This window comes from Nostoc sp. FACHB-892 (genome assembly GCF_014698795.1).
In the GTDB taxonomy this organism is placed as follows: domain Bacteria; phylum Cyanobacteriota; class Cyanobacteriia; order Cyanobacteriales; family Nostocaceae; genus Nostoc.
Genome location: NZ_JACJTR010000003.1, coordinates 287,655 through 402,997 on the forward strand (window position 1 = coordinate 287,655; position 115,343 = coordinate 402,997).

103 protein-coding genes, 1 tRNA gene and 1 riboswitch (2 of these 105 cut by a window edge) are annotated in these 115,343 nt (G+C 41.6%); of the genes, 58 read left to right on the forward strand and 46 right to left on the reverse strand.

The features are described 5' to 3' along the window. Positions 1–643, forward strand: the 3' portion of a protein-coding gene (shc, locus tag H6G96_RS06110; RefSeq protein WP_190910605.1) for a squalene--hopene cyclase. 1,274 nt of this gene lie to the left of the window's left edge; 643 of the gene's 1,917 nt are visible here — the last part of the coding sequence; its start codon lies beyond the left edge, outside the window; the stop codon is at positions 641–643. 178 nt (positions 644–821) lie between these two features. Here the strand turns inward: shc and H6G96_RS06115 are convergent, their stop codons facing one another. From H6G96_RS06115 to H6G96_RS06125, 3 genes are all read right to left on the reverse strand, one after another. Further along, positions 822–1,271 carry an orange carotenoid protein N-terminal domain-containing protein gene (locus H6G96_RS06115; RefSeq protein WP_190910606.1) on the reverse strand — a complete coding sequence of 150 codons (450 nt, stop codon included), beginning with the start codon at positions 1,269–1,271 and terminating at the stop codon, positions 822–824. A 592-nt stretch (positions 1,272–1,863) separates the two neighbouring features. Further along, positions 1,864–2,355: an orange carotenoid protein N-terminal domain-containing protein gene (locus H6G96_RS06120; protein WP_190910607.1), complete on the reverse strand. Its 492-nt coding sequence runs from the start codon at positions 2,353–2,355 to the stop codon at positions 1,864–1,866. Between the two features lie 388 nt (positions 2,356–2,743). Next, on the reverse strand, positions 2,744–3,142 hold the full coding sequence (locus H6G96_RS06125) for a DUF6335 family protein (protein WP_190910608.1): 399 nt from the start codon (positions 3,140–3,142) through the stop codon (positions 2,744–2,746). A gap of 375 nt (positions 3,143–3,517) precedes the next feature. Between H6G96_RS06125 and H6G96_RS06130 the strand changes: the two genes are divergently transcribed. The 10 genes from H6G96_RS06130 (at position 3,518) to H6G96_RS06175 (ending at position 13,384) form a co-directional block, all read left to right on the forward strand. Then, entirely contained in the window at positions 3,518–3,895 is a 378-nt protein-coding gene (locus H6G96_RS06130) for a DUF2267 domain-containing protein (RefSeq protein ID WP_190910609.1), read from the forward strand. A gap of 139 nt (positions 3,896–4,034) precedes the next feature. Then, entirely contained in the window at positions 4,035–5,132 is a 1,098-nt protein-coding gene (locus H6G96_RS06135) for a DJ-1/PfpI/YhbO family deglycase/protease (protein WP_190910733.1), read from the forward strand. Positions 5,133–5,232: 100 nt separating this feature from the next. After that, entirely contained in the window at positions 5,233–5,931 is a 699-nt protein-coding gene (locus H6G96_RS06140) for an SRPBCC family protein (protein ID WP_190910610.1), read from the forward strand. Positions 5,932–6,033: 102 nt separating this feature from the next. After that, a complete protein-coding gene (locus H6G96_RS06145; protein WP_190910611.1) occupies positions 6,034–7,203 on the forward strand; it encodes a zinc-dependent alcohol dehydrogenase in 1,170 nt (389 codons plus the stop codon). Positions 7,204–7,265: 62 nt separating this feature from the next. Continuing rightward, positions 7,266–7,652, forward strand: a complete 387-nt coding sequence (locus H6G96_RS06150) for a hypothetical protein (RefSeq protein ID WP_190910612.1) — start codon at positions 7,266–7,268, stop codon at positions 7,650–7,652. A 167-nt stretch (positions 7,653–7,819) separates the two neighbouring features. Next, positions 7,820–8,989 carry a zinc-dependent alcohol dehydrogenase gene (locus H6G96_RS06155; RefSeq protein ID WP_190910613.1) on the forward strand — a complete coding sequence of 390 codons (1,170 nt, stop codon included), beginning with the start codon at positions 7,820–7,822 and terminating at the stop codon, positions 8,987–8,989. A 7-nt stretch (positions 8,990–8,996) separates the two neighbouring features. Next, positions 8,997–9,338, forward strand: coding sequence for a cupin domain-containing protein (locus tag H6G96_RS06160; protein WP_190910614.1), 342 nt, complete (start codon positions 8,997–8,999; stop codon positions 9,336–9,338). Between the two features lie 482 nt (positions 9,339–9,820). Next, entirely contained in the window at positions 9,821–10,744 is a 924-nt protein-coding gene (locus H6G96_RS06165) for a manganese catalase family protein (RefSeq protein ID WP_190910615.1), read from the forward strand. Between the two features lie 341 nt (positions 10,745–11,085). Continuing rightward, on the forward strand, positions 11,086–12,000 hold the full coding sequence (locus H6G96_RS06170; protein WP_190910616.1) for an AraC family transcriptional regulator: 915 nt from the start codon (positions 11,086–11,088) through the stop codon (positions 11,998–12,000). 190 nt (positions 12,001–12,190) lie between these two features. After that, complete coding sequence (locus H6G96_RS06175; protein WP_190910617.1) at positions 12,191–13,384, forward strand: NAD(P)H-quinone oxidoreductase subunit H; 1,194 nt, start codon at positions 12,191–12,193, stop codon at positions 13,382–13,384. Here H6G96_RS06175 and H6G96_RS06180 read toward each other — a convergent pair. After that, positions 13,370–13,861, reverse strand: coding sequence for a hypothetical protein (locus tag H6G96_RS06180; protein ID WP_190910618.1), 492 nt, complete (start codon positions 13,859–13,861; stop codon positions 13,370–13,372). The two genes, H6G96_RS06175 and H6G96_RS06180, sit on opposite strands and share 15 nt — an antisense overlap. A gap of 48 nt (positions 13,862–13,909) precedes the next feature. Beyond that, positions 13,910–15,151: a methionine gamma-lyase family protein gene (locus H6G96_RS06185; RefSeq protein WP_190910619.1), complete on the reverse strand. Its 1,242-nt coding sequence runs from the start codon at positions 15,149–15,151 to the stop codon at positions 13,910–13,912. Between the two features lie 90 nt (positions 15,152–15,241). Here H6G96_RS06185 and H6G96_RS06190 point away from each other — a divergent pair, with 90 nt between their 5' ends. From H6G96_RS06190 to H6G96_RS06205, 4 genes are all read left to right on the forward strand, one after another. Then, positions 15,242–16,063 carry an acyl-CoA desaturase gene (locus H6G96_RS06190; protein WP_190910620.1) on the forward strand — a complete coding sequence of 274 codons (822 nt, stop codon included), beginning with the start codon at positions 15,242–15,244 and terminating at the stop codon, positions 16,061–16,063. A gap of 249 nt (positions 16,064–16,312) precedes the next feature. Next, positions 16,313–17,365 carry a fatty acid desaturase gene (locus H6G96_RS06195; protein ID WP_190910621.1) on the forward strand — a complete coding sequence of 351 codons (1,053 nt, stop codon included), beginning with the start codon at positions 16,313–16,315 and terminating at the stop codon, positions 17,363–17,365. Between the two features lie 218 nt (positions 17,366–17,583). Next, positions 17,584–18,663, forward strand: a complete 1,080-nt coding sequence (locus H6G96_RS06200; protein WP_190910622.1) for a fatty acid desaturase — start codon at positions 17,584–17,586, stop codon at positions 18,661–18,663. 597 nt (positions 18,664–19,260) lie between these two features. Then, on the forward strand, positions 19,261–19,956 hold the full coding sequence (locus H6G96_RS06205) for an NYN domain-containing protein (protein WP_190910623.1): 696 nt from the start codon (positions 19,261–19,263) through the stop codon (positions 19,954–19,956). Between the two features lie 201 nt (positions 19,957–20,157). Here H6G96_RS06205 and H6G96_RS06210 read toward each other — a convergent pair whose 3' ends face one another. Beyond that, positions 20,158–20,400: a hypothetical protein gene (locus tag H6G96_RS06210; protein WP_190910624.1), complete on the reverse strand. Its 243-nt coding sequence runs from the start codon at positions 20,398–20,400 to the stop codon at positions 20,158–20,160. 423 nt (positions 20,401–20,823) lie between these two features. After that, positions 20,824–21,019: riboswitch (cyclic di-AMP (ydaO/yuaA leader) on the forward strand. A gap of 161 nt (positions 21,020–21,180) precedes the next feature. Here H6G96_RS06210 and H6G96_RS06215 point away from each other — a divergent pair. The 5 genes from H6G96_RS06215 to H6G96_RS06235 all read left to right on the forward strand — a co-directional run bounded on the left by H6G96_RS06215 (position 21,181) and on the right by H6G96_RS06235 (position 26,825). Further along, on the forward strand, positions 21,181–22,458 hold the full coding sequence (locus H6G96_RS06215; protein WP_190910625.1) for a glycosyltransferase: 1,278 nt from the start codon (positions 21,181–21,183) through the stop codon (positions 22,456–22,458). 82 nt (positions 22,459–22,540) lie between these two features. Next, positions 22,541–22,744: a hypothetical protein gene (locus H6G96_RS06220; protein ID WP_190910626.1), complete on the forward strand. Its 204-nt coding sequence runs from the start codon at positions 22,541–22,543 to the stop codon at positions 22,742–22,744. Positions 22,745–23,316: 572 nt separating this feature from the next. Then, positions 23,317–24,405, forward strand: coding sequence for a M24 family metallopeptidase (locus H6G96_RS06225; protein ID WP_190910627.1), 1,089 nt, complete (start codon positions 23,317–23,319; stop codon positions 24,403–24,405). A 5-nt stretch (positions 24,406–24,410) separates the two neighbouring features. After that, positions 24,411–25,499 carry a galactokinase gene (gene galK / locus H6G96_RS06230; protein WP_190910628.1) on the forward strand — a complete coding sequence of 363 codons (1,089 nt, stop codon included), beginning with the start codon at positions 24,411–24,413 and terminating at the stop codon, positions 25,497–25,499. Between the two features lie 96 nt (positions 25,500–25,595). Then, on the forward strand, positions 25,596–26,825 hold the full coding sequence (locus tag H6G96_RS06235) for a hypothetical protein (protein WP_190910629.1): 1,230 nt from the start codon (positions 25,596–25,598) through the stop codon (positions 26,823–26,825). Positions 26,826–27,034: 209 nt separating this feature from the next. Here H6G96_RS06235 and H6G96_RS06240 read toward each other — a convergent pair whose 3' ends face one another. From H6G96_RS06240 to H6G96_RS06250, 3 genes are all read right to left on the reverse strand, one after another. Continuing rightward, entirely contained in the window at positions 27,035–28,294 is a 1,260-nt protein-coding gene (locus H6G96_RS06240; RefSeq protein ID WP_190910630.1) for an MFS transporter, read from the reverse strand. Between the two features lie 332 nt (positions 28,295–28,626). Next, positions 28,627–29,094, reverse strand: coding sequence for a MarR family transcriptional regulator (locus H6G96_RS06245; protein ID WP_190910631.1), 468 nt, complete (start codon positions 29,092–29,094; stop codon positions 28,627–28,629). Positions 29,095–29,168: 74 nt separating this feature from the next. Further along, positions 29,169–30,827 carry a glycosyltransferase family 39 protein gene (locus H6G96_RS06250; protein WP_190910632.1) on the reverse strand — a complete coding sequence of 553 codons (1,659 nt, stop codon included), beginning with the start codon at positions 30,825–30,827 and terminating at the stop codon, positions 29,169–29,171. A 137-nt stretch (positions 30,828–30,964) separates the two neighbouring features. Here H6G96_RS06250 and H6G96_RS06255 point away from each other — a divergent pair, with 137 nt between their 5' ends. Both H6G96_RS06255 and H6G96_RS06260 read left to right on the forward strand, forming a co-directional pair. Then, entirely contained in the window at positions 30,965–31,609 is a 645-nt protein-coding gene (locus H6G96_RS06255; RefSeq protein ID WP_190910633.1) for a class I SAM-dependent methyltransferase, read from the forward strand. A 360-nt stretch (positions 31,610–31,969) separates the two neighbouring features. Further along, positions 31,970–32,425: an EVE domain-containing protein gene (locus H6G96_RS06260; protein ID WP_190910634.1), complete on the forward strand. Its 456-nt coding sequence runs from the start codon at positions 31,970–31,972 to the stop codon at positions 32,423–32,425. A gap of 59 nt (positions 32,426–32,484) precedes the next feature. Here H6G96_RS06260 and H6G96_RS06265 read toward each other — a convergent pair whose 3' ends face one another. Then, positions 32,485–33,885, reverse strand: a complete 1,401-nt coding sequence (locus tag H6G96_RS06265; RefSeq protein WP_190910635.1) for an amidohydrolase — start codon at positions 33,883–33,885, stop codon at positions 32,485–32,487. A gap of 81 nt (positions 33,886–33,966) precedes the next feature. Between H6G96_RS06265 and H6G96_RS06270 the strand changes: the two genes are divergently transcribed. The 3 genes from H6G96_RS06270 to H6G96_RS06280 all read left to right on the forward strand — a co-directional run bounded on the left by H6G96_RS06270 (position 33,967) and on the right by H6G96_RS06280 (position 36,501). After that, entirely contained in the window at positions 33,967–34,746 is a 780-nt protein-coding gene (locus tag H6G96_RS06270) for an isochorismatase family cysteine hydrolase (RefSeq protein WP_190729738.1), read from the forward strand. Positions 34,747–35,025: 279 nt separating this feature from the next. After that, complete coding sequence (locus H6G96_RS06275) at positions 35,026–35,481, forward strand: cupin domain-containing protein (protein ID WP_190910636.1); 456 nt, start codon at positions 35,026–35,028, stop codon at positions 35,479–35,481. 561 nt (positions 35,482–36,042) lie between these two features. After that, complete coding sequence (locus H6G96_RS06280) at positions 36,043–36,501, forward strand: GNAT family N-acetyltransferase (RefSeq protein WP_190910637.1); 459 nt, start codon at positions 36,043–36,045, stop codon at positions 36,499–36,501. Between the two features lie 279 nt (positions 36,502–36,780). Here the strand turns inward: H6G96_RS06280 and H6G96_RS06285 are convergent, their stop codons facing one another. From H6G96_RS06285 to H6G96_RS06315, 7 genes are all read right to left on the reverse strand, one after another. Further along, the gene (locus H6G96_RS06285) at positions 36,781–37,878 is read right to left on the reverse strand and encodes a 2-aminoethylphosphonate aminotransferase (protein ID WP_242063182.1); all 1,098 of its coding nucleotides are present in this window, start codon (positions 37,876–37,878) and stop codon (positions 36,781–36,783) included. An 88-nt stretch (positions 37,879–37,966) separates the two neighbouring features. After that, on the reverse strand, positions 37,967–39,127 hold the full coding sequence (gene aepY, locus H6G96_RS06290; RefSeq protein ID WP_190910638.1) for a phosphonopyruvate decarboxylase: 1,161 nt from the start codon (positions 39,125–39,127) through the stop codon (positions 37,967–37,969). Between the two features lie 2 nt (positions 39,128–39,129). Further along, positions 39,130–39,525: a hypothetical protein gene (locus H6G96_RS06295; RefSeq protein WP_190910639.1), complete on the reverse strand. Its 396-nt coding sequence runs from the start codon at positions 39,523–39,525 to the stop codon at positions 39,130–39,132. Between the two features lie 33 nt (positions 39,526–39,558). Further along, positions 39,559–41,214: a phosphoenolpyruvate mutase gene (gene aepX, locus H6G96_RS06300; protein WP_190910640.1), complete on the reverse strand. Its 1,656-nt coding sequence runs from the start codon at positions 41,212–41,214 to the stop codon at positions 39,559–39,561. 43 nt (positions 41,215–41,257) lie between these two features. Beyond that, positions 41,258–42,013 carry a phosphocholine cytidylyltransferase family protein gene (locus H6G96_RS06305; protein ID WP_190910641.1) on the reverse strand — a complete coding sequence of 252 codons (756 nt, stop codon included), beginning with the start codon at positions 42,011–42,013 and terminating at the stop codon, positions 41,258–41,260. A gap of 568 nt (positions 42,014–42,581) precedes the next feature. Further along, a complete protein-coding gene (locus H6G96_RS06310) occupies positions 42,582–43,373 on the reverse strand; it encodes a DUF3891 family protein (protein ID WP_190910642.1) in 792 nt (263 codons plus the stop codon). A gap of 300 nt (positions 43,374–43,673) precedes the next feature. Then, on the reverse strand, positions 43,674–44,129 hold the full coding sequence (locus tag H6G96_RS06315) for a DUF1392 domain-containing protein (RefSeq protein WP_190910643.1): 456 nt from the start codon (positions 44,127–44,129) through the stop codon (positions 43,674–43,676). 335 nt (positions 44,130–44,464) lie between these two features. Between H6G96_RS06315 and H6G96_RS06320 the strand changes: the two genes are divergently transcribed. Then, positions 44,465–44,623, forward strand: coding sequence for a hypothetical protein (locus H6G96_RS06320; RefSeq protein WP_190910644.1), 159 nt, complete (start codon positions 44,465–44,467; stop codon positions 44,621–44,623). Between the two features lie 149 nt (positions 44,624–44,772). On the opposite strand, the gene H6G96_RS06325 is transcribed toward H6G96_RS06320, so the two are convergent. From H6G96_RS06325 to H6G96_RS06335, 3 genes are all read right to left on the reverse strand, one after another. Continuing rightward, a complete protein-coding gene (locus tag H6G96_RS06325; protein ID WP_190910645.1) occupies positions 44,773–46,143 on the reverse strand; it encodes a hypothetical protein in 1,371 nt (456 codons plus the stop codon). Between the two features lie 645 nt (positions 46,144–46,788). Further along, complete coding sequence (locus H6G96_RS06330) at positions 46,789–47,499, reverse strand: GDYXXLXY domain-containing protein (RefSeq protein ID WP_190910646.1); 711 nt, start codon at positions 47,497–47,499, stop codon at positions 46,789–46,791. Positions 47,500–47,691: 192 nt separating this feature from the next. Beyond that, on the reverse strand, positions 47,692–49,110 hold the full coding sequence (locus H6G96_RS06335) for a DUF2157 domain-containing protein (protein ID WP_190910647.1): 1,419 nt from the start codon (positions 49,108–49,110) through the stop codon (positions 47,692–47,694). A 187-nt stretch (positions 49,111–49,297) separates the two neighbouring features. Between H6G96_RS06335 and H6G96_RS06340 the strand changes: the two genes are divergently transcribed. Together H6G96_RS06340 and H6G96_RS06345 are read left to right on the forward strand one after the other, a co-directional pair. After that, positions 49,298–50,278 carry an RsmB/NOP family class I SAM-dependent RNA methyltransferase gene (locus H6G96_RS06340; protein ID WP_190910648.1) on the forward strand — a complete coding sequence of 327 codons (981 nt, stop codon included), beginning with the start codon at positions 49,298–49,300 and terminating at the stop codon, positions 50,276–50,278. 266 nt (positions 50,279–50,544) lie between these two features. Continuing rightward, on the forward strand, positions 50,545–50,994 hold the full coding sequence (locus H6G96_RS06345) for an NUDIX hydrolase (protein ID WP_190910649.1): 450 nt from the start codon (positions 50,545–50,547) through the stop codon (positions 50,992–50,994). Between the two features lie 160 nt (positions 50,995–51,154). Here the strand turns inward: H6G96_RS06345 and pip are convergent, their stop codons facing one another. Both pip and H6G96_RS06355 read right to left on the reverse strand, forming a co-directional pair. After that, complete coding sequence (pip, locus tag H6G96_RS06350) at positions 51,155–52,102, reverse strand: prolyl aminopeptidase (protein ID WP_190910650.1); 948 nt, start codon at positions 52,100–52,102, stop codon at positions 51,155–51,157. A gap of 128 nt (positions 52,103–52,230) precedes the next feature. After that, entirely contained in the window at positions 52,231–54,003 is a 1,773-nt protein-coding gene (locus H6G96_RS06355) for an iron uptake porin (protein ID WP_190910651.1), read from the reverse strand. Between the two features lie 974 nt (positions 54,004–54,977). Between H6G96_RS06355 and H6G96_RS06360 the strand changes: the two genes are divergently transcribed. From H6G96_RS06360 to H6G96_RS06380, 5 genes are all read left to right on the forward strand, one after another. Beyond that, entirely contained in the window at positions 54,978–56,282 is a 1,305-nt protein-coding gene (locus tag H6G96_RS06360; protein WP_190910652.1) for an HMA2 domain-containing protein, read from the forward strand. 37 nt (positions 56,283–56,319) lie between these two features. Next, on the forward strand, positions 56,320–57,165 hold the full coding sequence (locus tag H6G96_RS06365; RefSeq protein ID WP_190910653.1) for an HMA2 domain-containing protein: 846 nt from the start codon (positions 56,320–56,322) through the stop codon (positions 57,163–57,165). A 143-nt stretch (positions 57,166–57,308) separates the two neighbouring features. Further along, positions 57,309–59,561, forward strand: coding sequence for a heavy metal translocating P-type ATPase (locus H6G96_RS06370; protein ID WP_190910654.1), 2,253 nt, complete (start codon positions 57,309–57,311; stop codon positions 59,559–59,561). 70 nt (positions 59,562–59,631) lie between these two features. Further along, entirely contained in the window at positions 59,632–59,940 is a 309-nt protein-coding gene (locus H6G96_RS06375; protein ID WP_190910655.1) for a DUF5132 domain-containing protein, read from the forward strand. Between the two features lie 349 nt (positions 59,941–60,289). Next, complete coding sequence (locus H6G96_RS06380; protein WP_190910656.1) at positions 60,290–60,868, forward strand: HMA2 domain-containing protein; 579 nt, start codon at positions 60,290–60,292, stop codon at positions 60,866–60,868. Positions 60,869–60,877: 9 nt separating this feature from the next. Here H6G96_RS06380 and H6G96_RS06385 read toward each other — a convergent pair whose 3' ends face one another. Continuing rightward, the gene (locus H6G96_RS06385; RefSeq protein WP_190910657.1) at positions 60,878–63,247 is read right to left on the reverse strand and encodes a WD40 repeat domain-containing protein; all 2,370 of its coding nucleotides are present in this window, start codon (positions 63,245–63,247) and stop codon (positions 60,878–60,880) included. A 658-nt stretch (positions 63,248–63,905) separates the two neighbouring features. Here H6G96_RS06385 and H6G96_RS06390 point away from each other — a divergent pair. Both H6G96_RS06390 and H6G96_RS06395 read left to right on the forward strand, forming a co-directional pair. Beyond that, positions 63,906–64,550 carry an HMA2 domain-containing protein gene (locus H6G96_RS06390; protein WP_190910658.1) on the forward strand — a complete coding sequence of 215 codons (645 nt, stop codon included), beginning with the start codon at positions 63,906–63,908 and terminating at the stop codon, positions 64,548–64,550. Between the two features lie 132 nt (positions 64,551–64,682). Next, a complete protein-coding gene (locus H6G96_RS06395) occupies positions 64,683–65,774 on the forward strand; it encodes a phosphatase PAP2 family protein (RefSeq protein ID WP_190910659.1) in 1,092 nt (363 codons plus the stop codon). A 51-nt stretch (positions 65,775–65,825) separates the two neighbouring features. Here the strand turns inward: H6G96_RS06395 and H6G96_RS41155 are convergent, their stop codons facing one another. After that, on the reverse strand, positions 65,826–66,068 hold the full coding sequence (locus H6G96_RS41155; RefSeq protein WP_347242190.1) for a potassium-transporting ATPase subunit F: 243 nt from the start codon (positions 66,066–66,068) through the stop codon (positions 65,826–65,828). A 214-nt stretch (positions 66,069–66,282) separates the two neighbouring features. Continuing rightward, entirely contained in the window at positions 66,283–67,518 is a 1,236-nt protein-coding gene (locus H6G96_RS06405) for an FIST N-terminal domain-containing protein (RefSeq protein ID WP_190910661.1), read from the reverse strand. A gap of 370 nt (positions 67,519–67,888) precedes the next feature. Between H6G96_RS06405 and H6G96_RS06410 the strand changes: the two genes are divergently transcribed. From H6G96_RS06410 to H6G96_RS06420, 3 genes are all read left to right on the forward strand, one after another. After that, the gene (locus H6G96_RS06410; protein WP_190910662.1) at positions 67,889–68,134 is read left to right on the forward strand and encodes a Calvin cycle protein CP12; all 246 of its coding nucleotides are present in this window, start codon (positions 67,889–67,891) and stop codon (positions 68,132–68,134) included. Positions 68,135–68,821: 687 nt separating this feature from the next. After that, positions 68,822–69,418, forward strand: a complete 597-nt coding sequence (locus H6G96_RS06415; protein ID WP_190910663.1) for a DUF3177 family protein — start codon at positions 68,822–68,824, stop codon at positions 69,416–69,418. 37 nt (positions 69,419–69,455) lie between these two features. Beyond that, the gene (locus H6G96_RS06420; protein ID WP_190910664.1) at positions 69,456–69,752 is read left to right on the forward strand and encodes a hypothetical protein; all 297 of its coding nucleotides are present in this window, start codon (positions 69,456–69,458) and stop codon (positions 69,750–69,752) included. Positions 69,753–69,790: 38 nt separating this feature from the next. On the opposite strand, the gene H6G96_RS06425 is transcribed toward H6G96_RS06420, so the two are convergent. Then, a tRNA-Arg gene (locus H6G96_RS06425) sits at positions 69,791–69,863 on the reverse strand. Positions 69,864–69,928: 65 nt separating this feature from the next. After that, positions 69,929–71,128 carry a peptidoglycan DD-metalloendopeptidase family protein gene (locus H6G96_RS06430; RefSeq protein WP_190910735.1) on the reverse strand — a complete coding sequence of 400 codons (1,200 nt, stop codon included), beginning with the start codon at positions 71,126–71,128 and terminating at the stop codon, positions 69,929–69,931. A 251-nt stretch (positions 71,129–71,379) separates the two neighbouring features. On the opposite strand from H6G96_RS06430, the gene H6G96_RS06435 reads away from it, so the two are divergent. The 3 genes from H6G96_RS06435 (at position 71,380) to H6G96_RS06445 (ending at position 74,032) form a co-directional block, all read left to right on the forward strand. Continuing rightward, the gene (locus H6G96_RS06435) at positions 71,380–73,011 is read left to right on the forward strand and encodes an NAD(P)H-hydrate dehydratase (protein ID WP_190910665.1); all 1,632 of its coding nucleotides are present in this window, start codon (positions 71,380–71,382) and stop codon (positions 73,009–73,011) included. Positions 73,012–73,107: 96 nt separating this feature from the next. Beyond that, a complete protein-coding gene (locus H6G96_RS06440; protein WP_190732826.1) occupies positions 73,108–73,404 on the forward strand; it encodes a hypothetical protein in 297 nt (98 codons plus the stop codon). A 238-nt stretch (positions 73,405–73,642) separates the two neighbouring features. Then, positions 73,643–74,032 carry a hypothetical protein gene (locus H6G96_RS06445; protein WP_190910666.1) on the forward strand — a complete coding sequence of 130 codons (390 nt, stop codon included), beginning with the start codon at positions 73,643–73,645 and terminating at the stop codon, positions 74,030–74,032. 172 nt (positions 74,033–74,204) lie between these two features. Here the strand turns inward: H6G96_RS06445 and H6G96_RS06450 are convergent, their stop codons facing one another. Next, positions 74,205–74,681 carry a cupin domain-containing protein gene (locus H6G96_RS06450; RefSeq protein ID WP_190910667.1) on the reverse strand — a complete coding sequence of 159 codons (477 nt, stop codon included), beginning with the start codon at positions 74,679–74,681 and terminating at the stop codon, positions 74,205–74,207. Between the two features lie 94 nt (positions 74,682–74,775). Between H6G96_RS06450 and H6G96_RS06455 the strand changes: the two genes are divergently transcribed. Further along, positions 74,776–75,126, forward strand: a complete 351-nt coding sequence (locus H6G96_RS06455; protein ID WP_190910668.1) for a helix-turn-helix domain-containing protein — start codon at positions 74,776–74,778, stop codon at positions 75,124–75,126. 5 nt (positions 75,127–75,131) lie between these two features. On the opposite strand, the gene ptsP is transcribed toward H6G96_RS06455, so the two are convergent. The 3 genes from ptsP to H6G96_RS06470 form a co-directional block, all read right to left on the reverse strand. Then, positions 75,132–77,702 (reverse strand): phosphoenolpyruvate--protein phosphotransferase, encoded by a 2,571-nt coding sequence (ptsP, locus tag H6G96_RS06460; protein WP_190910669.1) that lies wholly within the window; start codon positions 77,700–77,702, stop codon positions 75,132–75,134. 82 nt (positions 77,703–77,784) lie between these two features. Further along, on the reverse strand, positions 77,785–78,036 hold the full coding sequence (locus tag H6G96_RS06465; protein WP_190910670.1) for a hypothetical protein: 252 nt from the start codon (positions 78,034–78,036) through the stop codon (positions 77,785–77,787). Positions 78,037–78,573: 537 nt separating this feature from the next. Next, positions 78,574–78,750, reverse strand: coding sequence for a hypothetical protein (locus tag H6G96_RS06470; protein WP_190910671.1), 177 nt, complete (start codon positions 78,748–78,750; stop codon positions 78,574–78,576). Between the two features lie 97 nt (positions 78,751–78,847). On the opposite strand from H6G96_RS06470, the gene H6G96_RS06475 reads away from it, so the two are divergent. The 3 genes from H6G96_RS06475 (at position 78,848) to H6G96_RS06485 (ending at position 82,589) form a co-directional block, all read left to right on the forward strand. Continuing rightward, positions 78,848–80,026, forward strand: coding sequence for a GNAT family N-acetyltransferase (locus tag H6G96_RS06475; protein ID WP_190910736.1), 1,179 nt, complete (start codon positions 78,848–78,850; stop codon positions 80,024–80,026). Positions 80,027–80,261: 235 nt separating this feature from the next. After that, positions 80,262–80,498 carry a hypothetical protein gene (locus tag H6G96_RS06480; RefSeq protein ID WP_190910672.1) on the forward strand — a complete coding sequence of 79 codons (237 nt, stop codon included), beginning with the start codon at positions 80,262–80,264 and terminating at the stop codon, positions 80,496–80,498. 801 nt (positions 80,499–81,299) lie between these two features. Then, positions 81,300–82,589, forward strand: coding sequence for a serine hydrolase (locus H6G96_RS06485; protein WP_190910673.1), 1,290 nt, complete (start codon positions 81,300–81,302; stop codon positions 82,587–82,589). A 185-nt stretch (positions 82,590–82,774) separates the two neighbouring features. Here the strand turns inward: H6G96_RS06485 and H6G96_RS06490 are convergent, their stop codons facing one another. After that, a complete protein-coding gene (locus tag H6G96_RS06490; protein WP_190910674.1) occupies positions 82,775–85,084 on the reverse strand; it encodes a cytochrome c peroxidase in 2,310 nt (769 codons plus the stop codon). A gap of 337 nt (positions 85,085–85,421) precedes the next feature. Here H6G96_RS06490 and H6G96_RS06495 point away from each other — a divergent pair, with 337 nt between their 5' ends. From H6G96_RS06495 to H6G96_RS06505, 3 genes are all read left to right on the forward strand, one after another. Beyond that, a complete protein-coding gene (locus H6G96_RS06495) occupies positions 85,422–86,345 on the forward strand; it encodes a DMT family transporter (protein WP_190910675.1) in 924 nt (307 codons plus the stop codon). A gap of 399 nt (positions 86,346–86,744) precedes the next feature. Then, positions 86,745–88,454 (forward strand): alpha/beta hydrolase, encoded by a 1,710-nt coding sequence (locus H6G96_RS06500; RefSeq protein WP_190910676.1) that lies wholly within the window; start codon positions 86,745–86,747, stop codon positions 88,452–88,454. Between the two features lie 491 nt (positions 88,455–88,945). Further along, positions 88,946–89,140 carry a hypothetical protein gene (locus tag H6G96_RS06505; RefSeq protein ID WP_190910677.1) on the forward strand — a complete coding sequence of 65 codons (195 nt, stop codon included), beginning with the start codon at positions 88,946–88,948 and terminating at the stop codon, positions 89,138–89,140. Here the strand turns inward: H6G96_RS06505 and H6G96_RS06510 are convergent. After that, complete coding sequence (locus H6G96_RS06510) at positions 89,126–91,345, reverse strand: bluetail domain-containing putative surface protein (RefSeq protein ID WP_190910678.1); 2,220 nt, start codon at positions 91,343–91,345, stop codon at positions 89,126–89,128. The genes H6G96_RS06505 and H6G96_RS06510 overlap by 15 nt on opposite strands. A gap of 302 nt (positions 91,346–91,647) precedes the next feature. Between H6G96_RS06510 and H6G96_RS06515 the strand changes: the two genes are divergently transcribed. The 4 genes from H6G96_RS06515 to H6G96_RS06530 all read left to right on the forward strand — a co-directional run bounded on the left by H6G96_RS06515 (position 91,648) and on the right by H6G96_RS06530 (position 97,033). Next, a complete protein-coding gene (locus H6G96_RS06515) occupies positions 91,648–93,942 on the forward strand; it encodes an ATP-binding protein (RefSeq protein WP_190910679.1) in 2,295 nt (764 codons plus the stop codon). A gap of 52 nt (positions 93,943–93,994) precedes the next feature. Then, positions 93,995–94,450 carry a response regulator gene (locus tag H6G96_RS06520; protein ID WP_190910680.1) on the forward strand — a complete coding sequence of 152 codons (456 nt, stop codon included), beginning with the start codon at positions 93,995–93,997 and terminating at the stop codon, positions 94,448–94,450. A gap of 283 nt (positions 94,451–94,733) precedes the next feature. Next, positions 94,734–96,506: an ATP-binding protein gene (locus H6G96_RS06525; RefSeq protein WP_190910681.1), complete on the forward strand. Its 1,773-nt coding sequence runs from the start codon at positions 94,734–94,736 to the stop codon at positions 96,504–96,506. A gap of 164 nt (positions 96,507–96,670) precedes the next feature. Beyond that, a complete protein-coding gene (locus H6G96_RS06530; protein ID WP_190910682.1) occupies positions 96,671–97,033 on the forward strand; it encodes a hypothetical protein in 363 nt (120 codons plus the stop codon). Positions 97,034–97,146: 113 nt separating this feature from the next. Here the strand turns inward: H6G96_RS06530 and H6G96_RS06535 are convergent, their stop codons facing one another. From H6G96_RS06535 to H6G96_RS06545, 3 genes are all read right to left on the reverse strand, one after another. Continuing rightward, positions 97,147–97,500 (reverse strand): Spx/MgsR family RNA polymerase-binding regulatory protein, encoded by a 354-nt coding sequence (locus H6G96_RS06535; RefSeq protein WP_190910683.1) that lies wholly within the window; start codon positions 97,498–97,500, stop codon positions 97,147–97,149. A gap of 165 nt (positions 97,501–97,665) precedes the next feature. Then, a complete protein-coding gene (locus H6G96_RS06540; RefSeq protein WP_190910684.1) occupies positions 97,666–98,679 on the reverse strand; it encodes an alpha/beta fold hydrolase in 1,014 nt (337 codons plus the stop codon). A 180-nt stretch (positions 98,680–98,859) separates the two neighbouring features. Continuing rightward, a complete protein-coding gene (locus H6G96_RS06545; RefSeq protein ID WP_242063183.1) occupies positions 98,860–99,381 on the reverse strand; it encodes a hypothetical protein in 522 nt (173 codons plus the stop codon). 416 nt (positions 99,382–99,797) lie between these two features. Between H6G96_RS06545 and truB the strand changes: the two genes are divergently transcribed. Both truB and H6G96_RS06555 read left to right on the forward strand, forming a co-directional pair. Next, positions 99,798–100,682 (forward strand): tRNA pseudouridine(55) synthase TruB, encoded by an 885-nt coding sequence (truB, locus tag H6G96_RS06550; RefSeq protein WP_190910685.1) that lies wholly within the window; start codon positions 99,798–99,800, stop codon positions 100,680–100,682. A 76-nt stretch (positions 100,683–100,758) separates the two neighbouring features. After that, a complete protein-coding gene (locus H6G96_RS06555; RefSeq protein ID WP_190910686.1) occupies positions 100,759–101,607 on the forward strand; it encodes an alpha/beta hydrolase in 849 nt (282 codons plus the stop codon). Positions 101,608–101,779: 172 nt separating this feature from the next. Here H6G96_RS06555 and H6G96_RS06560 read toward each other — a convergent pair whose 3' ends face one another. From H6G96_RS06560 to carA, 5 genes are all read right to left on the reverse strand, one after another. Beyond that, positions 101,780–102,082, reverse strand: a complete 303-nt coding sequence (locus H6G96_RS06560) for a DUF1816 domain-containing protein (RefSeq protein WP_190910687.1) — start codon at positions 102,080–102,082, stop codon at positions 101,780–101,782. An 86-nt stretch (positions 102,083–102,168) separates the two neighbouring features. Next, positions 102,169–103,239 (reverse strand): 23S rRNA (guanosine(2251)-2'-O)-methyltransferase RlmB, encoded by a 1,071-nt coding sequence (rlmB, locus tag H6G96_RS06565; RefSeq protein WP_190910688.1) that lies wholly within the window; start codon positions 103,237–103,239, stop codon positions 102,169–102,171. Positions 103,240–103,333: 94 nt separating this feature from the next. Beyond that, complete coding sequence (locus H6G96_RS06570; protein ID WP_190727697.1) at positions 103,334–103,813, reverse strand: ribonuclease III domain-containing protein; 480 nt, start codon at positions 103,811–103,813, stop codon at positions 103,334–103,336. Positions 103,814–104,383: 570 nt separating this feature from the next. Continuing rightward, positions 104,384–104,749 (reverse strand): STAS domain-containing protein, encoded by a 366-nt coding sequence (locus H6G96_RS06575; protein WP_190727785.1) that lies wholly within the window; start codon positions 104,747–104,749, stop codon positions 104,384–104,386. 144 nt (positions 104,750–104,893) lie between these two features. Continuing rightward, entirely contained in the window at positions 104,894–106,060 is a 1,167-nt protein-coding gene (carA, locus tag H6G96_RS06580; protein ID WP_190910689.1) for a glutamine-hydrolyzing carbamoyl-phosphate synthase small subunit, read from the reverse strand. 207 nt (positions 106,061–106,267) lie between these two features. Between carA and H6G96_RS06585 the strand changes: the two genes are divergently transcribed. Beyond that, a complete protein-coding gene (locus H6G96_RS06585) occupies positions 106,268–107,314 on the forward strand; it encodes a retropepsin-like aspartic protease (protein ID WP_190910690.1) in 1,047 nt (348 codons plus the stop codon). On the opposite strand, the gene trpD is transcribed toward H6G96_RS06585, so the two are convergent. Further along, positions 107,244–108,338, reverse strand: a complete 1,095-nt coding sequence (gene trpD, locus H6G96_RS06590) for an anthranilate phosphoribosyltransferase (RefSeq protein ID WP_190910691.1) — start codon at positions 108,336–108,338, stop codon at positions 107,244–107,246. The genes H6G96_RS06585 and trpD overlap by 71 nt on opposite strands. Positions 108,339–108,418: 80 nt before the next feature. Then, positions 108,419–109,300 (reverse strand): DNA adenine methylase, encoded by an 882-nt coding sequence (locus H6G96_RS06595; RefSeq protein WP_190910692.1) that lies wholly within the window; start codon positions 109,298–109,300, stop codon positions 108,419–108,421. 89 nt (positions 109,301–109,389) lie between these two features. On the opposite strand from H6G96_RS06595, the gene H6G96_RS06600 reads away from it, so the two are divergent. Then, positions 109,390–110,118, forward strand: a complete 729-nt coding sequence (locus H6G96_RS06600) for a cytochrome b/b6 domain-containing protein (RefSeq protein WP_190910693.1) — start codon at positions 109,390–109,392, stop codon at positions 110,116–110,118. A gap of 304 nt (positions 110,119–110,422) precedes the next feature. Here the strand turns inward: H6G96_RS06600 and H6G96_RS06605 are convergent, their stop codons facing one another. Continuing rightward, positions 110,423–110,836 carry a hypothetical protein gene (locus H6G96_RS06605; RefSeq protein WP_190910694.1) on the reverse strand — a complete coding sequence of 138 codons (414 nt, stop codon included), beginning with the start codon at positions 110,834–110,836 and terminating at the stop codon, positions 110,423–110,425. Positions 110,837–111,219: 383 nt separating this feature from the next. Here H6G96_RS06605 and H6G96_RS06610 point away from each other — a divergent pair, with 383 nt between their 5' ends. Both H6G96_RS06610 and H6G96_RS06615 read left to right on the forward strand, forming a co-directional pair. Then, positions 111,220–111,786, forward strand: a complete 567-nt coding sequence (locus H6G96_RS06610) for a PadR family transcriptional regulator (RefSeq protein ID WP_190910695.1) — start codon at positions 111,220–111,222, stop codon at positions 111,784–111,786. Between the two features lie 278 nt (positions 111,787–112,064). After that, positions 112,065–113,447 carry a carotenoid oxygenase family protein gene (locus H6G96_RS06615; RefSeq protein WP_190910696.1) on the forward strand — a complete coding sequence of 461 codons (1,383 nt, stop codon included), beginning with the start codon at positions 112,065–112,067 and terminating at the stop codon, positions 113,445–113,447. 144 nt (positions 113,448–113,591) lie between these two features. On the opposite strand, the gene H6G96_RS06620 is transcribed toward H6G96_RS06615, so the two are convergent. Next, a complete protein-coding gene (locus tag H6G96_RS06620) occupies positions 113,592–114,299 on the reverse strand; it encodes a CAP domain-containing protein (protein ID WP_190910697.1) in 708 nt (235 codons plus the stop codon). A 353-nt stretch (positions 114,300–114,652) separates the two neighbouring features. Further along, a protein-coding gene (locus H6G96_RS06625; RefSeq protein ID WP_190910698.1) for a CAP domain-containing protein crosses the window boundary here: on the reverse strand, positions 114,653–115,343 show its 3' portion. It continues 8 nt past the right edge of the window; 691 of the gene's 699 nt are visible here — the last part of the coding sequence; its start codon lies off the right edge, out of view; its stop codon occupies positions 114,653–114,655.

Genomic DNA, 115,343 nt, shown 5'->3' on the forward strand with positions numbered 1-115,343 from the left:
GGACAATGATCAAGATTGGCTGAACTCCATCCCTTATGGCGACTTGAAAGCCATGATTGATCCAAATACCGCAGATGTTACGGCTAGGGTGCTTGAAATGCTTGGTGCTTGTGATTTGTCAATAGATAGTTATAATTTAGAGCGATCGCTTACTTATCTTCTGCGCGAACAAGAAACCGAAGGCTGTTGGTTTGGTCGTTGGGGTGTAAATTATATCTACGGCACTAGTGGCGTTTTGTCAGCCTTGGCGTTAATTGATCCTCAAAAGCATAAACTTAGTATAGAGCGAGGAGCAGCTTGGTTAATTGGATGCCAAAACCCAGATGGTGGTTGGGGTGAGACTTGCCGCAGCTACGACGACCCCAGTTTTAAAGGAAAAGGAAATAGTACCGCGTCTCAAACTGCTTGGGCTTTAATTGGCCTGTTGGCAGCCGGTGAAGCAACTGGTCAATTAGCTCTTGAGGTTATTGAGCGAGGAATTGACTATCTAGTTGCAACTCAACAGCCAGATGGTACTTGGTTTGAGGCGGACTTTACAGGTACTGGCTTCCCCTGCCATTTTTATCTCAAGTATCATATGTATCAACAATACTTTCCTTTAATTGCCCTAGGTCGCTATCAAGCAGCGATTAGAGAAAATTAGTTTGGATGCCGTGCCCCTATGGGTGTACTTCACATAAACGAGAAGCGCTATATTTGAACCAAATTTTTTGTAGGGGCACAGCAATGCTGTACCCGTAGCGCGTCGTCTATTTAGCTGAAAATTGCTGTAAAAATAAAGGTGAGGCATAGCCCCACCTTTGATTCTTGACTCAAAACTGTTACAGCACCCGCTTCAAGAAAGTCACTAAATCCTCAATGTTCGGTGTGTCAAGCAAATCTACTACTTCTGTGGCTTTTTCAGAAGGTATATAGTCATCTGGTACACCAATGATTGTAGTTCCTAAATTTTGGGCTAATTGATACCAAAAAGCTAATTTATCATCAACGTTCATTGAAGCATACTCTTCAGTAGGAATTGCTGTTTCCCCTACTTCATCTTGGTTTAGCAACTGACGCAAACCAGAAACTTGTTCCTGCTGTGGCAGGTTTTGAATTTGTGCAACTAAATTCGCAGTTTTTTCGTTTGGCACATCATTGAGAGCGATCGCTGGAATTTCATCAGAAATTTCAGTGTAAAGTAAAGATAGCACAGTCAGGCGATCATCTGTATCTAAATCCTGAAATTTTGATACACTTTGTTCTAAAAAATTGATGTTTGTAGAAGTCATAAACACCTCAAAGTAATTAACTACTTAATTAACTAAAAAAATATCAAGTGAAAATTGGAATTCTGTCTTCAGGCAGTTCGACTATTGCTTTGATCTGAAATGATATTAGATTTTAAAAAACTCATTAAATCTCCCATGTGTAAAAATTTGGACTATCCCTTTTATACCTCTCTCAATCTTAAAGATTTAACTTTAAATAAAACACTATAAGAAGAGATAATTCTAATATAAACTTAGCGTATTTTAATCAACCAAAAGATAGATCAAATCGGCTATAATTATTTTTAATATATTGAGGATAAAACAAAGGGCGTTACGAATGTAGGGTGCAACTGGTCTAAAGATATAAATGAACACAGAGTAAAAGCTAAAACTCTTACTCTGTGTTTATTTGTCAAAAAATAAAAACGCCAGTCATGAAAATAAATTCAGCCTTATATACTAACTGGCAGATATAACTAGCTTTAAGAAAATAGGTATAAACCCTTGCAGTTTTCGTGAGGATGATGCTGCCTCGTGATGCTAACACCAATCGCCTAAAGCTAGTGGGACTAAAAAGGTAGCCTCAAGTAACCTAAAAACTTCAACAGTGCTAAATTTCAGCACCTGGTTTTGCTTCAGCACCCATTGGCGAAACATAATCACGGAAAAGAGTAATCTGTTGCTCAAACTCTAATCCTTGAATTCTGCCAAACAACTCTTGACATTCTGAAGGAAGTTCATAGTCAGAAGGTACAGGAATGATAGTACCATCATCCATACCTTGAGATAACCGATACCAAAACAGTAGTTTAGTGGTATCACCCAAAGAACCATATTCACGAGATATTAGGGTATCGGCTTTATTAATCAAGTCACGCTGAACTTGTAATTGTTGTTCGTGAGATAATTCCTTAACTTGATTAAACAAACCTTCAGCAATTTCTGGAGAAACAGTGCTAGCACCAGGAGCAGCTGGCGTAATTGACTTACCCATTTCTTTGTAAATGAACCAAAATAAAGCCAGTTGTTGATCCACATCCAACTGTTGCCAAGCTTGAACATGCTCACGAATAGTTGGATCGCTAGTTTGTGTAAATGTCATTATTAACTCCAATTGCAATTATTTAATTTCATTAGCAAGGTTATCAAATGTACATTTAGGGTTTGACCCTACTAAAGACAGATGTATTGGAATCATAAAGAAGAACAATTATAAGTAGAGCATAAATTTGGCATAGTTTAGCCCTGCATTGGAAGTATTACAGTTATATCAAAACCAGAAAGAATGCTTGTCTTTGGTAAGGTAAAAAAATTAGCAATGGGAATGCTGCTAAATTGAGATATTCTCAGGAACTATTTCGGTAGGTAGATGCTAGTTTTATTTTGACAGTACTTTTAGAAGTACGACCCAATTCAGCCACACTAATTTGTTGACGCCAACATTCAATTTTGAATGTACAGTAAGAATACGGCTTCTACTTTTCTTGAGCTTATTCTCGCCGATCTTGGTAATCTTCAGAAGACTTCGGATCTAACTCCCAGCGAGAATCATCACGTTCCTCTAAAATTTCGTTAGTGCGAAGAAATGCGAAATCATCTATTTCTAGCCCTACTGCTGCTTCTAACTCCTCAGTTACATTTTGATCGGGAGTGGAAGTACTACCACCAACAGCTTCATCTCCAACTGCATCTGCATCTTGCCAATAAGCATCAACATCGCCACCAGTGAGTTCAGGACTAGTTTCTGTATACTCCTGTCTTTCTGCTCTCATTGAGCGCCCACCAATATTGTATCCAGGTAAGTCTTTTACACCTGTACCGTAGGATTCGGTGATTTCCTGTGGCAAATCATTGGTTTCAATTTCGTCATTATGATTTTTTTCTGCCATGATACTAGCCCTTTTGTGCATTCTCACAATAACGTTTTCCTGTCGCTAACTTGTCTTACTAGAGATGTATAGCTTTAGAAATAAAATAATCTATCCCCTTGGAACGAAGCTAAAGTACCTATCGGGTCATACCATTGTAAATATGAATTCATGGTCGAGCAACTTGTAGTTGAAGTTTTTAGTTATGAGTTAGGAACTCTCAAACCGAAGTTATTCAGTAGCCAAGTTCTCACTCATAACTATTTTTATTCATGGGCGAAAATAAAAATTTAAGTTTAGCCATTTAATACCATTTAACTTTAATATTCATGCTTTTAACTACCTGAATACTAAAATAACAAGACATTCAAGAATTTTGAGAAGCGGAGGTATACAGTGGAATACGATGAGTTCATTACGCACGTACAAAGCCTTACCCAATCAGATTCTCGTGAAGAGGCAGAACGTGCTACCCGTGCCACACTAGAAACCCTTAAAGAACGGATAGCAAATGATGAAGCGCAGGAACTAGCTGCAAGCTTGCCCCAACAACTAGGGGATTATTTGCGAGGAAAAGAAGGAGATAGCGGTGGCTCTTTCAACTTACAAGAGTTTATTGCCCGTGCGAGTCAAAAAGAAAATATAGAACCAACTACTGTAGCAATTCATGTTCGGGCGGTATTTACCGTATTGCAAAATGCTGTCAGCCCAGAATTATTTGCTGCCTTACATAGCCATTTTTCTCACGATTACGAAGAACTGTTTGGAACTTAGCCAATAAGTAAATTAATTGGATAATTAAGCAATCCAAACAAAATTTTCCAGAAAAAATCCCGACTGCTTAACGAGCCTAATTGATCAATATTCTAGCTAGTTAAATACTAGAAATAAACAGGTAATAACATCTATGACTATGACTGATCATAACACTCATTCCGGTAAGAAAAAAGTTGCTATCCTTATTGAACAAGCAGTAGAGGATGCAGAATTTACAGTTCCTTATAATGGACTAAAACAAGCAGGAATGGAAGTAGTAGTCCTCGGTTCCCGAATGAATGAAAAATATAAGGGTAAACGTGGCAAACTGAGTATACAAGCGGATGGTACTACTACAGAAGCGATCGCAGCCGAATTCGACGCGGTAATAATTCCTGGTGGGATGGCTCCCGATCAAATGCGGCGGAACACCAACACAGTACGTTTTGTTCAAGAAGCTATACAACAAGGAAAATTAGTCGCTGCTGTCTGTCATGGGCCACAAGTTTTGATTGAAGGCGACTTGCTTAAAGGTAAACAAGCCACTGGTTTTAGCGCTATTGCCAAGGACATGATTAACGCTGGCGCAAAATATCTAGATGAGCCGGTGGTAGTTGACGGAAATTTGATTACATCTCGTGAACCTGGAGACTTGCCAATTTTCACCACAGCTATATTAAGTCGTTTGGGTTATGGTGGCAAAGATGCTGCATTACCAAATGAAAAAGACACAAGTGCCCAATGGTGGAAGCTGGCTGATGCTTGGGGTGGCTCAACTAAAGGTGAGATCACCAAAGGTTTAAATAATGCCCTTGCTGGTGAACGTTATTCCTTAGAAGCATTTGAAAACTACTTGCAAAAGGAATCAGATAACGAAGTAAACTCAGTCTTTCAAGAAATAATTGCTAATAAACAGCGCCACATTCAAAAACTGGAAACTTATCTTCAGTTATTAGGCGAAAAACCCTCTTTAGGCGCAAATATTGCCAATCAGTATGCCAAGGTGAAAACTGCCTTGACAGGAAGTGATGACATATATCAGTTACGTTCTGCTTTAGGTGATGTGCAAACTGGTATCGGCGATATTGGCAACTTGTCTGCAATGTTCACTGACCCAGTAGCAACTGCTATTTTCAAAGAAATTTACCACAATTTATTGAAATACGAGCAGCGATTGGCACAGTTGTATCGAGCGCGGATAGGTACTCAGATTCAGCCACCTAAGCCGACTACAGGGGCTGCTGTGTCAATGTAAGGTTTTTTGAACCTAGACGGTTACCGAAGAGGCGCAAATAACAAAGAGAAGAGGGTATTTGCGCCTCAATGGTGAATTTACAGTAATGGAGATATAAAAAGTGACTTCAACATCAGGGGATAAATCAAGTACAAACCAGCCAGAAGCTAGTGAAGTAGAGCGTTGGGCATCCCTTATCGGTGGCGGTGCGATGGTGCTGATGGGTTTAAGGCAAGGTTCATTGCGAGGAGCGCTGACGGCTTTAGCCGGTGGCGGTTTGGTTTATCAAGGTGCAACCAAGCAAAGCACAATTCAGAAAGCACAGGAAGCAATAGGTCTAAACCAACCCATCAAAGTTGAAAAAACGGTAACTATCAATAAATCGGCAGAAGAATTGTATCGCTTTTGGCACGACTTTGAGAATTTGCCTACATTTATGAAGCATCTCAAATCTGTCAAGGTGCATAACGAAAAACGTTCTCATTGGATTGCCAATGCACCCTTGGATAATACCGTAGAATGGGATGCAGATATTCTCGAAGACCGGGAAAATGAATTTATTTCTTGGGCTTCTGTAGAAGGTGCAGATGTTGATAATTCTGGTTTTGTCCGCTTCACAAAAGCACCAGGCGATCGCGGCACGGAAGTGAAGGTTGTTTTGGAGTATAATCCCCCCGGTGGAGCATTGGGAGCTACCGTAGCTAAACTTTTTGGTGAAGAACCAGAACAGCAAATTGGTGATGAATTGCGCCGCTTCAAGATGCTAATGGAAGCAGGCGAAATTGCCACAACCGAAGGTCAACCTTCAGGACGCAAGTAGAGTTATTTGTTCTTTGTCCCCTGTTATTTGTCCTTTGCCTAAAGCGAATGACCAATGACCAATAACCAATGACTAATGACTAATGACTAAGGACTAATAACTATGAAAGCAGTTTGCTGGAACGGTGCTAATGATGTGCGGGTACAGTCGGTACCAGATCCGACAATTCTCAATCCGCGTGATGCGATTATTAAAATTACTTCCACGGCGATTTGTGGCTCTGATCTACATATATATGGCGGCTATATTCCCACAGTGCAACAGGGTGACATTATTGGTCACGAATTTATGGGGGAAGTCGTGGAAGTTGGCAAAGGAGTCAACAATTTAAAAATAGGCGATCGCGTTGTTGTTCCTTCCACCATTGGCTGTGGTAATTGCCATTATTGCCAACATGATATGTGGTCGTTGTGCGATAATTCCAATCCCAAAGGTTGGATTGAAGAAAAATTGTTCGGCAATGTCACCTCAGCCATTTATGGCTACTCCCATATGTTAGGTGGCTATGCAGGCGCACAAGCAGAATATATTCGTGTACCCTTTGCTGATGTGGGTGTCGTTAAAGTTCCGCCAGATTTGCCGGATGAGATGTTGTTATTCATCTCCGATGCCATCCCCACTGGTTATATGGGTGCAGAATTATGCGATATTCAACCGGGTGATACTGTAGCCGTTTGGGGTTGCGGTGCTGTTGGACAATTTGCCATGATTAGCGCCTACATGATGGGAGCCGAAAAAGTGATCGGTATAGATCGCTTTCCCGAACGCCTGGAAATGGCGAAAAAGTTTGCCAAAGCAGAAGTGATTAACTACGAAGAAGTTAATGCTGGCGAAGCGTTGAAAGAGATGACTGGTGGTCGTGGCCCCGATGCTTGCATCGATGCCGTTGGTTTAGAAGCACATGGTGTTGGTATTGAAGACTTCTACGACCAGACAAAACAAAAGCTCAAATTGGAAACCGACCGTCCCCACGTTCTGCGGGAAATGATGGTCGCCTGTCGTAAAGGCGGGACTCTTTCAATCATGGGTGTTTATGGTGGTTTTGTAGACAAAATACCATTGGGTGCAGCCTTTAATAAAGGACTAACCTTTAGAATGGGACAAATGCATGGACAAAAATATATGCATTCGTTATTGCAAATGATTTTGGATGGAAAACTTGATCCATCCTTCGTTGTCACCCATCAATTACCACTAGAACAAGCACCCCACGCCTACAACATCTTTCAACAAAAAAAGGATAACTGCATCAAAGTTGTTCTTAAACCCTAAATGGCGAATAGTCATTCAGTGTTTGGATTTGTACACCTTACATAATAGAATTGAGGTTTTTTATGAATCGAGTAAGTTCTTGGCTGCGGAATATTCGCATTTCTCAAATCCTTGTAGTTTTCCTAGTAGGATTTATGTTTTTACTGGGTCAAGCTTTTACCTACGTTAATGTAGCACAAGCTGATGTTAAAACTCCAGAGGGTACTTATTATAAAGGAATCCCAGACGAGCTAAATAATCCCCAGGTAGAAAATACTGGTAATAGATTAAAAAGCGCTGCTGATACTATCCGCGAGAAGTTAAACTTGGATGAAGAAACTCCTCGAGCTACAAAAGAGTTTCTGAAGTCTACAAAAAATAAAGTCGAAGACACAGTTCAGCCATTAACTGAAACTAAAGAAGGTTATTACCAAAATCCTCCTAGCAAGCAACTGAGAGATAGAGTCTAGACTCGTAGCAACTTTTGAGTCTAACTTTTTGACTCATACACTGTAAAACAACCTTTGTAAATTTACTGAGACGCGATAACTATCGCGTCTCAAAGTCAGGCTAAATCGAGTGTTTATCTTGATATTAACGAGCCAGAAATGATAACATAACTAAGGACTAAATAATTATGAAAGCAGTTTGCTGGCATGGAGCAAACGACGTTCGGGTAGATACAGTTCCCGACCCCAAAATTATTAACCCACGCGATGCCATTGTTAAAATTACTTCTACGGCAATTTGCGGTTCAGATTTGCATATTTATGATGGCTACATTCCCACCATGCAAAAGGGCGATATCCTTGGTCATGAATTCATGGGGGAAGTTGTAGAACTTGGAAGTGCGGTTAAAAATGTGAAGGTAGGCGATCGCGTCGTTGTTCCCTTCACTATATCTTGCGGTAGTTGCTTTTTCTGCAATCGGGATTTATGGTCATTGTGCGATAACTCTAACCCCAATGCTTGGTTAGTAGAAAAGCAAATGGGACATTCGCCAGCAGGTCTATTTGGCTACTCTCATTTATTCGGCGGTTACGCTGGTGGTCAAGCAGAGTATGCACGAGTACCATTTGCCGATGTCGGCTTGCTCAAAATACCCGATGGTTTAACGGATGAGCAAGTGCTATTTCTAACAGATATTTTCCCTACTGGCTACATGGCAGCCGAGAACTGCAACATCAAACCCGGTGATATTGTCGCCGTTTGGGGTTGTGGTCCAGTTGGGCAATTCGCCATAAAAAGCGCATATATGCTCGGTGCAGAACGTGTTATCGCCTTTGACCGCATTCCTGAACGGCTGCAAATGGCTAAAGAATACGGCAAAGCAGAAGTTCTCAACTACGAAGAAGTAAATGTAGGCGAAGCACTCAAAGAAATGACTGGCGGTCGTGGCCCCGATGCTTGCATAGATGCAGTAGGAATGGAGGCACACGGCACAGATTTTATGGCGTTTTACGACCAAGTAAAGCAAGCAGTACGCCTCGAAACAGATCGTCCGACGGCATTACGGCAAGTAATAGTGTCTGCTGCTAAAGGTGGTCACGTATCAATTGCGGGTGTGTACGGTGGCTTCCTTGACAAAATCCCGATGGGTGCTGCCATGAACAAGGGATTAACCTTCAAAATGGGACAAACGAATGTCCATAGGTATTTACGACCCTTGTTAGAGCGGATTCAAAACGGTGAAATCGATCCAACCTTTATCATCACCCATACTTTACCTCTAGAACAAGCGCCCCACGGCTACGAAATTTTTAAGCACAAGAAAGATAACTGCATCAAAGTTGTACTCAAACCGTAAGGTAATTATGAGCGATACCAGCGTTAAAAAAATAGATTCTACCCATTCCCCTAAAGGTAAACTTGGTCAGAAGTATCTTGCTTCTGGTAAATCTATTTCCATGCGTCTTTGGGAAGACGAACAACCAAACGAAGAAAAAGAACCAGCTTCGCGCGACTATGAAACAGTTGGTTATGTAATTAATGGTCGTGCCGAATTGCACATTGAAGGGCAAATGATTTTGCTAGAGCCTGGAAATTCTTGGGTTGTACCTAAAGGAGCCAGCCACACATACAAAATTCTGGAACCATTCACAGCTGTTGAAGCAACCAGTCCACCGGCTCAAGTCCACGGACGGGATGAAAATTAAGCTACAGATAACAGAAGAGGCAGGGGGCAGGGGGAAATGACCCCTTCTTCGTGTCGTGCAATCAAGGGGGGAACATGGGTCTGAGTCCCCCACATTAAGTGGTTTTCGTAAAGAGCGGGAAGCTAAGGCAACAGGTGGGGTTGAATCCCAATTCTTTTCTATCCCCCCTGCTCCTTGCTCCCTTGCCTTTTTTTCAATGTAGGTATTTCGTAGGGTAGCACAGCTGTGCTACCCTACTGTCTTTTGGTTATACCTTTCTCGAAATAAGCCAGGGGTTTATGAAATCCTTTCCTAGACAGAACTATAAATAAAAAAGCCCTAGTCGGAATACTTATTTAAAAGTATTTTTTTTATCAGACTAGAGGCTGATGAAGATAAAGCATTTGATTAGTTTCCTAGTAATAAGAGGCTACGCAAAATCGCATAAAAGTTTGGCAACTGTTTGATTTTGTGTAAACGACATCTATTAACGAGGAATTCAAATGTTTTATCACAATAAGAAACTTCAGTATTTTAAGCCACCAGAAAAACCAGATGCAGTTTACGCAATGAAAATTCAAGAACTCATTGGCGGCACATTTGGTGAAATGACGGTGATGATGCAGTATCTGTTTCAAGGTTGGAACTGTCGAGGCCCTGCCAAGTACCGGGATATGCTGCTAGATGTTGGTACTGAAGAAATCGGTCATATTGAGATGCTGGCGACGATGATTGCCCATCTTCTAGATAAAGCGCCGCTCAAAATGCAAGAAGAAAGTGCAAAAGATGCGGTAGTAGGTGCTGTGATGGGCGGTAGTAGCCCACGAGATGTAATTATGGCGGCGGCAATGAACCCCCAACACGCCATTGTGTCTGGTTTGGGTGCAACCCCATCTGATAGCGTCGGCTATCCTTGGAACGGTCGTTATATTGTCTCCAGTGGTAACCTGTTGGCAGATTTCCGGTCTAATCTCCACGCCGAAAGTCAAGGACGTTTGCAAGCAGTGCGACTGTATGAGATGACCGACGATCCAGGGGTAAAAGATACCTTGAGCTTTATGATCGCTCGTGACACCATGCATCAAAACTTGTGGCTAGCAACCATTGAAGATTTAGAAAGCTCTGGATTGGAAACCACGCCGGTTCCCAGTTCCTTCCCATTGGAATTGGAAAAACGCGAATTTTCTTATCAGTTCTGGAATCACTCAGAAGGTACAGAAAGCTCTGAAGGTCGTTGGGCAAAAGGCCCTTCAATGGATGGCAAAGGCGAATTTGAGTATGTAGAAAATCCCCAACCACTAGGCCCAGAACCGCAACCTCCTGTACCCGATCCAAGACTGCATGGTACCTCGAAAATGCCACAGGCACAAGGCGATGGTTCAAGCGCACCCTCTTTGATTGACCGTATAACAGGTACTGGTGACTAATCATTGGCATAAAGTTGCATTCACCGAAGAGGCAGGGGAGCAGGGAGCAGGGGGAGCAAGCCCTTCCCAAGAGCGTTGAGCAGAGCGAAACACGGGTACGTTCGCAGAGCGTTTCGAAGAGAAGCCCCGTCCTTACAGGACGCTTGAACTGGGGCAAAGTACAAGCTCCGCCCCAGTTTTCCCCCTGCCCTCTTGCCTCTTTTGACATCTGTCTTAATAACATTTGATTCCCCCAATTCTCCTTGCAAAAGAAGGTTGGGGGAATTTTGATGAAGATGCATCAGCTAGGTAGCATTCATTTGGTAGTTTGATAGATTAGGAACGTGAAAGTAGTAAGAGCGATGCTAGAAACAAAATCCTTATCTGTTGACTTCTCTAAAGAAAAGGAAGATGGGTATAAACGAATTTTTTCGCGATCGCCACTTCTTACAAGTTTGAGTGCAAACTGGAATAATGTCTATCTTGCTTACGACTGGCAGGCGGCTGGCGAGACTCCTGAGGTTTTGTCTAAACAGCATGGCGTTGCTATTTTTACCGAAGTGCCAACACCAATTCAGGCAGAACGGAGGCTTGATGGCCGCTTTCAAAGTGAGCAAGTAATTCAGGGTAATATTGTTGTCGCTCCTGCTTACACGGGACATCGTGCTTGTTGGGATACAGCAGGTGGTGTGATTCTTCTGGGATTTGAACCAACTGTTTTCGCCCATGCAATTTACGAATCAGTTGATCCCGATCGCATTGAACTTTTACCACACTTTGCCACACCCGATCCACTGGTTTACCAAATTGGGCTAGCCCTCAAATCTGCCCTCGAAAATTATGGTGCAGATAGTCGGCTATATGCAGAAGCAATGACAAATGCCCTAATTGCTCATCTATTGCAGCACTACTGTACACAGCAACTTGTATTACGGGAATATTCAGGCGGTTTACCGAAACACAAGTTGCAGCAAGTGATTGACTATATAAATACTTATCTAGCCCAAGACTTAAGTTTAAAGGAACTTGCAGCCGTTGTCCAAATGAGTTCTCATTACTTTTCTCAACTGTTTAAACAATCTACGGGTGCGACTCCACATCAATATATTATTCGCTGCCGGATTGAAAAAGCTAAACAGTTGTTGCTTCAAAGAGAATTTTCCATTGCAGAGATTGCTATTCAAGTTGGTTTTGTCGATCAAAGCCATCTCAATCGCCACTTCAAGCGTCTCATGGGAGTTACGCCTAAAATGCTGGAACAAAAATATAAAAAATAGGAAAAATGTCCAAAAATCGGACGAATTTACAAGACTATAGTTTATAAGATTTCAATAATGGAGGCTAGTACCGCAAGGCGGAAATCAAAAGTCAGAATTCTAACTCCTGAATTCTTCTTCAAATCATTCCTAATCAAAGCGAAGCATCGCCACTCATTTTCAATCTTTGATAAAGGGGAAATATTTAATTATGACCGTCGGCAGAAGGATTGAAACTAGAACTGAACCCATGCTACTCAACATGGGCCCTCACCATCCCTCTATGCATGGGTGTTTCAGATTGATTGTCACCCTGGATGGTGAAGATGTCGTCGATTGTGAGCCAGTTCTTGGCTATCTGCATAGAGGTATGGAAAAAATTGCTGAGAACCGCAGCAACGTCATGTATGTACCTTATGTTAGTCGGTGGGACTATGCAGCTGGGATGTTTAACGAAGCGGTTACAGTTAATGCCCCAGAAAAATTAGCTGATATTACTGTCCCGAAACGTGCTAGCTATATCCGTGTCATCATGCTGGAATTGAACCGGATTGCTAATCACTTGCTATGGTTGGGGCCATTCTTGCTTGATACGGGTGCTGGAACTCCCTTTTTTTACATCTTCCGAGAACGAGAGTTAATTTATGACTTGTGGGAAGCCGCTACAGGTTATCGAATGGTGAACAATAACTATTTTCGCATTGGCGGCGTGGCAGCAGATTTACCTTATGGCTGGGTAGACAAGTGCGAAGATTTCTGCGATTACTTTTTTCCTAAAGTAGACGAGTATGAGCGCTTAATTACCAATAATCCCATCTTCCGCCGTCGCGTTCAAGGCATTGGCGCGATCGCTCGTGAAGAAGCCATCAACTGGGGGCTTTCTGGTCCCATGTTACGCGCTTCTGGTGTGAAATGGGATTTGCGGAAAGTAGACCATTATGAATGTTACGATGATTTCGACTGGGAAGTGCAATGGGATACTGCTGGTGATTGTTATGCTCGTTACCTGGTCAGAATTCGGGAAATGCGCGAATCGGTGAAGATTATTCGCCAAGCCCTCAAAGGACTTCCCGGCGGTGCTTTTGAGAACCTGGAAGCCAAGCGCATGGCAGCAGGGAAAAAATCTGAGTGGGATGGCTTTGATTACCAGTACATCGCCAAAAAAGTTGCCCCCACCTTTAAGATTCCCAAGGGGGAAATTTACGCTCGTGTAGAAAGTGGTAAAGGTGAATTAGGAATTTATTTAATTGGTGATGATCACGTCTTCCCCTGGCGATGGAAAATTCGTCCCGCCGATTTCAATAACTTGCAAGTATTACCCGAAATCTTACGTGGCGTGAAGGTTGCCGATCTAGTTGTAGTATTGGGTAGTATCGATATCATCATGGGATCAGTAGATCGGTAGTATAGCAAATGGGTACGCCGAAATAACAAGTGCGTTCGCCGAAATAACAAATGCGTTCGCCGAAGTAACAAATGCGTTCGCCGAAGTAACAAATGCGTTCGCCAAAGTAACAAATGAGTTCGCCGAAGTAACAAATGAGTTCGCCGAAGTAACAAATGCGTTCGCCGAAATAACAAATGGATACGCCGAAATAACAAATGAGTACGCCGAAGTAACAAATGCGTTTGCCAAATCAACAAATGGGTTCGCCGAAGTAACAAATGAGTTCGCCGAAGTAACAAATGAGTTCGCCGAAGTAACAAATGCGTTCGCCGAAGTAACAAATGCGTTCGCCGAAGTAACAAATGCGTTCGCCGAAATAACAAATGGATACGCCGAAATAACAAATGAGTACGCCGAAGTAACAAATGCGTTTGCCAAATCAACAAATGGGTTCGCCAAAGTAACAAATGCGTAAGCGTAGCCAGCCGTAGGCATAGCTTTTCACTAATTTCTCAATAAACCTGATGTGCTGCGGAATATATGCTATAATTTTGTGTCAGCATTTCCTATTGCATTGATCGCAGCTTCTAGTGCGATCGCTACATGAGTCCAATGAGTCCCCCCCTGGCAATAAACCACATAGGGTTCACGCAAAGGCCCATCTGCTGATAATTCCAAGGTACTCCCTTCAATAAATGTTCCCCCAGCCATAACTACTTTGCTCTCATACCCCGGCATTTCATCTGGAACAGGATCTAAGTAGGAACCAATAGGAGAATGCTGTTGTATAGCTTTACAGAAAGCAATTAGCTTTTCGGCAGAACCGAGTTTGACTGCCTGAATTACATCTCCACGGGGAGCCAGAGGTGCGGGATTCACTGGATAACCGAGTTTGTCAAATACATAACCAGTAAGATAAGTCCCTTTCATCGCCTCTCCTACCATTTGCGGAGCCAGAAATAAGCCTTGGAACAGCAGGCGATTTTGATCAAAAGTAGCGCCGCCGTAACTCCCGATACCGGGAGCAGTAAGACGACAAGCAGATGCTTCCACTAAGTCAGCGCGACCGGCGACATAACCACCAGCGCTGACAATAGTTCCACCAGGATTTTTAATCAGCGATCCCGCCATTAAATCAGCACCTACGGCTGTAGGTTCCTTGGTTTCAATAAATTCGCCGTAGCAGTTATCCACAAAGCAAACGGTGTTCGGGTTTTGCTGTTTGACTAAGTTGACAATTTTTTCAATATCGGCAATTGATAAACTAGGCCGCCAAGAATAGCCACAAGAACGCTGAATTAACACTAAACGAGTGTTTTCAGTCACATTAGTACTTAAAGCTTGCCAATCTATAGTTCCTTCTGTGGTTAGCTCCAATTGTCGGTAATTTATGCCAAACTCGATAAGAGAGCCTTGACCTTGACCACGTAAACCAATGACTTCTTCAAGCGTATCGTAGGGAGAACCGACCACTGCTAACATTTCATCTCCAGGACGGAGAACACCAAACAAAGCACAAGCGATCGCATGAGTTCCCGAAACGAACTGCACCCGCACGGCCGCAGCTTCAGCGCCCATAACTTCGGCAAAAACTTTATCTAAAGTTTCTCGTCCTAAATCATCGTGACCATAGCCACTTACCCCAGCAAAGTGGTGTGCGCCTACACGGTGATTACGAAAGGCATCCAGCACTCGTTTTAGATTATGCTTGATATGAGTGTCAATTCCAGAAAAAATTTCTAATAGTGCCTGTTCTGCTTGCCGCAGCTGCTCTAAGCTGTTCATCAGTTCCTCGTTCAAAAAAAATTAAATTATAGATATGCGGATTTTAAAATCGCGCAGACTAGGCTGGAAAATTCAAATTCAGGTTACTGCATGACAATTGCTACTTCAACCAAACCTCAAATTAACTGGGTTAATACCCTGTTCTTCATTGGACTGCATATCGGCGCTTTATTTGCCTTTGTTCCTGGTAACTTTAGCTGGACCGCAGTTGGTGTGGGTTTCTTGCTGTATTGGGTAACTGGTGGTTTAGGCGTTACTCTAGGATTTCACCGCCTTGTCACCCACCGCAGTTTTCAAACTCCCAAGTGGCTAGAGTATCTCCTGGTTTTCTTTGGGACACTCTCGTGTCAAGGCGGCCCAATTGAGTGGATTGGGACACATCGCATTCATCATCTAAACTCTGATACTGACGCTGATCCCCATGACTCTAATAAAGGCTTCTGGTGGAGCCACATGGATTGGCTGATTCATTATTGTCCCGCTCACGCTGATGTTCCTCGTTTCACCAAAGACATTGCAGAAGACCCAGTTTATCAGTTTTTAGAAAAATATTTCATTTTGATCCAGGTTGCTCTAGGCGTATTGCTTTTACTTCTGGGTGGCTGGCCCTTTGTTATTTGGGGAATTTTTGTTCGCATTGTTTGGGTTTACCACTGCACGTGGTTGGTGAACAGCGCTACTCATAAATTTGGCTATCGGAGCTATGATTCTGGGGATCAATCGACTAATTGCTGGTGGGTAGCCGTATTAGTTTTCGGTGAAGGCTGGCATAATAACCATCATGCTTTTCAATACTCAGCTCGTCATGGGCTGGAATGGTGGGAAATCGATTTAACTTGGATGACTGTCCAATTGCTGCAAGCAGTTGGTCTGGCTACTAATGTAAAGTTAGCCCCAACAAAAGTTAGTTAGGAGTTAGGAGTTAGGAGTTAGGAGTTGAAGTTGAAGTTTGGAGTTATGATGCATAACGTTTTTAACTCATAACTCATCACTTCTAACTCCTCACTTTTCAAAAATAACTCCTCACTTTTCAAAAAGCTATTTACTGGTGCGCTTGTGTCGGTTAGATTGCTATAATCCGAAGCGCTAATATTAAGAAATTTTGCGGTAAGCCACTTTTTTAGTGACTTGGTGGAGGAGTTTGTTGTTTTTTAGGTGTCCATGACTACATCAATAATTAATAGCCAAAAACTAAGTGACGAGCCTGGTAATTCCGACTTTCGGCTCAAAGATATTGTCAAAACCCTGCCACGGGAATGTTTTCAACAGAACCGTCGCAAAGCTTGGACACAAGTACTGCTCAGTGTCTTAGCGGTTAGCTTGGGCTATTACAGCCTGATTATCACTCCTTGGTTTCTCTTGCCTCTAGCTTGGATTTTTACGGGCACCGCTTTAACAGGTTTTTTTGTAATTGGCCATGATTGTGGTCACAGGTCTTTTGCCAAACGTCGTTGGGTAAATGATTTGGTAGGGCATTTCTTCATGATGCCGTTGATTTACCCCTTTCACAGTTGGCGCATTAAGCATAATTATCACCATACTCATACCAACAAGCTGGATGAGGATAACGCTTGGCATCCAATCAGACCAGAAGTGTTTGAAGATTGGGATAAAACCCGGCAGTCTGCTTTTGAGTTGTTCATGCGTAAACGCCTCTGGTGGGTAGGTTCCATTGGACATTGGGCTGTGGTGCATTTTGATTGGCGGAACTTCAAAACTAAAGAGCAATCGAGCATCAAGCTTTCTGTGGCTGTAGTAGTTGTATTTGCGGCGATCGCTTTTCCGATTCTCATCGCCACAACTGGTATCTGGGGATTTGTCAAGTTTTGGCTAGTGCCCTGGATGATTTACCATTTTTGGATGAGTACTTTTACTATTGTTCACCACACTGCCGCAGATGTTCCTTTTGCGACAGCGAACAAGTGGAATGAAGCTTTAGCACAGCTAGCTGGCACTATTCATTGCGATTATCCGCGCTGGGTAGAAATCCTGTGCCACGATATCAATGTTCATGTCCCTCATCATATTTCCACTGCGATTCCTTCTTATAATTTGCGGCTAGCTTACAGCAGCATCAAAGAAAATTGGGAGCCTTATCTGCATGATGAGTGTCAGTTTTCTTGGCCTTTAATGAAGCAGATTACAGACCAATGTCAACTATACACAACTGATGTTGGCTATAAGACTTTCAACCAACATTACGCAGAGCGATAAATAGCGCTGTGATTACACTCACGCTCTTGAACCAACGAGAGCGTTTATCATGCTGTGTTTATATAGAATCTGGCAATTTTTTACTGACTAAAATTGTTAGGCAAATTGCCAGAAGTTATCCTCTTGTATGTTAGCGATCGCTAGTATCATGGGCATCCTAGAGGTGAGATGATTTTGTCTCAAATCAAGTTCCGATTTATATCTAACAAAAGAATCCAGTGCAATCAAATATCATCACGTCCAATAATCCTCTTGGCTTTGAAACGTCTGAGGATACAACTAAATTGCCTTTCACACTTGGGGATTTAAAAGCTGCAATTCCTGCTGAATGCTTTCAGCCCAATGTGACAAAATCACTTTTTTACTTTTTTCGTGATATCTTGATTATCGGTCTGCTTTATGCAGTTGCTTCTTATCTGGATTCTTGGCTTTTCTTTCCGATTTTCTGGCTAATGCAAGGAACGATGTTTTGGGCTTTATTTGTAGTCGGGCATGACTGCGGACACCAATCTTTTTCTAAGCATAAATGGCTCAACGATTTGATTGGACATCTTTCTCACACACCAATACTTGTTCCTTATCATGGTTGGCGGATTAGTCACAGAACTCACCACAAAAATACTGGTAATATCGATAACGATGAAAGCTGGTATCCTGTGACAGAATCTCAATATAAGGATATGCCTTTAGCCCAAAAGATAGGCAGATATTATGTTTTTCTCTTGGCTTATCCTGTATATCTGTTTAAGCGTTCTCCTAATAAGGAAGGCTCCCACTTTTTACCCAGTAGTTCGCTTTTCAAACCATCGGAAAAATGGGATGTCATCACTAGTACAGTACTTTTGATTGGTATGGTAGGTTTGCTAGGTTTCCTCACCTATCAATGGGGCTGGATGTGGTTGCTGAAATATTACGCTGTGCCCTACTTGGTGTTCATAGTTTGGCTAGATTTGGTGACATTTTTGCACCACACTGAGCCAGAGCTTCCCTGGTATCGTGGAGAAGATTGGACTTTCCTCAAAGGCGCAATTTCTAGCATTGACCGTAATTATGGTTTAATCAATCATATCCATCACGATATCGGTACTCATGTTGCTCACCATATATTCCTTAACATCCCTCACTACAATTTGCTGAAGGCAACTGAGGCAATAAAACCAGTGATGGGTGAGTATTTCCACAAATCGGAAGAACCGATTTGGAAGTCATTATGGAATTCATGTATCAGCTGCCATTTTGTACCTGATACTGGTAGTAAGGTTTACTACACATCCAATAATAAGTTAGCTAAAGACTAAGGCTTAGATTCCCGATTTCTTTAAAGAAGTCGGGAATCTTGTATTTTCGTCAATGCCTTCTGACTATCGACTGTTTTGGACTCCCTTATTCAGATCAACTTTTATAAAACGTGCATTAAAGATTACCTAAATACCTTACTAAAACTTACCTTTTGAGCGGCATTGGCGTAGCTCGCCGCAGGCATCGCATATTAAATTATTAGTGGCTCTAATTTTACTAGTATTTGAGCGTCGTTAGCTTGGGGTAAATTCTATTAAAATACAGAGGTAAAATAAAACCAAATAGACAGATGGCATTGGCGTAGCCTGTCACAGGCATCATGAAGTATTGCCCCTATCGTTACAGGAAGATTTATTTTCTCCAAACTCTTGCTGTCTCGGTGGGTAAAGATTAACATATCTGTGGGCGCAGGTAGCGTTCCGTCAAACAAAGCCTGACAACAGTGAAAAACCGTTAGACCGTCTACTCTGAATCCTGTTGAGCGCCAGTTAAATTTATCTGCATATAGTGACTTAAGATAGAGTTATAAATCAACGCAGACTATAGTATAGACAATTTACCCAAAAGTTTTTCAAGCTTTAAAATCAGAGGTATCAATGATTATAACTAATTTTAGCAAACAAAGAAATGAATTTAAAGAACCTAAAGTACTTAAAGCTAAACCACATTGGCAAGGTCAAAATTTGAACGATACTGCTGTCAAAAGTAAAGATACCAAGATGCAAGATACTGCACCTGATAGTTCGATTTTCAATAGCTTAAATCGTGGTCGAGTTGCTATTTTTATTGATGGCTTAAGTCTATTTCATACAGCTTTACAACTCGGCATTGAAATTGACTACGTTAAATTGCTTTGTCATTTAACTAACGGTTCAAGGCTGTTGCGTGCTTTCTTCTATACTGGGGTTGATCTTAGTAATGAAAAGCAACAGGGTTTTCTATTATGGATGCGTCGTAATGGCTATCGTGTTGTAGCTAAAGATATCACGCAACCAGCAGAGAATTTCAAAAAATCAAATCTGAACGTAGAAATTGCTGTAGACATGATCACTTTAGCTCCTTATTATGATACTGCCGTTTTGGTCAGTGGTGATGGTGATCTAGCCTATGCTGTAAACGCTGTCAGCAGAATGGGGGTTCGGGTGGAAGTGGTAAGTCTACAAACAAGCACTAGTGAAAGCTTAATTGATGTTGCTGACTGCTTTATTGATCTTGATAGTATTAAAGCACACATTCAAAAAGATTCTAATGTTGGCTATAGTTATCGCACGCCGTCAAATTCAAATCTTTAAAACCCGGTGGTGCGATTCGTTCAATCGAAATGAGCAGAAATCTTCAGGGATGGCTCACTTCTCAGAGATAACTTTGTTTGGGTGGAGTAAGCCGTGTAATGAGAAACTATAAAACACGGTTTTGAAGGCCAGCGAGTTTCGTGACGGACTCGCTGAGTTTACTAGGATATCAAAGGATCGAGTTAGGTAAATCACTTAAGCTTAAGGGTTAATAATCCCGTAGTAAATGGCAACAACAAATAAGACAGCCCCCACTATAACCAGGGTAAAACCATAGCGAACCCGTGGATCGGGTAAGTCCTGATTGGTAATTACACTATCGCTTTGTACCTGAGTCATAGGCTCAGATTTTCCAGGTTCTTGGGGAGCTATATAATTAGGTGTGTCCTCTGCCAAAGGAAGATTGTTCTCTTTTGCTGCGTTTTGAGTCTCTTGGGATTTCATGGGCTTTTTTGATGTCTTTGTAGCTCGTTTGCTTTCATAATTTCAAAGTTTTACTAATGATTACATCGTTCTTAAGAACTACCTTGGCTCCATGTGCGGTTCTCCTAGAGGGGTTAGTCGATGTCAAGTTAATTGGTAATTGCGAATACACTTTTTTTAGTAAATATTGAATGCCAATTACACAACTTGAACCCCAGAAAATAGCGATCGCCAGAAGATATATCTAACCTGTGGAATGTGGGTTAAAAAAGGAATATATTACTCATCATTTCCCCCCTAAGATAGATTAATTGTCTAACAACTGATTACCTGAAAGCCTTATAAATCAGGGGTAAAAACGTAATTTTCAAATAAATCTAGATAAAAAATCAATATTCACTACCTTGACATAACTGACAATGCTACGTTAGCTTTAAAAAAGCATAAGTAGGTCTGCCTAATCCATTACTTACCCGAAAAAATTTATTTATCAGGGTAAGGCAGGAGCGGAGGAACCAAGTTTGGGGCTTATCTCCAAGAAAAGTGAAGGCTTCAAGCTCAAGACTTCAGTTTTCTTAGAGAAGGACATCTCTCAGTCCTAGCCCGTCAGCTAACTTCGTAGGCATTGGGAGGAGATTGAACGAGCAGCATTTTTTGCTAAAAATGCCTTGCTCTGGTCAGTATCCTTGGCTGGTAACTTTGCGCTTCGTTTTACCTGCTCTCGATCCTGAAGCAAGGATAATATTAACTTTGTGTCTGGCGTCTGAGGCAGGGTTATTTGCCTTAAGGTTAAAGCTTATTATGTTACAGAGTACAAAGCATCGCATTGCGCTGATTTCTGTTGATGGTGATCCAGCTATCGAAATTGGTCAAGAGGAAGCTGGCGGTCAAAATGTTTATGTGCGTCAAGTAGGCAACGCATTAGCAAAGCTTGGCTGGCAAGTGGATATGTTCACACGCCGGAGTAGTCCTGAACAAGCTGCTATTGTTCAACATGGCCCTAATTGTCGTACTATTCGGCTAAAAGCTGGGCCAGCGAAGTTCATGGGACGAGATACTTTATTTGACCATTTACCTGAATTTGTTGACCAATTCCAGCAATTTCAGCAGCGTGAAGGTTTTTGTTACTCCCTAATTCATACTAATTACTGGTTGTCTTCTTGGGTAGGTATGGAATTGAAAAAGCAGCAATCGCTGATTCAGGTGCATACTTACCACTCATTAGGAGCAGTAAAATACAGAAGTATTGGGGAAGTTCCTGTCATTGCTACTCAACGATTAGCTATAGAAAAAGCTTGTTTAGAAACTGTAGATCGTGTGATTGCCACAAGTCCGCAAGAGCAAAAACATATGCGGATATTAGTTTCCCAGAAAGGGCAAATAAAAATGATTCCCTGTGGTACTGATATTGATAAGTACGGGGGAATTGAACGCAGTGTCGCACGAGAAAAATTAGGAATTGCACCTGATGCCAAAATGGTTCTCTACGTTGGTCGTTTTGACCGCCGCAAGGGAATTGAAACTTTGGTAAGAGCCGTTGCCCAGTCTAGTTTAAGAGGTAAGGCTAATCTCCAGCTAGTGATTGGGGGTGGTAGCTGTCCAGGGCAAAGTGATGGAATTGAACGCGATCGCATTGCTAATATTGTTGATGAAGTAGGGCTAGAAGATTGCACTACCTTTCCGGGTCGTTTAGATGATACTGTTCTACCCTTCTACTATGCTGCTGCTGATGTCTGCGTAGTACCCAGCCACTACGAACCCTTTGGTTTAGTAGCGATTGAGGCTATGGCTAGTCAGACTCCAGTAGTGGCAAGTAATGTTGGTGGATTAGAGTTTACTGTCGTACCTGAAGTAACAGGATTACTAGCACCACCGAAAGACGAAGCAGCTTTTGCCCATGCTATTGACCGGATTTTGATTAACCCCATTTGGCGAGACGAATTAGGCGCAGCTGGTCGAAAACGGGTAGAAATTGCTTTTAGCTGGGATAGTGTAGCTTCTGGGTTAACTGATCTCTATACTCATTTGCTGACTCAAACTAGGGCTAAAACTGAGAAACAACCTCAGATTGCAGCTTAAGTTTTAAAGCTTGAGAACATTACTATCACGCACAAATATTCCAACACAAACCACTCTATTTAGTAAGTAGGGAATTAGAACTATGCTGAATATCGGAGATTATGCCCTGCATCAGAAAACTGGCCAAGTTGGTCAAGTTTTAGGCTATGGTCATCAGGTAATGAATGGAACTTATATCACTACCTTGAAAGTAAGGTTTAGAAATCAGAGTGAAACTCCTGGCTACAGAGGATTTATGGAGGATGTTTACACTAATTGGATATTGGCTGAAACAGTATTAAATTAGTGGTATAAATTGCTTTTTTTATAGGTGGTGTACCTTACTCCACCTGTAAATTTTCTCTGTTCTACGCTATTGTGCTTGTGTTAACTCAAGACTAAAAATAGTCACCACTATTTACTATTTGTCACCTAAAAAGAGGTATTTATGAGTTTGATAGAAGCTATAATTTTCACGGTTATAAATACTTGTGCCTGTCTGTTATTACCTAAACTACTGTCTGTCGTTCTGTCTGACGAAAGCAATACACCATCAAGATCAGTTGTTCCAGTTTTTCACAAATAGAAAAACAACTGATTGAGATTCCCCCGCTAACTTTAGGGTGTAGCGGGCAGACCAAACGCATCTAAATATTGAAAACTTCCTGCTGATATGGGGCGATTCGAGTTCGTTCAACAGTCAGCGTCTTTCGTGTTATGCCATCCCTTATAGGTATTTAACTCTTTTTTCAACTTAACTAACCTACGGAATGTGGGATACAATACCCTACCAAAGTTTTTTTCCAACCATAGACATACGCATATAAATACAGATGAATCTCATAATTGTGTGTATTCATCTGTAGTTTCTAATTTTGTATGAACGAAGAAGTCTCCAAAAAACTAGAGTTAATCAGGCAAACCTTGCGTGAAACTGAAGTGCAAGGCGTGCGTTTGCGCGGTACAGACTGGTTTGCCTGGGCGACAGGTGGCGCTTCTAGCACCGTGCTGCTTACTGCTGAAACTGGTATAGCAGAAGTATTAGTAACTATTGATGATGCTTGGGTATTGACGGATGAAATTGAAGGGCAGCGTCTTATTGATGAAGAACTACCTGCTAATTTTAAGATGCATATTAACCCTTGGGCTGATGCTGCCGCGCGTGAGTCTTTTGTTGGTGATGCAACTGGTGGCGGAAAAGTAATTAGCGATCGCCCCATCTCCAATTTAGAACAGCCGTTACCCCCATCTCTGCAACTACATAAACGGGTAATGATGTCAAGTGAATTAGAGCGATATCGCCAAGTTGGGCAAAAAGCTAGTCAGGCAATGACAGAAGTACTCAAAGCCGCCAAGCCAACTTGGACAGAATATCAGTTAGCAGGTGCGGGTGCAGAGGCATTATGGGCGAAAGGTTTGCATCCGGCGCTGACATTGGTAGCAGGTGAGAGGCGTTTACCGCTATACCGTCATGCTACAGCCACAGCAGAACAGATTGGACGGCAAGCGATGCTGGTGTTTTGCGCTAGAGGTTACGGTTTGTATGCAAATCTGACTCGATTTGTTTGTTTTGGTGCGCTTTCAAACGAACAAGCCGAATTGCATTCCCATGTGCGCGAAATAGAAGCAGTAGTTTTAAATTTGTGCCAACCTGGAACCAGTCTTGATGCAGTTTATCACGCGCTAACTCAAGCTTATGAACAGCATGGATTTCCCAATGCCATCCTTGAACATCACCAAGGAGGAACCACTGGATATTTAGCGCGAGAAATCGTAGCAAATCCAAGCACTACTGATACTTTGGCAGAAGGTATTGCTGTCGCTTGGAATCCCAGTTTACGAGGGGCAAAGGTTGAAGATACTTTCATGATTCTGGAGGATGGAAAGTTGGAAAATCTGACTTTTGATCCAAATTTTCCTAATGTTGAGGTAGAAGGAAGATTGCGCCCTGTACCTTTATATAATTAAAAACTATGGATTTTCAAGAAGTATTCGGTAAACCACCTGAAACTCAAGCCAGTGCGCCAGGAAGAGTAAATTTACTGGGCGAACATACCGACTATAATGATGGGTTCGTTCTTCCAACCGCGATTCCTCAAGGTACAACGGTGCAGCTAAGTTTTAGTAGCGATGCCTACGGCGGGCTACGCCAACGCCAGCATCACTTTTACTCGGAAAATTTAAACGAGCAAGTGAGCATTTCAGATATTAATCATAGTCCTTCTGGATTTGCCAGTTATATTTTTGGTTGTATTGAGCTTTTGCAAAAAGCAGGATATACAGTACCATCGCTTTGTGTGTACGTGCAATCGTCGGTTCCGATGGGTTCGGGTTTGTCTAGCAGCGCCGCTTTGGAAGTGGCAACCCTCCGGGCATTACGCCAACTTCTGAACCTTCCCATTGATGATGTTGAAATCGCCCAAATTGCCCAGCAAGCAGAAATTCAATATGCTGGCGTGCAATGCGGCATTATGGATCAGATGGCTTCTAGCTTGGCTGACACTGAGCATATCTTGTTTTTAGATACTCGGACTTTAGAACGTCGGGTAATGCCTTTGCCTGAGAAAGCGGAGATTTTGGTTATTGATAGCGGTGTACCGCGCACACTTGCAAGTAGCGGTTATAACCAGCGTCGCGCTGAGTGTGAGGAGGCGGCCCGATCGCTCGGTGTGAAAGCATTGCGAGATATTACTGATGTTAATCTAACAAAAACATTACCCGAACCACTACAGCGTCGTGCCCGTCATGTAGTTACGGAAAATAACCGCGTCTTGGAAGTATTGCAGGGAGTAACATCTGAGCGCTTTGGTGAATTAATGAATGCTTCCCATGCCAGCTTGCGAGATGATTATGAAGTTTCAGTGCCTGCTTTAGATATATTGGTAGATATTTTGCAGAAAACAGAAGGAGTGTTTGGTGCAAGACTGACGGGTGCAGGCTTTGGGGGGGCAAGTGTAGCTTTGGTTAGATCAGGCCAGAGCAAAGGTATTGCAACTCATGTCCTTGAACAATATAACCAAGCAGGTTACAACGGACAAATTTTGGTTCCTGCTTTGGATTGAGTCAGTGACGCTTCGGAATTGCTGGAATAAGGTAAAAATAATAGGACATGGGGATAATTACCTCATGAAACTAACTCAAGGTAAGGTAAAGTACCCATGCTCAGGCGCTTAATTGTGATTGTGACTGCTGCTATTGTATTTAGCAGTTCCTTGACACTGGCACAGACTAAAAAGCCCAAACTTCCTGATAGATTTCCTCCTAATCCCCTAGAAATTACCACACCAGATCCACTACTACCACGTTCGCCCAAGGATAAACAGCCATTAACTCTCCAAGAACAGCAAAAGTTACAACCAGCGCTGGATGCGTTAAATCAAGAAGCAGCAGCGAAATTGCAAGCAGGAGATCAAGTGGCGGCGTTTGAAATTTGGAACCGGGAACTTCGCTTGCGGCGCTTTTTAGGTTCATTAGCAGAAGTGCAAGCACTATCACGAGTCGGAGCGATCGCTTGGAAGCAAAATGATGGACAAGAAGTACAATATATTACGCAGCGATTGCAAGCAATTCAAAAGCAGGCACAATCTAAAAAAACAACTGCCCAAGTTGATCTGGAATTATGGCGATCGCTAGGTCAAGCTTACCAAAATGTGCGATCGCCTAAACTAGCTGTGGAAGCTTACGACCAAGTTTTATTAGTAGTGCGAGAGCAAAAAAATACAACAGCACTAGTAGAAAACCTCAGGATAATTGGGGAACTACATTTGAGTTGGTTTGATTATCCCAAAGCCGCTCCAGTTTACGAAGAATTGTTGGCTTTAGCTACTTCCCAAAATGAACGTGTAAATGAGGTAACATATCTGCAACGGCTGGCTTACATTTATGAGCAGACAAGACAACCGCAGCAGTCGTTGAATGTACTGAATAGATTAGTAGAAATTTACGTCAATGAAAATAATCTTATTGAAATACCAGAATTAAAGCTAGCGATCGCTTCAAATTACGAATCTTTAGCAAAGGAAAATCCGAACTTACTGCTAGAAGCTTTTAATAATTATCAAGAAGCTTATACTACTGCTTGGCAATTAAAGGAGTATACTCGTGCTGGTGAAGCTTTGCAGAAGTTAATTGCGCTGTACCGTTCTCAAGGACAAACAGATGAGGCTTTGCAGGCTAGTCAAATTCTTGTGGAGACAGAGTCGCAAGCAGCCAACTTTTACGGAATGATGCAAGCTTATGACCAAATTGGGCAATTGTATCTAGAACGTAAAGAGTTTCCTCAAGCATTAACAGCTTTTAAAAGAGGGTTGGAACTAGCACAACAACTCAAACATGAAGAAGCATACTTTACTGGGCAAATTGAAAAAGTCTCGAAAGCAAATTTATAGTCGATATAGGAATCATATTTGAGTTGTGAAAAATATAGATTAGGAAACGAACTGCCATTATGTAAGGTACATCGGTAAGGGCACGGCACTGCCGTGCCCCTACACCTGGCGATATAATGTTGTAACTTATCTGAACGGGAACCGCTATAACAGTTTCAAAGTTAAGCAACAAAATTATTAAATTCTTACATCTATTTGCAGGTTTTATCCTAAGCTCTCTTACTGATTACAATGCCCCTTTGCTCATAAATTGGAAGCATTATTTTCCTTAAAGCAGGCAACTCTCTGCTAAAAATGATAGAGCCTAAAATACAAACTATACCATCAATAATTAAAGTGTTTGTAGCACCAATACGACTGGCTAAGAAACCTCCTAACAAATTACCTATAGGAATCATCCCCAAAAATGACATTGTGTATAAGCTCATCAATCGCCCACGTTTGTCATCCTCAACAATTGTTTGTAAAAATGTGTTGCTAGCAGCAATTTGGAGAATTGTACCTAAGCCAACAAATAACATTGTAAATAAAGAAAGTGGTAAAAATCGAGATAAAGAAAAGGCAATTAAACCAATTCCTAAAATTGCTGGAGCTATGGCAATCAACTTACCAATTCCTAAGATTGTTTGGCGTGTAGCTAGATAAATACCACCAGTTAAAGCTCCAACTCCAGATGCTGCCATCAAAAACCCCAATGTTTCTGCGCCACCTTTGAGAACTTGTTCTGCAATAACTGGTACCAAAATAGTGTTTTGCAGCCCCATAAGGCTGACTAAAGCTGATAGCAATAAGATGGCTCGAATGGGTGGAAAACTAAAGGCATATATAAATCCCTCTTTGACTCTTTGCAAGGGATTACCGTTAGTTACTGAGTGTTTCCAAGGCTTAACTTTCATTGCCAATAAAGCGGCGATTACAGCAATGTAGCTCAAACCATCTATTAAAAAACAATAGGCAGCTCCAACACTGGCAATTAGTAAACCTCCGATCGCAGGGCCAATTAATCGCGCACCGTTGATCATGGTAGAGTTAATGGCGATCGCATTGGCTAAATCTTCTCTGCGTTCAACCAATTCTGGCACAAACGCTTGGCGGGCTGGCGCATCTAAGGCGTTAATAAATCCTTGGAATAAACTCAAGGCAATGATATGCCATACCTGAATCACACCAGTCAGCGCCAGCACTGCTAATGTTAACGACTGAATCATCGCCAAGACTTGCGTACTAATTAAGGTACGATATCGAGAAAAGTGATCTACAAATACTCCGCCAAAGGGAGCTAAAAAAAAGCTAGGAATTTGGCTCGAAAATCCCACAATTCCTAGCATTAATGGTGAGTTTGTCAAGTCATAAACTAGCCAAATCGTCGCAAGTTGCGTCATCCACGTTCCAATTAGAGAAATACCTTGTCCGGCAAAAAACAATTGGTAGTTTTTTGACTTTAATGCAGGTAGTAGCGGTTTTTTCATCTCAGGCTTGCTTTATACCAATTTGCTTTAATAAATATCATTTCACCTCATCTGTTACAACTGGTGCTTGTGCTGTCACAGTTTCTAAAGTCTCAGAATCAGGAATCAATTGTTTTCCGATAAATGGGGTTTTGTTTTAATTGCGTCCGTTAAAAGTATTACTGGTCATAATTCTTAACTCGCTTGTTCGTTCAATAAATTTGATTAATAGTATTTTATTTAGAACGCGTAATATTTCCTGAAAAAAATCCTTATTTCTTTCGTATGCGTAACATTATCTGAAAACAAATCTTTACAGCACTTCCCCCAGTCGGGTGATTGTGGGACTATCTTTAGGAGAGGTTAGCGATCGCCCGATTCAAGATTTGGGAAAACAATTCCCGATCAGCAAAAGAAATGCCATCCATCGCCTCATCACGCACTGCGGCGGCGATTGGGGGTAAGACAGCTTCTAGTTCTTTACCTGCATTTGTTAGCCAGATTCGCCAAATGCGGCGATCGTGAGTGTCGCGTTCTCGGCGCACCAAGCCGCGTTCTTCCATCCGATCTAGTACGCCTGTTAAAGTCCCTCCTACTTGTTTGAGTTTGTCCCCAATACTAGAAGTAGGTAAACCATCTTCTTGCCACAAACAACACAACACCAACCAATGAAATGGCGTAAGTCCAAATGGTTCTAGCCTCTCAGTAAACTTGCGACTGAGCAGTTGTGAGACTAATTTGATTCTGTAACCCAAATTGTATGGTGCTAGGTTTTGCTGCCATGAATTTAAAGCTGAGGAATTATTAGATGTAGAAACCATTTAACACAATACTTAGCGTACGTACTATTATAAATAAATTGACCTTTTTTAGCAATAGTTGCTTTGTATCGGTCTTAGGGAATAACTTGAATCAATTGGGATTCTTTGAAAGTGCCAATAATGCGGTGAGGTCGAGATAATTTAGGAGATTGGTTAGCATATATCCAAGCATAGCTCAAAGGTGGTATTTGGGAGATAGAGGCTACTGGTTGAGGGCGACTAGAAAGATAGAAATTAAACAGTACTTTGGTTTTAGCATCTATATCTACATAGTAGGTAGGATGAGATTGGACAATTGAGGCGATCGCACTTTGTTGTAAAAAAGTTTTTAAACCAGGGTTATAGTCACTTAAAAAACCTACGCTACCCATCGCCGCCAAAGCCAGCCAGCAGGGAATTAACCAACCTGCAATCCAATAACGCGCTGTGAGAAACTTTTTGCCAAAGTGGTAACGAGCAATCCACACTATAGGTAAAATTAACCAACCCAAGCCCATAGCCAAGCCAATAATTGCATACTTGTGAATATCAGAACTACCCCAACTAAAAATGCCAATACTCGCTATCACAAGTAAAACACCTAACCCACCAAAGCCATAACTGAGGTTTCGGGCAAGATTATTTATTGCAAAAAGATTCAATATCTTTTTCTTACTTTTTTGAAGAGGGAAGTGTGGGGGAATTTCTGTGTGGTAAATATTGCCTAGCCAGTTTAAACCCACAGATGCAAACAAAGCGATGAACGGATAAAGGCAAAGACTATAGTGAGATAAACGAGTGCTAAAAATACTAATTTCTACAAATAAAACAAGTGGAAAGCCAACTAATATTAACTGGTAACGAGGAATGGGACGACGAAGAGTTAAAAATAAACCTAAAAGTCCGAAAAAAGCCCAAGGAAACGCTTTTACAGGAATATTCCAGACATAGAATAGTAGCCCATTAGACTCCCGCTCTTCAGAACCTAGTTGTACAACAAACTTGAGTAACTCCTCAAAACTATTATTTCCATAGTGTAGCCAGCTTAACCACAGCCAAACACAGGTTGGTATTAAACCTAAGAAAAAACCTAAATATAAAATTGGGTTAGTAAGATGACGGTGACGGCGATGTTCCCAAATTAAATAAGGTAATAAAGCTATAATTGGCAAAAAAATCATAAAGCTTCTAACTAAGAAGCCTAAACCTAAACTTAAACCAGCTAGAAAACTCCACCAGTAGCGATATTTGGGATGTAATTCCGTTTTGATTAAAGACAAAATAGCTAAAAGCACCAAGACAACCATCGGTACATCAGGTGTACTTAAGCGAGAGTATTGCAGCCAGAGAAATTCTACACTTAAAATTGCAGCAGCTAACCAACCTAATTTTTTGCCTAGCATAATTTTGCCAATTTCATATACAAGCCACAAGCTAAAAATGCCAGCAATTATACTAGGAAGACGCGCACTAGTATCACTAATACCAAACAGCTTGTAGAAACTGGCAATTAACCAATAAGGGCCAGGGGTTTTATGATGCGCTCTTTCCCAAGGAGCTATCCAATTACCAGAATCAAACATCAGACGGGCACGCGATGCATAAAGCCCTTCATCATGTGCCATTAGGCTATTGTGCCCTGAAGTAAATAATAATAATGGAAGTATCCAAACTAACAAACTAAAATAGGGTGATGATGCGACTAAGCGGATTTGTCGCCAAATATGCTGCAAGAAGTGTAGTTTATATAACATTGAATTGATAAAAATTGAATGCTGCTATTTAAACTCATTCATGTATCCTGTTGTTATTAAAATATGTTACATAGGTTTGTAAAAAAATACCTAAAATTGCAGCAATTTTCCCAAAAAGTACTCCAGAACAAAAATTTATGCAGTTAAGACCGAATCAGCGCCTGAAATTAGACGACACAGACGATAAACTGTTTTATGCTTATCCCCGCTTCGTCACTCATGTAGATGAAGGATTTATTCAACAGCTAACGGATTTATATCGCGATCGCCTGAAACCCAACACCCGCATTTTTGATATGATGAGCAGCTGGGTGTCTCATCTACCAGAAGAGATGCAGTTTAACCATGTGGAAGGACATGGACTCAATAGTGAGGAATTAGCACGAAATCCCCGCTTAAATCATTACTTTGTGCAAAATCTTAACGAAAATCCCCAGCTACCTTTACCAGATGAAGATTTTGATGCTGTTCTCAATTGCGTATCTGTGCAGTACGTGCAATATCCAGAAGCAGTATTTTCCGAAATTTACCGCATTCTAAAACCCGGTGGTGTCGCAATTATCAGCTTTTCTAACCGGATGTTTTTTGAAAAGGCAATTCAAGCTTGGCGGGAGGCTTCAGAAGCACAGCGAGTGGAATTAGTCAAAGCTTACTTCGCCTCAGTTTCAGGATTTACAACCGCAGAAGTTATAGTTCATAAGTCAACATTACCGAATTTATTACAGTGGTTGGGTGCAGCTGGAGGAGATCCGTTTTATGCCGTTATAGCTTACCGCAGTTAATATCATGTTCGCTTGATTACTTATTAAACCTGAAGAACCCCACCCCGCCAAAGCTACGCTTCGTCTCCCCTCCCCGCAAGCGAGGAGGGGATTAAGGGAAGCTAGTGCGGTCTTCTCTACGAGACGCTGCGCGATAGCGCCAGCGTTAGCGACGGAGGAGCGTCTGGGGTCTCCCCAAGTGGAGCGTCTGGCGTGTGGGGTGCAATGACTGTGGAAATCATAACTAATTATGGGAACATGATATAAGTCAAATATTTATTAGTACAACTTGGCGTAAATCCAGCTACCATCTCAAAGACAAGGGGCAAAATCCCCTTGTTTAAAAAACCTTTGTTATTTTTATATACATAATTTGTGTCAATGAATTATTGGCTAATGAAATCAGAGCCAGAAGCTTATAGCATTGCTGACCTTCAAAAGCAAAGCGAGACTATCTGGGACGGTGTTCGCAATTATCAAGCTCGCAACTTTTTGCGCCAAATGGATGAAGGAGACTTAGCTTTTTTCTACCACTCCAACACTAATTCTCCCAATATTGCTGGGTTAATGCGTGTGGTGAAAAAAGATATTGCTGACCCAACACAGTTTGAGCCAGGAAGTAAATACTACGACCCGAAATCAAGTTCCATATCTCCTCGGTGGCAAACAGTTGTAGTAGAATTTGTTGAGACTTTTTCTAACCCCATATCGCTATCAATACTCAAAGAGAAGTTTAGCGCCGAAGAGTTAATGTTGGTGAGACAAGGAAATAGATTGTCGGTGATGCCTGTCCCTGAAGCAGTAGCTTTGAAGATTCTGGCGATGAAAATTTCTTAGTTGAAAATTCCCCCACCCTACGCGGGTAGCCAAAGCTAAGATGGCTGCCAATGTATGTTTTACAATCCCATAACCGTGCGATAATGAGCCTCAATTTGTGCCACAGTTTGAGACTTGCGCTTTGTCTCCCATTGACTGCGGTTAAATAATTCTTGTCGCAATTCATCAACATTAATTGTTGTCACTTTGCCATCAGTAATAATTTGCTTGCCATTCACCCAAGCACTATCAACAACATTGCTAGGACGACCTAAAACTAACAAACCAATGGGGTCTGTACGGGGGAGTAATGATAAGTTAGTGAGGTCATAAAGTACCAAATCTGCTTGTTTACCCACAGTTAAAGAACCAAGTTTATCTGCTAAATTAAATCCTTTTGCACCGCCTAAAGATGCCATTTCTACAGCTTGTCGGGGTGTAATCCAGTGTTGATAATCTGAGTCTGTAACATTATGTAAAATCGAACCCATTTTGATGGCTTCTAGCAAATCTTGAGAGTCATTACTCGAAGCACCATCGCAACCAAAAGTTACATTTACTCCAGCTTGGCGATATTTTAGAATTGGGGCGATACCACTGCCTAAACGCAGATTACTTAAGGGATTATGGACGACTGTAGATTGAGTTTCGGCGAGGATGGCGATATCAGCATCATTTAACCAAACGCAATGGGCAAGTGTTGTACGATCGCTCAAATATCCAATTCTTTTCAAATGCTCCACAGCAGTACAACCGTACTTTTGTTGAGCGAGTTTTTCCTGTGCCTTAGTTTCGAGTAAATGGGAGTGACGACAAAGATTATAGCGATCGCTTAACTCAGCACACCCCTGAAATAAAGCATCAGTACACAATTGTATCCCTGTTGGTGCAACTAAAATATTCACACCCTCATCTGGGCGATGAAATTGTCTTACCGCCTCTTCGATGATTTCCAATGTTGCCGTAGTTGAGCGAAAATAAGGTTCATGATTTTGGGCTGATTCTCCGGATGGGATACCTGCTGTGAGGGATTCATCTTGAATTAAGGGGGCGATAAAGGCGCGAATTCCAACTTCTCTGTAAGCGCGAGTTGCAATGGCGATCGTTTCTAACTCAAGTCCGGGGATTAACACCAGATGATCTACCACACTAGTCCCGCCGGAAAGTAAGGTTTCCACCGCAGTACCCAAAGCGCTGAGATAAACCTGTTCGGGATCGAGGGGGGCAAAATCATACAGTTCCGCCAACCATAATTCTAAAGGCAAAACTGACATGATCCCGCGTTGCCACATCTCTGATGAGTGGGTGTGGGCGTTGAAAAAGCCAGGTAGCAGCAGCTTATTTTTGCCATCTATAGGTGTGCCAATTACCTGTAAATTGGGGGCAATGGCAGCGATCGCACCATTTACAATCTGTACATCTACCTTTGCATAATCATCACTGGCGGCAATTAAAACATTTTGAATAGTGAAATTTACCATATTTAACCTTGATTAAGTAATTGTACTTTCAACCGAATTTCAAGTTACAAAATAGAAAATGGCATTGGGTATTGCAATTTTATGAATTTGCCTTTTCGGACATTGGGAGTTCCACCAAATGCGTGGACAGTGAATGATGCGATCGCAGATATCACTCGTCCTCAAAAGACCCCACAAAGCGTTATTTTATCAACAGAAACTAAAACCCTGCGTCTAGACTTGGCAAAAGCTGCTATCCTCGTCATTGATATGCAAAACGACTTCTGTCACCCTGACGGCTGGTTGGCGCATATCGGCGTGGACGTAACTCCGGCACGTCAGCCTATTGAACCTTTAAACAACTTACTTCCAGAACTGCGTGAGGCTGGTGTTCCAGTCATTTGGGTAAATTGGGGGAATCGCCCCGACTTGCTCAATATTAGTGCTAGTTCGCGTCATGTCTATGACCCCACAGGGGCAGGTGTAGGATTGGGAGATCCACTGCCAAGCAATGGTGCTAGAGTACTCATGGCAGGTAGTTGGGCAGCAGCAATAGTAGACGAACTAGAACAGATTCCCGAAGATATTTATGTGGACAAATACCGCATGAGTGGCTTCTGGGATACACCATTAGATAGTATCTTGCGGAATCTAGGAAGGACTACATTATTTTTTGCTGGTGTTAATGCTGATCAATGTGTGCTAGCTACATTATGTGATGCCAACTTCTTAGGATATGACTGTGTGTTAGTTAAAGATTGTAGCGCTACCACTTCTCCTGAATATTGTTGGCTGGCGACATTGTACAATGTCAAACAATGCTTCGGTTTTGTCACTGACTCGCAAAGGCTTTTAACAGCGCTGCAAAAGGGTGAGGAGTAATTCTATTTTAGATCTTAGATTGATTCCATGCATAAATAATCTTTCTTCCCTACGGGACGCTACGCGAACGCTCAAGAACTTTAGATTTTAGATTTGTTCTCGCGTTCACATTCGTTTAATCTCAGACTTGGTTAAATTTTGGATTTTGAATTATTCAATCCCAAAATCCAAAATTTAAAATCTAAAATTGAATGAAAAGATACAACTAACAACTCAATATTCATAACTCGGATTTTAGGAATTTTCATACCCATCTAGAATTTCAGAGGGGATAAACAAATGTACGCTACTCGTTGTGTAATTCCGGTGATCAAATCTCCCAAAGATTACCAAGTATATCGCATCAGTCCCAACGACTCTAATCGATTAGCAATTATCTTCGATTCGACAAATGCTAATACTTCCTTGACTTGCTGTATTGAGATTTTTGATATTGGTGGACAAACACCGCCAAATCGCCATCAGTGGGCAGTGGAAATGTTTTTTGTCCTCAAAGGGGAAGCGATCGCTATGTGTGACGGCAAAAGCGCCGCAATCAAAGCTGGAGATAGTTTATTAGTACCTCCTACTGGGACTCATTTGATTAAAAATACTGGTTCTACTCGCTTGTACACGTTGACTGTGATGGTTCCCAATGAAGACTTTTCGGAATTGATTCGCAGTGGGATTCCAACGGAGTTAGATGAAGAAGATATGGCAGTATTGGGGAGATTTAATGCTTTAATGCCCTGTTAAAATAATTCGTAATACAGTAGTTTTCTGTTATATGAAGTCCAAAGCGATGCACTTGGAAGCAGAAGGCATTTATTGCTGGAGGTAAGAGGTAGAATCTCTTTGTATCTTAGGACTTACGCAAGACATCTCTGAAACTCTTATTTCTCCGTGTCCTCTGCGTCCTCTGTGGTTCGATTATCGGTTACCTTTGCGTAAGTCCTGTATCTGATTTTTAGTCCTGCATTTTGTACCTCACCTACTTGCAAACTGCTGTATTATTCATGTATACATTTAGTTATACTGACCACAGTCATTACAACCCACTCCCAATACTGCTCGGTTAAGAAATTTATCTGTTGATGCAAGCAGTTATTGAGCAGGAAGGTTAAACTATTGTACGATTGGCTTGTTGATGAAGTTAGCGATCGCTATAAAACTAAATAGGTAAATTTAGAGCTTTTTTGAGAAATTGCCTGCTTCTATATTCAGTAGTTGTTTCAACAGTTTAATTCGCTGAGATATATTAGTAATTTCGTAATATAACGGTTTCAATATGATGTTTTAGTAGCAATAATCTAGAAGATGACCCAGTACAGCAACCTAGAACTTAAAGAAGCTTCGAGCCAAGATAGTGACCTGCTACTTGAGTTAATGTCAGGCTTCAATCAAGAAGAAAACATCAATTTTGATACAGAAGTTTATCGAGAGCGAATACATATTGCATTTGATTCCCCTCAACTCGTGAAGCTTTGGATGATTGTTGCAAACTCATGTGCTGTCGGCTATGCGGTTTTGACTTTTAGTTTCAGTTTTGAGTTTGGTGGAATTTTAGCGACAATTGATGAAATCTACATTGTTCCTGAAAAACGTGGCAAAGGTTTGGGAGCATCAGTTTTACAGCTTTTAGCGCAAGAAGCAATAATTTGTGGAGCAACAACCCTAAGTGGTGATATCTCTGATGAAAAGCCCTGGCTCTTTACTTTTTATAAGCGTGCTGGCTTTGAGTGCTATCCGTATCGTCCTTATTACAAACATTTATGATGGCAAATAGGAGGCGGCATAACAACCCAGTTGGAGCAGCCTCGCGGGAGATTTTGGTTGTGTTACAAAAAATAAATTATCCCAGTTTGAAAAAAGAATACGACAGATGGGTAGGGGCACAACATTGTTGTGCCCTTACAAATAATTGATGTGTCGCAAACATTATTTGAATTGGTATTATCGCAAATTATTTCTAGATTTGTAGGAGTGTAAGACCTTGTGCCTCTACGTACTAATTGCAGCCGCTTTTTCGACACAAAGTTAATATTACGGACAGGTTTAATTACTATCTTTGGAAATAATTTGTTTAACAACAGTAAGAAATCGTTCCATATCAACCTGAGTAATAGCTCCCATTGTTGATACTCTAAAAATAGATTGGGCTAAATTTCCTTGTCCAGAATAAATGACATAATCTTGTGCTTTGAGTTGGTCGTGAAACTCCTCATAGCTGAAACCGTCTGGCAAGTAGTAGGCATTTAAGACAACGGATGAACTGCCAAGAGAAAGTAGGGGTTTAATTCCCATTGAAGCTAATCCGTCTCTAACTAAGCTGGCAAGTTGGTTGTAATGGCTGTGTCTGGCACCCCAACCCCCTGCTTCTGCCATTTCTTGCAAAGCTTCTGTTAAAGCATAAAATGTCTGTATTGATTGGGTAAAAGGTGTGCCGCCTCGGTCTTGCTGCTGGCAATAAGTTGCTAAATCTAAATATAAAGTGCGGGGAATTGTGTCTACTGATGGCAGTGCATCCCGTTGCAGGATGACAAAGGACACTCCGGGCACACCATGCAGACATTTATTGGCTGTCGCAGCGCAAGCGGTGATTCCCCAATCTGCAAAATTTAGTTCTTCAGCACCAAAGCTGCTGACTGCATCTACTAATAGTTTGATTCGGCGTTTTTGGCATATTAGCGCAAGTTCCGCTAAGTTATTTAGCCGACCGGTAGTAGTTTCGTGATGGACGACAGCAAGATGGGTGATGTCGGCGTTTTCATCTAAAAGTTTGACTAAAGCGTTGATATCGATTTCGGCATCCCAAGGATGGGAAAGTGTGATGTAATCAATGCCGTGGATTTTGGCGATTTTGGATAGTCGTTCGCCATATACACCGTTTTCAATTACCAGTAATTTCCCATTTGTGGGTACTAAACTGCTAATCATCGCTTCCATCGCGGCGGTTCCAGAACCGGTGAGGAGAACTGCTGCCCAGCTGCTTCCAAGACCATAAACTTGAAGTAGCTGTTCGCGGATTCTGGTTTGAAGTTGAGAAAATTCCACTTCACGATGACACAAATCAGGACGCAATAAAGCATTTCTGACGCGATCGCTCAAATTTACAGGCCCGGGATTTAGTAAAATCATTTTGTCATTTGTCATTAAGCATTAATAAATTAAGAGTTTGTACTTTGAATTCATTAATTACGAATTACGTAGCTTGCTTCTCGCCCTTGGCGAGTATTACGAATTACGAATTACCAATGTGTTTCATAAAGCGTTGCAAAACTGCTTCCGGCGTAAGGTTGGGTCGGGGTAGGTTTTCTAAGGTTCCGGGACGAATTTTCAGATGAGCGAATTTAGGTCTAGTGTTAGCATCTACGGTAAATAAGGCATCTAAAAGGGCGGGATCATCTCCAGCTAATGTGACACCATAACCGCACGCTTCGGCAATTTTGGCAAAGGAGATACCCGCAGAAACGGTGGCTTGTGCGCCTGTGGAATCGTGGACTTCATTATCTAAAAGAATATGAGTTAAGTTAGCGCCGCCATAAGTGCCAATGGTTGCAAAATTACCCATTCGCATCAGTGCTGCACCATCGCCATCAATTACTACTACCTTGAGGTCTGGACGTGCTAAAGATAGTCCCAATCCCATTGAGGAAGCGCAGCCCATTGACCCAACCATGTAAAGATGATTGGCGCTGTCTTTACTAGCGAAGAGTTCGCGTCCCGTGTATCCGGTGGTGGCAATTACTAGAGTGTTTTTTGGCTCGGTAAATTCCACAATCCGAGCTAATGCTTCGCTGCGAGAAATGCGTTGTTCTTTGTTATCCCGAAAAAAGCCTTGCTGAATATGAGCGCTAGCACTATTTTCCCGTTCGGGGATAGAAGAACGGGTGAGCGCATGGGGGGCAATTGTTCCTTTACGCATAATTAGAGCATAAGGACGGCGCTCTTGTTCCATGTAGGCTATGGCTCTTTGCAAAACGGGTTCTATTTCTGCTGCGTCTGTGGGAAAAAATTCCCAAGGTACAGTCATGGTTTCCAACAATTTATCTGTGATTTGCCCCATTAATTCATGCTGTGGTTCATCTTGCAAGTTGCTATCGCCTCGCAAGGTACAAATCAGCAGCAGTGGAATCCGAAAGATATAAGTGAGCGACGTTAACGGGTTAATTGCATTCCCTAAACCAGAGTTTTGCATCATCACTACAGCTGGTTTTCCAGCAATTGCTGCTCCAGATGCGATCGCTACAGCATCTCCCTCATTGGCTGCGGAGATATATCTAAGTTGAACGTTATTGATAACGTAGTTAATAAAAGGTGTGAGAAAAGAACAGGGTACGCCAGTGTACCACTCAAAGCCAAGATTACGCGCAGCTTCTACAAATTCCTCTGCCTGAATCATAATTAAAAATTTACAGTAATTTTTGAGATAGAGACGCGATTAATCGCGTCTGTACTGGGGGATTGAGAAAGAGGCAAGGGAGCAGGGGGCAGGGGAAATATTACTACTTCAACCTCTGAACTCGGAACTTCGACCTCTGAACTCGGAACTTCAGCTTCAGAACTCAGAACTTCGACCTTTGAACTCAAAACTTCGACCTCTGAACTCAGAACTTCGACCTCTGAACTCAGAACTTCAACCTCTGAACTCGGAACTTCAACCTCTGAACTCGGAACTTCAGCTTCAGAACTCGGAAGTTCAGCTTCAGAACTCAAAACTTCAGCTTCAGAACTCGGAACTTCAGCTTCAGAACTCAAAACTTCAGCCTCTGAACTCGGAATCTCAGCCTCTGAACTCAAAACTTCAACCTTACAATTCCAATGCCCAATCCCCTATTGCTTCAATTGAAAAGCAAGGTCAAGATCATCTAAAGAATTAACATCTAACCAATTACCGCGAATATAAAGCACCTTGATTGATTTTCCTTGCTCGATTAAATAATTACATAATTCTGGTAAACCCAGACTGTTGAATTCTGGTCGTTTTTGCAATTCATTAAGTGCTTCACTCAACCACTGTCTACCTTGACTCCGCAGGCGCAGCATCCCAATCCAGCGTCCACTAGATTTCCCTACTTGCGTTTGTGCTGTTTTAGAAATGTCCAACAGGTTGACATCCTGTCCAAAGAGAGATAAATCGTCTGGAATTGAGCAATAGGCGTAGTCAGGCGAACCGCTAACAGACTTGCTGTTCGCCACAGAATCAACTACAGCAACAATTTCTCCGGGACATTCTAATAAATCGTGCAGGATGTAGCTTCTAAATAGTAAATCGCCATAAAGCACCAGCATCTCATCACCAAAGCTGGTTTGAGCTACGGCTAACGATGCTAATTCTCCCGTTGTTTCATAATCTGGGTTACAGATGACTTTAGTCCCCGGAACATTAATAGTTTCTGCCTTGTAACCTGCGACAACGGTGATATCGTTGATGGCAAGTTTCTTAAATTTATCCACCAACAACCTGAGTAGAGGTTTACCTCCAAGGGGTAACATTACTTTCGGTTTATCTTGCGTCAAGCCTGCTAATTCTTGGCCTCTGCTAGCAGCCAAAACGATCGCTTGGGTATTTTGTCGCCCGTTGTTAAAATAGCGTTTTTCAGCTTCTATGAGTTCATCCGCGCCCTGTAGCCGGAAAATTTCTTTTACGGGAGCAACCTCATCTTCGATGTTGATTAAAGTTTCGCTGGCTTTCACTTCGCGGGCGATCGCTTGCATACTAGCAACAGCAGCTCGAATCATGTGGTTTGCCCAGATGACCAAATTAACTTCAGCTTTGCGAAAAACAGCTGTAGGCGTGCTGTAATATTTAGTCGGTATAATAACTAACGGGGAACGCCCTCCCCATTCTTTAGCAAAGGCTAGCACTTGGTCAGGACGCGATGATTTACTGTGAATCAGGATGGCGTTTGCTCCAGCTGCATGGTAAGCTTCAGCTCGGCGCATTGCCTCCGAAAGATCCCAACCGGCAATCAAAGCTTCGAGGCGGGCGACAATGCAAAAATTTCGGTCTGTCTGACTATCTTTGCCTGCCTTAATTTTGCCGCAAAATTCATCAATATCAGCCAAAGCTTGGCGACTACCATTAATGAAACTGTTGGTTTTGGGAAAAAGCTTATCTTCAATACAAACTCCAGCAATATCTCGCTGTTCTAACTTCTTAACCAGACGACGCATATTATTAAAGTTGCCATAACCAGTATCACCATCTAACAAAATAGGGATGCTGGTAACATCAGACATGAACTCCAGCATTTCTACAACTTGAGTCCAACTGGCTTCATTATTATCTCTAACACCGTATTGAGCCGAAAGTGCTAATCCACTGGCCCAAATTCCTTTAAATCCAGCCTCTTCCACAATGCGGGCGCTAATCCCATTGTGAGCTTCCATAATAAAGTCGAGTTGAGGTGATTCTAATAATAGCCGCAATTGGGCACACTTATTTAATTTTGTAGCGGTATTAATGGGTGTAAATATTTGATGCATCTATTCTGAATTTTCTCAATCTATATAATAATTGAAGATATTTTTAGAGATTTTCTGCAACTTCTATCTGAGGTAAAATATCGTTCTGGGCGCGTTGAATATCCTGGGAAAAATCAATTTCGATCCAAGGTAAACCAGTGATGTCTTCATATCCAAATGTTTCGGGAGTTTCTAACAGCAGATCCCGAATTACTTCTTCATAAGGTTCATTATCCAGCCCATCAGCAACATATTCTTCTGTGCGAGTAGCAAGACGTTGAGCAACAGCACTTCCAAAACGAAAAAATCCTACTGATTCCCCTGCAAAGTCATAAACTAAATCAAGAGCTACCTGTTTGCGAAACTCTACTAGATAATTATCTCTAACACAAAGCTTTACGGGTTCATCCCCAGGTTCAAAATCACGATCTAGCAAGAAGCTGTTGGGGATATTTGTCTTTATCAGTCGTTCGATGATGCGGCGATCGTACAAAACATCTGCATCCATTAATAATATGTCATCGTCAGCAACTAGCTGTTGACGTAAAGTCCAAAGGCTAATGACACTACCTTTGGTATAGTCAGGATTATAAACTGTACTGACCCAATTTTCTACTCCTAGCGCTTTGATTTCCTCCTGAATTTTTTGTGCTTGATAACCCGCAGCAATTACCACTTCATCAATTTGGTAATGACACAGATAGTTCAAATGGCGCTCTAATAAAGATTTACCGTGAAATTTTAGTAAACATTTGGGTTGAGTTTGCCCATCTTTACCTAAGCGTCTTCCAACGCCAGCAGCTAATATAATTGCCTTCATTGTCAAGTCACCAACAAAGCTAAAACTCTAGGAAATCTGGAAATTTTCCCAGTATTTTATAATGACTGTTTTTTGGTCAAGACAATATTTGTTAATCAATTCTTAACATAGGAAAAATTAAACAAAATGGCTACACCAAATGCGCTTACTCATTGCAAGACTGAATATTAAGTGAGAGCTATTCTTTCGACATCCTCCAGTTTGCTAGGAGAGGCAAACTAGCAGTAGGCTGGCTTCCCCAAAATTTTTAGGTAAGCGGCAAGGAGCAGACATCGCATTCCTATAAAAATACTCTACTGATTTATTTGTTTCAGTAGAGTATATAAATGTATATGTATCTTATGCCTCTAAGCATTATTTTATTCAATAGTCAATCTTTATACCACCGTATAAGTACTGGGAGTTTTGAACGGCACGCGACTTGTGACGGGTGTGGACAAGAAAGTGGCGATATTCCTTGAAGGTGCAGTGAGTTGAGCATTAAAGCCAGTGATAGCGTAATTCTATCAACGCTAAACATGAGTTTATCATTCAGTTTCAGTCAAAAATTTAATTCAAAATCTCATAGTCAGCCTGGTATCAAAGTAGTGCTTAGAGTTACCCAACAATCACTGGTCAAAACCTTTTGCATTGCTGCTTCATCGCTAAAGGTTTCTCGCAAAAGCCGTCCTTCATAGACCAGCTTAATTTCACTTTGCTCAAATACCCAAGGAGACATGATTACTGTATGAAAATGCTCTTTATCTTCTGTCAAACTTAACTTTAATGTAGTTATACCATTAGTTGTTGGAACTTGATTGACATAGTGTTCTCCAGTTTTTCCTTCACATAAAATTATCGAAAGTGCATCCCATGTTGCTACAAGCTTTTTGTTTCGCTCTATTACCTCTGGCATTACATAAGGTGAATAATATTCATCTTTTTGAAGAAGTTCAATAATCTGGTTTTGAAAAGCATACTCGTTTTTGAAAAAATCCTGAACAATTCGAGCAGACTTTTCTGAGTTCTGCCAATTTGTGAATCTCTCATACAATCCTGTTCCGTGCAATGAAATCAGTAGCGTTGCATACCTACCTAAAGGAAGTGCTAACTGTTTAGCACCCGACCAAATGTCTATATGCACCTCAGTTGCCAATTCTGTAAATTTGTAAGGGTAACCAGTTTGGGGGTTAAGCGTAGGCTGCTGCTCCCACCGCAACCACCCAATGTCATGCTGTTCTGCGGCTAGAGAAACTTCTTCTTTGGGAAGAAACTGACCAAATTGTTCATTTCCCCAAGCTCGTGCTAATTGACCTGAAAGCCAAGCATGATGCGGTTGAGTGATACAAATTACTCCATATTTTGATATGCGATGCAGCATGAGTTGAAATTTTAGCTTATGACTTGTTTTTCACTCTAGACAAAACAAGGGCTAATTTACTACAGTCTGTAGGTCTAATTTTATAATTAACACTGCCTAACTATATAAAGTTACTGTCAACCCAGAAAGCTAAACATTAGTGATGACGCAATCTTTGGAAAGCAACATCGAATTTGGGATTCAGTTGGCTCACTATTCAGATTCAATCCTAGCAATAGTAAACCAACTCAAACAATTAAACACACACTCGGATGAACACACTAACTTTTTTGTTAAAACTCTAAAAACATAATCATACATTCATACATTCACTTTGACTAAATCCACGTCTGCAAGCCAGATAATTCTACTTTGAGCCGATGCCATTTCATCCAAAATTGGAGAACGCCATTCTACTGCATAAAGCCAATTGTTTTTCAGGCTAAAAATCCCTTGAATAATACGACGTGCTGGTTCTTCACTAAAATCAACTTCTACCACATCGCCCAATTTAAAAACTGGTGTGGTAACTGTGGCTGTTTCCACAAGGTTTTTTCCCAAAAATTCTTCTTGAGGCAAGTAGAGTATTTCACGACAGCAGACAATGGCATAAATCCATTCCTGCCTCTCCCATTGGACACCACAACAGTAGCCTGATATATCAGAACTTGATAAAAAGACTTTTTCGAGGATTTGAACTGCTAATGGCGGCATAGCTTTTCCCCACGGTGCAGAACTATGCCAACAAGATTCTAAAGTGACAATTTGGTTAATCATGCAAAGCAATCTCTTTTTTATACATAAACTACTTTGCACTTGTGTAATCCGGATGTAATTTCAAAATCCAGTCACAGCAGTATCTTAGTGAACTCCAAAAAATAAATTATCCAATTTATGAACTTCACTACGGCTCTAAGTCATACTGGGCTTGTTGCCGTGCTGCTTCTGTTTGCTGTCTCTTCAGTTCGGTGGCGAATATAGTTAATAGTGATTCTGCAAGCTGAACATTTGTTTAAGCCTTGCCATCCATCACGCCCAGTAGTCCAAGGGGCACGCCCGTTCTATCATTTTTTCAGAAATCAAATATGATTTCTATATAGCAGCTAGAAAACTTGAAAAAGACTGAACAGGTTACCCTGCTTGCAGCCAACAATGAAAGCGATCGCCAATTAAAAAAGAGGAAAAAGGGACGAATGTCACCAAGAAAAGCTGAAACTCTTGTTTCTTCTAGCTGTGGGAATGTAGAAAAAGTAAAAGTAGTTGATTTGTAAGTATTATTTAGTTTTGAATTCCTGATCGTGCAACCACTACACCCTTACACCCAAAAGCCAGCCATATTAGGGATTTACGCTTTTCTTAGTACCATTCGTCTGTATACCTATTAAAGGTTTTTTGTTCTAAATGGCTCTCTCTTATCCGATTATGAACCCAAAGCAGAGCCTAATGCAGAGGAAGCGCCAAAAAAGACGATTTCCTCAACATTCAAGACATTAAGGGTGAACTCATCACGTTTAATAGTGTAATTATTGGAGTTGCCTAGAATGGTGTAATCAGTTTTGAAATCAGGCAGAATTAGCTTGTCCGATTCCGATCCGCCATCAATCGTGGCATTACCGTAACCAAGATCAAACGTGTCAGTTCCAGATCCACCCTTAATCAAGACATCGGCAATAGCGCTCCCTTGGACTGAAATGGGATTACTGCTAGCATCAATTCGACGAGCTTTAAAGTAATCGTTACCGTTTCCGCCATCAATCGTGCCACCTTGGATGCCAATGCTGGTGCCATAGCCAGTGAGGGTATCATCTCCTGCTCCTCCATAGATAGTGCCATTAGTATTAACAATACCTATGCCTTGACTAATGCCAGTACCGATGATGGTATCCTTGCCATCGCCTAAACTGATGGTGCCACTGTTAATAATGCCTATACCTACACCGGGGCCAAGCTCTCCAAAGGGGGTATCGTAGCTCCCTTTACCGCCAGTGCCTGTGCCAGAGATGAAGTCGTTTCCCTGCCCTCCATTGATCTCGCTACCTTCGCTGTTGGAGATGCCTATACCCCTACCTGCATTGTATGATCTAAAGGGTTCTAAATCTGCATTACTGCCCTTACCGATACCAATAATAGAATCGTTTCCTTTCTCTCCACGAATCATGCTACCACCACTGTTGAAGATGCCTGTACCATCTCCTCCATTGCTAGTAGTTCCACCAGTTCCAGTTCCAGAGATGGAATCGTTCTCTTCTCCTCCGTTAATGTTGCTGCCACTACTGTTGAAGATTCCTATAGCAGCACCTCCAAATTCTCCATTTGCAGTTCCAGTAATTTTGTCGTCCGCTTTTCCTCCATCAATGCGGCTATTTTTAGTATTATTGATGCCTGTAGCAATACCTTCGCCAAAATCGTTGCTTCTGTTTCCAGTCCCGGAGATCAAATCTTTTCCGTCTTCTCCATTAATGGAGCCACCTTGAGTGTTAAATATACCTATACCAGGTACATAAGTTCTATACTGGTAGCCACCAGTGCCTGTGCCAGAGATAGTATCATCTCCTGTCCCTGCTTTGATGATGCCACTGTTAGCAATGCCTGTGCCTGTGCCGGCACTGCCATTATCGTCGCCGCCGGTGCCACTACCCTCGATAGTGTCGTTACCTGCTTGAGTATTAATGACTCCGTTTTTTAGAATCTCAATTCCAATTGCTGGGAATGCATTATCCTCTTGACCCACCACTAAATCGGGGCCAGAGGTACCTATGCTGGCAGGAAAAGAAACAATTAATCTGGGCATAATATTAACTTTCCTCAACTAAGTGTGATAGAGCTTAAATCCCTGAAAGTTTTGCTCTTTCAATAAAAAATAATCTCTTGTTCAATACTTGAAAATAGAAAACTGTTGATAACCTGATAGTACTTACGTAGCGAAAATTTACCTAGATGTCTATATTTTAAGAAATATCTTTGCAAAATCTTCATATTATTTGCTAATAAATGTATACTAAAGTACTGTTCTTTATGTATTATTTATATTTTTATTCGTTTGTCCGCTTGATTGCTTGTTTAAACATAAAAATGTAGAGACGTTGCATTGCAACTCTTTAGAAGGGTTTCAAGTAACACATAATTAATTTTTGGAGATGTCTATTAAATCCGAAAAACCCCACCCCGCCAAAGCTAGACTTTGTCTTCTCTCCCCACAAGCAAGGCTACGGTGTACACACAAGTTTTTGAGGTTGCCCCACAGGCTTTTGATCCCCCCAACCCCCCTTTTTTAAGGGGGGCAAAAACCTCTTAAAGTTCCCCAATTTATTGCGGAATTTAAAAGGAGCTACAACAATTTTAATTTTGTACAGAGATGCGTGTATACCGTAAGCAAGCGAGGAGGGGGCAATGTCCTGTGGGAATCGTAACTAATTATGCCGACATGATATAGACCTTAAAAACGATAGTTGCGATCGCGCACCCACATACTAACTGGGACTGCCTTCCCCTGTGGATCTACTTTCGCCTTCACTACAATGGGGGGTACTTGTCCTCTACGGATGCGTTGGGCTTGCAAATCGTTCCTTATCTGCTGCCGTTGGTTTTCTGGGATGTAATATGTTTCTAAGCCATAGTTGACTGAACCATCCTGATAAACACCTCTTAAAGCCACCTGATTGGCTCTTAAAGAACTGGGGCGATCGCTAGTCACTCGCAACGGTCTCCAAGCTCTAGGAACACCGCGACCAGAGGATAGTTGCTCTTGCAAAATCACGTAGACGTTGGTTCCTTCAGGCAATCTTCTGCCGCTTCCACGACCTTTGCTGACTAATGTTTGCCAACCAGGTAATCTGCTCAAATTTGCAGTACGGGATATGTTGTAATCTAGCGCTAAGGTGTTACCTTGCAGCACATTGTTAGAATCTACAGGTACGGTTTGCAAAATCACCGTTTTACCTGTCACATCTGTATAAAGGGCTTGGGCTGGTACTGCCATAATTAACCCTGTTTGCAGCGCCAGAGGAACTAGTAACCGCCAAAAAGGTAAGGGCTTATTCGATTTTTGTTCAGTAGCAATCAAGTAATCCCGAAAAGTCACCTTACTGGAGAATTCTGCTTCGGGAGACAGGGTTTTATTTTTAGATTCAGAAGAACTATTAGTCATGAGCGTAGTCCTAAAAAGCAGAGGTATTGAGGAGGTCAAAAGTAACGAGATTAGGACTAACGCAGAGAAACTTTAAAAACTTTGAAGTACAGAGATTTTAGAATAAGTTAGGAGTGGAAGGCAAAATCATCTTTATGGTTGACCTTTTCCTGACTTCTGAATTCTGACTCCTGAATTCTTTCATCCTTTACACTACTTCTTACTTGCAGAGGTACCACCAGGTAGACGGCGTTCAAACCAGAGTCCAGCACTAATTAAAGCAGAACCGCACAAAACAAAGACTAAGGACTTAAAGAGTAAATCGGTATCGTACTCTTGCACGCGACTGATAATTTGCAGTGTTAATAACAGCATCCCGCCCCAAAAAGAACTTCTGTTACTTAATTTCAATCCTTCTTGAATTAGTCCCCAGGCTAATGTTGCTAGAAGTACATTGAAAATAAAAACACCAAGCTCATCAATTCGGCTGATAGTTTGATGCCAAAAAGGTACTATGGCTATGAAGGCAAGAAAGGTACCAATAACAGCAGTTGTGAAAATCACTTCACGGCGAGGGGGGTTATTTCTTTGACGCAGTAGAAACAACCATTGCAATACCGCTAACCCACTGAGAATCCCTAAATCGATGATCGGCAGAGACTCGAACAAGTTTGTCAAAGTCGTTGGTCGATTATAACCATAATCTGGCAATTCCCAGACCCAACGAAAAGATAGGACATAAAAGACAATGCCAAAGCTTACCAATGCTAAATTACGGGCCAGAGGTTGAAACAATCTGTAATTTATGGTTGGAAACAGCAGGTCATCATAACTCCAGAATAGTGCAGGTGGGAGTGTAAAAGCAAAAGATGCCACCCAAGGGGCTATATCAGCATAATTCAGCAATGGCAGAGGATTAAGGTTGGCTTGTAAGGAACTAGCAAAGACAAAGGCTGCTAGACCAAAAATCCAGCGCGAACGGCAGAAGTAGGCTAAGGGGACAAATACCAGCCATGCTAACAAAGGCATATGCTGCACCACTAGCCGCGACCAAGTTAACTCACTTGAAGAGTACCATAAGTCTTCTAGCCCAGTCCAATAGCCGATTTCCACGAGGATAATTGACAGAATTCCTAAAGAATTTATGCACAAACTGAAGGCCATCACTACAACACCCAACCCCCAAGCGAAGAACAGTTGGGAAGTTGAACCGACAATATTGAACATCTGGGCCATCAGCAGTAAATTTGCACCGAAAATGAAGGCGCTTAAAATTAGCAACCCTTCTCCCAGTAAGCGTTTGCTTTTTTCTGGCTTCTTTCCTTCAGGTGGCCGCCAATTGTAAAATCCAGTGATAGCGATCGCAAAAAACAAACTTATCAGCAGAATAAATCTGACTTCTCGCGATCCTCCCTGCCAGTTTCCTGCTACAAAGGTAATTATGCCTAAGCATAAAAGTATGCCGCCTATAGCAATAGCAATCGCTTTATTGCGATCGCGTGCAGCAGCTTCCAGGTTTTTAAATTGATAACGTTCTGCTATTTGCTCATACAGCGAAGAACTAATTAATCCTTCATCCCTCCATAATTGTGCTTCTTTGCGTAACTTTTGCGGAAAATTATCTAAGAACATGACCTTCTCCGGTGCAGTGGGGTAGCTTGGCCATTGCGTTCCCAATGGCGGTCATTATATTTTGAGTATGAAGCCAAAAGCCTTAATTACATTGTTCTTGTATAACAGTTTGATTCTGATACAAGCTAATTCGTAATACTCGCCAAGAGCGAGAAGCAAGCTACGTAATTCGTAATTAATAATCCAGATGGAAAAACCTTCTAATTTATTACTTAAAGTCTCGCGCCGTTTGTTTACTAATCTAGATGAGCAAGAAAAATTTATCGATGCTTTAATGAATCCTCAGCCTTTTTCGCCTAGTATTCTTTGGTGTAAAGAAAAGCCTGAAAATTCACCTTTGGTAGTAGAAACACCAACCTATTGGCAACCACCATTTACTGAGCGTTTATACCTGGGAGAAAAACCCGGTCAGCATCTCTTGCATCAACAAGGATATTTCTATTGTTTAGATTTTTCTTCGGTGTTTGCAGCTACTACTTTGTTAGCTATTCCTGTACCAGTGCGTTTAGTTTTTGATATGTGTGCCGCACCAGGAGGTAAAAGTATTTTTGCTTGGAAAGCTTTACAACCTGACTTACTTATCAGTAATGAAGTAATTGGCAAACGTCTGGGAATGCTAATTTCTAATTTGAAACGTTGCCAAATCAGCCCTAGTGCAGTGGTAAATAGGGATTCGAGTATATTTGCCGAAATGTTTTCCTGTTCTAGCAATCTAGTAATAGTAGATGCTCCTTGTACTGGACAATCTTTACTTGCTAAAGGTGAAAAAGCACCTGGGTGTTTTCATCCAACTGCTATTAATAAAAGTGCAAATCGACAAAAGCGTATTATAGCTAACTCTGCTAAACTTGTTTCACCACAAGGCTATCTTGCTTATATGACTTGCACATATTCACCCGAAGAAAATGAGCAAGTTTGTGAATGGTTTTTGGAACGCTTTCCCCAGTTTCAGGCGATGGAAATTAATAATTTAGCTAAATATCAGTCACATTTAACCACGATGCCTTGTTATCGGATGTTTCCTCAAGATAGGTTAGGCGCTGGTGCATTTACAGTACTGTTTAAAAATACTAACGACCATGAAAATGAGCGTAAAGAAGTAGATTTAAATACAATATCTTCGCTGTATATCTACCAAAACCTGAAAAAGAGGTTTGTTGAGTGCTGATAGTTAACAGTCAACAGTCAATACAGAAAAATGTGCAACTTAGATGGGCGATAGCTTACTACGCGTCTTATTGCAACACACGGTAGGGGTGCATAAATGTGAGGTGCTACTTGAATAATCAATAACTTTCAATAGTTAACTTTTATGGTTAAAAAACTTTTAATCTTTTCATAACCTAAAATTAACTAAAATTTATCCGGTATCAGCTCTTGAATTTTTGAAATAAACATTGTACAAAAAAGCTAGACCATACAGAATGCACTTACATGAGTCGAAAAATAAGCAAAGTCTTTAAACAATCTGGGGTGATTCCTTATAGAGTGAATAATGGCAAAGTCGAAATCTTGTTAATCACAACCCGTAATTTTCAACACTGGGTAATTCCAAAAGGAGATATTCCTAATGGCATGAGTCCACCCGCTTCAGCAGCCAAAGAGGCGTGGGAAGAAGCAGGGGTAATTGGGCAGGTAGACACCAATGAATTGGGAACTTACAAGTACCGCAAAGGAGGTAAAAGTTACCGTGTTAAGATGTATTTGTTACCAGTCGAAATGCTAAGTGAAGATTATCCAGAAGCAAGTAAAAGAAAACGGAAGTGGGTAGAAGTGGCTACAGCTATCAGGTGGGTTAAGTTTAATTCACTCAAACGAATCTTGAAAGGTTTTTTCCAGGTAAAATCTCATTTTTGTGCATTTAGAGATACTAGTCATATATAGAAATACACCAATAATAAGTATAATTTAAAACATTAATATTTTGATTTTTAATCAGTAATTCATCGCTTCTAGCAATGTTTATTAAGGCTAAAGTCCCGACTACAAACCTTAATTTATTTATGCCTAGCTAGTTATTAAAAAGTCCTTGAAGCCAAGCCGCTCAACGGAAATCAATATTATCTGTTGCTTCAATCAAAGCGCTACAAATTCCTGGTTCACTCATCGAATGCCCGGCATCAGGAACCACAATAAATTCGGCTTCTGGCCAAGCCCGATGTAATTCCCAAGCTGATATCATTGGGCAGACTACATCATACCGCCCCTGAACAATTACAGATGGAATATGGCGGATGCGGTTTACATTTAAGAGTAATTGATCTTCTGTTTCCAAAAAGCCTTTATTCATAAAGTAATGGCATTCAATACGAGCGAAAGCTGAAGCAAATTCGCTCTCGCCAAACTTTTGCATGAGTTGTGGATCTAAAAAAAGTCTACTGGTACTCGCTTCCCAAACTGACCAAGCACGCGCTGCTGCTAATTGAATTTCTAAATCTGGATCGGTCAAGCGTTTGTAATATGCTGCGATCATATCATCACGTTCTGCGATCGCAATTGGTTTGAGATATTCTTCCCAAGCATCAGGAAAAATATAGCTAGCACCCTCTTGGTAGAACCATCGCAACTCTTTTTGCCTCAGCATGAAGATACCACGGAGAATTAACGCCGTGCAGCGAGAAGGATGGGTTTGACTGTAGGCTAATGATAAAGTGCTACCCCAACTTCCGCCGAAGACCGCCCACTTTTCTATACCTAAATGTTGGCGTAGTTTTTCGATATCACTGACTAAATCCCAAGTGGTGTTTTCTCGTAATTCAGCATGAGGCGTACTTTTACCACAACCGCGCTGGTCAAACATCACCAATCGCCATTTTTCTGGATGAAAATATTGTCGATAAAAAGGTGGACATCCACCACCAGGCCCGCCATGCAGCAAAACGATGGGTTGACCTTGGGGATTTCCTGACTCTTCAAAATGAATGGTATGAAGATCGGAAACCTGTAAACTACCTTCTAAGTAAGGCTTGATCGCTGGGTAAAGTTCTCGCATTTTCGATATTTTATATAGCTCTCCAATGGACTTCCACCTGCATAGCGATCGCCTAATACCATTTCACGAAATACTTGATACAGATAGATATGTAAGGGCGTACATCTGCGCGCCCCTACAGCAAACCTTTAGAAGGTGAAAGTTGTTCTCAGTGTACCGATAATCGCATCGTCGTTATCACTGTTTTGACCTGGAGAAGTCAACCAGATAACACCAGGAGTTATTGAAATGTTATCTGACACGCGATACTTGTAAAAGCCTTCAAAGTGATAAGGTATATCATTGCCAGTACCAGCAAAACCTGGTCGGTTAAACGAATAGGGTTCTGCACCAGCAAAAATACCTAAAACGTTACCCTGTTTACCGAAGTCAGGTAAGGCTACCCCAACACCGTAACTCCAAGCTTCATAATCATCACCAACACCAAAGCCTGTGACATCGTGGTAAGAAACGAAGCCACTAATTGACAATTTATCGCTGGGTCTGAAGGCTGCCGATACTCCGTATGAATTACTGGAAGCTGCATTTAGAGTACTGAGGGTGTTAGCTTGACTAGTACCTACGACGCGGTTAGTGCTAGCTAAACCACCACCTAAGTCAAATAAATTACCGCCTCCAGCACCATGATAACCGTGAACATAGGTAGCAGCCAAAGCCAAGCGATCGCCTACACTAAAGTTCAACTGTCCAAGAGCTGCATAGTTACCTTCAAGCAAACCTTGATTTACTCCAGGATTATTAGCATTTGATGCTAAGTAGCCTACAGTCAGTGAACTTGGTTTGAAAAAGCTGCCACCACTACCAAAGGGTAAAGTCAGTGCTGCACCTGCACCACCACCAATCCGATAGATGGGACTTTCAGAAGCAAAGGTAGACAAAGCACCATTACCACCATCAAAGTCTTCAAAGTAAGGGTTGTTAGTGGCAACATAATCGCTATGAATACCTCCGGTGGCCGCCAAGTAAACTTGGGCTGGGCCTATGGGTACGTAATACGCCAGCCAATCTATAATGACACCGTTGTTACCAGTGCTGCCGACTTGAAAAGTTTGTGTGCCTTCAGCAGTATCGATAGGAAGACCAGCATTATCAATTTGACTAAAGGCTAGCGCATTCCCGGCTGCAAGACGGGTGTGTAAAACGTCTTTGCCCGTGAAACTGGTTTGTAAGTCTAAACGTACCCTATTTTGGAAGACAGTATTGTTAGCATCGCCAGTATTACCGCCAAACACATCAGTAACGGCAAAAATAGCTTCGCCCACCAATTTTGTAGTAGTAGAAAACTGATTTGCTTCCAGTTCAGCAGTCCGTGCTTCTACAGCATCTACTCGGCCACGCAGAGTTGCTATTTCTGCCGAGAATTCTTCTTGCAAACGTTGGAGAGTTGCTAAATCCTGTTTTGTCACCAAGTCAGCAGTTGCAGTGGCAATCAGTTCATTAACCCGATCTAAACAAGCATTTAAACCTGCGGCAAATTCATAACGGGTTAATGCCCGGTTGCCCCGATAAGTCGCATTGGGGTATCCTGCGATACAACCGTAGCGTTCAACCAGAGATTGCAAAGCTTGGAATGCCCAGTCAGTAGGCTGTACATCAGAAAACTGAGAAACTGATGTGACTTGAGACAGTGAATTCTGGTTCTTGCCTTCACTGCTGTAGCGGTTAACTTCTTCTAAAACCTTGTTTTCATCAGTGTTTTGAGCAACCAACTGCCGATTATCTTTTAGTTGCTCTGTTTGAATGAACCTTGAAGCACTAGAAGCTATTGGTGCTTCTGTCTGAGCAGATTTTGCCTCAGAAGAACTTGCTACTTCAGCAGCCATAGCTCTAGCGGAAACCAACACCGTCACTCCCAAAACTACTGGACTTAATACCAGAGTTTTCCACAATAGATGAGACATTTTTTTATTTTCCTTTCCCAAAAAAGGCCCAAAATCACTGGCTTCAAGAAAAAGAGAACAAGCAGTTGTTGTACTTTTGGAAATCTTATCAGATTGTAGTGATCTAAGCTATATCTCACAAAATTTTTATGGATGAAGAAGCGTAAAGTTTTGCAGATAGCTTATATGCCAAAGGTTACATATATATAGGGATTTTGGTTAATTTTGTGCCATTTATGGGGTTTAGCTTCTTGTTTTTAACCCTAATTTGTTGTAGCTCCTTCTTAGCCTTGAAAAATAACAGATTTCAACTAGAGTTGGCTATTGAATCTTTTTCAAAGGCTTGCTTTATCAGCAAAGCCGAAAAATCCTTGCTTGGAACCAAGCACAAATAAATAAGGTTTTGAATATTTTATGGACAGAGTAAAAAAGAGCATTGCTCAGTTCTCAATAATTTGATTGTTATCTTTTTTTAGTAATCTCTCAATTAATTCCGTGAAATACTATTAATTACAACGGCTTTAAATTAATAAAGTACATAACTTAAATCTCAAAGGAAGACATAAAGTCTGTTTTACCGGAACAAAATTCAGGAGTAAGGAGTCGAAATTCAGTTGGGTAAGGGACTTCCAACTAAAAAATGTCCCGTCGCTGTGCAAGCAGGGGGAGCAGGGGAGGAAGAATCCGATCATTGTCTTCGCTCTAAAAATTGGATAATTTAATTTCTGGAAATCCCTAAGCTGATGCGCACCTAAATTGTATAAACACTGTTTACCGTTGTTAACTGTCATCAGTCAAGGAAGATTACCCTCTTCCCTCCAAGGCAACAGACTCGGTGAAAATTTTGTATAGTTATATTTTGTTTTGATAATCATTATCATCAAAAATTATTGTTAAATATAATCCGGAAGACGCATATTTGACCCTTAAGCTTAAGGTACATTTAATCTATTGTTAACCTATTAACTTGATGTAGCTATTGGGTAATCCAGTAAATGACTAAAAATACCAGTAATCGTGAAAAATTAAATATTTTAGCTAAAATATCTTCTAATTTAATCTCTAAACAACCAAATAACGAAGTCAATCAGAGTACAAGTAAAGCGATCGCACAGTCAATGAAGTTACAGCCCTCTGGTGGGTTGCAAATAGTTCATGTCACTACCGGGCGCGTGCGACTCCGCACTACTGACAGTAGTCTTAACTCGATGCTAGACAGCATAGCCCAAGATTTACGCTCCTTAGAAGGAGTGAGGGAAGTTACTGTGAATCAGCAAACGGGCAGTTTGGTGATTAATTTTGATGAAGATAAGCTGTCATTACCGCGAATTTTGGCGCTAAAATCCGATCTTGAGATCCAACAGCCGCAAGCTTCGTCTGATTCACCTAGTAAGACCGATCCCTTTGCAGCTTGGAAATCGGCTTCATTTTGGAAAGAGCAAGGTATTTCCTTAATTCCGATGATGACAGGCTTGGCGGTAACAGGAAGATTAGGAATTCATGGCTGGGTATCGATTCCAGTTTACATGATTGTGGCGGATGCAACCCGTGGTGTAATTGGTTGTATTGGCTCTCAAGTTCCGACATCAGATCCGACATCAGAAAAGAACGAAGAAAACCATAGCAGTTCTGCGATAAAAAGCGACATATCTGAATTGGAATTATCAAAAGAGGAGCGAAATAATCTTGAGAAAGCTAGCGAGGTGACAGCACCTGCAAAGATTGACTACAGCGTAGTCCATGCAATTGGTGGTCGTATTCGGTTGAATGTGCCAAAAATCGCTCAAGATCGAGCTTATGCGCGGCGGCTTGAGAGAATAGTGAAAACCGATGCTGAAGTTACAAGCGTGCGTATGAATTTTGATGCAGCATCGATCGCGATCGCTTATCAGTCTCGTGAGATTCCATTATCTCATTGGGTGAATCTGATGGAATTGGCATTGGAGACAAACCCACCAACACAGACAATCACAAAGGCTAACCAACCTCTACAAGAAGTTAGTCAGTCTGCTGAAATTACAGACGCAACAACGGCAAATCATAATACTCTCGTTACTCAGACTGCTGAAATCACAGACGCAACAACGGCAAATCATAATACTCCTGTTAGTCAGACTGCTGAAAGTACAGACGCAACAACGGCAAATCATAACACTCCCGTTAGTCAGTCTGCTGAAATTACAGACGCAACAACGGCGAACAAAACGAGTTCAAAGTTATCCAGTCTGTGGACTAACCTAAAATCGCCTGCAATGTCTTTCTCATTAGGTGTTATGGCGAACTTACCCTTGCAAACTTAATATACAGTTTCAAATTGCGGAATACTGGAGGGGAATTATGGCTGGTTTAAATTTAGAAAGGGTAGCAGATTTAGACAAAAAACCAGAGCAAATAGTCACACACGAGATTAATAGCCCCGCAACGCTGCCTTCAAAGGTAGCATATAGTGTTATTTGTGCATCTCCCGGACAAGTGGGATTTTGCATACCTCAGATTACCGAAGATCCAAAATATGTGGAACGTCTTCTGGCCTTGCTTACCAATGAGCCTTTGGTAATCAATCAGCAAGTCGACAATAGTATGGTAGGGTCAGTTGCCATTACTTATAAATCTGATGTAATGTCAGATGTTGATATGCGATCGCATTTGGCTAATTTGATTCAGTCTGCTGGTAATCCAGAAGTGGTATCAGCAACGGCAAAGAAATCCAAACCATACTCAGATGCGGTAAAAACAGAAGACAAACAGGATAAAAAGTCAAAAATTCCAGCCGAGAAGCAGAAATCAGCTACATTTTCCTTATCCTCTGTGGATGCGTCAGTCTCTAAGACTCAAAGCAATTCGGTATCCTCAACTGATTCTCAGCTTGCAACTCAACAAGCAAAAAAAACCGCAAAAGTAGCTTATAGCATTGCTCATGCAATTCCCGGAAGAGTGCGGTTTCGTGTGCCTCAAATTGCCCGCGATCCAAAATATGTCGAACGTTTAGAGGCATTACTCAAATCAGATTCTACAGTTACCAGTGAGCGAGTTAATAGCGCTGCAAGATCAGTTGTCATTACCTATAAAACTGGAATGATGCGGGATTCTCAGAAGCGAGTGCAAAGCTTTTTGTCAGCAACAATATCTCATCTAGCCAATTTAATTGAATCTGCCAATGATCCCGCCACAGCAATAAGTTAGTCAACGAATCTAGCTGATTACAAATAACCAAACTATTGATAGCTAACCAATCTCGCCAGATTGGTGGCTAATTTGCTCTCTTTACCTCAGCAAAGAACCTAATTTTCATTGAAGTGTAACAATATTTGGAACAAAGAAAAGTAATGGCAAAAGTAGCACTGGAACTACCATCACCTCCCAAATCTCAATTCACTGTGTTGGAAGGGAATGGAAAAGTTTCTTTAATTGACACTAATGGACACTCTCAACAACAGTTTTCTAGCGTTACCTACAGCGTTGTCCATACAATTCCGGGAAGACTGCGGTTTCGCCTACCTCGCTTACGCACTGATGCAGATTATGCCAAGCGTCTGGAAGTATTGTTAACAGCAGATGCGCTAGTGAAGAATGTCCGTGTCAAGCCTGCGGCAATGTCAGTTGCAGTTACTTATAAATCTAATAAAGTTTCTGATGCGAAGATGCGATCGCACCTTCACGATTTGATTCAGGCTGCAAGTGTTGTAGTCGTTCTCAAAAAGTCTACATCGTTATCGGAAACCGAAAAAGAGGCATCTTGGCCAGGTTTACAACTCTCTGCTGTTGCGACTACTTTAGCAGTGCTAGGGGGGCCGTTAGGATTAGCGATCCCGCCTTTAATAGTAGCGCTTCCCATCGCTCTGGCTACTTTACCCGTTATCCAACGAGCATGGGAAGGGATTCGGGTAGAGCGAAAACTGAATATTGACTTTTTGGATTTTATGGCGATCGCTATTACTACCTTCCAAGGGCAATTTCTCACACCATCGCTGATGCTGGGTTTAATTGAAGTGGGTGAAAATATCCGCGATCGCACGGCTCGTTCTTCTGCTCAACAAACTCTAGATTTACTTAGTTCTCTAGGGCAATTTGTTTGGGTAGAACGCAATGGCGAAAAGGTACAAATTCCCATTCAAGATGTGCAGCGTGGCGATACAGTAATTGTTTACCCTGGCGAACAAGTGCCGGTTGATGGTAGCATTTTGCGAGGTAAAGCCCTGCTAGATGAGCAGAAACTAACTGGCGAGTCGATGCCGGTGCTGAAGAAAAAAGGACAACCAGTTTTCGCCTCAACCCTGGTACGAGAAGGACGAATTTATATTGTTGCAGAATGGATAGGCAACGATACCCGCGCCGGACAGAGCATTAAGTTAATGCAAGAAGCGCCTGTTCACGATACGCGGATGGAGAATTATGCCACGAAATTTGCTCAAAAAGCTGTGGTGCCAACTTTGCTACTTGGTGGGGCAGTATTTGCCGCAACCCGCAACCCTTCACGAGCAGCCAGCGTTTTAACTCTAGACTTTGCTACAGGAATTCGAGTATCAGTCCCGACAACAGTTTTAGCAGCATTAACTTATGCTGCACGGCGGGGAATTCTCATCCGTAGTGGACGGGCGCTAGAACAACTAGCAGAAGTTGATACCATCGTTTTTGATAAAACGGGGACACTAACTAAGGGAGAAGTCGATGTTGTGAGTGTGGAAAGCCTCAATCCCGCAACCTCAAGATTACGGGTGTTGGAATTGGCCGCCGCCGCCGAACAGCGTTTAACTCATCCAGTAGCAGAGGCAATTGTTCGCTATGCCGAAGCAGAGCAAGTGGAAATTTTGTCGCGTAGCAAGTGGGATTATCAACTAGGTTTGGGCGTAAAAGCTCAGATTGATGGAGAGACAGTTTATGTTGGGAGCGATCGCTTTTTGCGTACCAGTGGCATTAACATGGAAGCATTAAATGGCCACCAAAAATCTCCAAATTCATCGATTTATGTGGCTAGCAACGGTCAACTTCAAGGTATTATTAAATATAGTGATCTTCTCCGTCCCGAAAGTCGGGAAGTCATTAGGGCACTTTCGACGGTCGAAGGTGTGGAAATCCATATGCTAACCGGCGATAATAAGCGAACGGCGACTGCTGTCGCTGCTCAACTAGGTATTTTGCCGACGCATACTCACGCAGAAGCTTTTCCAGAACAAAAGGCAACAGTTGTCCGACAACTGCATGAACAAGGCAAGACGGTTGCATTTGTCGGCGATGGAATTAACGATTCGCCAGCTTTAGCCTACGCCGATGTTTCCGTTTCCTTTGCCAACGGTTCTGAGATAGCCCGCGAAACAGCAGACTTAGTGTTGATGCAGAATGACTTGCATGGTTTATTAGAAGCGATCGCGATCGCTCGTCAAGCCAAGCAATTGATTCGGCAAAACACAGGATTAGTTGCCGTTCCTAACCTAGCGGCAATGGTGATAGCCGTTTTCTTTGGTCTTAACCCCTTAGCTGCAACAGTAGTCAACAATGGCTCAACCGTAGTTGCTGGAGTCAACGGTTTACGTCCGATTCTTAAAAGTCGTCAAAATAAAGCTCTACCATCGGCAAGATGATCCAACTATGCCGCCAAGAGTATCTTAAAAAGCTTTCGAGATTTCTTAATTAAATAGGAGAAAATTGAACATGGCCCCTAAAATTAGTGATTTTATTGAAGATGCAGGCGCTCCCGGTATTATAGCCGGAATTGGTGCAGTCCTCTTAGCACCTGTTCTGCTGCCCATTGCTGCTGGAGTTGGTAAACCCTTAGTCAAGTCAGTCATCAAAGGCGGAATTGGTCTTTATGAAAGAAGCAAAGGAACCATTGCAGAAATGGGCGAAACTTGGGAAGACATGGTAGCCGAAGCCAGAGCAGAACTTGCTGATGAAAAAGAAACCCCCGTGTTTGAAGCTACTGCCACCAATGGCGATAATGTCGCCGATAATGGTGTGTAATTTCATCTGCCCATTAGCAAGTTAAATTCTTTGCCATAGGCGACTTCCAATTACCAAAATATCAAATTAGTAGGGCGCGTTATGGTGTTTTACCTAAGAGGATGTTTTAAAAGTCCTCTTGTCGGTATCAAAGATTCTAGATCCCTCTAAATCCCCCTTAAAAAGGGGGACTTTGATTCTGGTTCCCCCCTTAAAAAGGGGGGTTAGGGGGGATCTTTATACAACTTGATACTTTACAAACATCCTTTAACACACCCTAGGAAAATAGATCGTTTATTTTTTGGAAGTCCTTCAAATAACAAACCCACAACAAAAAATCCACTATCACACAAGTCAAAAAGGTGGTTATATGTTGACTAATGGTTATAGCACTTACAATAAAATGCCGGAAATTCTAGACAAACCCACTTTCAAAACACCACCAAAGCCGATATCTACAAAAGTTGTAAGTTCGACTCCCGGAAGATTACGGTTGAGAGTAGCTCATTCCCATCGTCAACCAGAAAAGATGCAAAGCATTGCTAAAGCTTTGTCAGCAAATTCTCACATTAATCAAGTTAAAACAAATGTCCATCATGGCAGTATTGTTATCAATCACGATGGTAAAGATGGCAGTCTAGAAAATGTGCTAGCAACACTTAAAGATTTAGGAATAATTTTTGCCAATGTTTCCGAGGGCAACACCGAAGCAGCAGCAGGAGTATCATCTGCGGTTGTTGACTTAAACCAGCGCGTAAAACAGTCAACAGGTGGTGCTTTTGATCTGCGGATTCTTTTCCCTGTGGGATTAGCTAGTCTTTCGTTGCGACAATTACTTAATAAAGGGTTGCAGTTAGAAGGTATTCCTTGGTATGTTCTAGCATGGTATGCTTTTGATAGCTTTATTAAGTTGCACGGAAATAGCCAAAAACAATCAGCCAACGAGTAACCAAAAAGCTTAATTGATCTGCCAAATCTTGATAGTTTTATCAGAGCTACCACTAGCAAGAAATTGACCATCCTTGCTCATAGCAATAGAGTTTACTGCCCCTGAGTGTTCTGTAATAGTTTGCAGTAATTCTCCCGTCCGCAAATGCCAAATTTTGATGGTTTTGTCTGCGCTACCGCTAAAGAGAATTTCTCCATCAGGACTAATAGCTAAGGATTTTACCTCTTCTAGATGTCCAGTCAAGGTGTATAACAATTTACCTGTAGCTAGATGCCAAATTTTGATGGTTTTGTCTGCGCTACTGCTAAAGAGAATCTCCCCATCAGGACTAATGATTACTGATTTCACCTCACCTGAATGTCCGTTGAGGGTGCGTAATGGATCTCCTGTACGTGGATTCCACAGCCTAATTTTGTTGTCAGAACTACCACTAGCAAGGATTGTACCATCGGGGCTGATAGCAGCAGCATTAACTGCGGATGAATGCCAAAGGGTACAAATGCGTTGGCATAGCCCGCCGGAGGCATCGCCTTTATGCAAGTTCCAAATTTTGATTTTATTACTGCCACTAGCAAGAATTTGTCCATCGGGACTGATTGCGATGCAGTTAACCGGCTTTTGATGTCCTAAGAGAGTGTGGAGGAGTTTATCAGAATTGAGATTCCATACTTTGACATTACTTTTGGGGTGTTGGCAACTACCAACGGCGAGATAATGTCCATCAGGACTAATGGCAACAGAAGAAATTTTGCCTAAATCTTCTGTAAGGGTGCGGATAAGTTTGCCAGTTTTAAGATTCCATACTTTGATAGTTTTATCTGCACAGCCGCTAACTAAACTCTCAGAATCAGGACTAATGACGACAGATGTAACTTTTTCTGAATGTCCAGTTAGGGTGTGGCTGATAACAATATGTTGTAGTGTAACTTGGTGTTTGAGGTTGGCGACGCAATTTAAAATTTCCTCAACATCAGCAATACTCTGACTATCACCGACTGCAACAAAATATTCTCTTAACTTTTTTACATATTCCTCATCTTTGATGCTGACGGCTGATTGCATTGCCTGAAGCGGGTTAGTAGAATCCTGTAGTGATATTTGGCGTAGTTGCAACCATGTATTTACAGAATAATTTAGCTGTTCATTTGCCCACGAGCGTAGTTTACCGCCATAGGCATCGCTTAAATGAGATAAACTTTGGGCTAATTGCAAAGCTAATTCTGGAATCCAGTAACAACGCTCATTTTCCAGAGCTTGGTAAACTTGCTTGTAACCGGAAGCGATAATCTGTACTGATTGTAAATCAAAAGTATCTGACAGCAAACTCGGCAGCAACTCTGGTAGTAGCGGAGGTACACCACGATCAACCAGATGATAAACATCTGCTACCCAACCTGCAACCAAACAGTGATAAGTAATCAAAACTTGGCAGAGTTGTTCAAAGTCTTGACGGTTGAGTTGATATTGTAAGGATAAATTACTAATATCAATTCCTTTCTCATTCCACTTTTCTACCTTTTCCAAAATTGCCAAATTAACAACATTATCTTTTCCAATCTGATTAATTTCCTCTAATTCTTCTCCTAGTGCTACCAGTTTATCTCTAAGTTTTTTCCATTCTAACGCCCGTCTTTTAGCAGACTCTTCTAGAATTTCTCGATAAGGTAAACGAGCAATTGTTTTATAATAATAGTTACCTTGACCCAAACCCCAATAGGCAATCCGAAAATTTAAATAATCTCCATCATTTTCTGACTCTAAAATCAAAATAGGCTCTGTTTTCAACATTCCAAACAGAGCCTTAATACTTGATTCACTGTGAAAACGTTTACTATCCCAGGCTCCTGCCAATAACTCTGTTGGTCTAACTTCACTGTGTAAAGAGTAATGCTTGTTGAGAAAATTTCGTAATCCTTCAGCCAACATTAACTCAATTTGGGAAGTTTTCTCATCTTTATTATCGTTAAATTGGTCAAAATTTACTTGAGGAGGAGCGATAAAAATTTTGAGTGGAGTGCGCCCATAATTGGTGCGATCTAAAATTTGTGCAGGATATAGTTTTAAGGGCCAGCTATCAAGAATTTTGTTGACTTCTGGCAGCTTCAGCGCTGTTTCTCGCTCTTGTTCAGCTATTATTAATCGCGTTTGATGATTGTCGGCTATTAATTGCTGTTGGAAGATTTTTTCTTGTTCAAAGTCTTCAACATAACTGCTTTGTTGATTTGAAGTATTTAAAGCTTTGAGTAATCGGGGAATTGCCTCAATCGGTTCATATTTATTTAAAGCTAAACTGTCTTGACTTCTCTTTTGTACTAGCTCTGCAACAACAGGTGCAAACTCTAGTACCAGTTTAATTAGTAACCTTAACCCTTGCTGCATAAACACATACCTAGAAACTAAATAAAATAAATAAGCAAGGCTTGCATAAAATCAGGGCAATACTGCTATCCAGTAAATTCATACATACTTTTGATCTTACTACTTGAGAGTATGGTAAATCAATCACTATACATTAAAATGCTTATATGTCAATAACCCTATGTAGTGAAATACTTGTAAATCAAAATGATAATCATCTAAGAGGATGTTTTAAATACCCTAAAAAGGGGGGAAGGGGGAGCAACAAGTGCCTAAAATCACAGCCAAATACTTTTAAAAGAGCATTTATCAGCAAGGCAGAGGGTAACAGGGAGCAGGGGTTTAAGCACAAAGCCAAATTTTGGATTTAGTGGCTTTAATTAAGTACGATGCTGAATCCCCGAATATCTTGCTAAGTGCCTTTTGCCTTTAACCTTATTCAACATTTCTCTTCTTAATTATTTGATTATTATTAATGAAGTACAGTGTTAAAGAAACTTAATCTAATTGATAGCAGAGATAGCTAGATTCACTACTGAGATAGATTTTTTAACTCAAAAAAATAGGTATGAATAAAGTAAGGTTAATGCAGGTCGATAAAATGCTCTCTTCGAACATCAATAGATAGGTTTATAAGTTTGGTTGCATTTTTTGTTTTTTGGAATTAAAAAATAGTACTATGACTTCTATAAAACGGTCTAAATCTGGTAAAAATGCTAGTCTTAATTTGCCTTTACCATCAAAAAAGGCGGCTAAAAGCGTAGCTAATAAAACAGCACCATCCCAAAAGATATTCTATAGCATTGTCCATAGGATTCCTGGGCGGATTCGTTTTCGTATTCCTCTGCTAGCCAAAGATACTGAATACGCTAATCAACTCAAATCAGCCATAGAATCTGATTCTAGAGTTACAAATGTCCGTGCTAACCCACAAGCTGCATCCATTGTCATCAATTATAAAATAGGTGTAATTTCAGATAATCAGATGCTCGCGCATTTGATTAATCTTATTCAAACTGCCCAAGATGTGGTTGTGCCAAAAGAGATAATGGCAAAATCAATCGTAGGGGCTATCTTTGATGCTTTAATTAACCTAATTGATAGTACACGCAAGATCAACCAAGCACGTAATGTTATTGTATATCGAAGGTTTAGGACAGACGTTTGGGAACGGATACTTTCTACCTCAAGAAGCATTATTAAGAGACTAAAATCTGCCACCATGTTTATCTTGCCTAACAAGCGATGGCGATTGCGTGGCAATAGCAAAGTCAACTCCCAACCTTTGAAACTTAAATCTGCCAGCGAACCTGAACTTGTGTAGTTAATAATACACTAACCATTAAAATTATTCCTGGTTAAGAGTAAGTAGCTCTGAAATAAATGGGATTTCACATAATTTCTGAAAATCTCTTTTCCCTAGCCTTCAGTTCAAGCATTTTATTATCAATAAAAAATGGGTAATCCTCACTGTCATAAACTTATTAATGAGAACCATTGGGTTAAAGCAATAAATACTGCTGTTAAAGGAAGAGTTAGATATAAGGTAAATGGGCTTTATCATTCGGAAGCCCTCAAAAGATATCTTGAATCGAGATTATTAGAAGAGAAAATAATCTCACGAGCTAGTGCTAATAGTTACACAGGGAATGTCCTTGTTATTTTCCATCCAGATAAAAGTTTAAACACAATTGCTCTCCTCATTCAAGAAATTGTCTTAGATTATCGGAAAAAAGCCAGTAAATCACTTGGTTCTTCCATACAAACCCAATCAGTTAAGGTTCTAAAACCATCTGCCGCAGTCATTGGAGACAGTAACTTGCATTCCTTTGGCGTTAAAGAAAATATTGGTTTCGTTGGGGGTAATAACCAAAGCATATTTGATTCAGCCGTACTGTCTCAAATATCTATGCAGCGACAATTAAACCAAACAAGCAGTATTATTCCGGTATTGGGGGCTGTTGGCGCTCTTGTATGCGGCACTGGACTGTTGTATGCATATAATCTTGACGAAGCTATTTTGCTTTTGATCCAGAAGCTGCATACACCACTACGCGATCGCATCATGGTTAGTATCACTTTTCTTGGCGATCCACTAGTAATGCTGATATCTTCTTTGGGACTGGCGATTAGTCCGTTATATTCTAATCGTCGCTGGCAAGCAACTATGTTGGGTATCGCTGGAGTCGGTGCAACCTTACTAAATTGTTTAATGAAAATGTTATTTGGTAGAGCGCGTCCAGTACTGTGGAACCATATTATTAAAGTGGGTCAACACAGTTTTCCCAGTGGTCATGCAATGGTTTCAATAGTGATTTACGGTTTTACCAGCTATATTCTGGCAAAGCAGTTTCCTGAATGGCGCTTTCAGATTTATGCCTTGGCTGTTGTCTTAATTGCTGCGATCGGTTTCAGTCGGCTTTATCTTGGAGTACATTGGCTGACTGATGTGACAGCTGGCTACGGGGCAGGTTTAGTATGGTTAATTGCCTGTATTATTAGCTTGGAATTGCAGCAAAAGTATCGCTTGTCACTGGAAGCAGGCTGATCTGGATCATAACTATTAAGTTCATCCCACCTCTAAAAAGTGCAAAACTCATTAGAATTTCTCCGGTACAAACATTACAAAAAGTAAATAGATAGAAAGCCCTAGCGTCAACAGTCCTAACAGCCCCAATCCCCAAGATTGACTGCGAGAAAGTTGTTCACCAGTAGCTGCATAAACCAGAGGTGCAACCACTAGGTTAAAACACATCGCCAGGAATAAATACAGTGGCAACTTTTGTTTACGCCATTGACACCAGATTTTAATTATTTTTTTTAATACTTGGGATGCAGCAATGCCTGCGGCGAGCTTCTCTACGAGACGCTCCGCGAACTCTAACGCGTGTTGGATATAAAAGGGTTTCATAGTAAATTAAGACAAAGATAGGATAATATCCTACAGACTAAACCCGGATTTCTCATTAGTGAGAGATCCGGGCAAAGTTTTTATGTGAAGGTATGGGGTTAATTTAAAATCCAAAATTGGCAGAGTCAGAAGTTTAATTCATAACTCAAAACTGAATTTGGCGACAAATTCCAAATGCTGAAGTGTAGGCGTGTAAGAAGGTTCTGCCAGCAACAGGGCCGATTTCACCGCCACAGAAAAAGCCGCCTACAGGAATATCGCTGAGGTAACGGCGAAATAATTCAGAATCGAAATTGGGTTTACCATACAGTCCTTCACCTCGTCCCAGACAGGCAAACATTAAGGCAGCTACGGCAGAGGGTTCAGATTCTCGTTGGGTTTGATAACTTTGGAGTAGTAATTCTAGGTCTTCAGCAGAGGCTTGGGCATCGCGTAGGTGGAATTGCAGCCTTTGACCAGGGCGCACACGATCGCCAATTGCGATCGCCCCAGCTGCTGGATCAACCCCAAGAATACCACGAATTAAGAAGTCTCCCTGTTGCAAAGCCAGCTTAAATTCATCCATTGCCACACCAACAAACAAAGAGTGCTGTGCTAAAGTCCGTTCGTGTTCGCTGAGACTGGCAATCAAATCTCGCAACACCACTAGAGGCACTTGCTCATCTAACTCTAGAATAATATTGCGATCGGCTTTTGTGACTTGCAATGGTTTGCCAATCGGTCGGCATCCTTGCGCTACAATCGTTTCTAAAACAATATTGCCCGTTAAAGCTATACCAACAGTGCCCTCACGATAGAGGCTTTGGCATTTCTCGCCTTCAGTATCATTACAAAAAAGAGCAACACGACCACCCATACCTCCACCACTAGCCTGTCCTCCCACTATCACCGATCCTGGATAAGCAAAATCTAACCCCTGCAACAAATCGTTGATTCCAGAGGCAAAGGAACTAGACAGCAAGATGAACTGGGGTGTCGGTGATGCTGGCACACCGATCAAATCAACCCAAGTATCTGGAGAACTGTCTAAGTCAGGTAATTCTTCAGCAACAACATGAAAGACTTGAACCTTTACCCCTGGAAGATGTGCTAAGGTCAAGCTGATAGCTGGTTCAGCTTCCAGTTCTTGGGTTTCTCCGCCAACTGTCGTGCCAATAACGCCCCCACCACTACAGCCAATTAGCACTGGCACAGAAAGTTTTTCAGTTAACAAGGGTAACAATCGGGAATACTCACTCGCAAAAGCAGACGAAATGAATACCAGTCCTAGATCCGCAGGTGCTGTTAACGATGAGACAGCTCGTTCCACCACATCTGTAACGGCGGCTTCCAGAGAATGACGGGTTGATAGGGCATTTGCCCACTGCATTTGGTCTGCCATGAGTTTTGAGCTTCTTTATCTTTTTGGGCTAGTAAGTTTTGATTTTTTATTTTGGGAAGAATTGCATCCGACAAAAATGAGTGCGAGCCTTTTGTCTCCTCCATCCCAAGTAGTTGGAGTTGTCATTCCCTAATAGATGCATCTAAATATATTGTATGATTGTTTATCTATGGTACTAATTCCACAAAATCTTAAAAAATAAAGATGAATGCATTATAGATGCGGCAGTTTACTGTAATGGTTATAAATCAACAGGCTAAAGTACTAACTTATTAGCTCAATGGTTAGAATGGTTAGTAATCAAACTAAAATCTGCCATTTCTGAAGCTTTTCTATACTAGTATTAACAACAGACAACGAGACTAAAGCAATGACCAACATCCAAGAAACTGCAAAGGGCGACATCCAAGAGAAAATTCAAGAAGAAGTAGAACAAGCGCGTACTGTGTGTGACGTTAGCGGTAGCAACTCACCAGAGTGTGCTGCTGCTTGGGATGCAGTAGAAGAATTACAAGCCGAAGCTTCCCACAAGCGCCAAAACAAGCCAAAAAATTCTCTAGAACAGTATTGCGATGACAACCCAGATGCAATTGAATGCCGGGTTTACGACGAATAAAAATTTGAACTAGTTAATTTTGTGTTCGTTTGTCACCGAGCAACCAAGATTTACTTATTGAGATTTCGCACTTTTACGTTACTCGCGGCTGAAATCCTACTCTAGCTCTTTCATCAATTTCTACAACGAGTAAAAAATTGCTGAAATATCTGGAGTTATGGATGTATGAGGATTAAACTTTGAGAGTTTTTATCTTAAAAGGAAACCTTATATATCCAAAAAAATTGAAATTTTGTCCGTGAGTATCAAGTATATAGCTGCTAGGTGGGTTTTAAACAGGCTCCCTAATGCTACTACACATAGGTGCAAAATTTAAGTTAAGGATCTTTGAGTTGCTTGTTTTTTTGCCAAATTAGAGAGATTGAAGAAAGTAAATTAGACAATTTACCATCTAATACCTTTTCCAAAAATCTTTGTAACAAATGAATTGGCTGTAGGGGCGTACATCTGTATGCCTCTACAAACTTGTTTATAGTATAAATTACATGAAATGGTATGAGTTGGGGAGCCACTTCTTTGCACAAAGAAGTTAGAGCGCAGTCTTGAGACTAGACATTGAGCTTTGTGCTTTGATTAAACTGTTATGTAATATAGATAGACTACTAGCTAGCTAATAGCTTACAGGTTTGTCAGTTATAGATACTTGCTCTTAGTTAAAATGTTTTATTTATCGTTTGAAAAAAAACTATGGACTATAACGTTTGGTTTCGCCCTTTCGTCTGGACTGATTACCGACTCGCAGTATTATTCCTAGTAATTATTCCGCTAATTCTTTTGATTTGGGCATTTGTGCAAAAAGCGGAGGGCATACAACGCTTATTGACTATATACTGGCGAGTATCAAGCCTAGTAGCAATTACGATTTATTTAATGATTGCCCAGTATCCAGTTAGCTTTGTGTCTGGATTGATAGGTCAGATTTTGATCCCGATTTCGTTGTGGTTCTGGGTGGATATCAACGATGAAATTGAGTATCAAACCAATGGCTCTTTGAAATTAATTTTTACCTCTTGGCGCTGGGCTACAACTGTTTATTGTATTTTGGGTACATTAGCCTTTATCCCATTTTTGGGTTGTGCTTTTTCTGGCAATATGCTGAAGACTCCCTATTGTCGCGTCTGGTTTGAGGCTCCATTGCTATTCAAAGAATATTTCCATGCTAATAGCAAGCCTGATTTCTTAGGTTTTCTTGGCATAACTAGTTTAGTAATTTATGTGCTTTACTTAAGCTACTTTGTTCTGATTAAGCTGGGCAAGCAAGGACGTTCAGCCACGCCACAGTAACCGTTGCTGCTCCACCGTACATCTAAATCTTAAAAAAATGAATTCCATTGGTAAACGACTGGAACAATACACCGCTAAACGCCCCCAAGAAGTCCTACTTGTAACGGTGGAAATTGCTGATGAGCAAGATACAATTGCTGTTTTCAAAGGCTTTTCTAGTTCTTTGATGCGCCCCACAGCATTTGATGCAGATGTACCAGTTCTTCCAGATGGGGCAAACATCCTCAATATTGACCGAGTAGCCAGTCCTTATAATCCTGAAGCGCCTCGTTATATTCAACAAGGACTCTCTTGGGAAGCTATGGAAGCTCTATTGTCAGAACTGGGGGTCTAAGTACTTCTTAGACAAAAAATTAGTTAATGTACAAATAACGAGCGCGGAGGGATTTGAACCCCCGACCCACAGAACCGGAATCTGTTGCTCTATCCACTGAGCCACGCGCCCTTAGTTTTCCACATTATAGCACGTCTGTGATAAAATTTGCAGCCTAGAGAAACTTGGCTTCTGAGTTAAAGATAATTGGCTGGGTTTACGGGTGTACCATTCCGACGCACTTCAAAGTGAAGGTGGGGGCCAGTTGATAAACCCGTGGAACCGACAGCAGCGATCGCTTGTCCACGTTCAACTGCTTGTCCCTCAGAAACATACAACTCGCTGCTATGTCCGTACAGTGTTGTAATACCATTGCCGTGGTTGATAATTATAGTTCTGCCATAACCACCATACCAGCCAGCCAAAATTACTGTTCCCGAATCGGCTGCCCGAATTGTACTACCATAGCTAGCGGCAAAATCTAACCCGGCGTGAAAGCGACGATAGCCAAGAACGGGGTGCATCCGCCAACCGAAAGGACTGCTAGTAGAAGCATTGCTAGGATATGCCATTACACCAGTTCCCCGAATGATGAAAGTCCGGCTGTTGGTTTTTGCTTGCGCCTCTTCTGTTGCTCTAGCTTCTGCTACCTTTTGTTGAATCAAGACTTCCAAATTTTGGGATTCCCTCTCTAGCTGGTTTTGCGCTGCTTCCAGGGCGAGGCGATCGCTATTAAGACGTTGAATCAATTCTGATTGTGACTCCGCCTGGTTTTGATAATCGGATTTTTGGGCCAGCAGTTGCTCACGAATTAAGGCAATTTCGTTTTTTTGCTGTTCTACTTCCGTTTTTTGTTGATTTATCAGCTTTGCTTGTTGGTTGAGTTTTACCAAAATTTGTTCGTCTGCCTGATACACTAACTTCAATTGATGACGACGGCTGAAAAAGTCGTTGATATTTTGACTTTGGAGCAAAACTGCCCATCCAACAGATGCAGGCGATCGCTGGAGATAACGCAATCGTGCTACTGTTGCTATTTGCCGCTCCTCATAGGAACGTTCCGCTACTGCTAGATCAGTTTCCAACTGCTGGAGGCGTTGGGTGGCGAGTTGTAATCGTGATTCGCTCTCTTGAATATAGCTATCTGTAGTTTGCAGATTTTGTTTTAAACCAGTGAGGTGTTTTTGGGCCTCTTGTTGGAGATTTGTTAAGCGATCGCGATCTTTAGCCACACTTTGACGCTGCTGGTTCATTTGTTGCTGCTGTTGTCGCAAAGTATCAATAGATCCTGTGGATGTTGCGTGGACTGGAATTAATGCCAAAATCCACAGAATGCAGCAAAATGCAATAGATAAATACCCAAAAATCTGCTTTTTTCTGATAAATCGCGCTCTCATAGCGTGCAGCCCAACCAAAACGATGCTTACAAACCCTATGAGGATTATTCCCAAAATCTGATTTACCCACTCCAACGCATGATTAAATTGTCTGCCAAGTTGTAACACAAAGATTCCAGCGATGTCAGCATTAAGCAGTTAGTTCATTTATGAAGGAAGGGTTTTGAAATCTGCTAAAGTTTCAGTTACCCTAAAACTCATAACTCAGCACTAGCTCAAAACCCCGCTACCGCTAACAGGAATTAGGACTGATGCAGAACAAGCAAGAAAAAATTTCGCAAGTGGTAGTGACTGCTGTGCAGATGCGCGATATTGAAAATCGGATCTTTGCAGCAGGAATGCCTGTAGTCGCTTTGATGGAAAAGGTGGCGGGATTAATTGCCCGTCGCATTCAAGAGATCCCCCCAACCCCCCTTAAAAAGGGGGGCTACATCCTTTCAAACACACCGTTCTTAAAAATACCGGCGCAGGCGGGGGAATCTCGTGTTGGAATTCTTGTTGGGCCGGGTCATAATGGCGGGGATGCTTTAGTAGTAGCCCGTGAATTACACTTTCGCGGATATGAAATTTGGATTTATTCTCCTTTTTCTAAGCTTAAAGAATTAACTTCGCAGCACTTGCAGTATGCTCAAAGTTTGGGCATTCCAATTTATCAAACAATTGAGCAACTACCAGATTCTGATTTATTGATTGATGGCTTATTTGGGTTTGGTTTAGAAAGAAACCTTACTGATCCTATTGCCTCTGCAATTAATCAGCTAAATGAATTATCTGTGCCGATTTATAGTATCGATTTACCTTCAGGTTTACACACCGACACAGGCGAAGTATTGGGAACTGCCATTCGCGCCACTTACACATTTTGTTTAGGTTTATGGAAATTAGCTTTCTTCCAAGATCAGGCGCTGGAATATATTGGGAAAGCTGAGTTAATCGATTTTGATATTCCTCTAACTGATGTAGAAGCTGTTCTAAAAGATGCATCCAGAATTAAACGTATTACACCAGCAACGGCACTTGCTACTCTACCCCTACCCCGTCCAGCAGTCACCCACAAATATAAAGAAGGACATTTACTGCTGATTTGCGGTTCGCGGCGCTATGCAGGTGGAGCAATTTTAACTGGTTTGGGTGCTAGGGCTAGTGGTGTGGGGATGCTTTCGATCGCTGTACCCGAATCACTGAAATCTCTTTTGGTGTCACACTTGCCAGAAGCCTTAATTGTAGGTTGTCCAGAGACGGAAACCGGAGCCATTGCTCACCTACAACTACCCGAAAAAACCGATCTGAGTTCTTTTAATGCGATCGCTTGTGGCCCCGGTTTAACACGAGATGCTACGCCCATTGTGCAAGAAGTCATAGAAAGCGATCGCCCTCTAATTCTCGATGCCGATGGTTTAAATATCTTGGCACAAATGGGAGCGATCGCCAGGTTAAAAAAACGTCAAGCCATAACCGTACTCACACCCCACACTGGCGAATTTGAAAGATTATTTCCTGATGTCCCCAATACTAAACATGACAGAGTGAAAGGAGTACAGGAAGCAGCCGTACAAAGTGGCGCTGTAGTGTTGTTGAAAGGGGCAAGAACTGCGATCGCAAACCCTCAAGGTGTTGTTTGGATCATTCCTGAAAGTACACCCGCCTTAGCACGCGGTGGTAGCGGTGACGTTTTAACTGGACTACTGGGTGGATTATTGGCGCAAGCAGCAACTAAACAGATTCCGGTAGAAGATATTGTGGCAACTGCCGCTTGGTGGCATTCGCAAGCTGGTATTTTAGCTGCCCAAGAACGTACCGAATTAGGTGTAGATGCGTTTACATTGACACAATATTTGATGAAAGTTTTGGCAATGTCTTCTAAGTATATGTTTGATTCTTAAAACTTTTGATAGCCACAAGAAGACTTTTCAAATATCCTCTAAAGCGGTAATGCACCCTACTTAAAATTTATTTTTAATTTGAAATCCAAAATTTACATGAAAGCCAGAATTGAAAATCAAATACTTTTTATCCACCACGAAGATTTGCCAGAGTTTAAGAAAGGTGGTTCGGTAGTACGAAACTCTTATTTCTGGGCACTACGTTCAATTGCTGGTAAAGCTTCGCGTTATCGTGATTGGGAATACGAATCGGAGGTTTGGCTTGCGCTTTCACGAATGCTTTTGTCGTTTGCTGAATCTGGGTATTTGGGTCTTAGAGAAACCTTGCTGGAGTTTCCTATATCTCAAGGAGAAATTCCTAGTTTGCTGCGAGATGTATCCACTTTTGAGTAGACCCCTACTGCCTTCGATAAAGAAATCAGCAAATATACCTGATGATTAAAAATTGCGGCTGTAGAATTCTGTAGTTAATATTACCAAAAGAATGCTTACACTCGTAGGGCACTCAAATGACGTTAAATCCGTCAAAAGTAGCCATGCCATCATAGACAAACCCTAATAACAGTAGTTCTGAACCAAGGGTAGTTATGAGAAAACAATTAAAATGCACCAGCTAGTGGAGGAGAATCACGTGAAAGTAGCAATTATTGCTAAAACATTAATTACATCTATAGGTTTGTTAGCTGTATTTACCCCAAGTCAAGCATTGGCTCAACTCATACCACAACCTTGGGTTTCAGTCGGTGGAAAAGATGGTGACATAACTTATGCTGTAGGAGCTAGGGCTTTGAATTTTGGGGTTGAGTTAGGAATTGGCCCTGATAGTGCTGCGGGAGTAGATGTTTTGAAATTTTTCAGTTTGCCTGTCATTTCACCTTATGTAGGAATTGGACTTTATTCAGAAGATAAAGGTGTTGCAGTTTCAGGTGGCGTTCAGGTAGGTGCTACTGATAACGTTTTTATTGGTGCTGGTTACAATTCTATTCGTGGCTTTAACGGGCAACTGGGAATCAGATTTTAATTATCAGTTAAATGAAAGGGAAAGCGGTAGTGGTCGTTCAAGATGCCCGTAATTTCCAACAGATGCTTAATCAATTGTAACAGCTTAAAAAGGAGCTAAACCAACTGAAACTAAAAAGCTTGTAACAGGAAATTCAAAAGGGTATTGATTGTTATGCCGCGATCGCTTTACATTAAATCTGCTGCTTGCCAACCCAACTAACTCGCTTCTGAACGCCAAAACCATCTTGAATGGTATGGTCTGGGTAAGAACTTACTCGTGACTGAATCACAATCCAGCACAAATCCTCAGTATCTGAAATATTTCGCATACAGCGTTCTCCCTCAGGGTCTACTCGCACTATGGTTCCTTCACCTACAGGAAACACACAATCATCGACTTGAAACTCTCCTTTCCCCTGAACAAATACATAAATTTCCTCATTTAAACGATGCTTGTGATAAAAAGGCACGGATGTCTTAGGGGGAAGGTTGTTAAACGAAATTTCAGCGCTTGAGAGATCAAGAATCTGCTTCAAAAATACCTTACCTTCTAATTTCATAGGGACTTCTGGAGTCTCAAAGATAAACTGCCGCAATTCAGAAAATAGTCCCAAATCAGCCACAGCAAAGTTTTGCCCAGTTCTAGCAGTTGGTGCGACTTGAGCCATGATCACCTCATTCAATTTTTAAGTTGCAAACTGCAAGTTAATATAATGGATATTACTTGTAAAATGCAAGTAACCTGCAAATCTAGTTTTGCCAATGACCCAATCTCGCCGTTCACCCTGTCCAATCGCTTGTTCGCTTGATTTAATCGGCGATCGTTGGACACTTCTGGTTATTCGAGACATGATGTTTTTTGGAAAACAACGTTTTGAAGAGTTTTTAGAATCCCCTGAAGGAATTTCAAGCAATATTCTGGCAAATCGCCTTAAGTCTCTTGAAGAGATGGGCTTGGTGGAGAAACAGCCGTACAGCAACCATCCTCGTCGAATGAACTATCAATTAACAGAACGAGGAAAAAGTCTTCGCTCTGTATTAGAAGTGATGACTGCTTGGGGACTAAAGCATATTTCTGACACAAAGATTCCAGATGATGATCAGTCTATCTAGGTATTTCACGCGGGGCGAATAAGTAAAGTTGAGATTAGCTCTCTGACGTGAACTGCGGAATCTTGTTGTAATGCTGATGCCACGATCGCTTCACTTTCAACTATACAAAACCTAGCGATCGCTTGCTTGACTCCAGCTATGGCTTGAGGGTTCACGCTCAATTCATCCAGCCCTAAACCTAATAAAATTGGTGTTGCTAAAGTATCTGCTGCCAGTTCTCCACATAATCCTACCGAAATCCCGGCAGTATGGGCAGCTTGAATCGTTTGCTGCACCATTCGCAATACGGCTGGATGTAGCGCATCAACTAAATTTGCTACGCGGGGATTGGTGCGATCGCTAGCCATGACGTACTGACTCAGATCGTTAGTGCCTATACTAAAGAAGTCTACTTCAGCAGCTAACTGATCTGCGATCGCTACTGCTGACGGAACCTCCACCATAATTCCTACTTTCATCGCTGCATCAAAGGAAATACCAGCTTGATTTAATTCAGCCTGCACTTCACCCAAAATTACCTTAGCTGCACGTACCTCAGTTACACTGGCAATCATCGGCAACATGATCTTAATTTGGTGTCCGACACTAGCTCTCAAAATTGCCCGTAACTGAGTTTTGAATAAATCCAGATGATCTAAACAGAAACGAATTCCCCGCCAACCTAAGAAAGGGTTAGCTTCGGGAAACCCTACTCTCAGATAAGGAAGTGGCTTATCACCACCCACATCTAAGGTACGAATAATTAGGGGACGATGATCTAAAACTTGGGCGATCGCCTGATACACTTCTAGTTGTTCTTCTTCTGTGGGGGCGCTTGTCCTATCCAGATAGAGAAACTCAGTCCGGAGTAGTCCTACACCTTCTGCACCGCTAGCCACCGCAACTTGCACATCATTTATACTACCAATATTGGCGAAGACGCTAACTTGCCGACCATCACGAGTAATTGCTGGCTGGTGTGCTGTAGATCGTGCTTCTTGTTGGGCAGCTTGCCAAGCTGACTGCTTTGCTGCCAATAAATCCAGGATATGTGATTCTGGTTCTACCCAAGCTCTGCCAGTTTCACCATCAAGTGCCATAAGTGTACCATCTGCCAAATGCAGCACCTGGGCATCCACTCCCAAAACTGCGGGAATACCCAACGTCCGGGCGATAATTGCACTGTGGGAAGTGGCACTACCAGAAGTTGTACAAATACCCAACACCTTTTTTGGATTTAATCTTGCGGTATCCGAGGGAGTTAAATCAGTCGTCACCAAAATTGCAGGTTCCTCAAGATGTAGGTTAGCAGGGACATTTCCACCTAGTAATCGCAGCACTCTTTGCCCGACATCTACAACATCGTCAACTCGTTCTTGCAGATAAGAATCCTCAAGTGTGCGGTAAGAAGTCGCTACTTCATCGACTACGGCTTGCCAAGCTGCTTCAGCATTTATATGGTGTTCAAAAATTCGCTCTTTAGCCGCTTCCAACAGTACTGGATCTTCTAAAAATAGTAATTGGGCATCGAAGATAGCGGCTTCAGTATCACCAATTTGCAGAGATGCTTGGGAGAAAACTGCTTGGATTTCTTGTCGGACGATGTTAATTGCTGCCTGTAATCGTTGCCACTCTGCATCAGGATCATTTACGTGGTATTCCGTAATTGCAATGTGGGTAGGTTGATAATGAACAACAGGTGCGATCGCGACTCCAGCAGAAGCTGGAATTCCTGAAAGTTCGCCGTGACTTGCTGGTTTAACTTCATGGTGAAATGCTGGCGGAGAATTCAAGGCAACATTATCTTCACCCTCCGGGTTCGGCAGTCCCTCTTTGTTGGAACAACAAGACCGGGCTGCCTCACCAAAATTATTTGTGAATAATGCCTGTAATGCGGACAGCGCTTCATCAGCATCAGAACCGATGGCAGTAATCAGCAATTCGTGTCCTTGACGCACCCCTAAAGTTGTAACTTGGTTAATGCTGTCACCCCTGACTAGCTCAGTATTTCTGGTTAAATTCTGCACCAAAATTTGCGATTGAAACCGGGCTGCGGTTGTGACAAACTGCGCTGCGGGACGAGCGTGTAATCCTAAGCGATTGCTCACACTTAGCCGGATTTCTCGCGTTGGTGATTCTATATTAGTTGTTGGGGTGTTGTGACTGGCAAGTGACAAGGGCCTAGTAACTACACCCAATTGAGTTGCTTTTGCTAAGAGTGCGCCGCGTGCTTCTGCCATGACTTGGTGAATATCTCTACCAGCCGCCGCAGCCACCACAGCAGCGATCGCGCCTTCTACTAAAGGTGCTTCACACAAATGCACTTTTTTTTGCTGTGTTTCTGGCAAAAACTCTATTGCCATTTCCGCACTTAGCAAAGCACTACCCAAATCCATTAACACCAAGACACCATTATCAGAGAAAACAGAAGCGATCGCTTCATAAACCTGAATGGGATCAGTACCCAATGGCTTATCCGGATCTTCAATACCTGCTGCAACAGCAATGGGAACTTGGCCCTGAACCATTTGCGCGGCGAGTTCCCGCACACCCAGAGCTAGTTGTTTACTGTGAGAAACGATGACAATTCCGATCACTGCCGCACCGCCTAACTTGTTGAGAGGTTTGCGTTTAGCTAGTTATCCATTTCATTTTCCCATTCCGCACCGCTAATTTTGATTACAATTGCAACTGCCCGAAAATATTATGGTCTTCCAAGCTAGAAATCCGAATAAAATAGCCTTTTTTTACGGGAATACGTGGTATCCACTCATAAACTTCATCGCTAGCGGTACGGGAAGAAATGTTTTGGATAAGTTTGTTTCCATCGTACAACTTAACCGAGACATCGCCGTTAAGATTACCCCGCCACAATATTAAATAAGGCTGATCCTTCTTTAAAAGTGCTTTACCAACTGGCTGACTGATCAAAATTTTTGGTGCAACCTAATTTTTGCTTTTCTTACGGAATCCCAAATAATGGGTAGGTGTCGGAACGCAGCCTTTTGCGTTTAAATTTTCACCCTCAAATCGCCACGAATTTACGCAAATTCGTACTTGGTAAACTTTTTTACTTGAGCTAGTAAACAGATTTATAAGTTCATTGCAATGATTGCTGTAAATATTAAAGCGTTTCTTATAAATGAAACAACATTAGCTGCAAACGTTAAAGCGTTTGCAACAACAGCTTATACATTTCTTGCAAACGCTTAATTTTTTCTTATAAATGAAAGAACATTTGTTGCAAATGTTTAAGCATTTGCTGCAACTGCTTATAGCTGACTTACAAATACTTAAGCCTTTCTTATACATCAAGCAACATTAGTTGCAAACGTTTAAATTTTGACAACTAGGGTTTAAATAAGAGCGATGTCTACAACGGGGAACGCCTACGCAGTTTGGTTAGTAAGTAAATTGGCATAAATAATTGTCGTTTGGATAAGGCAATAGGCAATAGGTATAAGGGTTTTAGCTTAGTTCATCGAAAGCGACGGGAAACTCCATCCCCTCCCTACGGGACGCTACGCGAACGTGGGTAGAGAGGGATAGTCGCCCCGTTGCTTTCGGGCATAGGGCATTGGTAACTTCTTCCCCATGCCCAAAAACTCCATCCCTTTGTAGGTGGAGTTTTTCATTTTTCTTCATATAGTTTGAATTTATTGTGCCAACTTACTTAATTTGTGAAGCATAGAGACAACGCTTGCTGTAGCATAATTGTGGTTTTGTACTAATGGTAAAAGAGATGACGGCTCAATTTGAATACAGCACTCTCAGCCATCCGCAGGATATTCAGCAGCTGATGTATATCCTTGAGCAGTGTTTTCTCAGCCCACTTAGTGCCGAGGAAGCTTACATCAACCAGATTGGCATCGAAAATTTTCGCATTATTCGGGGATTAGAGCAATTAGCAGGTGGGTTGGCAACTCTGGATATGGGTCAATGGTGGGGTGGTGTGCGTGTACCAATGACAGGAATCGCCGCAGTAGGCATTGCTCCAGAGTATCGCGGTTCGGGAGCTGCGATCGCTCTCATGCAGCACACTCTCAAAGAACTCTATGCAAAAGGTATACCGCTCTCGGCTCTTTATCCAGCAGTTCAAAGCTTGTATCGAAAAGTTGGGTATGAGCAGGGGGGTAGCTGGTGTAATTGGGAAGTTGCTACTAAAAGTATCCAAATGCGGGAGCAACCTCTACCTTTGCAACGAATAGTGAATATCAATCATGAAGTCTTTCATGAACTATATCAGCAGCAGGCGAGACAAACGCATGGATATTTAGATCGGCATCCCGCAATTTGGAAGCGCTTAATCCAGCCAGACGAGAAGGAAACATTTTACGCATATTTTATTGGTAGCAAAGAAAAACCTCAAGGCTATATCCTCTTCAGCCAACATCCAGCAGAGGATGGCGCAATTCTGCGAATAAAGGATTGGGTAATTCTCACAGCTGCGGCTGCACAATCATTCTGGTCTTTTCTTGCCAGTCATCGCTCCCAAATTGACAAAGTGCGATGGAGAAGTTCTGCAATTGATTCCTTGACATTGCTGCTACCTGAGCAAACTGCCAAGCTTAAGAATACGATGCGTTGGATGCTGCGGATAGTAGATGTAGTCAAGGCGCTGGAGATGCGTGGTTATCCATCGGAAATTCAAGCTGAACTGCACTTAGAGATTCAAGATAATCTGCTAGATGCAAACAATGGTAGATTTATTCTTTCTGTCGCCAATGGACGCGGTGAAGTTACAAAAGGTGGAAAAGGTGAGTTACAGCTAGATGTTCGAGAACTAGCACCACTATATACAAGTTTGTTCACACCTTACCATTTGCAAATAGCCGGAAAACTGCATGGGACAGAAACAGCTATTTCAGCAGCTACGCAAATATTTACAGGTGCATCACCTTGGATGGCTGATTTCTTTTAATGTGAGTTTGACGAACCTTTCTCTATGTTGAACTAAAGTTCAAGTCTGTTCTTCTTTTCCCTTAGGTGGAGGGTCAGTTTTAACAAATAGCTCACAACTTATCTGTATTTACCCTGTTCCCATTTAATTCGCTTTGTTAAATAACCTGTAATTTCGTATCAACTCTTTATCATCCAGTTTTAGTTGATACATACTGAAAGCAGTCCATGAATTCTTGATGAGTACAAGGATTTATATGATCAGCAAAATAATCAAAGCTCTAACAACTGACAAAGAAAAAAACCTGCAACCTCCAGTCGAAATGGAGGAACTATCAGACGGAGAAGCTATTAAGGTAGTAGGGGGTGGCGTCACGACGAAGACGATTCCTGTCACCCTACGAGACAAATTACTGTGTGAAATTTACAATTCATTTTACCACCGACCACCTTTGGGGCGCGGGACGTGTGTTGGGTTGTTCACCCATACATAAAGCTCACACCCGCAGATCAAACCTACAACCTCGATTTGCTAGAACAAATTTCTGTACCACTTCTGCTAGTTCAGGGCTTTCCGATACCAGGCACTGCCCAATATTACAAATTGGCAATGATAGTTGACCAGGTGAGCATTTGCGCTTGCCCTTGTGAACCTTCTCCAGCCAGCAGCTTACTACCCCAGTAGGACTTGCTGGCTGTTTTTAGTTTTGGTTTATACCTTTGGCAAAACCCGCGATACTTTTTAGCACATTCATCTAATGTTTTACCTTGACAAGGGGAGGATTAGGGTGGGGTAAAACCCTGGTTAATTAGCTATTTCAGACTTGTGTATACACCGTAGCCTTGACAAGGCGAGAGTTAGGGTAGACGCGGATGGTGATGGTAAGCCAGAGAACTGAATATCACATCATTATAAGGAGGGTTTCACGTTAAGTTGGCACGTATGGGCAATGCCGCCCCTACGGGAAATATATATATGTATTAGGGTTTTAGTGAATGGGTTTTACTTTCTCTCTCCATAAAACATAAATTGGAAACATAATTAATCCTTCGCTCGTCCTTCCGCTAGATTAACAATTTCTGTTGTTGTCAAATCACACCACAAATAAAACTGTCAGCAATTTACTTTAAATAAGTAATAATGATTTATTATGCTTATCTAATCCCAAATATCATCCCCAAAAATAACTCAACGGGATTTGTGACTTTTTCTCCGGAAGTTCAGTATAATCATCAGAAAATAATCTAAGTAAAGCTGATTAGTCGCTCCATACTTGCACACCCACAATCACAACATGAAATCACATCTACTAGCGATTGGCTTAAGCAGTTTGCTTCTAGTTGCAGGCCAAGCTAAAGCCTCACGATTACAGTCTTGGTACTTTGACTCTAAGCAAAACCAATTACACCTAACTACAATTTCTGGAATCCAACCAAAAGCCTTTTTATTAGAGAATCCTAATCGATTGATAATTGACTTACCTGGAACTAGTTTTAATTCAGATACTGTCAAAAAATCTTTTGGTAATGCGATTAAAGAAATTCGCATCGGAAAACCGGACAGTAAAACAACTCGTTTTGTCGTAGAATTAGCTCCAGGTTATCATATCGCTTCCCGTAATATATCCATCAAGGGAGATTCTCGTTCCCATTGGATTGTAAAATTTAACTCATTTGACCGCCAAAATAATAAGACTTCGGGGGATAATCGAGAAAATATTGCTATCAATTCCACAGATGCTTCAACATTTGCGGGAGTTGTCAATCTTGGTCAAGAAATGAAGGGTATCAGTTCTCAAATTCGCGCATTGTTAGCAACTTATAAATCATTAAACCCAGGAATATTTGTTTTAGATTTAGCTACAGGTAACTATATAGATATTAATGGCGAAAAAAGATTTGCTGCTGCCAGTACAATTAAATTTCCCTTGTTAGTGGCTCTTTTCCAAGAAATAGACGCTGGTAGAATTAAACTAACAGATAAATTAGTGATGCGGCGCGATTTAAGGGTTGGTGAAGCCGGAACTATGAAATACAAACCCATCGGCACTAAATTTAGCGTCCTCCAAACTGCTACCTTGATGATGACCATTAGCGATAATACGGCAACAAATATGGTTCTTGATCGCTTGGGTGGTGCAGCAAGAGTTAATCAACGTTTCCGTGGCTGGGGATTGCAAAATACAGCAATTAAGAATTTACTTCCAGACATTCCTGGCAAAAATACAACCAGTTCTAAAGATTTGGTCAGATTGGCAGCGTTAGTTTCTAATAAACGTTTGTTATCCCCAAACAGCCGCAATCAAGTTTTAGGTATCATGCGGCGTGTCAAAACCAATACTTTGCTACCAGCTGGTATTGGCAAAGGAGCTACCATCGCTCACAAAACTGGTACATTGAGATTTATTATTGGTGATGCGGGTATTATTCAAATGCCCAACGGGAAAAGCTATTTAGCAGGTGTTTTGGTGCAAAGACCAAACCACGATCGCAGAGCTGGAGATTTTGTCCGTGAAGTTTCTCGCAGAGTCTACAATTACCTCAACCAAACCACAGTTAGTAATATAGAACCGAGTACTCGTTAAATTGCTCATAATTACCTTATATATAGGGGCGTACAGCTAGCTGTATGCCTCTATATATCTATCCGTATCATACCAATTCACAAAAATCCTGATACATACAGATTTCTCGTAAGGGCATGGCATTGCCATGCCCCTACCAGCGTATTTTTAAAGTGAAATGGTATCAGGTATTTCGAGAAGTGGAATTAACTCAAGAAATTTGGTCTACGACTACCACCATTTCTACCAACAGCAGGAATTTCCAGTAGGCTATCTGTAGCTTTGCCAGTACCGTCATTGGTAACAGAGGTAGAGTTACCTGGATGTCCATTAGGAATGAACAGTTGCGGGTGGTCAAAGGGGGCTTTGTCAGTGACGACTCGCTCATCAGTAAGTCCTTTCAGGAAAGCCACCAAGTCATCTTTTTCTGCTTGGCTTAATCCTAATGGACGCAGAATGCCTTCTTGGCGGAAATCTCCACCACGATTATAGAAGTCTACCACTTGCGGCAAAGTTAAATAACTACCATTGTGGAAGTAAGGAGCGGTGAGTTCTATGTTGCGTAGTCCAGGAGTCTTAAACTGCCCGTCTGTAACTACTTTGTCACTGGAGTTAACTGTAATATTGGGGCTTGAGCCGAGAAGCAATGGGAATTTACCCGAAGCAGCCAGCCGCGACTCCGAAAGCGGATTACCAAATGGGTCTTGACCACCAACACCAATGTCTTCTAGGGTTGGTCTAACGCCGATATTGAAGAAACCTGTGTCCGAGACGGTTCTAGGAGTGGATGTGCTAGCTCTGAGCCTTTGCTTCTTGACGTTGCTAACCGAGGCACTGGTCAGTTCCAACCCACTATGACAGAAGATGCAGGCAGCTTTGCCCTCGAATAGTTGTTTGCCTCGTTGTTGCTGCACGGTGAGGGCGCTGGTGTTTCCTTCTAAGAAGCGATCGTAGGGCGTATTATTGGCAATGAGTGTAGACTCGTATAACTGAACTGCAAGCCCAAAGAACAGCGAGAAGTTATACTCTAACAGTGTGTACTCATTGGTTTTAGAAGAGTTATCAGGCTTGTTGACAAAAGTCCGTTTACCTTCAGCATCAACTTGGATGAGTCGATTAGACTTCCACCACTCCGGCTTAAAGGCATCTTTAATCAGATCCTCGTAGGTTTTATCCTTCAGTCCGGGTTGAGGCGATCTACTGTCTGCACCTAAAACGCTGTCTTGTGGATGCACAACCTGTTTGCCTAGCGGTCTGAGGCTAGTTAACTTTTGCCCCAGTACTCGGGGGAGCTTTGTTCCCCTAATTGACAGAGCATTTTGCACCAGTTCACTGACAGATTTACTATTGTCAATTTGCGCCAACTTACCAGTCAGTTCTTCAACGGAGCTGAGTAGCGGCCCAACCAGAGTATCACCAATATTATCTAGATCATCTAGCGGCAGTTGAGTGAGAGATTTTCTCTTGTCAATTCGCCCGAACTTATCACCAATTTCTTGAAAAGTGCGACCATCAGCAGACGACTCGAAGGAACTGAGTGGCGGGCCGAGCGCCTGAGAAGCCAAAGACGAATTATTCAATCTGATTTTGACAAATTTGAGCTGATTTGGCCTTTCTGCTTTCACCACAGAGGCGTTGGGGTCTCTTAAACCGAAGGGATTCACCCCATTAAAGATATCCTGTGCGCTTCCATCCCAGAAGTTGCGGAAGTTGAATGCTGCATTAATTACGCTTGGCGTGTTACGCGGTTGCACGCGACGCACATTTGTACCTCCCACGTTAAACACCGGATCTAGCTCGGTTTTTACTTCGTCTTCCGCGCTACCAGGTTTAACATCTACAAACTTTGCATTAGAGACTCCCTGAGAGGAACTGACATCGTTACGGTCAGACACAACTGTTGTAGAATCATTTGGGTTTGACAGCTTATGGAAGGGAAAATCTTCTTTTCTTAGCTGGTAATTTGGTGCGCCACCTACATTAAAAGCTGTATCTGGATTCGCTGTACGATCAGCGTTAATCCGCAAAAGCCCAGGAGATATCTGATTTTTGGATCTATTGTCGGCTCCAGCATGGAAGTGACAAGTAGCACAGGAGGTCTGTCCGTCGCTCCCAACCTGCATATCCCAAAAAAGAGTTTTTCCTAATTTGATCGCGGCTACTTTGTTTTTTACAAAATCTCCAAGATTGTCAGGCTCCGGAACCGATACACTCTTAAGCGAAGCTGGCGGTTTCGTAACCTGTGCTGATACACTATTTCCAGCTATTACTGCTGCCAGAATAATGGCAGCAATTGTTATAGTCTTTGAAAATTTTAATTCCGAGCGATTAAGCTTGCCATATCTAAATCTCCACCCTTGGCGCTTTATTTTTGTCACCAAAGATTTGAGCAAAAACCGACCTCTTGAAGTCAGTAACAAGTAAACTAATAAGCCTGTAATAAAAATTACTAAGCTTACTATGGGTAAAATTCCCATATGTTTTTGTACTAGAACAACACCGGGAAAATTATACATCCGTAATTAAATTTCAAATGTAAGATTCTTGTAAAGAATTACAAATATTACAAATTTCATGTAAACAAAAAATTCCATAGGACTACCAATAAATTGAGTAGGGTATAATAAGCTATTCTAGATTTATTTAACTGGCATTAATTAACTAGTACGTCACGGCAGAAATAAGCAGACCATTGAAAATCACAAAAAAGCTTATTCCATAATACTTCTGACTTTTGTATTTTGACTTTGCCTTGTGGTACTAGGCTATTAAAATGCTTTATCTACAAGATTAAGTATGCAAATTAGATATGTTCTAATTTATCATCAGCCCTACTTTAAGTAAAATATTTTAATGTCACTACATCAAAGTTCTGGTCGCTGGCGCTTAGGGCTAGCTTTATCGCTATTAACGGTCTTATTGTGGGGAATTTTACCTATTGCTCTGACGATAACTTTGCAAGTACTTGATGTCTATACAGTCATTTGGTTTCGCTTTTTTATATCTTTCTTACTGCTTGGTGTGTATTTAGGAATACGCGGTAAATTACCAAAGTTAAAACAACTGCGTTCTTCTTCTTGGAAATTATTAGCGATCGCTACACTCTTTTTAGGGATTAATTACTTTCTATTCATGCAAGGTTTAGCACTAACATCGCCTGCAAACGCTGAAGTTCTCATTCAATTATCTACCCTTTTATTAGGTTTTGGAGGGTTAGTGATTTTTAAAGAACGTTATCGGCTGTATCAATGGATTGGTGTAAGTGTAATGGCTTGCGGTTATCTTTTATTTTTTCGAGAACAACTAACAAATTTAATTACAGCACATGGCACATACATACTAGGTAGTATTTTGATTGTGCTAGGAGCAATGGCATGGGCTATTTATGCTTTAGCACAAAAGCAGTTATTACAATCTTTATCTTCCCCTAGTATCATGCTGATTATTTACGGAGGCTGTGCTTTATTATTCACTCCTCTAGCTAACATAAAATCACTTTTTATACTTGATACTTTCCATTTATTAATACTGATTTTTTGTGCTTTGAATACTTTAATCGCTTACGGTGCTTTTGCCGAAGCCTTAGAACATTGGGAAGCATCACGAGTCAGTGCAGTATTAGCTTTAGCTCCCATTGTGACATTAATATCAGTCGCGGTTGTATCAGTTATTGCTCCTAGTTGGATACCATTAGAACACTTCAGCTTCATAGCAATATTAGGTGCGGGTTTAGTAGTTACAGGTTCAGTAGCGATCGCACTGGGAAAAACTAATTAACAAGAATACCTTTCAGGATTTATACTGGCTTTTTCATTGAGTGAATTTGTGCCATCTTCAAAGCTACAATATAAATACTGAGGCAGAGTATTTTTTATTTGTTATGATTTGATAGTGAAGGCAAACTACGAGAGTCAGCCTCTTATAAGATGGATATTTTACCCATCTACTTGACTCTGTAGTATCTGATTTTTGACCTTATAGCCAAGAAGCAAAATTCTTGAAGAAGAATTCAGAAATCAGAATTTAGTAGTCAGAATTAATTATTAGAGCAGTCTAACTCCTAAATTCTGTTTTGATATAAATCCAGGCTAATAACTTTAAGTAAACCAAGCAGGGCGCCCGAATAACTACCAAAGCCAACACCTGATAAAACCAGACCACCGAAATAGTTGAGCGATGAATAGTTTGTTTGGTAATTGGGCCAGCACCCTGAGAAAAAATTCTCTATTGCTGGTTCTTTCAATGGTGCTGCCAACATTTGGAATTAGTAATTCTTTATTGGCAGCAGAGCAGATTTATGCATCTTATTCAGCTTTAGAGCTTTCCATTTCAGTCACTACTTTAGAAAACTACGCTAAAACAGGTGTAATTAACGAAGATTTGGCAGCTTATCAGCAATATCTGCCTCTACAACAGCTTCAAGAATTGCGACAGATTTTACTCAATCGTGTAAAAGTTAGTCCAGTAGTAGTTTCGCAACTTCTCTACACACCGCAAGGAGAATTTTTGCTGCAACGGTTGGCGCGAGTCATTAAAAGCAGTCACCCAGAACCAGGATTTAATACCTTGCGTTCGGCGCTAATTTTAGCTTCTGCGGAATCGGGAGGGTTGACACTTTTGAATGTGTTACGTAAATATCCCGCAAGCAGCATTCGCCTTGATGTCGCAGAGACTTTGGAAATAGCTACGGAATTGGAGAAACTTGTTAACCAAACTCATCTGGCGATCGCAGCAGTTTCCCAAGGGTCTAAAATAGAAGCTGCTACTATCAAACAACCAAATTTATCGCAATTACCTGATTTACAAGTTCCGGGAAAGTTGAAGTCGCAAAAATACACCCTAAAGTTTTTTGACTCAACGCGTAATCGGCTTTTATTAACTGATGTTTATATTCCCAATGTCCAGAATAACGCACCCATAATTGTGATTTCTCACGGCTTGGGTTTAGATAGCAGCAACTTTCAATATTTAGCCACTCACCTAGCTTCTTACGGATTCACTGTCGTCGTTCCCAATCATCCTGGTAGTGATGCTAAACAATTACATTCTATGTTGAATAGACGCACCAGCGAAATAGCAGAACCAAGTGAATTTAAAGACAGACCTCTAGATGTCACATATATCCTGAATCAATTGGAAAAAGATAATCAATCTGATTCACGGTTTAAAGGTCGCCTAAATCTGCAACAAGTGGGAGTATTTGGTCAATCATTGGGAGGCTACACAGCCTTAGCCCTAGCAGGCGCTAAAATCAACTTTGAGCAGCTAGAACAAGACTGTCAACCAGCAGCACTGCAAAATACCTGGAATATGTCTTTACTGCTTCAGTGTCGCGCTTTAGAATTGAGCATCAGCAAATCTGGCAAGGATTATAACCTGCGAGATGAGAGAGTGAAAGCTGCGATCGCAGTTAATCCTATTACTAGTTCTATTTTCGGCAAAGCTGGCTTAAGCCAAATTAAAACTCCAGTGATGATTGTCAGTAGTAGTGATGATACAGTTGCACCAGCTTTATCGGAGCAAATTCTACCTTTCTCTTGGCTTGCAAATTCACAAAAGTATCTCGTCATGCTTGTAGGTGGCACTCACTTTTCCACCATTGGTAATGGCAACCCCGCAAATCAACAAGTAGCATTACCTGCCGATATGATTGGCGATGCCTCCCAAGCGCGTCGTTACATGAATGTTTTGAGTTTACCTTTCTTCCAAACTTATGTTGTCGGAAAACCGCAATATATTTCTTACCTAAACGCCGCTTACACTCAAAGCATTTCTAGTAAGTCGCTTGGTTTGAATCTCGTCAAATCATTCAATACAACCGAATTAGCACAACTGCTGGATATTAAAGGAGCCAAACCCGCAAAAAAAAACTCCCCAACACCATAGTCAGCTTCGGATTTTGGATGTTGGATATTGGTGTTGCATTGCTGCATGTAATGATTTTTATTTGACTTTGTACAAATGTAATTAATCGAAGCATCCCAAATCTATTAGAGCTTACGCAGAATAGATCCCCCAACCCCCTTAAAAAGGGGGCTTTTCAGATCCTCCCTTTTTAAGGGCAGGGCTGTTTCACTCCATTTCAAACAGGATTTGTCAAGATGGTTAGCGAGAAAATTGTAAGTAAGCGTAACGATGAGATGAACATTTAATCACTTAAATATCAGTAAAATAGTTTATTTTCTCGGCACGCGGGTAACAAAATAACCAATTTTTAATTGCTAGAACCCTTGCTTTTAAAGCTCTTTAGGGAATGAAACAGCCCTGCTTAAAAAGGGGGGTTAGGGGGGATCGAGGTTTTAGATTTTCACTGCGTAAGTCCTATCTATAAAGCAATACGCTTGGGTTAATAAAAATTGTAGATTGGGTTAAGCAAAGTGGAATCCAACAAAGCCCCGGAAACGTTGGGTTTCATTGCTCAAGCCAACCTACACAACTTAATTATTAAACGAACCGCCAAGTACGCCTTCTCTGCGAGAGGCTTCCGCCAACGCGAAGCGTCTTGTAGAGAAGAGAGAAGGAGTAATAATTTAGTACAAGCTTATAGAGAATTGGTATTAGACAATCGCTAAATTAGTTAAGTCGCCTTTATAGCCACTAATCTCAATAACAGCATCCGTGAGGGCAGAAAATCCATTAGTACTATCATTGAGTGCTACAAAAGTCCGCCCATTACTGCTTGTACCTAAGGTAAAAGTTGCAGCACCTTTAGCCACAAAAGCAGTTGTAGTCAATATTTGTTGTACGTCTGACAGATTCAAACTTGCAACAGGGCCAAGTTGAAGCAAATTGGTGGTAGAAACTGCATTTAGACCATTAATTTTATCTTCATCGATTTTCAAGTCAGTAATTTTATCAAAACCATACAGCAGCGAATCACTTAGGTTATTGATTACAAATTTATCATTCCCATAACTGCCTGTCAGGGTATCACTACCAGCGCCACCGTTGAGGATGTCATTACCGTTACCACCAACTAGCTTGTCATTTCCTGCTAATCCAAATAGTTTATTGTTGCCGTTTTTCCCGAAAATTTGGTCATTGCCAGTTCCACCAGTGAGTGTATCTTTACAGTTGCTATCGTATAGGGTTTTGTTCGGTACATTTGCATCGTTGGTGGTTGTACTGAGCAGTTGACCGTTGGCATCATATAAATAACTGGCAACTGCATCAATAATACCATCGCTGTTATTGTCAATATCTGCTGAAGTCAGTTTGCCATTGGCATCGTAGTTGTAAGTGGTAATCTCGTCACCGAGGCTATCATTATTTTTGTCAACTACCTGTGCAGTGAGTTTGCCCTTAGCATCGTAAGTGTAAGCAGTTACCTCATCAATGATGCCATCACGATTATTATCAATCTTTTGTGTAGTTAGTTTTCCCTTAGCATCATAGCTATAGATACCAACCGCATCAATTACACCATCATTATTGAAGTCATAACTGGCGGTTGTGCGTCCATAGGTATAGGTTACAACATCATCAACTATGCCGTCGGTCTTGAAATCATAGGGAGGATTATTAATTTCGCTATCGCCTTTGTAGTCACTGCTATAAAATGTCAGATTCCCGTTGGCATCATAAGTATACTTTCTGAACCTATCAGCTATGCCGTCGCCATTGTAGTCTTCACTTTCGGATGTTTTGTTACCGTTGGCATCATAAGTATAGGTATAGACATAATCAATTAAGGGGTAGCCAGTTTCGCTAATAATGGCATAATCAGCTATGCCGTTGCCGTTATAGTCTGTGCTTTCCGATGTCAGGTTGCCGCTGACATCATAAGTATAGGTTGTGACCCTATTACGGCTGCCGTAAGCGTTGCTGAAGGTATACTCTGTTTCTGATGTTTTGTTGCCCTTGGCATCATAAGTATAGGTTGCGACATAATCAGCAATGCCGTCGCCATCGCCGTCAAGAGTTTCTGATGTTTTGTTGCCCTTGGCATCATAAATATAGGTTCTGACATAATCAGCAATGCCGTCGTCGTTGTAGTCACTACTAGATGTAAGATTGCCCTTGGCATCATAAGTTTCGACATAATCAGTGATGCCGTCGCCCTTGTCGTCACGACTAAAGGATGTCTTGTTACCGTTGGCATCATAAGTAGAGATTCTGACCTCATCGGCAATGCCGTCACCGTTGTTGTCAATACTTTCGGATGTCAGGTTGCCCTTGGCATCATAAGTATAGGTTCTGACATAATCAGCAATGCCGTCACCGTTGTTGTCAATACTTTCGGATGTTTCCTTGCCGTTGGCATCATAAGTATAAGTATAAAAAGTATAAGTATCGACATCAGCAATGCCGTCGCCGTTGTCGTCAAGACTATAGGATATCTGGTTGCCCTTGGCATCATAAGTAGAGGTTCTGACATAATCAGCAATGCCGTCGCCGTTGTCGTCACGACTATAGGATGTCTCCTTGCCGTTGGCATCATAAGTATAAGTTTCGATATAATCGGCGAGCCCATCGCCGTTAGTGTCACGATTTAAGGATGTCTGCTTACCATTGACATCATAAGTAGAAGTTTCGACATAATCAGCGATGCCATCGCCGTTGCTGTCACGACTCAAGAATATCTGCTTACCCCTAGCATCATAAGCAGAGGTTCTGACCTCATCAGCGATGCCGTCGCCGTTGTAGTCAGAGCTTACGGATGTCAGGTTATAGCCGTAGTTAATAACTGAGTCTATTGTCCCATCACTGTTGTTGTCTATGCTCTGGGATATGAGTTGACCGTCGGCATCGTAAGTATAAGTTGTAGTTGAGGTCATAAACTTATGTTCCTAAATAAATATTTGTATAGCTCCAGTTGTGAAGTGGTATGTCTTTTAATCACATTTATTATTTTTTTAAGAGCAGTAGCGAAAATACTGAATATCAACATTCTAACAGCATCATAAATGCTTTACAGTCGATTATGAATCCAGTAATTACTCGGTTGCAGTAAATACCCTTATTCTGTTGATAAAATTTACAAAAAAATTCCTCACATTCATCCTTATCGGCATATACTTTAAAGAAATGTGACATTTAATTGCGCTATTGTAAAAATCAGCTTTACATAAGTTGATTTATGAGCCAGCCTGAAAATACTATTACCCAAGCTACTGCTCTGACTAACCACGATCGCAAACCTATTCACATACCTGGCTCTATTCAACCTCATGGCGTTCTACTAGCACTCAGTACCCAGCTAGAGATAGTGCAAGTTAGCAATAATACCCAAGCATATTTGGGCAAAGAGCCAGAAGATTTGCTTGGTAAACCATTGAGCCATTTGCTAGAAGCTCAACAAATGGAAGCTGTAAAGCAGTGCTTGGCAAAAAAAATTGGCATTGCTAATGCTTTTAAAGTATCAATAAACACTTTGCATCAGGAACGATACTTTGACGGCATTGTTCATCGTACAGAAGAGGCTGTGATTCTGGAGTTAGAACCGACTGACTCAAAATCTGAGATGAGTTTTTTAAACTTTCATGCTTTGGCGGGTGAAGCGATCGCAAAAATGCAAAGAACATCAAACCTGATAGAATTTTTGCATATAGTGGCACAAGAAGTCCAAAAAATCATCGGTTTTGATCGGGTAATGGTCTATAAATTTGACCAGTCGGGAGCGGGTTCTGTTATTTCAGAAGTTAAACGGGAAGATTTATCCCCTTATTTAGGACTCCACTATCCCGCTACAGATATTCCAGCACAAGCTAGGGAGTTATACACGCGCTGCTTTCTCCGATTTCTTCCCGATTTGACAGCCGAACGTGTTCAGCTAGTTCCACCGGAAAATCCGACAATACATCAGCCTCTTGACTTAAGTTACTCTCTGCTACGAAGTTTTGATTCATGTTGTGCTGAATATCATCAAAATATGGGAGTAAAAGCTCTTTTGGTGATTTCGCTCATTCAAGAGCAGAAGCTTTGGGGATTAATATCTTGCCATCATTTAACACCAAAGTATATTTCTTACGAAGTCTGCAAGATGTGCGAATTTTTGGGACAGATTGTGTCTACTGAATTAGCGCATAAAATTAGTTATTCGGAATGGAACTATAAGGTAAAACTGAAATCACTACAGGCTGATTTTTTAGAGTCTATTTCTCAGGCAGATAATTTTATCGATGCCTTAATTAAACCTGAAATCCGCTTGCTGGATCTTGTTAGTGCCTCTGGAGCGGCAGTTTGTCTGGATAATGAAATTAACCTTGTGGGAGCAACACCAAATATTGATGAGGTGCGGGCGTTAATTGAATGGGCAGATACTCAAGTTAGTGACAACCTGTTTTTCACTGATTCTCTGCCGAAGCTTTATCCAGAGGCGCTCATCTTTAAAGATACTGCCAGTGGCTTGCTGCTACTGCGAATTTCTAAAGTCCGACGCTATTATATTCTTTGGTTTCGCCCTGAAGTTATCCAAACGGTAAACTGGGCGGGTAATCCCAACGAATCTATTCAAGCTCAGACGGATGGTAGCTTTATTCTATGTCCACGAAAATCCTTTGAACAATGGCAAGAAACGGTTAGATTAACTTCTCTACCTTGGGAAACTTGTGAACTTGAGAGTGCGATCGCTCTGAGTAATGCGATCGTTGGTATTGTACTATCTAAGGCGGATGAGTTAGCTAAAATAAACCTAGAATTAGAGCGCAGCAACCGGGAATTAGCCTCCTTTGCCTACGCTGCTTCCCATGACCTCAAAGAGCCTTTGCGGGGAATTTATAACTTCTCGACGGTGCTGCTAGAAGACTATGCCCAAGTATTAGATGATGACGGAATAGAGTGCTTGCAAACAGTAGTTTCCTTATCTGTACGCATGGAAACTCTTATTAATGCACTACTGCGACTCTCGCAGTTAGGACAAGCGCAACTGCGAGAGCAAGTAACTGACCTCAATGAATTGCTCAACCAAGTAATTGAAGTCTTTCGTGCTAGTCGCCAAGACTCTGCGCTTGTGGATATTCGCATTCCTCGGCCTTTACCAACAGTTCAGTGTGACCGAGTTCTCGTTAATGAAGTCTTTAGCAATCTCCTGGGCAATGCGTTTAAATACAACGATAAGCCAGAGCAATGGGTTGAGATTGGCTACCTTTCTCAAGCAGAAGGGGGACAAGGGGACAAGGAGAATACCCCATGCCCAATGCCCCATGCCCAATCCCCAATCTTCTATATCCGAGATAACGGTATTGGCATTCCACAACATCACTTAGAAACTATCTTTCGACTATTTAAGCGGCTGCACTCGCAGGAAAAGTACGGTGGAGGAGCAGGTGCAGGATTAGCTATTGTTAAGAAGATTGTTGAGCTTCATAATGGCCAAATTTGGGTTGAATCTACTGTAGGCGTTGGCTCGATTTTCTATTTCACCCTGGAATAGTTTAAGATAATAACCAAATATGTATTTTTGTTAAGTTCTTTTAAGACCACGAATGACAAAAAAACTTCATGAACCGCTGCTCGTTGTTGAGGACAGCAATGAAGATTTTCGGATGCTACAACGTCTGATGCGGCGCATGTCCGTCCAGAACCCCATACATCGTTGTACTAATGGGGATGAGGTTTTAGAGTTCCTCCATCAACAAGGAAGCGAAGCCTTACGCAACTCTAAAGTAGCACTACGACCTTCTGTTATCTTACTCGATCTGAATTTGCCAGGTATTGATGGCCGTGACATTTTAGACCGGCTCAAGCAAGATAAGAGTTTCAAGGAAATCCCCATCGTTGTTTTTACTACATCATCTAACCCCAAGGATATTGAACTGTGCTACCAAAAGGGCGCAAATGGATATCTGGTAAAGCCGATGGATGCTCAGGAACTAAAAAAGACGATTCAAGCATTTGTGGACTATTGGCTTGAAGCGAATATGCCGCCAGTCTTGGATTAATTTGTTTATTTTCTGTCGATGAGGCAGTAGGGAAAAAAGGATAACAAAGGAGACGGCTCAGAGGACACAGAGACATTTTCCTCTTTGAGTCACTGTGTCTGCTTGTCTCTTTTAAATGCATTTTTCCCACTTTCTTGTTTTATGAATATTTGTATTGCTTTAGAATTACTAAAGAATTTAGATTTTATTTACACTTAATTTTATATTATTTTTAGAATTATGCAATAAAAACACAGTCTGGATAAAAGGGATCTACATGGCTCCCTGAACCTCATACTTATATATGTTGGACACATGGACGCTACTCATCATCGATGATTGTGCAGCAGATCGAAAAATCTATCGTCGATATCTGTTGAAAGATCCGCACCAGTCCTACCAAATTTTGGAGGCAGACTGTGCAGAAGAAGCACTTGCTTTGTGCCAAAAAATGCGCTTTGATGTCATCCTCCTGGATTTTTGCCTACCTGATATGAGTGGGTTAGAACTCTTCGAGCAGATGCAGCAGGAGATATTGGAGACATCTGTACCTGTGATTATGTTGACAGGGCGTGGCGATGAAGAAATAGCTGTGCAAGCAATGAAACAGGGTGCTTTGGATTATTTGGTCAAGCAAAATCTGACACAGGATGTGCTGCAAATAACAGTCCGCAACGCCATCAAGCAATCGTGCTTGCAAGCCCAACTCAACAAAACTCAGGAGCGACAACGCTTAATTGCCACAACTGCTTTACGAATTCGCCAGTCTCTTAACCTAAAGGAAATTTTGAATACGGCTGTAACTGAGGTACAGCAACTTTTGAAGTGCGATCGCGTGATGGTGTATCAGTTCGCCCCAGATAGCGACGGTAAAATAGTTGCCTCTTCAGTTGAGTCATACCGCACTGTAACATTGTGCGATCGCGTCGGGATACGTGAAGAAGCAGGGGAGCAGGGAGCAGGGAGCAGGGGGAAAATTCCTCTTCTTTGCACCCTTCCCCATATCCAATCCCCAATGCCCAATACTTCTCTACGAGAGGCTGCGCCAACGGCTTCTGTGCTTCTCCGTAAGAGTACGCTCAGTACAAGTCCTCAATCTTCAATTCCTTATAACTATGAGTTTGGCTTGTGTAATTGTCTCAGCCTGAAAGAGCAATTTAATACTAAGGCAAATCTGGTAGTTCCCATTAATCTGAGTAACAATGGGAACCCAACCCCCATACTTTGGGGTTTGTTGATTGCTGACCATAATTCCGGGGAACGAGAGTGGCAAACTGATGATGCCCAAATGCTCAATGAAGTTTCAGTGCAACTAGCGATCGCTATCCAACAAGCGGAATTGCTAGCCCAAACTCAAGCAGCGCTTGCCAAAGAAAAGCAACTCAATGTATTTAAATCTCAAATCATTGCAACGGTTTCCCATGAGTATCGAACGCCACTAACTTCAATTCTTGCAGCTGCATCAACTTTGGTAAAACATAGCCAGCAACTGGATGAGTCTAAACAACAGAGGTTTTTGGGAATCATTGAACAGAAAGCAAGGTATATGTCCAAACTTGTGGATAATATGCTTTTAGTTAACCAATTTGAACTGGAAAAACCCAAGATTAAGCCTATTCTGCTCGATCTACTGCAATTTTTTTCTGAGCTAATAGAACAAGAGCGAGAAACAGTAGGCGATCGCCACGAATTGATTTTTAAAATTACTGGTAATAACCAGGGCTTTTGGGGCGATCGCGGGCTTTTGCAGCAAATTTTTACTAACTTAATATCCAATGCAATTAAGTACTCTCCAGATGGAGGTACTGTAGAATTCCACCTGATCGGTAAAGAATCACAAGTAATCTTTTATATCAAAGATCAGGGAATTGGTATCCCAATGGCAGATCAAGAAAATTTGTTTCAATCCTTCAGCCGTGGAAGTAATGTTGACACAATCCCCGGTACAGGATTAGGGCTAGCGATCGCTAAAGCTTGTGTCGATTTACATGGTGGTGATATCACCTTGTCTAGTCAAGTAGGGCAAGGAACTACAGTTACAGTTAGCTTACCAAAGGCCTATTCATTTGCCCCATAACAAATGCACATCATTTGGTTGCCCATCATAGTCAGCATCTTCAAATTTCATATAAGTACTTTCATTACTTTTGCGGTACTCAAGTTTGTGAATTCTGAACTACATAGTTACTCAACTTCAGTATTAAATAAAATTAGTAACAATAGTCTAGGAAAAGCAAAGACGTGAACCGTTTCAAAAAGCTATCCTTAATCGCATTTCTGCTATTAGCCTTCGTGTACCCACCTGCTTTAGCTGAAGCCAAAGATAATACTTTAGATAATGTTCTCAATGAACATCTTGATGTAAAGACAAAATTAATTGGAGAGCAAAGTGAAGAGCTTTTGTTAGCTCATCGACGGACTCGACGACGTTATCATAGACGGCAACGGACTAGACAATATTATTATCAACGCCAGCGTAATCGACGACATTATTATAGACGACGCTATCGCTCTATACGTTATCACGGACAACCATATCGTCATGGACAATGGGAACTTGTGCGTGATCGTCATGGGCGATTAATGTATCATTGGCAGCGTTAATAGTAAACTTTATACCCAATTTCCTCAGAGACTATTTATGCGTAAATCCTAATATAGGCAGACTTGTTCGAGATAATTTAACCTCGATCTCACCAAATTGCGTTGCTCCCTAACTAAAACCCTAATTTTTCTTGAACGATTGCCTCATCTTTAAAGCCGACCAGCACAGCTGTTCCATCTTTAACGAAAAGTGGACGTTTGAGCAGCATTGCGTCGTGAGTAAATGCATCAATCCACTGTTCATCCGTCCAAGTCTTTTTTTGATCTCCTAAAGCGCGGTAGGATTGACCGGAGGTATTTCGCATAGGAGCAAAACTCAAAGACTTTACCCAGTTTTGGATCTGTTCACGGGTCGGCGGAGTCTCTCTGGTGTTGATAAACTCATAGTTAATTCCCTTGTCTTGGAGCCACGTCAAAGCTTTTTTACAAGTGCCGCAGTTTGGAATGCCGTAGACTTGAATAGACATAAAACAATTAAAACAATCTCCATATATGACATAGCTAGTGTAACTTCTGCCATTGAATCTCTGCGGCAGAAATTTATAGCGATCGCTCGAAAGCGACTAATGCCTATACTGAACTACACATATTTTTTGAGTCTCTTCGTTTTTTTTGCAAAATTGGGATGCTCACTAGGAATCTGGATTGATGCATTTGAGATGCTCACAGCCAAAAGCTTGAGTCATCATTGCAGATAGCTGTTGAGAAACTTGCCTATCAAAGTTCAGTTCTCGCATGATTTGGTCATGGGCTTGTCCCTGGGTGATCCGCTTTGCCATTTGCTCAAACTCTATCCAAGTCAAATCACTCTCAACAAATGCTTTCGCAAGGGTAATTATCAGTTCTTCATAATCATTGTCTTCCAGTTTCGTCATCATTCGGTGTTCGATTTGAAGGGAATCATCGAAACAGTAATACCAAGATTTTGGTTGCTGCTTAAGTACTCTTCGGAAAAAATCTTGCTGTTTCGGGCGACTAACAGCATGATCTGCTTCACTACATACCATTAAGATAGGGGCAGAAACACAGCCTTGAGCCTTTTCTAAAACCTGATATCCTAATTCTAGAAATATCCGTAATGCCTTAATACGAAAACCTTTATAACCAAAATTACCAGGTGCATCTTTGTTGAACCATTCAAAGTAAATTGGCAAGATTTTTATAAGTAAATCGAATAGTGAATAACGATTACCCAAGTAAGGCGTGAACAATAAGGTGCAGTCAATCTGCTCAGGATGCTCTAAAGCTAACCAAGCAGCTAAAGTTCCACCAGTCGATAATCCACCAATCACAACTTCTTGACCTAGCGTTTTTGCAATCTGCAACCATTTAATTACAAATTCTTGATAAATCTTAATATCTGTTGGCAGAGGTGGAGGGTTTTGATGCCTCCAGTCACCGGAGCGTCCATGACCGGGTTGTAAAGGAATCAAAACATTATATCCCATGTTAAAAAAGGCTTTACCAAGCGGCTCGAACTGGTAAGGGCCTGCTGTAAAACCATGCAAAAATAAAAAAACTTTTGATCTAAAGTCAGGGTAAATCAAAAATTTGGAACGACAGGCTTCATTCTTTAGACCCAATGTAGATTCTAATTGGTGAACTTGCTCCAGGATTTCTGCTGTTTTTTGAATGCCAGTTTTCATTGATTCCCGGTCATATTTACAGATATCAACTTATTTTATTAATTTAATATTTACTACGTATCTAGCAGAGGATATATTGTTATTTAGCCTGTTGGAAGTATTAATTCTCCAACCCCTACCCTATGAGTAGATTTAGGGTAGGGAGTGCCGCTATGGGTTTAAAAATAAATCTTGTAATTGTTAATCTTGAATTTCTATCTTCCTAATCAGCCATTCTTTGATTGTTTTGCCGCAAGGCTCAGAACTTTGGCAATCACTGACATTCTCTAGATCATAAGACATTTTTACTTTTTTATTGACGTATTTATCTTGTTCACAAATTTCAAATGTTGCACCGACACCTTCATACAACTTACCCTTTTCATCTACAACAGTAACATAGCATTTTAAGTCTCCATTTTGCATATCTTTAATCGTACCAAATATTGGGTTATTGTTATCAATCTCATTAGGTTTACTATTTTTAATAGATGGATTGTTCTTTGATGCTGAATTACTAACTTTTTTATTAATTTCGGTATTATCTAGGTGATTTGTGGAAGTAGATTTAGAATTAACTTGGATAGATGGTGCAGTATTTGCTTGATTAGCCTTATTCTGTTGAGAAGCACTCTTGTCAGGTTCGCTACAACTCACAATCAACATAGAGCAAAAAAGCAGTGTAGTAGTAAAGATTGTTTTTTTCATTTTATTTATATTCATGAAAGCCTATGAATGGTTGATTTGATAAAAGTGTTAGACCAATAGTCAATCCAGCAGTTATTTTGGTAGTTAAAGCAAAATAAGAAAATCCTCCCTTCTTTGAGTCACTCATAGAAACACCAAAAAACCAAAGTCAAGCGCAATTGCCTAACCTCAAAGCATAAGGAAAAGCTCTATTAAGTTTTCTATAATATTTCTTTATTTACTACGATTTTATGTGTTGTAATTTATAAGTAACAACGTGGTATTTACTGAATACATTTTATATGTATTATTCGGTAAAGGGCTTAGAGAATGTCTTTAACCTGATTAATTTGTATAAATTAATGCTTATTTAAGCCTTGATTGCTAAATATTAATGCTTTGAGCATTAAATGAGTATTTAATAGAGTTTAGAAGCTGTAAGTATTTATTCTGTGTTATTTCAAGGTTTTATCAACTTAAACAAACCATTTGGCTGGACTTCCCACGACTGCGTCGCGCGGGTGCGAAAATTGTTGCGCCTCAAACGTGTAGGACATGCGGGAACCTTAGATCCAGCTGCTACAGGGGTTTTACCAATCGCCCTTGGTAAAGCCACAAGATTATTGCAATATCTGCCAGAGAACAAAGGTTATAAAGCCACTATTCGGCTGGGTGTGCGTACCACAACCGATGATTTACAAGGCGAAATCATCACTTCACAACCTTGTGCTGGATTGAGTTTGGCACAGGTGAAAAGTGTATTACCACAATTTGAAGGCAAGATTGAGCAAATACCACCTAGTTACAGTGCAATCCAGGTGGATGGTAAACGTCTCTACGACTTAGCACGCCAAGGGATAACGGTGGAAGTTCCAGTGCGAACAGTAGAAGTTTTTCAGATAGATATTTTGGACTGGAGAGAAGGAGATTTTCCCGAATTGGATGTGGCGATCGCCTGTGGTTCTGGTACATATATTAGAGCGATCGCTCGTGACTTGGGTGCAATTTTAGAAACTGGTGGCACTCTTGCCGCTTTGATTCGCACCCAAAGCAGTGGCTTCGATCTAACAGATAGTCTCACTTTGACCGACCTAGAAGCCAAACTGCAAGCGGGGACATTTCAGCCTTTTGCCTCTGATGCAGCCTTGAAACATTTGTCATCTGTTACTTTACCAGCAGCATCTGCTCAAAAATGGTGTCAAGGTCAACGAATTTCTCTAACTTTCGATGTTTCTGAAATAGTACGAGTTTATGATGAAGAGACTCGTTTTTTAGGTATTGGGCAATTACAAGATGAAGTGTTGATTCCCCAAATGGTTTATGAACCAATTTCTTAAAATTGTAATAATTTGAAGGTTTTAATTTGAACACATTTGGCTATCAAGTATGGTGGGAGTCTCTTGGGGGTGCTAGATGAGCGATCACCATCCTACCACTGCTGCACGTCTCAATGTCTACATCCAAGGTCAAGGATTCCCCATTCTGGGCTTACATGGTCATCCTGGTACTGGTCGTAGTCTTTCTGTCTTTACCAATCATTTATCAAAACGTTATAAAACTTTTGCCCCTGATTTACGTGGATACGGCAAAAGTCGCTGGAATGGCAATTTTGAGATGAATGACCATTTGACTGATTTAGAAGCCCTCCTAGACCGCTTTGAGATTGAAAAGTGTCTAGTATTAGGATGGTCACTTGGGGGCATTCTGGCAATGGAACTGGCATTACGTTTGCCAGAGCGGATTACAGGGCTGATTTTAGTGGCGACAGCCGCAAAACCCCGTGGCAGTCATCCTCCTATCACTTGGCAGGATAATTTATATACTGGCGTTGCTGGCCTACTAAACTATATAAAACCGAGTTGGCAATGGAATATTGAAACTTTTGGTAAGCGATCGCTTTTCCGCTATCTAATTCAACAACATACATCTACCACTTACAACTACATTGCGACTGAAGCAGTACCAGCTTATTTACAAACCTCTCCTGCTGCTACTCGCGCCCTTTCCAGTGCAATTCAATCGGGATACAACCGACTTCTAGATTTGCAACAAATACAATGTCCTGGTTTAGTACTTGCTGGTGATCAAGACCGCCACATCACATCTGATTCCAGTTTAGAAACTGCTCAACACCTGAACAATTCTCAGTGGCAGTGCTATCCTAACACTGCCCATCTTTTTCCGTGGGAAGTTCCCCAGCAGGTGCTGAATGATATTGACCATTGGCTGGAAGAACATCCGCAGGTAGTTGGTAGTCAATAGTCGAATATTTTAAAAATTTTGACTATTGACGAAGGAGAAATGGAGAGTGAAGATGTGGTGACGCGGTGAGTGGAAAAGATGCAATAACACGGTAAAAGAATTCTCTCTCAGTGTCTCCGTGTTTTTGCGTCCCTGCATCCTCGCATCCTGTTCATTCTCTGGCCTAACTAACTTAAATTTGACCGCCAAAGGCAGGCTGTACTTTGCGGTCAAATCTTTCCCCCAAGTCTTCAGCAATTGTTAAGGTGTTAGGTTTGCAACGCTTGACATTTACAGCAATTCCCGTTGCTCCTTCGATCTCCAAATCTTCTATATATCCAATGCTTGACAATCTTGCTTCAGAAGAACTTAGAAATGGCCCGAAGTAGTATGTGCAACGGGGATTTTGCGTCACGATCTCTACCCACCAAGCCAAGCCGAGGGAGTCGAATGTGTTAAGTAACACTTCCTTGAGGTTATGCCAAATGGTTTTCATGGTTTTCGCGAGTTTATAAACGTCTACAGGGTGTTAAACGATATGTTGCTTTATTATCTTTTACATTTCTTTATACTCTGTTAGGGTTATTTTTTCAAAGAATTTTTTTGTAATTTATCTAGGTGGAGGGTATTTAGCGATCGCTGGCGGTAAATTTCATAAAGTGTCATACCTGCTGCTACAGAAGCATTGAGGCTGGGAGTCTTACCTTGTAGAGGAATCGATACCAAGAAATCACAGGAACGTTGAGTCAACATACTCAGACCTTCACCTTCTGAGCCGATGACCAAAACGATTGGGCCAGTGAAATTTACTGTGTGTACGGGTTCGCTACCACTTGCAGCAGTGCCATAAATCCAATAGCCAGCTTCTTTTAACTCTTCTAAGGCGCGGCTGAGGTTAACAACTCTAGCTACAGCAAAATTTTCTAAAGCGCCTGCTGCGACTTTCATAACGGTGGAGGTGATCCCAGATGCTCTTCTTTGAGGAATCACCAAACCTTGAGCGCCTATTGCTTCGGCGGTGCGAATAATTGCTCCTAAGTTGTGGGGATCAGTAATTCCGTCAGCCACTACAATTACGGGATCGGTTACAGCTTTTGCCTGTTCAATTAGATCGGGTAATTCGATGTAGGCGTAAGGAGCAACTTGTGCCGCCACACCTTGGTGATTGGCCCCGTTGGTGAGATAGTCTAAGCGCTTAGGTTCAACCTCATCAATAACTGTGCCATTTTCCTTCGCTTGGAGGAGAAAATGGTGAAAGCTGGGGTCGTAGCGCAGACGGGTAGTAATCCAGAGACGGTTGAGATTGCGCTGATTTTGCAACGCACTCAATACTGGATGACGACCATAGATGAGATCGTTATCTTCTTCTATGGGTTGTGTAGATACAGGCGGCTGGGAAAAGTTATTATTTCGTTGGCGCGAGTTGCCAGAAATCGGGTTGCTATCTATTTTTTTGGGATTGCGGGTGGGATTAGCAACATCTATTTTCCTGGGATTGCGAGTGGGATTAGCACCAGAAATCGGGTTGCTATCTACTTTCCTAGGATTGCGAGTAGGATTAGTAACAACACGCTTACCCTGAATTTTTACGGGTTGCCCACGATTGGGTTCATTAGTGGAAGTCTTGATGATTTTTCTCGGTTTATTCTGCATTTGAGTTATAGATATAGCGTATGGTTGAACATACGATTACCTGAATTTCTAAAACCTAATCTACTGCTTTACCTATTGTTGTGAAATTGAGCTTTCACCCTTTTTCTACATGAAGCATTTGCAACAGTTCGGTTAGACGCTGGTAATCGGTGAGATATAAGTAGCCTATTAAGGTTTCTAGACTAGTTGCCTGTTGATAAATTTCGGGATTAAGTCGCTTAGGGCGTCCTGTAGCGGCGTTTCTACCCCGTCGGACAATTTCTAATTCGGTGTCCCTTAAATGAGGAACCAGCGATCGCAAATGTAGCGCTTGTGTTTCCGCTCTTACCTGCTCCACTACCAAACGGTGGTAAATTCCTGACCGCTGCAATGGCAGCAGATAGAACATTCTAACATACAACTCATAAATTGCATCCCCCAAATATGCTAAAGCAGTAGGAGAAATTTGTTGCACTTGTGAGAGGGAAATCTGTTGGAATGGCGCTGTGGTTGTCAAGAGTGCTTGAGTCCAAGATAAACTCTGTTTAGGAGTTTCATCTTGTGTATCTAATAGCTCTTCCTCCTGTGACTTCACAATAAATCATTCCTTGACGGGCTACATTTGGCAGGCATTTTTTGCAAAGACTGATTTTTCTGAAGTAAGCCATAATACCATACTTAGCATAATCAATACTATCAGAAATACTTACCAATTCTATCTTTTTGATTGAGAGTTGGCATTTTATATCCTAATGTCAACGCTTATAAATCAAATTGCGCTTACTTGTGGTCTGTGTCTAAGATGGTGTAAAATTATGACATCAAACTCACCTGTTACTTGAGCGTTTAGCTATGCTTACTTGGTAAGCGGCAATTTTTAAATATACAGTATCAAGTCAAGTTTACCCATAAATAAATCTGCTGACTTTGTATTTCTTACAAATTTCTTAGACTTGATTGTTTATTTGATATTCTAACCGACAATTACAGACCCAAAAATGGGGTGTCTATATTTTTGTTATTGGTTAACTTTAAACATAATAGCTTAACTGGCTTTGTGCCTCTCCCACAAGGAGAGAGGTTTGCTGCCAGAAGTTTTAAAAATTAAGCTATCCGATGTTGAATCTGAATAGCCGAATTGGTCTCTCGGTTCAAGCAATCAAGACTACTTGACGTTTTCTAGAGCTTCTTCAACTGATTTTTGCAGGGAGAGAAACTTTTCTAGGCGAACAAGCTTGACCGTTTGAGTTACCCGGGCATTCGTGACAATTTGCAAAGTGCCTTCAGCAGTTTGAGCCTGCTTGGCTAGCTGCACCAAAGCACCCAAGCCAGAGCTATCAATAAAGTCGATTTGTGAGAGATCCAAAATAATATGCTTAGGGCCCTCGTCAATCTTACTGCCAAGTACCTTGCGAAATGTCGGCTCAGAAAAGGCATCTAACAAACCTGTGAGGCGGAATAGCTGACAGTTATCCCGGACTTCACGAGTGCCCCTCAGGCTAACGGTTAGATTCAGTGGCTCAGCAATAATTCCCTCCTCATGAGTTAAAGTGAACGCTCAAGTATAGATGGTTTTTGAGCAAGTTGTCTACAATCTACTGAAGTAGGGGATTGGGTAATGGGCATTGGAAAAACCCCTTCCTGTTCCCTATTCCCTATTCCCCATTCCCTATTTTTACCTCACTTCGGCTGTTGCGGCTTGACGTGCTGTTCGCATGACTTGAACAAATTGCTCAAACAAGTAATCAGCATCGTGAGGCCCAGGACTTGCTTCTGGGTGATATTGTACAGAGAATACAGGTAGAGATTTGTGACGTACCCCGGCAACGGTGCGATCGTTTAAGTTCAGGTGGCTGATTTCTACAACTGTTGTAGGCAAAGAATCTGGGTTAATAGCAAAACTATGGTTTTGGCTGGTAATTTCTATCCGTTGTTGTAAACCGGCAGGCTGATTTAAACCACGGTGACCAAATTTGAGTTTATAGGTTTCTGCCCCTAGTGCATGACCTAAAATTTGGTGTCCCATACAAATACCAAAGATGGGCTTTTCACTTAACAGAAGCGCTTTAGCAGTTGCAATCCCTTCAGTGACGGCAGCAGGGTCGCCAGGCCCATTAGAAAGAAACACACCATCTGGATTGTAATTGAGGATTTCCTCTGGTGGCGTATCAGCAGGCACAACAATTACCCGACAACCATAACTTGTTAAGCGACGCAAAATATTGCGTTTTACGCCAAAGTCAAGGGCAACAACGGTAAAGGGTTCTCCAAGATTTTCCGCAGCTTCAGAGTTGAATTCCCAAGCTGGAATTGTGGGATCTGACCATTCATAAGCAGTTGGGGTTGTGACTTCCCGAACCAGATTCAATCCTGCCATGTTGGGAGCCGCCTGTACCTGCTCTAGCAATTCCGCCTCATCGAGAATGGTTGTGGAAATGCCTCCGTTCATAGCTCCAAACATCCGAATTTTGCGGGTGAGGGCGCGGGTATCGATGCCGTAGATCCCTGGTACTTGGTTTTGCTTAAGGTAGTCTGGTAAGGATTGTGTTGATCGCCAGTTACTCGGTCGGTGACAAATATTTCGAGCGATCGCACCCCGAATTTGGGGCGCATTTGATTCCTCATCTTCAGGATTAACGCCAGTATTGCCTAATTCAGGATAGGTAAAAATGACAATTTGACCGCAGTAACTGGGATCGGTTAGTACTTCTTGGTAGCCGGTCATGCCAGTGTTGAACACCACTTCTCCGATCGCGGTTCCCGTAGCACCGAAAGACCAACCGCGATAAGTAGTTCCGTCTGCCAGGACAAGTAAAGCTGGTATTGCGTCAGTCAGGGGCATAGTAAATTGGGGAGTGGGGAGTGGGGAGTGGGGAGTGGGGAGTGGGCATTGGGAAACCTCTTCCCTACTCCCCATTCCCCAATACTGCGATTGTTAATTATCCCATGAGTTGAGCAATTGGGAGTTTTTAGAATAGTTAATTAAAATTAAAAGTGAATTAAATTAGCGGGAGTGGCTTTGGCAAAGCTTGGATGGTTAAAATTAATTATGCTTCAGTCTTTTTTATCCCGTGCAACCCTAATTTTTCTATCAAGCGCTCTAGCGGTTTTGTGTGGTGCCTGTAGTGAAGACCAACGAAACACGGCGACTAGTGGCAATGAGCAACCCGCGCCAATTAGGGATCAGGCATCAGTACAGCCTGCCGTCGAACCAGCAACACCAGTAGTTATTCCTACCCCAGAACCACAGTCGCTAGAGCCGTCTGAGAGTGAACCAAGCCTTTTTGAGATGGGGCTAGACAAAGCGGTTGGCGCTTGGAGTATCAGCCGATCTGCTCAATCTCCAGGTGATTGGATTTTGGTGGCGAATCAGTACCAGGATGCGATCACGCTGATGCAAAGAGTCCGGCGGCAAAGCCCAGAGTTTGCGATCGCTCAAACCAAAATTACTGAATATCGCCGCCAAATTAAATATGCCCAACAGCAAGCTAGTCCTCGCCCTGTGCTACTTGCCGAACCGAAGAGGGTAGTAGTTACAGTTCCCCAAACAGCAATCACACCAAAATATACCTTGCCTCCACAAGAAACAAAACGGTTACCAATAGAGCCAGGTTTACCTTCATCAGCAGTGGTGATTCCAGATCCAGAAGTATTTACAGCCCCCATTAAAAGGCGGCTTGGTGGAACGCCAATTGTCGAAGTCACCTTCAATGGCCAGCGACAATTTGAGATGATTGTGGACACAGGAGCCAGTGGCACTGTAATTACCCAAGAAATGGCAAATACCTTGGGAATCGTGACAGTAGGGAAAGCTAAGGCAAATACCGCTAGTTCTAGAGGTGTAGAATTTCCTGTGGGCTATGTTAATTCGATGGCAGTTGGCGGGGTAATAGTGAATAAAGTAGCAGTAGCGATCGCAGGTGCGGAACTAGAAACTGGACTTCTAGGACATGACTTTTTTGGCAATTACGATGTCACCATTAAACGTAATGTAGTAGAATTTCGTCCGCAACTGCGATCGCAAATTAATTCTCCAGAAACTCAACTAACTGCTCCAACTTCGTCCAAGCAGCCCCACTTTGTAGAATATCCTTAGCGATTTTGATTCCTTGGGCGTGATCTAGGAGTGCGATCGACCCCGCTACTTGTAGCGCCAACGAGGCATTCAACGCTACTGCATCCTGTTGTGCCTGAGTCCCCTTACCTTGGAGTACCGCCTTCAGAATCACCGCATTCTCTTGGACATCTCCACCCCGAAGCATACCTATGGGAGCAGGCGTTAAATCCAAATCTAGGGGATTAATGCTAGTTAACTGCACTTCTCCATCTGATAACACCGCTAAGTCAGTTTCATCTCCTAACCCAGCCTCATCAAGTTTTTCTCGCCCGTGCAGCACAATCGCTTTTTCTTTGCCCAAATTTTGTAAAGCTTCGGCAACTGTTGCTAAAAGTTTGGGAGTAAATAAGCCCACTACCTGCCCAGTTGGACGCAAGGGATTTACTAGCGGCCCGAGCAAATTAAAAATTGTTCGCACCTTCAAAGTCCGCCGTAATGAGGCAACCGCCTTAAGTGCTGGATGCCAACCAGGGGCAAACAAGAAAGTGATCCCCACCTCTTGTAGTGCGGCTTGCACCTTTTCGCTGGATGCACTCAAGTTTACACCCAAGGCTTCCAATACATCTGCGCTCCCTGTGAGACTTGAAGCTGAACGATTGCCGTGTTTAGCGACAGGTACGCCAGATGCTGCGGCGACAAATGCAACAGCTGTAGAAATATTAAAGGTTGATGAACCATCTCCACCAGTGCCACAGGTATCTATTAGGGGGATTGGGGATTGGGTAAATTCTTGCCCAGTCCCCAGTCCCCAGTCCCCAGTCCCTAGTTTTGATTGAGATTGTAATACTTCAGCCATGCCGGTTAACTCGTCGGCAGAAATGCCTCTAAAGTTCAGCGCTGTTAAAATAGCCCCTGATAACTCTGGGGGAACCGCTTCACTGAGCCAACCTTGCATCAATTCAGCAGCTTGAGTACGGGACAAGGATTGGCCATCTATTAATTGTTGCAGCAGGATATACCAGCTAGCAGAGGATTCTTGAGCAGGAATTGGGGAAGTTATCATAGCTAAGGTTTGTATGTTGTAGCTATATTGAGAGCTATGGGGTTATCCTACCGGAAAATTGGAAGCTATCAAAGTTAGGTTTAAATCTCAAGGCTTAATTGCAAAGCTGGATTAGCAAAATTCTGAACTGGTGATTTTTTCTCCAAATCAAGTTTAACTTCGTAGTTTGTAATGAATAACTCTTTTCCTTTAGCCGCACCACTCTGCTTATAATTATTCATCCCATACTGTAATTCCCACTCTGAAATATTAGCCCATTGAAAATTTTCTAAAATTTGTGTTGAGTTGTCGTAGGTAATTAGCCAGCGATGATGACATTGTTGCAAAAGGTTAGCAAATCTCTGATGTTCAAAAGAAGTGTGCAAGTCTCCATCTTTACCATAGAGTTTTGATTTAGTAGCGCTAAAATATGGCGGATCTAAAAATAAAAATACATTTTTTCCTTCTGATTTTAATAGTTGGCTGTAATCCAAATTAGTAATTTGGACATTTTCTGATAAAATTTTTTCTAACTTTTCTAGCCGTTCTATTGAAGAATAAGTAAATCTTTTATGGAAAGCTTGTTCAGAAAAACCGCCTGATTCTACAGTTCCTGAAAAAGTAATTCTATTGAGAACGAAAAACCGAACTGCTCTTTCTAAATCAGATAAATTATTGACATCTATACTAGTCAACTCCGCAAAGAGTAATTTGCCATCTGTATATTTGACTTTAATATGTCTAATATCTTTAACTAACTGAGCTATATCAGATTGAGCAAATTTCCAGAATAAGAAGAGTTCGCGGTTTAAATCATTAATCCAAATTTTTAGATCAGGAAACTTTTGTCTTAAATAAATGAATACAGAACCGCCACCTACAAAAGGCTCTCGAAATTCCGAAAAGCTTTCTGGTAAATATTCAACTATTTGATTTATTGCTTTCGATTTACCACCAGGATATCGTAGAGGACTTTTGATCATAACCAAAAATTATAAGGTTTAAAAATTACTGGATACTTCTATTTCTGAATGGCTACAATTTTCTGAAGTAAGCTACAAAGGCTCATTTTATGCCCCGTTCTGCACCCTATCAACCTTTATTGTTGCGAATTCTTCACGGCTTAAGTGGAATTTTAGTTATCGCAGCAATTATTACCGGATTTTTGGTTTACAACACTTACGATCGCCGATTTGGTAAAATACCATTTCCTCAAATTGGGGATATTCAGGGCATTCACGGCACTTTTGCATTATTTTTCTTGCTTATTCTCCCTGCTTTTGCCCTCTATAGCTTTCATGCTGGACAAAAGCGCCTGCTTCAATCTGATTCTTTGCAGCAACTAACTCACGTTGGCAAGCCGATTTGGTGGGTTAGCTTGCAACGTCTAGCAAATACTCTCATGCTCATCGCCTCTGTTTTGGCTGTGAACTCTGGCAGGATGATGAAGGAAGAATGGCTTCCAGCAGGGCAGCTACATCATATTTGGTACTCCCTCCACCTTTGCGCTTGGGTTGTGATGGTTGGCTGTGTGGCGATTCATGTTTTGATGTCTACCAAGGTGGGTGGTGCGCCGTTGTTACTCTCAATGTTTTCGTGGAAGTTTCGCCCAGAAGATAGCCCTGCTAAATGGTCTAGTCGTTTGCGTACTTGGTTAACTAGCTTACAAACAAACTTTGGTGCGGAGATGAATAATTTTATACAAAACAATTTTTATGTCAGAATTATTGAGGTGATTGTGCTTGGTGGAATTCTGACAGCGTTTGTCTTACCTGTATTTTTTCCCGGTAGTGAGTCATAGGTAATTGGCTGTTGGGGCGCAGCCTGCTAATCGGCAGAGATAAATCCTTTGTCTGCGTAAATATGGAAAGTCCTTTTTCCCCCTGCGGTCTTGATGATAAGCCTTTAAGGGACTTCCAAGAAATAAATTATCCAAATAAACGAACCACAGAGACACAGAGAACACGGAGAGAGGAGGAATAGAGAGAGTTTTCCTGTCAGTTTTGGAACATTCTTTTATTTGGAAGTCCCTAAGCTTATGCTGATTGCCTGTGAGGTTGCTCCAGAACTTGGGGCTTAAGCCCCAAGTCTTGATATAGCTATCCTTAAATCTTAGTCATGAGAAATCTTGATATTTCCGCATGTGCCAACACAGCAGCAGGCTCGCGCTGGAGAGCGTTGTAATACTTTCTCTCGAAGGTATTGCCCGTCTCTAACGGTACAATCAGTGTGCGGACATCAGCAATCAACTTTTCAAAATCCTCCATTGCAATCGGTTCATCTGCTTCAAGCATTTCATCAACTTGCACAACTACCTCAGAAATACGATGTAGCCAAGCAAATTGTTCATGAGCGATAACTAGCTGAAGTAGTTCTCCGCTTGATACTCGTCCGCTAACCTGTTCGTAGGTAATGCGTTCTGTCTCCAGCAACATCTTATGAAGGTAGAGTAATTTGTTTCGTAAATCACGCAGATATTGATGTTGACGTATTCTTTGTGAAAGTGTGTTAGAAGTCAATGTTACCCATCCTTTCGTTATGATAGTCTTCAATGGCTTAAATAATTTCCGCGTCGGTATTTATTACGACATAGACTGTAGCGAACAACTGGTTTGTTGAGTGATACTCTAGCGATTAGTAGCATATCCAACATACATAGTTGCGTAAACGTTCGCCAGCAGGCTTGCCGCTTTTACCAGAAATTTTCCTTCCCTTCTCTACAAGAGGCTTGCCTAACCTCAGTTCATGTATTTGGTTTCCTTCTTTAGAGCTATGACAATCAACATATTTTTTTATAATCGTTATATCTTATATTTGATTAATCATATATTAGCATAAACTTATAAGAAGTACATAGTGTAGAACCTATCAAAAAAATATCAATTATGGGAAAACCGTCTTAATGTCGCTAGCATACGTAATTCTAGGTCTTCTTCAGCAGCAAGAAATGACGGGCTACGACCTCAAAACAAGCTGCTTTGATCAATGCATTGCTCATTTGTGGCCAGCAGACCAGGCACAAATTTACAGAACTCTTGATAAGCTAGTTGACCAAGGCTGGATTACCTGTACGGTTGAGATTCAGCACGATCGCCCCAACCGCAAAGTCTACAGCGTAACTGAGCCAGGGAAAGCCGAATTCACCCGATGGCTTGGAATTCATCAGCCCTTGCCGACTGTACGAGAACCAATGCTAGTCCAGTTGCATTTTGCAGATCAGTTGCCGGATGAAAGTATCATTTACCTACTAGAGCAACAATTAGCGGCTCGAAGCAAAAAGCTTGCTGAATGTGAAACCATCGATTTGCCATCACTTGGTGATGAGTCTGCCAACCGTGAGCAAGTCATGCAAAGGCTGGTGCTGGAGTTAGTGATCAAAAAAGAACAGACTTATATTGATTGGTTGAAGGTAGCGCTCAATGTTATCAGTCACCAAAAGCCATATGCATCACATTACCAGATTCTTTAACACTCTCTAGCACGAAACGAAAATCGGCAACAATCCCATCCCTTCAAGGATTGGGAGGTTGGTCATTGGTCATCGGTACTAATGACTCGGAATCTTGCGGGTTTTCATAGCCGTGGGATGAGTTAACTGTCTTCTTTAGGATGATTGGTTATCATGCCCACAGGCTTAAACTGTATACTGTAGGGCGTTTTCACTAGAACCCCCGCGTCGTTAACATCTCAAAGAGGGGAAGTTGTTCGCTCTGGCTCGTTTTTCTGTAAGTCTTATAAATCAAGGTAATGGTAACAATAGCAGTCAATCCGTATCTCGATCGCAATTTTGCTCCAATCCGCGAAGAAATCACCACAGACAAATTATCAGTCATCGGTGAATTACCCCTTGACTTATCGGGGATGTTTGTCCGAAATGGCCCTAATCCTCAATGGACACCCATCGGTGAATATCACTGGTTTGACGGAGATGGGATGTTGCATGGTGTGCAAATTAGCAACGGCGTAGCCACTTATCGTAACCGCTACGTACAGACAAGGGGATGGAAAAAAGAACGAGAAGCGGGTAAGGCTCTCTGGAGTGGGATGTTAGAACCACCACGAAGGGATAACCCCTACGGTGGCTACAAAAATACTGGCAATACTGCCTTAGTGTGGCACGCTGGTCAGATGTTGGCGCTGAACGAGGGAGGTAAACCTCACGCCATTAAGCTTCCTGAATTAGATACTATTGGCGAGTATACCTATGAGGGGAAGCTAATTTCTGCCTTTACAGCCCATCCTAAGGTAGACCCGGTGACAGGCGAAATGATCTTCTTTGGCTACTCTCTGTTTGCGCCACCGTACCTGCAATATAGTGTGGTTTCAGCACAAGGCGAACTTTTACGGACAGTGCCTATTGATCTGCCAATAGGAGTGATGATGCACGATTTTGCCATCACAGAAAACTACACGATATTTATGGATTTGCCGTTGACTTTTAAGCCTGAGCGATCGCAACGGGGAGAACCTGTAATGATGTTTGAGCGCGATCGTCCCAGCCGTTTCGGCATTTTACCACGTCATGGTGATAACAGTAATATCCGATGGTTTGAGAGTCCCGCTTGCTACGTCTACCATACCCTCAACGCTTACGAAGACGGAGATGAAGTAGTGCTTATTGCCTGTCGCATGAGTTCTACTACTGTGTTGATTTCTAGTGATTCGCAACCCGACCCAGAAGCAAATATCCCGCGCTTATATCGCTGGCGATTTAACCTCAACACGGGAACAGTACACGAAGAAATGTTAGATGATATAGCTTCTGAATTTCCCCGCGTCAACGAAAACCTATTGGGGCGGCAAAACCGATATGGCTACACTAACAAAGCGGCAAACAATCCCCTACCTTTATTTGAAGGTATTATTAAGTACGACTTCAGCAGTGGAAAGTCCCAAACCCACAAATTCGGAGAAGGGCGCTATGGCGGTGAAGCTGTGTTTGCGCCGCGTCCTGGTGCAATTGCTGAGGATGATGGTTGGCTGATGACTTTCGTCCACGATGAGGGTTCAGATACTTCAGAATTAGTAGTTGTGAATGCCCAAGATGTAACTGCTGAACCTGTAGCGCGCGTGATAATTCCTCAACGAGTGCCTTATGGATTTCATGGTGCTTGGGTTGCAGGGGAATAGTCAATCATTTCGCTTTTACAGTCAGCAATTATTATAAAAAGACCTCTCCCTGGTTCTGCTACGCAAAACCTGTCCCTCTCCGAGTCGGAGAGGGACAGACTTGAACTTTAGTTCAAAGCAGGGAGAGGTTAGTGGAACTCACGTTTACGTTTTTTCCCTATACCCACCAGCGTAGGTAATTACACAAATTGTTCTATATGATTTGTGGGTTCCATAAGCAACGCCAGACACTCTAAAAGCGCCGTTAAAAATGTTTGTTCTATGACCGCGATCGGGTACACCATCATCAATAATTAACTGCATGACAATATCTTGAGCGGTGTTTGGGCCATAACTGATATTTTCGCCTGCGGTTCTTTCCCATCTACCATAGCGATTGATGCGATTAAAGGGGTTGCTACCATCGCTACCATCATGACCTGTAGCGCCTTTTGGCCCTTGGTCTTTAACATGGTCTCTTGCTCCTAAAGACATACCCTTAGATGCCCTCAACGCTCCTACAGGACGTGCTGATTTCAAAAATGCGATCGCTTCATCGACTGCTTTGACTCCTTCTTGAGTTCGCAGATAGGTATTATTAGAAATTTTGACTCGGTTTCCCTGGAAGCGTTTTCTATAGTTTTCCATAATCGGAAGGTACGACTTGGGATTTGTTCGTACCTTATTTGTTTCAACGATTACCTGTTGTTCTAGTGGTGAAAGATAACTCGCCTTTGCTAATAAAGTTGGAGTGCTAGGTTTAACTACTACTGGGTTAGAGTTTGCCACAGATGGGTTAGATTGCAACAGTTGATTTGAGCAACCGAATATCAGGGTAACTGGCAAAAGTACCCAAAATTTAATGCGATACATTCATTACCTCACAATTTTTTCTATGGATTAATTTAGTGAATTAGAAAAAATAATAATTTTCAACACACACAGAAGTTTGTAGACGCTTCTTTTTTCGGAATTTTACAAGCGGCTGTTACACATCAGAACTTCGGTCAGTTCCTTAATAAGAACGGAAATGAGTTGATCAAGAGTATAGATAACGCTGCGCTCGTCTTTGTTCCTCGATTGTAAAAAAAGGATTACTTAATACCTGTCGTAACCTAGTTAACACTGGAACGTAAAGGACAAAAAAATATTTTTACTTTATTACGCCTGCTTTTAAGTACAATAATTCAGAACCTTCGGTATTTGTCCCCACTTTTTAACTCAAATTATTTATCCCTATACCCATCAGCGTAGTTAATTACACAAATTGTCCTATATGATTTGTGAATTCCACAAGCAACACCAGACACTTTAAAAGCGCCGTTAAAAATGTTTTTTCTATGACTGCGATCGCGCACACTATCATCAATAATTAATTGCATGACAATATCTTCAGCAGTGTTGAAGCCATAAGTGATATTTTCGCCTGCGGTTGTTTGCCATTTACCATAGCGATTGATGCGAGTAAAGGGGTTGCTACCATCGCTACCATTATGACCTTTAGCACCTTTTGGCCCTTGGTCTTTAACATGGTCTTTTGCTCCTAAAGACATACCCTTAGATAGACTCAATGCTCCCACAGGAGGCGCTGATTTCAAAAATGCGATCGCCTCATCAACTGCTTTAACTCCTTCTTGAGTTTGCCAATAGGTATTATTAGAAACGTTTACTAAGTTTCCCTCAAAGCGCTTTCTATAGTTTTCTAGAATCGGGAGGTATGATTTGGGATTTGTTCGTACCTTATTTGTTTCAACAATTACCTCTTGTTCCAACGATGAAAGGTAACTCACTTTTGATATCGGACTATTTTGTGAAACTAATGCTGGGTTAGAGTAGGCTACAGACGAGTTAGATTGAAACAGTTGATCTGAGCAGCCAAATATTAACGTAATTGGCAAAAACGCCCAAAATTTCATG

What these genes read in the sequence shown, in the direction of transcription:
- H6G96_RS06125 (WP_190910608.1), bottom strand. Translation starts at nt 3,142, where the DNA reads ATGGCAGAAAAAAATCATAATGACGAAATTGAAACCAATGATTTGCCA.
- H6G96_RS06560 (WP_190910687.1), bottom strand. Translation starts at nt 102,082, where the DNA reads ATGAAAACCATTTGGCATAACCTCAAGGAAGTGTTACTTAACACATTC.
- H6G96_RS06545 (WP_242063183.1), bottom strand. Translation starts at nt 99,381, where the DNA reads ATGAATATAAATAAAATGAAAAAAACAATCTTTACTACTACACTGCTT.
- H6G96_RS06540 (WP_190910684.1), bottom strand. Translation starts at nt 98,679, where the DNA reads ATGAAAACTGGCATTCAAAAAACAGCAGAAATCCTGGAGCAAGTTCAC.
- H6G96_RS06500 (WP_190910676.1), top strand. Translation starts at nt 86,745, where the DNA reads ATGAATAGTTTGTTTGGTAATTGGGCCAGCACCCTGAGAAAAAATTCT.
- H6G96_RS06390 (WP_190910658.1), top strand. Translation starts at nt 63,906, where the DNA reads ATGACTTCTATAAAACGGTCTAAATCTGGTAAAAATGCTAGTCTTAAT.
- H6G96_RS06415 (WP_190910663.1), top strand. Translation starts at nt 68,822, where the DNA reads ATGGACTATAACGTTTGGTTTCGCCCTTTCGTCTGGACTGATTACCGA.
- H6G96_RS06325 (WP_190910645.1), bottom strand. Translation starts at nt 46,143, where the DNA reads ATGCCCAGATTAATTGTTTCTTTTCCTGCCAGCATAGGTACCTCTGGC.
- H6G96_RS06310 (WP_190910642.1), bottom strand. Translation starts at nt 43,373, where the DNA reads ATGCTGCATCGCATATCAAAATATGGAGTAATTTGTATCACTCAACCG.
- pip (WP_190910650.1), bottom strand. Translation starts at nt 52,102, where the DNA reads ATGCGAGAACTTTACCCAGCGATCAAGCCTTACTTAGAAGGTAGTTTA.
- H6G96_RS06180 (WP_190910618.1), bottom strand. Translation starts at nt 13,861, where the DNA reads ATGCCTACGGCTGGCTACGCTTACGCATTTGTTACTTTGGCGAACCCA.
- H6G96_RS06205 (WP_190910623.1), top strand. Translation starts at nt 19,261, where the DNA reads ATGATTATAACTAATTTTAGCAAACAAAGAAATGAATTTAAAGAACCT.
- H6G96_RS06475 (WP_190910736.1), top strand. Translation starts at nt 78,848, where the DNA reads ATGACGGCTCAATTTGAATACAGCACTCTCAGCCATCCGCAGGATATT.
- H6G96_RS06620 (WP_190910697.1), bottom strand. Translation starts at nt 114,299, where the DNA reads ATGTATCGCATTAAATTTTGGGTACTTTTGCCAGTTACCCTGATATTC.
- H6G96_RS06190 (WP_190910620.1), top strand. Translation starts at nt 15,242, where the DNA reads ATGACAATTGCTACTTCAACCAAACCTCAAATTAACTGGGTTAATACC.
- H6G96_RS06245 (WP_190910631.1), bottom strand. Translation starts at nt 29,094, where the DNA reads ATGGTTTCTACATCTAATAATTCCTCAGCTTTAAATTCATGGCAGCAA.
- H6G96_RS06240 (WP_190910630.1), bottom strand. Translation starts at nt 28,294, where the DNA reads ATGAAAAAACCGCTACTACCTGCATTAAAGTCAAAAAACTACCAATTG.
- H6G96_RS06585 (WP_190910690.1), top strand. Translation starts at nt 106,268, where the DNA reads ATGCTTCAGTCTTTTTTATCCCGTGCAACCCTAATTTTTCTATCAAGC.
- H6G96_RS06525 (WP_190910681.1), top strand. Translation starts at nt 94,734, where the DNA reads ATGTTGGACACATGGACGCTACTCATCATCGATGATTGTGCAGCAGAT.
- H6G96_RS06265 (WP_190910635.1), bottom strand. Translation starts at nt 33,885, where the DNA reads ATGGTAAATTTCACTATTCAAAATGTTTTAATTGCCGCCAGTGATGAT.
- H6G96_RS06150 (WP_190910612.1), top strand. Translation starts at nt 7,266, where the DNA reads ATGAATCGAGTAAGTTCTTGGCTGCGGAATATTCGCATTTCTCAAATC.
- H6G96_RS06360 (WP_190910652.1), top strand. Translation starts at nt 54,978, where the DNA reads ATGACTAAAAATACCAGTAATCGTGAAAAATTAAATATTTTAGCTAAA.
- H6G96_RS06510 (WP_190910678.1), bottom strand. Translation starts at nt 91,345, where the DNA reads ATGACCTCAACTACAACTTATACTTACGATGCCGACGGTCAACTCATA.
- H6G96_RS06260 (WP_190910634.1), top strand. Translation starts at nt 31,970, where the DNA reads ATGAATTATTGGCTAATGAAATCAGAGCCAGAAGCTTATAGCATTGCT.
- H6G96_RS06440 (WP_190732826.1), top strand. Translation starts at nt 73,108, where the DNA reads ATGAAAGCCAGAATTGAAAATCAAATACTTTTTATCCACCACGAAGAT.
- H6G96_RS06275 (WP_190910636.1), top strand. Translation starts at nt 35,026, where the DNA reads ATGTACGCTACTCGTTGTGTAATTCCGGTGATCAAATCTCCCAAAGAT.
- H6G96_RS06535 (WP_190910683.1), bottom strand. Translation starts at nt 97,500, where the DNA reads ATGTCTATTCAAGTCTACGGCATTCCAAACTGCGGCACTTGTAAAAAA.
- H6G96_RS06280 (WP_190910637.1), top strand. Translation starts at nt 36,043, where the DNA reads ATGACCCAGTACAGCAACCTAGAACTTAAAGAAGCTTCGAGCCAAGAT.
- H6G96_RS06455 (WP_190910668.1), top strand. Translation starts at nt 74,776, where the DNA reads ATGACCCAATCTCGCCGTTCACCCTGTCCAATCGCTTGTTCGCTTGAT.
- H6G96_RS06405 (WP_190910661.1), bottom strand. Translation starts at nt 67,518, where the DNA reads ATGGCAGACCAAATGCAGTGGGCAAATGCCCTATCAACCCGTCATTCT.
- H6G96_RS06430 (WP_190910735.1), bottom strand. Translation starts at nt 71,128, where the DNA reads ATGAGAGCGCGATTTATCAGAAAAAAGCAGATTTTTGGGTATTTATCT.
- H6G96_RS06515 (WP_190910679.1), top strand. Translation starts at nt 91,648, where the DNA reads ATGAGCCAGCCTGAAAATACTATTACCCAAGCTACTGCTCTGACTAAC.
- H6G96_RS06595 (WP_190910692.1), bottom strand. Translation starts at nt 109,300, where the DNA reads ATGATCAAAAGTCCTCTACGATATCCTGGTGGTAAATCGAAAGCAATA.
- H6G96_RS06210 (WP_190910624.1), bottom strand. Translation starts at nt 20,400, where the DNA reads ATGAAATCCCAAGAGACTCAAAACGCAGCAAAAGAGAACAATCTTCCT.
- H6G96_RS06490 (WP_190910674.1), bottom strand. Translation starts at nt 85,084, where the DNA reads ATGTATAATTTTCCCGGTGTTGTTCTAGTACAAAAACATATGGGAATT.
- H6G96_RS06600 (WP_190910693.1), top strand. Translation starts at nt 109,390, where the DNA reads ATGCCCCGTTCTGCACCCTATCAACCTTTATTGTTGCGAATTCTTCAC.
- H6G96_RS06330 (WP_190910646.1), bottom strand. Translation starts at nt 47,499, where the DNA reads ATGACTAATAGTTCTTCTGAATCTAAAAATAAAACCCTGTCTCCCGAA.
- H6G96_RS06145 (WP_190910611.1), top strand. Translation starts at nt 6,034, where the DNA reads ATGAAAGCAGTTTGCTGGAACGGTGCTAATGATGTGCGGGTACAGTCG.
- rlmB (WP_190910688.1), bottom strand. Translation starts at nt 103,239, where the DNA reads ATGCAGAATAAACCGAGAAAAATCATCAAGACTTCCACTAATGAACCC.
- H6G96_RS06435 (WP_190910665.1), top strand. Translation starts at nt 71,380, where the DNA reads ATGCAGAACAAGCAAGAAAAAATTTCGCAAGTGGTAGTGACTGCTGTG.
- carA (WP_190910689.1), bottom strand. Translation starts at nt 106,060, where the DNA reads ATGCCCCTGACTGACGCAATACCAGCTTTACTTGTCCTGGCAGACGGA.
- H6G96_RS06235 (WP_190910629.1), top strand. Translation starts at nt 25,596, where the DNA reads ATGCTCAGGCGCTTAATTGTGATTGTGACTGCTGCTATTGTATTTAGC.
- H6G96_RS06175 (WP_190910617.1), top strand. Translation starts at nt 12,191, where the DNA reads ATGACCGTCGGCAGAAGGATTGAAACTAGAACTGAACCCATGCTACTC.
- H6G96_RS06340 (WP_190910648.1), top strand. Translation starts at nt 49,298, where the DNA reads ATGGAAAAACCTTCTAATTTATTACTTAAAGTCTCGCGCCGTTTGTTT.
- H6G96_RS06115 (WP_190910606.1), bottom strand. Translation starts at nt 1,271, where the DNA reads ATGACTTCTACAAACATCAATTTTTTAGAACAAAGTGTATCAAAATTT.
- H6G96_RS06170 (WP_190910616.1), top strand. Translation starts at nt 11,086, where the DNA reads ATGCTAGAAACAAAATCCTTATCTGTTGACTTCTCTAAAGAAAAGGAA.
- H6G96_RS06615 (WP_190910696.1), top strand. Translation starts at nt 112,065, where the DNA reads ATGGTAACAATAGCAGTCAATCCGTATCTCGATCGCAATTTTGCTCCA.
- H6G96_RS06285 (WP_242063182.1), bottom strand. Translation starts at nt 37,878, where the DNA reads ATGACAAATGACAAAATGATTTTACTAAATCCCGGGCCTGTAAATTTG.
- H6G96_RS06555 (WP_190910686.1), top strand. Translation starts at nt 100,759, where the DNA reads ATGAGCGATCACCATCCTACCACTGCTGCACGTCTCAATGTCTACATC.
- aepX (WP_190910640.1), bottom strand. Translation starts at nt 41,214, where the DNA reads ATGCATCAAATATTTACACCCATTAATACCGCTACAAAATTAAATAAG.
- H6G96_RS06220 (WP_190910626.1), top strand. Translation starts at nt 22,541, where the DNA reads ATGCTGAATATCGGAGATTATGCCCTGCATCAGAAAACTGGCCAAGTT.
- H6G96_RS06335 (WP_190910647.1), bottom strand. Translation starts at nt 49,110, where the DNA reads ATGTTCTTAGATAATTTTCCGCAAAAGTTACGCAAAGAAGCACAATTA.
- H6G96_RS06215 (WP_190910625.1), top strand. Translation starts at nt 21,181, where the DNA reads ATGTTACAGAGTACAAAGCATCGCATTGCGCTGATTTCTGTTGATGGT.
- H6G96_RS06420 (WP_190910664.1), top strand. Translation starts at nt 69,456, where the DNA reads ATGAATTCCATTGGTAAACGACTGGAACAATACACCGCTAAACGCCCC.
- H6G96_RS06520 (WP_190910680.1), top strand. Translation starts at nt 93,995, where the DNA reads ATGACAAAAAAACTTCATGAACCGCTGCTCGTTGTTGAGGACAGCAAT.
- H6G96_RS06385 (WP_190910657.1), bottom strand. Translation starts at nt 63,247, where the DNA reads ATGCAGCAAGGGTTAAGGTTACTAATTAAACTGGTACTAGAGTTTGCA.
- H6G96_RS06410 (WP_190910662.1), top strand. Translation starts at nt 67,889, where the DNA reads ATGACCAACATCCAAGAAACTGCAAAGGGCGACATCCAAGAGAAAATT.
- H6G96_RS06160 (WP_190910614.1), top strand. Translation starts at nt 8,997, where the DNA reads ATGAGCGATACCAGCGTTAAAAAAATAGATTCTACCCATTCCCCTAAA.
- H6G96_RS06135 (WP_190910733.1), top strand. Translation starts at nt 4,035, where the DNA reads ATGACTGATCATAACACTCATTCCGGTAAGAAAAAAGTTGCTATCCTT.
- H6G96_RS06255 (WP_190910633.1), top strand. Translation starts at nt 30,965, where the DNA reads ATGCAGTTAAGACCGAATCAGCGCCTGAAATTAGACGACACAGACGAT.
- H6G96_RS06375 (WP_190910655.1), top strand. Translation starts at nt 59,632, where the DNA reads ATGGCCCCTAAAATTAGTGATTTTATTGAAGATGCAGGCGCTCCCGGT.
- H6G96_RS06305 (WP_190910641.1), bottom strand. Translation starts at nt 42,013, where the DNA reads ATGAAGGCAATTATATTAGCTGCTGGCGTTGGAAGACGCTTAGGTAAA.
- H6G96_RS06250 (WP_190910632.1), bottom strand. Translation starts at nt 30,827, where the DNA reads ATGTTATATAAACTACACTTCTTGCAGCATATTTGGCGACAAATCCGC.
- H6G96_RS06165 (WP_190910615.1), top strand. Translation starts at nt 9,821, where the DNA reads ATGTTTTATCACAATAAGAAACTTCAGTATTTTAAGCCACCAGAAAAA.
- aepY (WP_190910638.1), bottom strand. Translation starts at nt 39,127, where the DNA reads ATGATTCAGGCAGAGGAATTTGTAGAAGCTGCGCGTAATCTTGGCTTT.
- H6G96_RS06270 (WP_190729738.1), top strand. Translation starts at nt 33,967, where the DNA reads ATGAATTTGCCTTTTCGGACATTGGGAGTTCCACCAAATGCGTGGACA.
- H6G96_RS06470 (WP_190910671.1), bottom strand. Translation starts at nt 78,750, where the DNA reads ATGAAGAAAAATGAAAAACTCCACCTACAAAGGGATGGAGTTTTTGGG.
- H6G96_RS06225 (WP_190910627.1), top strand. Translation starts at nt 23,317, where the DNA reads ATGAACGAAGAAGTCTCCAAAAAACTAGAGTTAATCAGGCAAACCTTG.
- galK (WP_190910628.1), top strand. Translation starts at nt 24,411, where the DNA reads ATGGATTTTCAAGAAGTATTCGGTAAACCACCTGAAACTCAAGCCAGT.
- H6G96_RS06380 (WP_190910656.1), top strand. Translation starts at nt 60,290, where the DNA reads ATGTTGACTAATGGTTATAGCACTTACAATAAAATGCCGGAAATTCTA.
- H6G96_RS06485 (WP_190910673.1), top strand. Translation starts at nt 81,300, where the DNA reads ATGAAATCACATCTACTAGCGATTGGCTTAAGCAGTTTGCTTCTAGTT.
- H6G96_RS06365 (WP_190910653.1), top strand. Translation starts at nt 56,320, where the DNA reads ATGGCTGGTTTAAATTTAGAAAGGGTAGCAGATTTAGACAAAAAACCA.
- H6G96_RS06355 (WP_190910651.1), bottom strand. Translation starts at nt 54,003, where the DNA reads ATGTCTCATCTATTGTGGAAAACTCTGGTATTAAGTCCAGTAGTTTTG.
- H6G96_RS06345 (WP_190910649.1), top strand. Translation starts at nt 50,545, where the DNA reads ATGAGTCGAAAAATAAGCAAAGTCTTTAAACAATCTGGGGTGATTCCT.
- trpD (WP_190910691.1), bottom strand. Translation starts at nt 108,338, where the DNA reads ATGATAACTTCCCCAATTCCTGCTCAAGAATCCTCTGCTAGCTGGTAT.
- H6G96_RS06315 (WP_190910643.1), bottom strand. Translation starts at nt 44,129, where the DNA reads ATGATTAACCAAATTGTCACTTTAGAATCTTGTTGGCATAGTTCTGCA.
- H6G96_RS06610 (WP_190910695.1), top strand. Translation starts at nt 111,220, where the DNA reads ATGTCGCTAGCATACGTAATTCTAGGTCTTCTTCAGCAGCAAGAAATG.
- H6G96_RS06195 (WP_190910621.1), top strand. Translation starts at nt 16,313, where the DNA reads ATGACTACATCAATAATTAATAGCCAAAAACTAAGTGACGAGCCTGGT.
- H6G96_RS06395 (WP_190910659.1), top strand. Translation starts at nt 64,683, where the DNA reads ATGGGTAATCCTCACTGTCATAAACTTATTAATGAGAACCATTGGGTT.
- H6G96_RS06480 (WP_190910672.1), top strand. Translation starts at nt 80,262, where the DNA reads ATGATCAGCAAAATAATCAAAGCTCTAACAACTGACAAAGAAAAAAAC.
- H6G96_RS06120 (WP_190910607.1), bottom strand. Translation starts at nt 2,355, where the DNA reads ATGACATTTACACAAACTAGCGATCCAACTATTCGTGAGCATGTTCAA.
- H6G96_RS06155 (WP_190910613.1), top strand. Translation starts at nt 7,820, where the DNA reads ATGAAAGCAGTTTGCTGGCATGGAGCAAACGACGTTCGGGTAGATACA.
- H6G96_RS06185 (WP_190910619.1), bottom strand. Translation starts at nt 15,151, where the DNA reads ATGAACAGCTTAGAGCAGCTGCGGCAAGCAGAACAGGCACTATTAGAA.
- H6G96_RS06370 (WP_190910654.1), top strand. Translation starts at nt 57,309, where the DNA reads ATGGCAAAAGTAGCACTGGAACTACCATCACCTCCCAAATCTCAATTC.
- H6G96_RS06450 (WP_190910667.1), bottom strand. Translation starts at nt 74,681, where the DNA reads ATGGCTCAAGTCGCACCAACTGCTAGAACTGGGCAAAACTTTGCTGTG.
- H6G96_RS06495 (WP_190910675.1), top strand. Translation starts at nt 85,422, where the DNA reads ATGTCACTACATCAAAGTTCTGGTCGCTGGCGCTTAGGGCTAGCTTTA.